At 55.9% G+C, this 115,343-nt stretch carries 105 protein-coding genes and 1 riboswitch (1 of these 106 running past the window's edge); of the genes, 60 read left to right on the top strand and 45 right to left on the bottom strand.

Translation table 11 applies throughout. The features are described from left to right. Window positions 1-999, top strand: partial view of an oxygen-independent coproporphyrinogen III oxidase gene (hemN, locus tag ABLU87_RS20515; RefSeq protein ID WP_064358695.1) — the 3' portion only. Its footprint begins 375 nt before the window's first position; the window shows 999 of its 1,374 coding nt (coding positions 376-1,374); its start codon lies beyond the left edge, outside the window; it ends in the stop codon at window positions 997-999. Between the two features lie 36 nt (window positions 1,000-1,035). Here the strand turns inward: hemN and ABLU87_RS20510 are convergent, their stop codons facing one another. The 4 genes from ABLU87_RS20510 to glnA all read right to left on the bottom strand — a co-directional run bounded on the left by ABLU87_RS20510 (window position 1,036) and on the right by glnA (window position 5,323). After that, window positions 1,036-1,146: a YshB family small membrane protein gene (locus tag ABLU87_RS20510; protein ID WP_004855828.1), complete on the bottom strand. Its 111-nt coding sequence runs from the start codon at window positions 1,144-1,146 to the stop codon at window positions 1,036-1,038. A gap of 111 nt (window positions 1,147-1,257) precedes the next feature. Then, complete coding sequence (gene glnG / locus ABLU87_RS20505; RefSeq protein ID WP_004107350.1) at window positions 1,258-2,667, bottom strand: nitrogen regulation protein NR(I); 1,410 nt, start codon at window positions 2,665-2,667, stop codon at window positions 1,258-1,260. Between the two features lie 8 nt (window positions 2,668-2,675). Continuing rightward, a complete protein-coding gene (gene glnL / locus ABLU87_RS20500; RefSeq protein WP_004127098.1) occupies window positions 2,676-3,725 on the bottom strand; it encodes a nitrogen regulation protein NR(II) in 1,050 nt (349 codons plus the stop codon). A gap of 188 nt (window positions 3,726-3,913) precedes the next feature. Further along, on the bottom strand, window positions 3,914-5,323 hold the full coding sequence (gene glnA / locus ABLU87_RS20495) for a glutamate--ammonia ligase (RefSeq protein WP_004127100.1): 1,410 nt from the start codon (window positions 5,321-5,323) through the stop codon (window positions 3,914-3,916). A 378-nt stretch (window positions 5,324-5,701) separates the two neighbouring features. On the opposite strand from glnA, the gene typA reads away from it, so the two are divergent. The 5 genes from typA (at window position 5,702) to fabY (ending at window position 10,532) form a co-directional block, all read left to right on the top strand. Then, entirely contained in the window at window positions 5,702-7,525 is a 1,824-nt protein-coding gene (gene typA / locus ABLU87_RS20490) for a ribosome-dependent GTPase TypA (RefSeq protein WP_004127103.1), read from the top strand. Between the two features lie 133 nt (window positions 7,526-7,658). Then, window positions 7,659-8,258 (top strand): glucose-1-phosphatase, encoded by a 600-nt coding sequence (gene yihX / locus ABLU87_RS20485; protein ID WP_102803631.1) that lies wholly within the window; start codon window positions 7,659-7,661, stop codon window positions 8,256-8,258. Then, complete coding sequence (locus ABLU87_RS20480) at window positions 8,252-9,112, top strand: virulence factor BrkB family protein (RefSeq protein WP_004127107.1); 861 nt, start codon at window positions 8,252-8,254, stop codon at window positions 9,110-9,112. The genes yihX and ABLU87_RS20480 overlap by 7 nt, the downstream gene beginning before the upstream one ends. Then, window positions 9,109-9,546 (top strand): D-aminoacyl-tRNA deacylase, encoded by a 438-nt coding sequence (gene dtd / locus ABLU87_RS20475; protein WP_014227372.1) that lies wholly within the window; start codon window positions 9,109-9,111, stop codon window positions 9,544-9,546. Before ABLU87_RS20480 ends, dtd begins: the two co-directional genes overlap by 4 nt. A 44-nt stretch (window positions 9,547-9,590) precedes the next feature. Continuing rightward, window positions 9,591-10,532, top strand: coding sequence for a fatty acid biosynthesis protein FabY (gene fabY / locus ABLU87_RS20470; protein ID WP_009652900.1), 942 nt, complete (start codon window positions 9,591-9,593; stop codon window positions 10,530-10,532). A 17-nt stretch (window positions 10,533-10,549) separates the two neighbouring features. On the opposite strand, the gene ABLU87_RS20465 is transcribed toward fabY, so the two are convergent. The 5 genes from ABLU87_RS20465 to fdnG all read right to left on the bottom strand — a co-directional run bounded on the left by ABLU87_RS20465 (window position 10,550) and on the right by fdnG (window position 17,533). After that, window positions 10,550-11,467 carry an alpha/beta hydrolase gene (locus ABLU87_RS20465; protein WP_122117488.1) on the bottom strand — a complete coding sequence of 306 codons (918 nt, stop codon included), beginning with the start codon at window positions 11,465-11,467 and terminating at the stop codon, window positions 10,550-10,552. Between the two features lie 196 nt (window positions 11,468-11,663). Further along, window positions 11,664-12,593: a formate dehydrogenase accessory protein FdhE gene (gene fdhE, locus ABLU87_RS20460; RefSeq protein WP_004132861.1), complete on the bottom strand. Its 930-nt coding sequence runs from the start codon at window positions 12,591-12,593 to the stop codon at window positions 11,664-11,666. A gap of 342 nt (window positions 12,594-12,935) precedes the next feature. After that, a complete protein-coding gene (gene fdoI / locus ABLU87_RS20455; RefSeq protein WP_004107380.1) occupies window positions 12,936-13,571 on the bottom strand; it encodes a formate dehydrogenase cytochrome b556 subunit in 636 nt (211 codons plus the stop codon). Next, on the bottom strand, window positions 13,568-14,470 hold the full coding sequence (gene fdxH / locus ABLU87_RS20450) for a formate dehydrogenase subunit beta (RefSeq protein ID WP_014227375.1): 903 nt from the start codon (window positions 14,468-14,470) through the stop codon (window positions 13,568-13,570). Before fdxH ends, fdoI begins: the two co-directional genes overlap by 4 nt. Before the next feature lie 12 nt (window positions 14,471-14,482). Continuing rightward, complete coding sequence (gene fdnG, locus ABLU87_RS20445) at window positions 14,483-17,533, bottom strand: formate dehydrogenase-N subunit alpha (RefSeq protein WP_014837000.1); 3,051 nt, start codon at window positions 17,531-17,533, stop codon at window positions 14,483-14,485. Between the two features lie 156 nt (window positions 17,534-17,689). Between fdnG and fdhD the strand changes: the two genes are divergently transcribed. From fdhD to ABLU87_RS20400, 9 genes are all read left to right on the top strand, one after another. Next, window positions 17,690-18,526, top strand: coding sequence for a formate dehydrogenase accessory sulfurtransferase FdhD (gene fdhD / locus ABLU87_RS20440; protein ID WP_014227378.1), 837 nt, complete (start codon window positions 17,690-17,692; stop codon window positions 18,524-18,526). Between the two features lie 128 nt (window positions 18,527-18,654). After that, on the top strand, window positions 18,655-18,867 hold the full coding sequence (locus tag ABLU87_RS20435) for a YdgH/BhsA/McbA-like domain containing protein (protein WP_004127125.1): 213 nt from the start codon (window positions 18,655-18,657) through the stop codon (window positions 18,865-18,867). Window positions 18,868-19,367: 500 nt separating this feature from the next. Next, window positions 19,368-20,348: a 6-phosphofructokinase gene (locus tag ABLU87_RS20430; protein WP_004855882.1), complete on the top strand. Its 981-nt coding sequence runs from the start codon at window positions 19,368-19,370 to the stop codon at window positions 20,346-20,348. An 11-nt stretch (window positions 20,349-20,359) separates the two neighbouring features. Next, window positions 20,360-20,674, top strand: coding sequence for a PTS sugar transporter subunit IIB (locus ABLU87_RS20425; protein ID WP_004855885.1), 315 nt, complete (start codon window positions 20,360-20,362; stop codon window positions 20,672-20,674). Then, complete coding sequence (locus ABLU87_RS20420) at window positions 20,667-22,034, top strand: PTS sugar transporter subunit IIC (RefSeq protein ID WP_004855887.1); 1,368 nt, start codon at window positions 20,667-20,669, stop codon at window positions 22,032-22,034. Before ABLU87_RS20425 ends, ABLU87_RS20420 begins: the two co-directional genes overlap by 8 nt. Then, complete coding sequence (locus ABLU87_RS20415; RefSeq protein ID WP_014227379.1) at window positions 22,021-22,863, top strand: class II fructose-bisphosphate aldolase; 843 nt, start codon at window positions 22,021-22,023, stop codon at window positions 22,861-22,863. The genes ABLU87_RS20420 and ABLU87_RS20415 overlap by 14 nt, the downstream gene beginning before the upstream one ends. A gap of 57 nt (window positions 22,864-22,920) precedes the next feature. Beyond that, window positions 22,921-23,190 carry a hypothetical protein gene (locus ABLU87_RS20410; RefSeq protein ID WP_014227380.1) on the top strand — a complete coding sequence of 90 codons (270 nt, stop codon included), beginning with the start codon at window positions 22,921-22,923 and terminating at the stop codon, window positions 23,188-23,190. A gap of 9 nt (window positions 23,191-23,199) precedes the next feature. Next, on the top strand, window positions 23,200-23,637 hold the full coding sequence (locus tag ABLU87_RS20405; protein WP_014227381.1) for a PTS sugar transporter subunit IIA: 438 nt from the start codon (window positions 23,200-23,202) through the stop codon (window positions 23,635-23,637). Then, a complete protein-coding gene (locus ABLU87_RS20400; RefSeq protein ID WP_025106530.1) occupies window positions 23,634-24,188 on the top strand; it encodes an ATPase AAA in 555 nt (184 codons plus the stop codon). Before ABLU87_RS20405 ends, ABLU87_RS20400 begins: the two co-directional genes overlap by 4 nt. A gap of 90 nt (window positions 24,189-24,278) precedes the next feature. On the opposite strand, the gene ABLU87_RS20395 is transcribed toward ABLU87_RS20400, so the two are convergent. Next, complete coding sequence (locus ABLU87_RS20395; RefSeq protein ID WP_009653628.1) at window positions 24,279-24,602, bottom strand: AzlD domain-containing protein; 324 nt, start codon at window positions 24,600-24,602, stop codon at window positions 24,279-24,281. After that, complete coding sequence (locus ABLU87_RS20390; protein ID WP_009653646.1) at window positions 24,602-25,261, bottom strand: AzlC family ABC transporter permease; 660 nt, start codon at window positions 25,259-25,261, stop codon at window positions 24,602-24,604. Before ABLU87_RS20390 ends, ABLU87_RS20395 begins: the two co-directional genes overlap by 1 nt. A gap of 100 nt (window positions 25,262-25,361) precedes the next feature. Between ABLU87_RS20390 and ABLU87_RS20385 the strand changes: the two genes are divergently transcribed. Next, window positions 25,362-25,910: an XRE family transcriptional regulator gene (locus tag ABLU87_RS20385; protein WP_004855902.1), complete on the top strand. Its 549-nt coding sequence runs from the start codon at window positions 25,362-25,364 to the stop codon at window positions 25,908-25,910. A gap of 58 nt (window positions 25,911-25,968) precedes the next feature. Here the strand turns inward: ABLU87_RS20385 and ABLU87_RS20380 are convergent, their stop codons facing one another. The 5 genes from ABLU87_RS20380 to ABLU87_RS20360 are packed head-to-tail and all read right to left on the bottom strand — an operon-like array spanning window position 25,969 to window position 33,093. Beyond that, a complete protein-coding gene (locus tag ABLU87_RS20380; protein ID WP_032693306.1) occupies window positions 25,969-26,886 on the bottom strand; it encodes a GNAT family N-acetyltransferase in 918 nt (305 codons plus the stop codon). Beyond that, window positions 26,883-28,217, bottom strand: coding sequence for an AMP-binding protein (locus ABLU87_RS20375; protein WP_025106532.1), 1,335 nt, complete (start codon window positions 28,215-28,217; stop codon window positions 26,883-26,885). The genes ABLU87_RS20380 and ABLU87_RS20375 overlap by 4 nt, the downstream gene beginning before the upstream one ends. Before the next feature lie 42 nt (window positions 28,218-28,259). Then, on the bottom strand, window positions 28,260-30,668 hold the full coding sequence (locus ABLU87_RS20370) for an acyl-CoA reductase (RefSeq protein WP_196942137.1): 2,409 nt from the start codon (window positions 30,666-30,668) through the stop codon (window positions 28,260-28,262). A 1-nt stretch (window position 30,669) separates the two neighbouring features. Then, complete coding sequence (locus tag ABLU87_RS20365; protein WP_122117483.1) at window positions 30,670-31,797, bottom strand: acyl-protein synthase; 1,128 nt, start codon at window positions 31,795-31,797, stop codon at window positions 30,670-30,672. A 36-nt stretch (window positions 31,798-31,833) separates the two neighbouring features. Continuing rightward, window positions 31,834-33,093, bottom strand: a complete 1,260-nt coding sequence (locus ABLU87_RS20360) for an MFS transporter (RefSeq protein ID WP_122117484.1) — start codon at window positions 33,091-33,093, stop codon at window positions 31,834-31,836. A 534-nt stretch (window positions 33,094-33,627) separates the two neighbouring features. Here ABLU87_RS20360 and ABLU87_RS20355 point away from each other — a divergent pair. The 23 genes from ABLU87_RS20355 to ABLU87_RS20245 all read left to right on the top strand — a co-directional run bounded on the left by ABLU87_RS20355 (window position 33,628) and on the right by ABLU87_RS20245 (window position 59,462). Next, window positions 33,628-34,623 carry a substrate-binding domain-containing protein gene (locus ABLU87_RS20355; protein ID WP_025106535.1) on the top strand — a complete coding sequence of 332 codons (996 nt, stop codon included), beginning with the start codon at window positions 33,628-33,630 and terminating at the stop codon, window positions 34,621-34,623. Between the two features lie 114 nt (window positions 34,624-34,737). After that, window positions 34,738-36,861, top strand: a complete 2,124-nt coding sequence (locus tag ABLU87_RS20350; protein ID WP_122117485.1) for an alpha-galactosidase — start codon at window positions 34,738-34,740, stop codon at window positions 36,859-36,861. Window positions 36,862-36,902: 41 nt separating this feature from the next. After that, window positions 36,903-38,168 carry an MFS transporter gene (locus ABLU87_RS20345; protein ID WP_032751995.1) on the top strand — a complete coding sequence of 422 codons (1,266 nt, stop codon included), beginning with the start codon at window positions 36,903-36,905 and terminating at the stop codon, window positions 38,166-38,168. 54 nt (window positions 38,169-38,222) lie between these two features. Continuing rightward, window positions 38,223-38,813: a maltose acetyltransferase domain-containing protein gene (locus tag ABLU87_RS20340; protein ID WP_032751746.1), complete on the top strand. Its 591-nt coding sequence runs from the start codon at window positions 38,223-38,225 to the stop codon at window positions 38,811-38,813. A 596-nt stretch (window positions 38,814-39,409) separates the two neighbouring features. Further along, complete coding sequence (locus tag ABLU87_RS20335; RefSeq protein WP_029946898.1) at window positions 39,410-40,105, top strand: winged helix-turn-helix transcriptional regulator; 696 nt, start codon at window positions 39,410-39,412, stop codon at window positions 40,103-40,105. Window positions 40,106-40,430: 325 nt separating this feature from the next. Then, window positions 40,431-40,991, top strand: coding sequence for a fimbrial protein (locus ABLU87_RS20330; protein ID WP_085521423.1), 561 nt, complete (start codon window positions 40,431-40,433; stop codon window positions 40,989-40,991). 71 nt (window positions 40,992-41,062) lie between these two features. Beyond that, on the top strand, window positions 41,063-41,620 hold the full coding sequence (locus tag ABLU87_RS20325) for a fimbrial protein (protein ID WP_014227395.1): 558 nt from the start codon (window positions 41,063-41,065) through the stop codon (window positions 41,618-41,620). Between the two features lie 46 nt (window positions 41,621-41,666). Continuing rightward, window positions 41,667-42,404, top strand: a complete 738-nt coding sequence (locus ABLU87_RS20320; RefSeq protein ID WP_025106542.1) for a fimbria/pilus periplasmic chaperone — start codon at window positions 41,667-41,669, stop codon at window positions 42,402-42,404. A gap of 19 nt (window positions 42,405-42,423) precedes the next feature. Next, complete coding sequence (locus ABLU87_RS20315) at window positions 42,424-45,054, top strand: fimbrial biogenesis usher protein (RefSeq protein ID WP_122116881.1); 2,631 nt, start codon at window positions 42,424-42,426, stop codon at window positions 45,052-45,054. Then, entirely contained in the window at window positions 45,054-46,094 is a 1,041-nt protein-coding gene (locus ABLU87_RS20310) for a fimbrial protein (RefSeq protein ID WP_170912108.1), read from the top strand. The genes ABLU87_RS20315 and ABLU87_RS20310 overlap by 1 nt, the downstream gene beginning before the upstream one ends. 9 nt (window positions 46,095-46,103) lie before the next feature. After that, window positions 46,104-46,646 (top strand): fimbrial protein, encoded by a 543-nt coding sequence (locus ABLU87_RS20305; protein WP_033836671.1) that lies wholly within the window; start codon window positions 46,104-46,106, stop codon window positions 46,644-46,646. Continuing rightward, window positions 46,646-47,161, top strand: a complete 516-nt coding sequence (locus tag ABLU87_RS20300) for a fimbrial protein (protein ID WP_048263232.1) — start codon at window positions 46,646-46,648, stop codon at window positions 47,159-47,161. Before ABLU87_RS20305 ends, ABLU87_RS20300 begins: the two co-directional genes overlap by 1 nt. Window positions 47,162-47,168: 7 nt before the next feature. Then, window positions 47,169-47,864 carry a molecular chaperone gene (locus tag ABLU87_RS20295; protein ID WP_122116880.1) on the top strand — a complete coding sequence of 232 codons (696 nt, stop codon included), beginning with the start codon at window positions 47,169-47,171 and terminating at the stop codon, window positions 47,862-47,864. A gap of 1 nt (window position 47,865) precedes the next feature. Then, window positions 47,866-49,590 (top strand): O-antigen ligase family protein, encoded by a 1,725-nt coding sequence (locus ABLU87_RS20290; protein ID WP_227633935.1) that lies wholly within the window; start codon window positions 47,866-47,868, stop codon window positions 49,588-49,590. A gap of 170 nt (window positions 49,591-49,760) precedes the next feature. After that, window positions 49,761-50,051, top strand: a complete 291-nt coding sequence (locus ABLU87_RS20285) for a hypothetical protein (protein WP_025106549.1) — start codon at window positions 49,761-49,763, stop codon at window positions 50,049-50,051. 199 nt (window positions 50,052-50,250) lie between these two features. Further along, window positions 50,251-51,108, top strand: coding sequence for a small-conductance mechanosensitive channel MscS (gene mscS, locus ABLU87_RS20280; RefSeq protein ID WP_032751741.1), 858 nt, complete (start codon window positions 50,251-50,253; stop codon window positions 51,106-51,108). Window positions 51,109-51,121: 13 nt separating this feature from the next. Next, window positions 51,122-51,394, top strand: coding sequence for a YceK/YidQ family lipoprotein (locus ABLU87_RS20275; RefSeq protein ID WP_048263240.1), 273 nt, complete (start codon window positions 51,122-51,124; stop codon window positions 51,392-51,394). Window positions 51,395-51,425: 31 nt separating this feature from the next. After that, complete coding sequence (locus tag ABLU87_RS20270; protein ID WP_032751739.1) at window positions 51,426-52,007, top strand: helix-turn-helix transcriptional regulator; 582 nt, start codon at window positions 51,426-51,428, stop codon at window positions 52,005-52,007. A 323-nt stretch (window positions 52,008-52,330) separates the two neighbouring features. Next, entirely contained in the window at window positions 52,331-53,341 is a 1,011-nt protein-coding gene (locus tag ABLU87_RS20265) for a LacI family DNA-binding transcriptional regulator (RefSeq protein WP_025106553.1), read from the top strand. A gap of 70 nt (window positions 53,342-53,411) precedes the next feature. Next, window positions 53,412-54,833, top strand: a complete 1,422-nt coding sequence (locus tag ABLU87_RS20260; RefSeq protein ID WP_032751738.1) for an MFS transporter — start codon at window positions 53,412-53,414, stop codon at window positions 54,831-54,833. Next, the gene (locus ABLU87_RS20255) at window positions 54,817-56,505 is read left to right on the top strand and encodes a glycoside hydrolase family 32 protein (protein ID WP_122116879.1); all 1,689 of its coding nucleotides are present in this window, start codon (window positions 54,817-54,819) and stop codon (window positions 56,503-56,505) included. Before ABLU87_RS20260 ends, ABLU87_RS20255 begins: the two co-directional genes overlap by 17 nt. Window positions 56,506-56,563: 58 nt before the next feature. Then, window positions 56,564-57,925, top strand: a complete 1,362-nt coding sequence (locus tag ABLU87_RS20250) for a NosD domain-containing protein (RefSeq protein WP_032751737.1) — start codon at window positions 56,564-56,566, stop codon at window positions 57,923-57,925. Window positions 57,926-58,082: 157 nt separating this feature from the next. Then, complete coding sequence (locus ABLU87_RS20245) at window positions 58,083-59,462, top strand: carbohydrate porin (RefSeq protein ID WP_187228657.1); 1,380 nt, start codon at window positions 58,083-58,085, stop codon at window positions 59,460-59,462. Between the two features lie 47 nt (window positions 59,463-59,509). Here ABLU87_RS20245 and rhaM read toward each other — a convergent pair whose 3' ends face one another. The 9 genes from rhaM to rhaB all read right to left on the bottom strand — a co-directional run bounded on the left by rhaM (window position 59,510) and on the right by rhaB (window position 69,502). Then, window positions 59,510-59,824, bottom strand: coding sequence for an L-rhamnose mutarotase (rhaM, locus tag ABLU87_RS20240; protein ID WP_014227413.1), 315 nt, complete (start codon window positions 59,822-59,824; stop codon window positions 59,510-59,512). After that, the gene (gene fucO / locus ABLU87_RS20235) at window positions 59,821-60,969 is read right to left on the bottom strand and encodes a lactaldehyde reductase (RefSeq protein ID WP_025106558.1); all 1,149 of its coding nucleotides are present in this window, start codon (window positions 60,967-60,969) and stop codon (window positions 59,821-59,823) included. The genes rhaM and fucO overlap by 4 nt, the downstream gene beginning before the upstream one ends. Window positions 60,970-61,083: 114 nt before the next feature. After that, window positions 61,084-62,088 (bottom strand): ABC transporter permease, encoded by a 1,005-nt coding sequence (locus ABLU87_RS20230; RefSeq protein WP_004855968.1) that lies wholly within the window; start codon window positions 62,086-62,088, stop codon window positions 61,084-61,086. Continuing rightward, window positions 62,085-63,089, bottom strand: a complete 1,005-nt coding sequence (locus tag ABLU87_RS20225; protein WP_025106559.1) for an ABC transporter permease — start codon at window positions 63,087-63,089, stop codon at window positions 62,085-62,087. Before ABLU87_RS20225 ends, ABLU87_RS20230 begins: the two co-directional genes overlap by 4 nt. Next, entirely contained in the window at window positions 63,089-64,600 is a 1,512-nt protein-coding gene (locus ABLU87_RS20220; RefSeq protein WP_014837038.1) for a sugar ABC transporter ATP-binding protein, read from the bottom strand. The genes ABLU87_RS20225 and ABLU87_RS20220 overlap by 1 nt, the downstream gene beginning before the upstream one ends. Window positions 64,601-64,744: 144 nt before the next feature. Next, on the bottom strand, window positions 64,745-65,731 hold the full coding sequence (gene rhaS, locus ABLU87_RS20215) for a rhamnose ABC transporter substrate-binding protein (protein WP_048263251.1): 987 nt from the start codon (window positions 65,729-65,731) through the stop codon (window positions 64,745-64,747). An 81-nt stretch (window positions 65,732-65,812) separates the two neighbouring features. Then, the gene (gene rhaD, locus ABLU87_RS20210; RefSeq protein WP_122116877.1) at window positions 65,813-66,643 is read right to left on the bottom strand and encodes a rhamnulose-1-phosphate aldolase; all 831 of its coding nucleotides are present in this window, start codon (window positions 66,641-66,643) and stop codon (window positions 65,813-65,815) included. A 136-nt stretch (window positions 66,644-66,779) separates the two neighbouring features. Continuing rightward, window positions 66,780-68,039 carry an L-rhamnose isomerase gene (rhaA, locus tag ABLU87_RS20205; protein ID WP_025106561.1) on the bottom strand — a complete coding sequence of 420 codons (1,260 nt, stop codon included), beginning with the start codon at window positions 68,037-68,039 and terminating at the stop codon, window positions 66,780-66,782. Next, window positions 68,036-69,502, bottom strand: a complete 1,467-nt coding sequence (gene rhaB, locus ABLU87_RS20200) for a rhamnulokinase (protein ID WP_025106562.1) — start codon at window positions 69,500-69,502, stop codon at window positions 68,036-68,038. Before rhaB ends, rhaA begins: the two co-directional genes overlap by 4 nt. A gap of 311 nt (window positions 69,503-69,813) precedes the next feature. Here rhaB and rhaS (ABLU87_RS20195) point away from each other — a divergent pair, with 311 nt between their 5' ends. Next, window positions 69,814-70,650 (top strand): HTH-type transcriptional activator RhaS, encoded by an 837-nt coding sequence (gene rhaS, locus ABLU87_RS20195; RefSeq protein ID WP_014227422.1) that lies wholly within the window; start codon window positions 69,814-69,816, stop codon window positions 70,648-70,650. Between the two features lie 73 nt (window positions 70,651-70,723). Next, entirely contained in the window at window positions 70,724-71,572 is an 849-nt protein-coding gene (gene rhaR / locus ABLU87_RS20190; RefSeq protein WP_004127212.1) for an HTH-type transcriptional activator RhaR, read from the top strand. 5 nt (window positions 71,573-71,577) lie between these two features. Here the strand turns inward: rhaR and rhaT are convergent, their stop codons facing one another. After that, window positions 71,578-72,612, bottom strand: a complete 1,035-nt coding sequence (gene rhaT, locus ABLU87_RS20185; RefSeq protein ID WP_004107493.1) for an L-rhamnose/proton symporter RhaT — start codon at window positions 72,610-72,612, stop codon at window positions 71,578-71,580. Window positions 72,613-72,903: 291 nt separating this feature from the next. On the opposite strand from rhaT, the gene sodA reads away from it, so the two are divergent. Next, the gene (gene sodA, locus ABLU87_RS20180; RefSeq protein WP_004127220.1) at window positions 72,904-73,524 is read left to right on the top strand and encodes a superoxide dismutase [Mn]; all 621 of its coding nucleotides are present in this window, start codon (window positions 72,904-72,906) and stop codon (window positions 73,522-73,524) included. Window positions 73,525-73,595: 71 nt separating this feature from the next. After that, window positions 73,596-74,270, top strand: coding sequence for a 6-hydroxyaminopurine reductase (gene yiiM, locus ABLU87_RS20175; protein ID WP_014227423.1), 675 nt, complete (start codon window positions 73,596-73,598; stop codon window positions 74,268-74,270). A 91-nt stretch (window positions 74,271-74,361) separates the two neighbouring features. Here the strand turns inward: yiiM and cpxA are convergent, their stop codons facing one another. Both cpxA and cpxR read right to left on the bottom strand, forming a co-directional pair. Further along, entirely contained in the window at window positions 74,362-75,735 is a 1,374-nt protein-coding gene (gene cpxA / locus ABLU87_RS20170) for an envelope stress sensor histidine kinase CpxA (protein WP_004107505.1), read from the bottom strand. Further along, the gene (gene cpxR, locus ABLU87_RS20165; RefSeq protein ID WP_004127228.1) at window positions 75,732-76,430 is read right to left on the bottom strand and encodes an envelope stress response regulator transcription factor CpxR; all 699 of its coding nucleotides are present in this window, start codon (window positions 76,428-76,430) and stop codon (window positions 75,732-75,734) included. The genes cpxA and cpxR overlap by 4 nt, the downstream gene beginning before the upstream one ends. Window positions 76,431-76,579: 149 nt before the next feature. Between cpxR and cpxP the strand changes: the two genes are divergently transcribed. The 3 genes from cpxP to pfkA all read left to right on the top strand — a co-directional run bounded on the left by cpxP (window position 76,580) and on the right by pfkA (window position 79,294). Beyond that, window positions 76,580-77,083, top strand: coding sequence for a cell-envelope stress modulator CpxP (gene cpxP, locus ABLU87_RS20160; protein ID WP_004855993.1), 504 nt, complete (start codon window positions 76,580-76,582; stop codon window positions 77,081-77,083). Between the two features lie 149 nt (window positions 77,084-77,232). After that, window positions 77,233-78,129 (top strand): CDF family cation-efflux transporter FieF, encoded by an 897-nt coding sequence (gene fieF, locus ABLU87_RS20155; RefSeq protein ID WP_014227425.1) that lies wholly within the window; start codon window positions 77,233-77,235, stop codon window positions 78,127-78,129. A 202-nt stretch (window positions 78,130-78,331) separates the two neighbouring features. After that, complete coding sequence (pfkA, locus tag ABLU87_RS20150) at window positions 78,332-79,294, top strand: 6-phosphofructokinase (protein ID WP_004127238.1); 963 nt, start codon at window positions 78,332-78,334, stop codon at window positions 79,292-79,294. Between the two features lie 59 nt (window positions 79,295-79,353). Here pfkA and rraA read toward each other — a convergent pair whose 3' ends face one another. The 7 genes from rraA to priA form a co-directional block, all read right to left on the bottom strand. Further along, entirely contained in the window at window positions 79,354-79,839 is a 486-nt protein-coding gene (gene rraA / locus ABLU87_RS20145; protein WP_004127241.1) for a ribonuclease E activity regulator RraA, read from the bottom strand. Between the two features lie 92 nt (window positions 79,840-79,931). After that, on the bottom strand, window positions 79,932-80,858 hold the full coding sequence (gene menA, locus ABLU87_RS20140) for a 1,4-dihydroxy-2-naphthoate polyprenyltransferase (protein ID WP_014227426.1): 927 nt from the start codon (window positions 80,856-80,858) through the stop codon (window positions 79,932-79,934). A 384-nt stretch (window positions 80,859-81,242) separates the two neighbouring features. Further along, entirely contained in the window at window positions 81,243-82,577 is a 1,335-nt protein-coding gene (gene hslU, locus ABLU87_RS20135; protein WP_122116876.1) for an HslU--HslV peptidase ATPase subunit, read from the bottom strand. Window positions 82,578-82,586: 9 nt separating this feature from the next. Next, window positions 82,587-83,117: an ATP-dependent protease subunit HslV gene (gene hslV, locus ABLU87_RS20130; RefSeq protein ID WP_004107530.1), complete on the bottom strand. Its 531-nt coding sequence runs from the start codon at window positions 83,115-83,117 to the stop codon at window positions 82,587-82,589. A gap of 90 nt (window positions 83,118-83,207) precedes the next feature. Further along, window positions 83,208-84,176, bottom strand: a complete 969-nt coding sequence (ftsN, locus tag ABLU87_RS20125; protein ID WP_122116875.1) for a cell division protein FtsN — start codon at window positions 84,174-84,176, stop codon at window positions 83,208-83,210. A gap of 91 nt (window positions 84,177-84,267) precedes the next feature. Then, window positions 84,268-85,296 (bottom strand): DNA-binding transcriptional regulator CytR, encoded by a 1,029-nt coding sequence (gene cytR / locus ABLU87_RS20120; protein WP_004856005.1) that lies wholly within the window; start codon window positions 85,294-85,296, stop codon window positions 84,268-84,270. Between the two features lie 150 nt (window positions 85,297-85,446). Further along, on the bottom strand, window positions 85,447-87,642 hold the full coding sequence (priA, locus tag ABLU87_RS20115) for a primosomal protein N' (protein WP_122116874.1): 2,196 nt from the start codon (window positions 87,640-87,642) through the stop codon (window positions 85,447-85,449). 241 nt (window positions 87,643-87,883) lie between these two features. Here priA and rpmE point away from each other — a divergent pair, with 241 nt between their 5' ends. Beyond that, the gene (rpmE, locus tag ABLU87_RS20110; protein ID WP_004107543.1) at window positions 87,884-88,099 is read left to right on the top strand and encodes a 50S ribosomal protein L31; all 216 of its coding nucleotides are present in this window, start codon (window positions 87,884-87,886) and stop codon (window positions 88,097-88,099) included. Between the two features lie 97 nt (window positions 88,100-88,196). Here the strand turns inward: rpmE and metJ are convergent, their stop codons facing one another. After that, on the bottom strand, window positions 88,197-88,514 hold the full coding sequence (gene metJ / locus ABLU87_RS20105; RefSeq protein ID WP_004107547.1) for a met regulon transcriptional regulator MetJ: 318 nt from the start codon (window positions 88,512-88,514) through the stop codon (window positions 88,197-88,199). Window positions 88,515-88,780: 266 nt separating this feature from the next. Between metJ and metB the strand changes: the two genes are divergently transcribed. Beyond that, window positions 88,781-89,941, top strand: coding sequence for a cystathionine gamma-synthase (gene metB, locus ABLU87_RS20100; protein WP_014227429.1), 1,161 nt, complete (start codon window positions 88,781-88,783; stop codon window positions 89,939-89,941). Between the two features lie 2 nt (window positions 89,942-89,943). Beyond that, window positions 89,944-92,376 carry a bifunctional aspartate kinase/homoserine dehydrogenase II gene (locus tag ABLU87_RS20095; protein ID WP_122116873.1) on the top strand — a complete coding sequence of 811 codons (2,433 nt, stop codon included), beginning with the start codon at window positions 89,944-89,946 and terminating at the stop codon, window positions 92,374-92,376. 39 nt (window positions 92,377-92,415) lie between these two features. On the opposite strand, the gene ABLU87_RS20090 is transcribed toward ABLU87_RS20095, so the two are convergent. Next, window positions 92,416-92,787 (bottom strand): carboxymuconolactone decarboxylase family protein, encoded by a 372-nt coding sequence (locus ABLU87_RS20090; protein ID WP_004856015.1) that lies wholly within the window; start codon window positions 92,785-92,787, stop codon window positions 92,416-92,418. 90 nt (window positions 92,788-92,877) lie between these two features. Here ABLU87_RS20090 and ABLU87_RS20085 point away from each other — a divergent pair, with 90 nt between their 5' ends. Together ABLU87_RS20085 and metF are read left to right on the top strand one after the other, a co-directional pair. Further along, window positions 92,878-93,783, top strand: coding sequence for a LysR family transcriptional regulator (locus tag ABLU87_RS20085; RefSeq protein ID WP_038423924.1), 906 nt, complete (start codon window positions 92,878-92,880; stop codon window positions 93,781-93,783). 166 nt (window positions 93,784-93,949) lie between these two features. Further along, window positions 93,950-94,837: a methylenetetrahydrofolate reductase gene (gene metF / locus ABLU87_RS20080; protein ID WP_004856019.1), complete on the top strand. Its 888-nt coding sequence runs from the start codon at window positions 93,950-93,952 to the stop codon at window positions 94,835-94,837. 122 nt (window positions 94,838-94,959) lie between these two features. On the opposite strand, the gene ABLU87_RS20075 is transcribed toward metF, so the two are convergent. From ABLU87_RS20075 to ABLU87_RS20060, 4 genes are all read right to left on the bottom strand, one after another. Beyond that, entirely contained in the window at window positions 94,960-95,709 is a 750-nt protein-coding gene (locus ABLU87_RS20075) for a DeoR/GlpR family DNA-binding transcription regulator (protein ID WP_049102723.1), read from the bottom strand. A 128-nt stretch (window positions 95,710-95,837) separates the two neighbouring features. Continuing rightward, entirely contained in the window at window positions 95,838-96,941 is a 1,104-nt protein-coding gene (locus ABLU87_RS20070) for a glycerol dehydrogenase (RefSeq protein ID WP_049079005.1), read from the bottom strand. Window positions 96,942-96,997: 56 nt separating this feature from the next. Continuing rightward, on the bottom strand, window positions 96,998-97,660 hold the full coding sequence (gene fsa, locus ABLU87_RS20065) for a fructose-6-phosphate aldolase (protein WP_004107558.1): 663 nt from the start codon (window positions 97,658-97,660) through the stop codon (window positions 96,998-97,000). A gap of 205 nt (window positions 97,661-97,865) precedes the next feature. Then, window positions 97,866-98,729 carry an AraC family transcriptional regulator gene (locus ABLU87_RS20060; protein WP_025106568.1) on the bottom strand — a complete coding sequence of 288 codons (864 nt, stop codon included), beginning with the start codon at window positions 98,727-98,729 and terminating at the stop codon, window positions 97,866-97,868. Window positions 98,730-98,880: 151 nt separating this feature from the next. On the opposite strand from ABLU87_RS20060, the gene zinT reads away from it, so the two are divergent. Next, entirely contained in the window at window positions 98,881-99,528 is a 648-nt protein-coding gene (gene zinT, locus ABLU87_RS20055; protein ID WP_122117561.1) for a metal-binding protein ZinT, read from the top strand. A 93-nt stretch (window positions 99,529-99,621) separates the two neighbouring features. Here zinT and ppc read toward each other — a convergent pair whose 3' ends face one another. Together ppc and argE are read right to left on the bottom strand one after the other, a co-directional pair. Continuing rightward, on the bottom strand, window positions 99,622-102,273 hold the full coding sequence (gene ppc / locus ABLU87_RS20050; RefSeq protein ID WP_004856030.1) for a phosphoenolpyruvate carboxylase: 2,652 nt from the start codon (window positions 102,271-102,273) through the stop codon (window positions 99,622-99,624). 254 nt (window positions 102,274-102,527) lie between these two features. Continuing rightward, the gene (gene argE, locus ABLU87_RS20045) at window positions 102,528-103,679 is read right to left on the bottom strand and encodes an acetylornithine deacetylase (protein WP_004127321.1); all 1,152 of its coding nucleotides are present in this window, start codon (window positions 103,677-103,679) and stop codon (window positions 102,528-102,530) included. 184 nt (window positions 103,680-103,863) lie between these two features. Here argE and argC point away from each other — a divergent pair, with 184 nt between their 5' ends. From argC to oxyR, 4 genes are all read left to right on the top strand, one after another. After that, window positions 103,864-104,868 carry an N-acetyl-gamma-glutamyl-phosphate reductase gene (gene argC, locus ABLU87_RS20040; protein ID WP_122117562.1) on the top strand — a complete coding sequence of 335 codons (1,005 nt, stop codon included), beginning with the start codon at window positions 103,864-103,866 and terminating at the stop codon, window positions 104,866-104,868. Between the two features lie 6 nt (window positions 104,869-104,874). Continuing rightward, window positions 104,875-105,651 carry an acetylglutamate kinase gene (gene argB, locus ABLU87_RS20035; RefSeq protein ID WP_086074234.1) on the top strand — a complete coding sequence of 259 codons (777 nt, stop codon included), beginning with the start codon at window positions 104,875-104,877 and terminating at the stop codon, window positions 105,649-105,651. A gap of 77 nt (window positions 105,652-105,728) precedes the next feature. After that, window positions 105,729-107,102, top strand: a complete 1,374-nt coding sequence (gene argH, locus ABLU87_RS20030) for an argininosuccinate lyase (protein WP_122117563.1) — start codon at window positions 105,729-105,731, stop codon at window positions 107,100-107,102. A gap of 266 nt (window positions 107,103-107,368) precedes the next feature. After that, entirely contained in the window at window positions 107,369-108,286 is a 918-nt protein-coding gene (gene oxyR, locus ABLU87_RS20025) for a DNA-binding transcriptional regulator OxyR (protein WP_014227441.1), read from the top strand. Here oxyR and sthA read toward each other — a convergent pair. Next, the gene (sthA, locus tag ABLU87_RS20020; RefSeq protein WP_004116922.1) at window positions 108,269-109,669 is read right to left on the bottom strand and encodes a Si-specific NAD(P)(+) transhydrogenase; all 1,401 of its coding nucleotides are present in this window, start codon (window positions 109,667-109,669) and stop codon (window positions 108,269-108,271) included. The two genes, oxyR and sthA, sit on opposite strands and share 18 nt — an antisense overlap. A 196-nt stretch (window positions 109,670-109,865) precedes the next feature. Here sthA and fabR point away from each other — a divergent pair, with 196 nt between their 5' ends. Together fabR and ABLU87_RS20010 are read left to right on the top strand one after the other, a co-directional pair. Next, window positions 109,866-110,501, top strand: coding sequence for an HTH-type transcriptional repressor FabR (gene fabR / locus ABLU87_RS20015; protein WP_004107582.1), 636 nt, complete (start codon window positions 109,866-109,868; stop codon window positions 110,499-110,501). 15 nt (window positions 110,502-110,516) lie between these two features. Then, the gene (locus tag ABLU87_RS20010; RefSeq protein ID WP_004856046.1) at window positions 110,517-110,876 is read left to right on the top strand and encodes a YijD family membrane protein; all 360 of its coding nucleotides are present in this window, start codon (window positions 110,517-110,519) and stop codon (window positions 110,874-110,876) included. Window positions 110,877-110,922: 46 nt separating this feature from the next. Here the strand turns inward: ABLU87_RS20010 and trmA are convergent, their stop codons facing one another. Continuing rightward, on the bottom strand, window positions 110,923-112,023 hold the full coding sequence (gene trmA, locus ABLU87_RS20005) for a tRNA (uridine(54)-C5)-methyltransferase TrmA (RefSeq protein ID WP_014227442.1): 1,101 nt from the start codon (window positions 112,021-112,023) through the stop codon (window positions 110,923-110,925). A 117-nt stretch (window positions 112,024-112,140) separates the two neighbouring features. Continuing rightward, window positions 112,141-112,323: riboswitch (cobalamin riboswitch) on the top strand. 65 nt (window positions 112,324-112,388) lie between these two features. Here trmA and btuB point away from each other — a divergent pair. Both btuB and murI read left to right on the top strand, forming a co-directional pair. Further along, the gene (btuB, locus tag ABLU87_RS20000; protein ID WP_004856052.1) at window positions 112,389-114,257 is read left to right on the top strand and encodes a TonB-dependent vitamin B12 receptor BtuB; all 1,869 of its coding nucleotides are present in this window, start codon (window positions 112,389-112,391) and stop codon (window positions 114,255-114,257) included. Then, complete coding sequence (gene murI / locus ABLU87_RS19995) at window positions 114,202-115,056, top strand: glutamate racemase (protein WP_004856053.1); 855 nt, start codon at window positions 114,202-114,204, stop codon at window positions 115,054-115,056. Before btuB ends, murI begins: the two co-directional genes overlap by 56 nt. The last annotated feature ends 287 nt before the right edge of the window (window positions 115,057-115,343 follow it).

Here is a 115,343-nt window from a genome sequence, read left to right as displayed (position 1 = left end):
CTGATGGGGCTGCTGCGTACCCATTTCAATTTTAACGCGGATGCAGAGATCTCCATTGAGGTTGATCCGCGCGAAATCGAACTCGATGTCCTGGATCATTTACGCCTCGAAGGCTTTAATCGCCTGAGTATGGGCGTGCAGGACTTCAACAAAGAAGTGCAGCGCCTGGTGAACCGCGAGCAGGATGAAGCGTTTATCTTCGCGCTACTCAACCACGCGCGCGATATCGGCTTTACCTCTACCAATATCGACCTGATTTACGGTCTGCCGAAGCAAACGCCGCAGAGCTTCGCGTATACGCTACAGAAAGTGGCGGAGCTCAACCCCGATCGTCTGAGCGTATTCAACTATGCGCATCTGCCAACGCTCTTTGCTGCGCAGCGCAAAATCAAAGACGCCGATCTGCCTTCTGCAGAACAGAAGCTGGACATTCTTCAGGAGACGATTGTTTCGCTGACGGCCGCGGGATATCAGTTTATCGGCATGGACCACTTTGCCCGTCCGGATGATGAGCTGGCGATAGCCCAGCGTGAAGGTATCCTGCATCGTAACTTCCAGGGGTATACCACCCAGGGAGACACCGATCTGCTGGGGATGGGCGTCTCGGCGATCAGCATGATTGGCGATTGCTATGCGCAGAACCAGAAAGAGCTGAAGCAGTATTATCAGCAGGTTGATGAAACCGGAACGGCGCTGTGGCGCGGTATTGCGTTGACGCGCGATGACTGCATTCGTCGCGACGTGATTAAGGCGCTAATTTGTCACTTCCGTCTCGACTTCGCTGCGGTAGAAGCGCAGTGGGATCTTACCTTCGATAGCTACTTTGCCGACGATATGAAATTGCTGGCACCGCTGGCCAAAGATGGGCTGGTGGAGGTGGATGAGAAGGGCATTCAGGTGACGCCGAAAGGCCGGCTGCTGATACGCAATATCTGCATGTGTTTTGATACGTATCTGCGCCAGAAAGCGCGGATGCAGCAGTTTTCCCGCGTGATATAAAGCATACCCCCACTCCAGGAAGGAGCGGGGGTATTATCAGCTAAACAGCCCAACCATCGCCGCGCACAGAACGGCAGCTACCGCCGTCTGCGGCGTATGACCCGCTGCAACACCGCTCGATATAATATTAATAAATGATTCAAGCATGATTTCTCCCCCGTCTTTCCGGGCAAGATCATACTCAACGCATGGCAACAGTAAAGTACAAAATAGCAGCAGTTTGCGCTGGATGACTATTTTTTACTCGCCGCCGCGCTGCTACTCCATTCCCAGCTCTTTTAGCTTACGCGTCAGGGTATTACGACCCCAGCCCAGCAGGCGAGCCGCCTCTTGTTTATGCCCCTGCGTGTGGCGTAACGCGGTGGTCAGCAGCGTGCGCTCCATCTCCGGCTGCGCTTCCGAGAGCAGGTTTTGATGACCGGAACGCAAAGCGCGATCGGCCCATTGCCCCAGCAGCGTGGCCCAGCTATCCGGCAGCATTTGCGTCGGGTTATCCGGTATCGCCGTTTCAAACAGCTCGCTGGGAAGATCCTGCGTCAGAACCTCCTGACCTGCGGCCATTACCGTCAGCCAGCGACAGGTGTTTTCCAGCTGACGTACGTTGCCCGGCCATGCCAGTCGGGTTAACGCCATCTCCGTCTCCGGATGCAGCTGTTTGGCCTCGACGCCCAGCTCACGGGCGGCGATTTGCAGGAAATGTCTCGCCAGTCGCGGGATATCTTCCCGACGCTCGCGCAGCGGCGGCAGATGGACGCGAATCACGTTCAGGCGGTGGAATAAATCCTCGCGGAATTTTCCTTCCTGGACGCGCAGCTCAAGGTTCTGGTGGGTGGCGGCAATAATGCGTACATCCACCTTCACCGGCGCATAGCCCCCCACGCGATAAAACTGGCCATCGGCCAGTACGCGCAGCAGACGTGTCTGTACGTCCAGCGGCATATCGCCGATCTCGTCGAGGAACAGCGTGCCGCCGTCTGCCTGCTCGAATCGCCCCTGGCGCACGGTATTGGCGCCGGTAAAGGCCCCTTTCTCGTGGCCAAACAGTTCTGACTCAATCAGATCTTTCGGAATGGCCGCCATATTTAGCGCGATAAACGGCGCCTTGGCGCGCGGGCTGTGGCGGTGGAGAGCGTGGGCAACCAGCTCTTTACCGGTACCGGACTCGCCGTTGATCAGTACGCTGATTGATGAACGCGACAGGCGGCCGATAATGCGGAAGACGTCCTGCATGGCCGGCGCTTCGCCGATGATATCGGCCGTTGGGCTATTAATCGGCGCATTACGCGGCTGCTGCTGTTCCTGGTAATGGCTAATGGCACGATCAACCAGCGCCACCGCTTCATCGATATCAAACGGTTTTGGCAGATAATCAAAGGCGCCCTGCTGATAGGCGCTGACCGCCGCGTCAAGATCCGAATGCGCCGTCATTATGATGACCGGGAGCATTGGATGGCGCTGTTTAATTTGCTTTAGCAGCGCCAGTCCGTCCATTCCCGGCATGCGGATATCAGACAGCAGCACATCCGGGGTTTTGGTCGTGAGGGCATCAAGCACCTCGTTGCCGCTTTCAAACGTCGTACAACTTAAGCCTGCCCCGGTGAGCGCGCGTTCAAGCACCCAACGGATGGAGCTATCGTCGTCAACGATCCATGCTATCCCTCGTTGCATAAACACCTCTACTTCCGAATAGGCAGGTACACCGAGAATTCGGTATGCCCTGGCCAACTGGTAAATTCAATTTTGCCGGAGTGCTGATCGATAAGGCTGCGGGCGATAGACAGCCCGAGCCCGGTGCCGCCTTCGCGCCCGCTCACCATCGGATAAAACAGCGTATCCTGTAAGTGAGACGGTATTCCCGGACCGTTATCTTCAACGTCGATACGCGCAGCGAGGCGGTAGCGCACGCCGTGCAGGGTTAACTGAAAGGCCGTACGGGTGCGCAGAGTGATTTCGCCGCCCTCCGGTCCCAGAGCCTGCAGCGCATTACGGACGATATTCAGCAGCACCTGTTCAATTTGGTCCGGGTCGTGCGGCAGTTCTGGCAGGCTGGGGTCATAGTCGCGAACCAGCTTGACGTTATCCGGCAGCTCCATCGACACAAGCTTTACCACCCGCTCAGCGACCTTGTGGATGCTTTCTGTTACGTGCATTCCGGGATGCTGTGGTCCCAGCAGACGGTCAACCAGATTTCTTAACCGATCGGCCTGTTCAATAATGACTTTGGTATATTCCATTAGCGCAGGATCGGGCAGCGCTTTGCTCAGCAGCTGTGCCGCGCCGCGCAGACCGCCCAGCGGATTTTTAATCTCGTGGGCCAGGCCACGCACTAAGTCGCGAGCGGCAATCTGCTGTGCGTGCTGTAGCTGCTCCTGGCTCAGACGGCGCTGATTATCCATCGGCGCCATTTCCAGCAGGATATAGCCTTCAGGCAGGCGTTGCGCCGTCAGGGAAAGGATGTGCGAGCGGCCATCAATGACCAGCGTCACTTCGTTATCGGTAAACCCTTGACCCGCAGCGAGGCTCTCCTGCATGAGGCCGATATTCAGCGAGAAATAGCTCAACAGCTCCGGCAGCGGCGTGCCGAATAATTTACGCGAACTTTGCGCCAGCAGCTGCTGCGCCGCCGGGTTCGCGTAATGCACCGCCAGGTCGTCATCGACCAGTAAGATACTGTTGATTAAAGAGTTAAGGATCTGCCCAGCATCGGGCAGTGTGCCTGTTGCCATTCGACAGTCTCCTGAAAATGAGTGCACTATTTTAGTGCAGTATAGCTTTTTATGTATAAAAAGCTCATGAGATCAGCGTGTTGGTGGAGAAAAAAGCCCATCCTGAGATGGGCTGAAAGTTTCCACGGCAACAAAACATCCTTGGTATCCCACGCCACAACACGGAATACCGCGGATTTACAGCAAAATTAGACGCTGTAGTACAGCTCGAACTCAACCGGGTGCGGAGTCATACGTACGCGGTCGTTTTCTTCAATACGCAGGGCGATGTAAGCATCGATAGCGTCGTTGGTGAATACGCCACCGGCGGTCAGGAATTCACGGTCTGCGTCCAGCGCGTTCAGTGCTTCTTCCAGAGAACCTGCAACCTGTGGGATCTCTTTCGCTTCTTCCGGCGGCAGATCGTACAGGTTTTTATCCATGGCTTCGCCCGGATGGATTTTGTTCTTGATACCGTCAAGGCCAGCCATCAGCAGCGCAGCGAAGCACAGGTACGGGTTAGCCGCCGGGTCCGGGAAGCGAACTTCGATACGGCGCGCTTTCGGAGAGGTGACAACCGGAATACGGATAGACGCGGAACGGTTACGGGCAGAGTAAGCCAGCATAACCGGCGCTTCGTAACCCGGGACCAGACGCTTGTAGGAGTTGGTGGTCGGGTTAGCCAGGGCATTAATCGCTTTAGCGTGTTTGATAACGCCGCCGATGTAGTACAGCGCTTGTTCAGACAGGCCTGCGTATTTGTCGCCAGAGAACAGGTTTACGCCGTTCTTGGAGAGGGACATGTGGCAGTGCATACCGGAACCGTTATCGCCAAACATCGGTTTTGGCATGAAGGTCGCGGTTTTGCCGAAACGGTGTGCGACGTTGTGCACAACGTATTTGTAAATCTGAATTTCGTCCGCTTTTTTGGTCATGGTGTTAAAGCGGGTAGCGATTTCGTTCTGACCCGCAGTCGCCACTTCGTGGTGGTGAGCTTCAACAACCAGGCCCATCTCTTCCATGATCATACACATGGTGGAGCGGATATCCTGAGAGGAGTCTACCGGCGGAACCGGGAAGTAACCGCCTTTCACGCCCGGACGGTGGCCTTTGTTGCCGCCTTCGTATTTGGTGGAGGAGTTCCATGCGCCTTCGATATCATCGATAGCAACGTGGGAACCGGAGATGGACGCACCAAAACGGATGTCGTCGAACAGGAAGAATTCTGGTTCTGGCCCGAACAGTACGGTGTCAGCCAGGCCGGTAGAGCGCAGATACTCTTCAGCGCGCTTAGCAATGGAGCGCGGGTCACGGTCATAGCCTTGCAGCGTGCCGGGTTCCAGGATGTCGCAGCGGATGATCAGCGTCGGTTCTTCATAGAACGGATCGATCAGCGCGGTAGTTGCATCCGGCATCAGGACCATGTCGGATTCGTTAATACCTTTCCAGCCGCCAATCGAGGAGCCATCAAACATTTTGCCTTCTTCGAAGAATTCGGCATTTACCTGATGAGAAGGAATAGTAACGTGCTGTTCTTTACCTTTGGTATCGGTGAAGCGCAGATCGACAAACTTCACTTCATGCTCGTTCAGCATCGTCAAAACGTGTTCAGCGGACATACTTAAACTCTCCCGGATTGGTCATTGTCGTCGTGGAAACGAAAACTTTTTAACTACGAAAAGTGGCGTTGTTGCCTTAAAAAATATAAAGCGAAATCTGTGCCAACTTTTAAATTGCCCCCAAAAGGCGTTATCATGCACATCATCGTGCAAAAGGGCTGCACCAAAATGAATGCATTGCACCAATATAGTGCATTTGTGTGAACATTGGGCACTTATTTGGTGCAATTGACCTTTAATAACCCTTTTAACGCTCCGTGAAAGCGATCACAAAGAATCTCTGCAATACTTGTTTGCGGAGGATGTTTGTGATCCTGTTTTGTACTGCGATTAATCCGTGTACAATAACGCGCTATTTCTAATGCCTGAGGCAAAGTTGTGATCGAAAATTTGCGTAATATCGCCATCATCGCGCACGTTGACCATGGTAAAACTACCCTGGTTGATAAGCTGCTACAGCAATCCGGTACGTTCGACGCGCGTGCCGAAACTCAAGAGCGAGTGATGGACTCCAACGATTTGGAGAAAGAGCGCGGGATTACCATCCTGGCTAAAAACACCGCTATCAAATGGAATGACTACCGTATCAACATCGTTGATACCCCAGGGCACGCCGACTTCGGTGGTGAAGTTGAACGTGTCATGTCCATGGTTGATTCCGTTCTGTTGGTCGTTGATGCAATGGATGGTCCGATGCCGCAAACGCGCTTCGTGACCAAAAAAGCCTTTGCTCATGGCCTGAAGCCAATTGTTGTTATCAACAAAGTTGACCGTCCGGGCGCGCGTCCTGACTGGGTTGTCGATCAGGTATTCGACCTGTTTGTTAACCTCGACGCTACCGACGAGCAGCTGGACTTCCCTATCGTTTACGCTTCTGCGCTGAACGGTATCGCGGGTCTGGATCACGAAGATATGGCTGAAGACATGACGCCGCTGTATCAAACCATCGTCGATCGCGTACCGGCACCGAACGTTGACCTTGATGGCCCGCTGCAGATGCAAATCTCCCAGCTGGACTACAACAACTACGTTGGCGTCATCGGCATCGGCCGCATCAAGCGCGGTAAAGTGAAGCCGAACCAGCAGGTCACTATCATTGATAGCGAAGGCAAAACCCGTAACGGTAAAGTCGGTAAAGTTCTGACCCATCTGGGCCTTGAGCGTATCGAGAGCGACGTCGCAGAAGCTGGCGATATTATCGCGATCACCGGTCTGGGCGAACTGAACATCTCTGACACCATCTGCGATACGCAGAATGTTGAAGCGCTGCCGGCGCTGTCCGTTGATGAGCCGACCGTCTCTATGTTCTTCTGCGTTAACACCTCGCCGTTCTGTGGTAAAGAAGGTAAGTACGTTACCTCTCGTCAGATCCTTGACCGCCTGAACAAAGAGCTGGTACATAACGTCGCGCTGCGCGTTGAAGAAACGCCGGATGCAGACGCATTCCGCGTTTCTGGCCGTGGTGAACTGCACCTGTCCGTTCTTATCGAGAACATGCGTCGTGAAGGTTTCGAAATGGCGGTTTCCCGTCCGAAAGTTATCTTCCGCGAAATCGATGGCCGTAAGCAAGAGCCGTTCGAAAACGTCACGCTGGACGTTGAAGAGCAGCACCAGGGTTCTGTGATGCAGGCGCTGGGTGAGCGTAAAGGCGATCTGAAAAACATGAATCCAGATGGCAAAGGCCGCGTACGTCTCGACTACGTGATCCCAAGCCGTGGTCTGATCGGCTTCCGTTCAGAATTCATGACCATGACCTCCGGTACCGGTCTGCTGTACTCCACCTTCAGCCACTACGACGACGTTCGTGCGGGTGATGTGGGTCAGCGTCAGAACGGTGTTCTGATCTCCAACGGCCAGGGTAAAGCGGTTGCGTTCGCACTGTTCAGCCTGCAGGATCGCGGTAAGCTGTTCCTGGGCCACGGCGCAGAAGTTTACGAAGGCCAGATTATCGGTATTCACAGTCGTTCTAACGACCTGACGGTAAACTGCCTGACCGGTAAGAAACTGACCAACATGCGTGCGTCCGGTACTGACGAAGCAACGGTTCTGGTTCCGCCGGTTAAGATGACCCTGGAGCAGGCTCTGGAGTTCATCGATGACGACGAACTGGTAGAAGTCACCCCGACTTCTGTCCGTATCCGTAAACGTCACCTGACCGAGAACGACCGTAAACGCGCGATGCGCGGTGCGAAAGAAGATTAATTAACGCTTTTTTCTGCTATCTGAACCCTGCCTCAATGGCAGGGTTTCTTTTTTGTACAAAGCCCTGCCGCCCGTAGTCAAACTCCCCCTTTCCCGCTACAGTTAATTTTCCACGGTGCAAAAGGAGAGGACCATGCTCTATATCTTTGATTTAGGTAATGTGATTGTCGATATTGACTTCAACCGGGTGCTCGGGACGTGGAGTGATTTAACGCGCATTCCACTTGCGACGCTGCAGCAGCATTTCACCATGGGCGAAGCGTTCCACCAGCATGAGCGCGGTGAAATCAGCGACGAAGATTTTGCGGCGGCGATGTGCCATGAAATGAACATGTCGCTAAGCTACGAGCAATTCTCCCACGGCTGGCAGGCGGTTTTCGTTGCCCTGCGCCCGGAGGTTATCGCGATTATGCAAAAATTACGCGAGCAGGGGCATCGCGTTGTGGTTCTGTCCAACACGAACCGTTTGCATACGACTTTCTGGCCGGATGAGTACCCTGAGATACGCGCCGTTGCTGATCATATCTATCTTTCTCAAGAGATGGGGATGCGTAAACCGGAAGCGCGGATCTATCAGAGCGTCCTCGACGCTGAAGGTTTCGCCGCTGACGATACGGTCTTCTTCGATGATAACGCGGACAATATCGCCGGGGCTAACCAGCTTGGCATAACCAGTATTCTGGTGACCGGGAAGGAAACCATCCCCAACTACTTTGCTAAACTGCTATGCTAAAAACCGTTCATCAAAAAACAACGCGCCATCTGCGGCCGCTGGTCGCCTGGCTAAAGCTGTTATGGCGGCGTATTGATGAAGATAATATGACGACCCTGGCAGGCAATCTTGCCTACGTGTCGTTACTCTCCCTTGTGCCGCTGATTGCCGTCGTGTTCGCGCTGTTCGCGGCATTTCCGATGTTTTCTGATGTCAGTATTCAGATTCGCCACTTTATTTTCGCCAATTTCATTCCGGCAACCGGAGATGTCATTCAGGGCTATATTGAGCAGTTTGTCGCCAACTCCAGCCGGATGACCGCCGTGGGCGCTTTCGGCCTGATTGTGACATCGCTGCTGCTGATGTATTCGATTGATAGCGCGTTGAACACCATCTGGCGCAGTACCCGAACCCGGCCCAAAACCTACTCCTTTGCGGTTTATTGGATGATCCTTACCCTGGGGCCGCTGCTGGCGGGGGCCAGCCTGGCGATCAGCTCCTATCTCCTGTCGTTACGCTGGGCCAGCGACCTGAATAGCGTGATTGACGATGTGCTGCGTATTTTTCCGCTCATTTTATCCTGGGTGGCATTCTGGCTGCTTTACAGCATTGTGCCGACGGCCGAGGTGCGTAACCGCGATGCGATAATCGGTTCCCTGGTCGCGGCGCTGCTCTTTGAGGCGGGTAAGAAAGCTTTTGCTTTATATATCACTGCGTTCCCGTCATATCAGCTGATTTATGGCGTGCTTGCCGTGGTGCCTATTTTGTTTGTCTGGGTGTACTGGACGTGGTGTATCGTCTTGCTTGGCGCTGAAATTACTGTCACTCTCGGTGAATACCGCAAACTGAAAAAAGAAGAAACAGAACAATCATGATTGCATTAATTCAACGCGTATCCCGAGCTAGCGTTACCGTGGAGGGTGAAGTGACGGGCGAAATCGGCCCCGGGCTTCTGGTGCTGTTAGGCGTCGAGAGAGACGATGATGAGCAAAAGGCGAACCGCCTGTGCGAGCGCGTGCTGGGATACCGTATTTTTAGCGATGCTGAAGGCAAAATGAATCTGAACGTGCAGCAGGCTGGCGGCAGCGTGCTGGTGGTTTCGCAGTTTACGCTGGCAGCCGATACCGAACGCGGGATGCGTCCTGGTTTTTCGAAAGGGGCTGCACCGGATAAAGCGGAAGCGCTGTACGAGTATTTCGTTGAGCGCTGCCGCCAGCAGCAAATGAATACGCAGACCGGGAGATTTGCTGCCGATATGCAAGTTTCTCTGGTGAATGATGGTCCCGTGACCTTTTGGTTGCAGGTATGAGCCAGCTTCCGGGCAGGCTGCGGGTAACAAAAGAGAGTACAGCTATGTATCACCTTCGTGTACCGCAAACAGAAGAAGAGTTAGAGAGCTACTACCAGTTCCGCTGGGAGATGCTGCGTAAGCCGCTGCATCAGCCGAAAGGGTCCGAGCGCGATGCGTGGGATGCGATGGCGCACCATCAAATGGTGGTCGATGAAGAGGGCAATCTGGTTGCCGTCGGGCGGCTGTATGTGAATGCGGAAAACGAAGCTTCTATCCGTTTTATGGCCGTCCATCCGTCAGTACAGGATAAAGGGCTGGGAACCCTGATGGCGATGACGCTGGAGTCCGTCGCCCGTCAGGAAGGCGTTAAGCGCGTGACCTGTAGCGCCCGCGAAGATGCAGTGGAGTTCTTCGCTAAGCTCGGTTTTGTGAACCAGGGCGAAATCACGACGCCGACGACCACGCCGATCCGTCATTTTCTGATGATTAAGCCGATAGCCTCGCTGGACGATATTTTACATCGCGGCGACTGGTGCGCTCAGCTGCAGCAGGCCTGGTATCAGCATATCCCTCTCAGCGAGAAAATGGGCGTGCGCATTCAGCAGTATACCGGGCAAAAGTTTATCACCACCATGCCGGAAGCCGGTAACCAGAACCCGCACCATACGCTGTTCGCCGGCAGCCTGTTTTCTCAGGCAACGTTAACCGGCTGGGGGCTTATCTGGCTGATGCTGCGTGAGCGGCATCTTGGCGGCACAATTATTCTTGCCGATGCGCATATCCGCTACAGTCAGCCTATTAGCGGACGCCCCAGCGCCGTTGCCGATCTTGGCTCGTTAAGCGGCGATCTTGACCGGCTGGCGCGAGGCCGCAAAGCGCGCGTTCAGCTGCAGGTTGAGCTATTTGGCGACGAGCGGCTGGGCGCGGTTTTTGAGGGTATCTATATTGTTCTTCCCGCGAAACCGTTCGGCCCCTATGAAGAGGGCGGTAACGAAGAGGAGTAGTCTCCCTTTATGCTTAACTATCGGCCTGGTGTTTTAACCCGCCAGGCGATATCTCTCATCGCGCTGCCGGCCGCCGGGCTGATGCCGCCCAGCTGAAAGAAGCCGTGAATCACCCCGAGATAACGCTGACAGGTGCAGTCAACGCCCTGCTCAAGCAGGCGCTGGTAAAGCGCTTCGCCTTCATCACGCAGAGGGTCGTATTCCGCAGTCAGAATATGCACCGGCGGTAAGCCGTGAAAGTCTTTACGCCACAGCGGGCTGGCTTCCGGATGGTGGAGCGCCGTCGCGGAAAGGTACATTTCATAGCCGCTGAGCAGGGTATCTTCGGTGATGATGTAATCTTTACCGTTATCGATATAGCTCTTCATGCTGGCGGTGGCGTCCAGCATCGGGTAAATCAAAACCAGCTGCGCGGGTTGCCAGGCCTGCGTTGTTTTGAGCCGCAGGGCGGTCACTAATGCCAGGTGTCCCCCGGCGCTGTCGCCAGCCAGCGTAATACGGGAAGCGTCGATGCCTAACTGCTCCGCGCGGCGGTGAATAATCAGCGCGCCTCTCTCCGCATCGTCATGGGCGGTAGGGAAAGTATGCTCCGGCGCCAGCCGGTATTGCACGGCGATAACGCGGCAGCCGCTGTGGTATGCCAGCTGGCGGAGCTGATGGTCATGCGTGGCGAAACCGCCGCTGATAAAGCAGCCACCGTGGAAATAGATAATGGCAGGCAGTGCGCCGGAAGCGTTAAGGGGAGATACAACGCGAAATGCCATGCCGTCGAGCTCGATATCTTCTACCTGAACGCGCTTTTCCTGTTCCCCAGCCAGTACCGTACTGGCGAGATAGCCGCGTCTCCGGTCATCAATATTCTGTTCGCGCGATGAGGGGCGGCCCGCATCGATAAATTCCCGCACCAGCTCTGCGATACCCTTTTCAAGCGCCATTTTTCATTCCCTTAAGCTGTTTGGATATACAGTGTTATAGCCTGATTGTGAGCAAAAGAAAACCGGGGATTTTCGTCGGGAAGTGATTCTGGAAAGCGGCTCGCAAAACCAAAGATTTTGCCGGCATACCGGGAGTGTTTACACCATTATCAATGGTGAGCCGGGCAGCAGGCGCCGCCCGACATGATGCCTGCCGTTATTCCCCTTCGCCAGGGAACAGGAACGGGTTGATGGAGCTGCGGGCGAAGCCCTCTTGTTCCATCCGTGCGTCCAGTACCAGCGAGGCGAGGTCGTCGGCTACGGCCTCCACTTTTGGGTCTTTTTCCTGATAGAGAATCTTCAGGTAGGTACCGCAGTCGCCGCAGGTTTCGGCTTTAATCGCCGACTGCTCGTTATCCAGTGACCAGTAGTGCAGATCGCGCGTCTGTTCGCAGTTGCTGCACTTCACGCGCACCACGTGCCATTCGGTTTCGCACAGGTTGCAGTGCAGATAGCGCAGGCCCTGTGTGGTACCAATTTGCACCATGCTGGAGACCGGCATCGAGCCGCAAACCGGGCAGAACTGACGCTGTTCACCATATTCAGCGCGGGCCTTTCCGGGGATCAGGCTGGCCATCTGCGCCCAATAGAGCGAAAGCGCGGCCCAGATAAACGGAGCTTTATCGCTGCTGACAGAGGCAAAATCTGACGCAAACAGCGCGCTTGCCATCAGTTCCAGCTCCTGCTCGGAGGCTTTTTCCAGATTCTCGATGACCGCCAGCGCCGGGCCGCTCATCTCCGGCTTCAGTTCGGCAATCAGAGAATGCAGCAGCTTGTGCCAGTGCTTATCGCGCGGCAAAACGTGGATATCCAGCGGCGGTTTACCCTGGTCGTTCGCTTCTTTGATGCGCGCGGTGAGATCCATCTGCAGCGGATGGTCGTACAGCACCACTTCCTGCGCGTGGGCGATAAGCGCGGCAAAGCGCAGGTAATCACCCAGCGGGTTATTTTCAGCCAGTTCGCGCAGGCGTTCGGCGCGACGGTTATATAAATTTTTGAGCCGGGGAAACAACAACGGCGGGATCATATCCGTCGCGCGTTTCTCGCTCTTTTCCAGCTCATCTTGCGGGATGATACGAATGCTCATTCAGTCACTTCCTGGTTTCAGCAGATTCGGCGATGGTCGCATCCGCTCTGCGATTTGGCGGGCATCATGCGCCCGCTCTGGTGATGTTATTAATGATAACCGCAATCGGCATACGGGATATACCCACGACATCGCAATGTGTGCGCTACGATACCTGATATCGATACCCCCGACTATGCACCGTTAGGATTAGCTGCCCTGCGCCATGGCTTGAGCGAAACGGGAAACGTGCCGCTCCCGCCTGCGGCGCACTCTGGCTAACGTTGTCAAAACAGCGCGTTATCCGCAAAAAAATGGCGTCGATATACGACGCCATTTCAGAGACGAACAACGCGCTCGGGCCTACGACTGGCGCTTATCCTGCTTTTCGCGGACTTCACGATACCAGCGCGGGTGATGTTTCTTCGCCCAGGTCTTCGTAACCCAGCCTTCCACCATCGCGGTAATGGTGCCCTTCACCCACAGCGCAGCGTAAATATGCACCATGATCACCACAATCAGCGCCACCGCAGAGAAGGAGTGCAGCATCAGCGCGAAGCGGATAACCGGGATGGAGAAGGCCGGCGCAAAGTACGGACGCCAGATGATCACGCCGCTCACCAGCAGCAGCACCAGGAAGATAATCGCCGCCCAGAACACGCATTTCTGGCCGAAGTTATAGCGCCCGGTGTCGCCCACTTCCTCGTTGACGACAATCTTGCGAATATTTTTCGCCCAGAAAATATCGTCCCGGTTGATCAGGTTGTGGTGCCAGTAGCGGAAGAACATGATGATGAACGAAGCAAACATAATCACGCCCACGAACGGGTGCAGAATACGCGCCAGCTGCGGGGTGCCCATGATTTGCATCAGCCAGTTGAAGGACGGGAAGAAAAAGCCCAGCCCGCTCACCGCCGCCAGCACGAAGCAGAAGGCGGTGACCCAGTGGTTGATTCGCTCCGGCGCGGTGTAGCGCACGATGGTGTCACGTCTTTTCATTTGCGCACCTCGTCTTTCTCTTCATCCAGATTGTCCTCTTCCTCTTCCGCGCGGTTCGGACCGACGCCGACGTAGTGGAAGATGCTGGCGGCGAAGGTGGCCGCAAAGCCGACCGCCGCGAGAGGCTTCCAGATCCCTTTCCAGAACTTAACCGTGGCGCTGATTTCCGGGTTCTCCGGCAGGCCGTGGTACAGATTCGGCTTGTCGGCGTGGTGCAGCACGTACATCACGTGCGTGCCGCCAACGCCTGCCGGATCGTACAGGCCCGCGTTGTCGTAACCGCGGGTTTTCAGCTCGGCGACGCGCTCGCCCGCCAGCGTTTTCATATCCTCTTTGGAGCCAAAGTGGATAGCACCGGTTGGGCAGGTTTTCACGCATGCCGGCTCCTGGCCAACGTTAACGCGGTCCACGCACAGTGTACATTTGTAGACGCGGTTATCTTCCGGGTTCAGGCGCGGCACGTTGAACGGGCAGCCGGCGATGCAGTAGCCGCAGCCGATGCACTGCTCGGACTGGAAGTCGACGATGCCGTTGGCGTACTGAATGATTGCCCCTTCCGCCGGGCAGGCCTTCAGGCAGCCCGGGTCGGCGCAGTGCATACAGCCGTCCTTACGGATGAGCCACTCCAGTTTGTCGTTCTGCTCCACTTCCGAGAAGCGCATCACGGTCCAGGATTTGGCGGTCAGGTCGGCGGGGTTATCGTACACCCCGACGTTGTGACCGACTTCATCCCGGATGTCGTTCCACTCGGAACAGGCCACCTGGCAGGCTTTACAGCCGATACAGGTGGTGACGTCGATAAGCTTCGCCACCTCTTCCTGATGGTCCCGCGCTCGGGGCGCGGGGGTGAAGCCGTTAGTCGCGGAACGACGGATAATGTCTTGCGATTGATAAGCCATAATTCGTCTCCGTTACGCCTTTTCCACGTTCACGAGGAAAGCCTTGAACTCCGGCGTCTGCGTGTTCGCATCACCAACAAACGGCGTCAGGGTATTGGCGATAAACCCTTTCTTCGCCACGCCTTCGTAGCCCCAGTGAATCGGAATACCGATAGTATCGATATCCTTACCGTCCGCTTTCAGCGTGCGAATACGCTTGGTCACCACCGCCTTGGCTTTGATATAGCCGCGGTTAGAGGAGACCTTCACGGTATCGCCATGGGCGATGCCGAGCTTGTTCGCCAGCTTCTCGCCGATCTCCACGAACTGTTCCGGCTGCGCGATGGCGTTAAGCAGCGCGTGCTTGGTCCAGTAGTGGAAGTGCTCGGTCAGGCGGTAAGTAGTACCGACGTAAGGGAATTTCTCCGCTTTGCCCATCTGCTCAAGGTCGCCTTTAAAGACGCGAGCAGCCGGGTTAGAGACCACGTTCGGGTGCAGCGGGTTGGTGCCCAGCGGCGTTTCAAACGGCTCGTAGTGTTCCGGGAACGGCCCTTCCGCCATCTTATCGATAGCGAACAGACGCCCCATCCCTTCCGGCTGCATGATAAACGGCCCGACATCGCTGTCCGGCGCCGCGGCGCTGTAGTCTGGAATATCCACGCCGCCCCACTTCGCGCCGTCCCATTTCAGGAGCTGGCGCTTCGGATCCCACGGTTTACCCTGCGGGTCCGCGGAGGCGCGGTTATACAGAATGCGGCGGTTAAGCGGCCACGCCCATGCCCAGCCCAGCGTATTGCCGAGGCCCGATGGATCGGCGTTATCGCGACGCGCCATCTGGTTGCCGTCAGGCGTCCAGCTACCGGCGAAGATCCAGCAGCCGCTGGAAGTCGTGCCGTCGTCACGCAGCTGCGCAAACGAGCTGAGCTGCTGGCCTTTCTTGACGATCACCGCCCCGGTTGCCGGGTCGGTAATGTCTGCCAGCGCCTTGCCGTTGCTCTCCATCGCTACTTCTTCCGACGCTGGTTCATGCGGCGTGGCGTAGTTCCACGTCATGTTCAGCACCGGTTCCGGCGCCGGTCCGCCCTGTTCGGCGTACATCTTGCGCAGGCGTAAGAAGATACCGGCGAGGATCTCACCGTCGGTGGTCGCAATCCCCGGGGCGTCCGCGCCTTTCCAGTGCCACTGCAGCCAGCGGCCGGAGTTAACGATAGAACCGTTCTCTTCGGCGAAGCAGGTGGACGGCAGGCGGAACACTTCGGTCTGGATTTTCGCCGGATCGACGTCGTTCGACTCCCCGTGGTTTTGCCAGAAGGTGGAGGTTTCGGTGTTGAGCGGGTCGATGGTCACCAGGAACTTAAGCTTCGACAGCGACGCGACAACCTTGTTTTTGTTCGGGAACGACGCTACCGGGTTGAAGCCCTGGCAGATATAGCCGTTCACTTTGCCCTGGTTCATCATCTCGAAATATTGCAGGACGTCGTAGCCCTTATCCCACTTCGGTAGCCAGTCAAAGCCCCAGCTGTTTTCCGCCGTGGCTTTATCGCCAAAGAAGGCCTTCATCATTGAGACGAAGAATTTCGGGTAATTACCCCAGTAGTTCACCTGGTCCTTCAACAGCGGTTTCGGCGTGTTGGCGGCGAGGTAGGTTTGCAGGTCAGTCTGTTTCTCGCTCGGCAGCGTCATATAGCCAGGCAGGCTCTGCGACAGCAGTCCCAGGTCGGTAAGACCCTGAATATTGGAGTGGCCGCGCAGGGCGTTTACGCCGCCGCCCGCCATGCCCATATTGCCGAGCAGCAGCTGGATCATCGCCATGGTGCGGATGTTCTGCGCGCCGATGGAGTGCTGCGTCCAGCCCAGCGCGTAGAGGAACGAGGCGGTTTTATCGTGCGCGCTGGTTTCCGCGATGTACTCGCAGACTTTGAGGAAGTCAGCTTTTGGCGTTCCGCAGATGTTTTCGACAACTTCTGGTGTATAGCGGGAAACGTGCTGCTTCAGCAGGTTCCAGACGCAGCGCGGATGCTGCAGCGTGGTATCGCGTTTGGCAAAGCCGTTTTCATCCAGCTCATAGTTCCAGGACGTTTTATCGTACTTGCGGGCTTCGGCGTCGTAGCCGCTGAACAGACCGTCTTCAAAGCTGTAATCCTCACGCACGATCAGGCTGGCGTTGGTGTAAGCCTCGGTATATTCACGGTTAATTTTTTCGTTGTTCAACAGGTACAGGATGACGCCTGACAGGAAGGTAATGTCAGTACCGGAACGAATTGGGGTATAGAAATCAGCTACCGCCGCGGTACGCGTAAAGCGCGGATCGATCACAATCAGCTTCGCGCCGTTGCGAATCTTGGCTTCCATCGCCCAGCGGAATCCAACCGGGTGAGCTTCAGCGGCGTTGCCGCCCATCACCACGACGAGATTGGCGTTCTTGATGTCGACCCAGTGGTTGGTCATCGCACCGCGACCAAATGTTGGAGCAAGACTTGCTACCGTTGGTCCGTGTCAGACGCGCGCCTGGTTGTCGACCGCGAGCATACCGAGCGCGCGGGTAAATTTCTGGGTTAAATAACCGGTTTCGTTACTGGAGGCGGAGGCGCACAGCATACCGGTGGTCAGCCAGCGGTTGACGGTGGTGCCTTCGCTATTCTGCGCGACAAAGTTGGCGTCGCGGTCCTCTTTCATCAGCTTAGCGATGCGATCGAACGCTTCATCCCAGCTGATTTTCTGCCATTTATCAGAGCCTGGCGCACGGTATTCCGGAAATTTCAGGCGACTTTCGGAATGGATAAAGTCCACCAGACCGGCCCCTTTAGGGCAGAGCGCGCCACGGTTGACCGGATGGTCCGGGTCACCTTCGATATGGAAGATAGACGCTTTGGCATTTTTTGCGCCGTCGCCGAGGCTGTACATTAACAGCCCGCAGCCAACGGAACAGTAAGTGCAGGTGTTACGGGTTTCGCGGGTGCGCAGCAGCTTGTACTGCCGTGTTTCCGCGAGCGCTAAACCGGGCGCAAAGCCCAGCGCCGCTGCCGTGGTTCCTGCCATACCGCCAGCGCAGATCTTAAAGAACTGCCTTCTGCTGACCTGCATGGTTCGCTCCTTGTTTCGACATTGTCACGTATAGTTATTTGCTTTGCGGTAAGGGCCGCAAAGGTTCAGAATTGGGGGTAATTTCCCTCGTTCCCGAAGGGATATAAACAGAATACCACATTGTGTGTATGCCTGTTCCAATACGGTTAAGACAAAGTGAACAAGAAGCCTCTTGAACAAATCGAAAATGTGACAGATATCACAGGTTATCGCCAGGTATCGCTCTGGAAGCGCCAAAATTTGCAACATCCTCAGCCAGACGAGTTAGCTGAAGAGGTACCCGTTGCGCTGGTTTATAATGGCATCTCGCACGTGGTGATGATGGCGACGCCGAAAGACCTGATGCAGTTCGCCGTCGGCTTTTCCTTATCCGAAGGGATTATCGAAAACCGGGGCGAGATTTATGGTATGGACGTCGTTCAGGCCTGTAACGGCCTGGAAGTGCAAATCGAACTCTCCAGCCGCCGCTTTATGGGACTGAAAGAGCGCCGTCGCGCGCTGGCCGGACGCACCGGCTGCGGCGTATGCGGCGTTGAGCAGCTCAACGATATCGGGAAGCCCGTGCAGCCGCTGCCCTTTACCCAGACGTTCGATCTGGCGAATCTCGATCGCGCGCTGGCTCACCTGCATGATTTTCAGCCGATAGGCCGCCTTACCGGCTGTACTCACGCCGCGGCCTGGGTAAGTCCTTCCGGCGAGCTCGCGGGCGGCCATGAAGACGTGGGTCGCCACGTGGCGCTGGACAAGCTCCTGGGACACCGCGCGGAATCAGAAGGCGCCTGGCAGAACGGCGCGGCGCTGGTCTCCAGCCGCGCCAGCTATGAAATGGTGCAGAAGGCGGCCATGTGCGGGGTGGAAATCCTCTTTGCGGTCTCTGCCGCGACTACGCTGGCGGTTGACGTCGCCGGGCGCTGCAACCTGACGCTGGTGGGATTCTGCAAGCCGGGCAGGGCGACCGTTTACACGCATCCGCAGCGGTTAATCGCGGGTTAAATTTAAGTCAGTTTTTTTGAATGATGACAACAAATCCTTCCGCTTTTTGTTTGGCGATGTGAGGGCTACTATTTATCACATCAAGGCACGGCGCCTTATTCAAACAACTAACGTAAAGGGTTTATATCATGAAAAGCATCAAAACTTTTGTCGCAGTTATCGCTCTGGCCGCTTCTTTTGGTTCTTTCGCTGCGGAAACCGTGACCGCGACCGCCGCAACGATGGACGGTGCGGAAGCGAAAATCGCCGCTCAGGCCCAGGCTGCTGGCGCTTCATCTTACAAAATTACCGAAGCGTTTACCGGTAACCGCGTGCACATGACTGCGGAACTGAATAAATAAGCGTAAAGCTACTGTCGAAAGAGCGCCCAAGGGGCGCTTTTTTTGTGTCTGAGATTTATTCCCAGGGGGGCTTAACGCAGGTGCCTTTGCCGTGAGGGGCGGCGATATCAGAATCAAAACAGGCTGAATGCAGCTTTACGCGTTGGTCCCTGCAAGAAGGCAGACAACAGATGAGAAAGCCGTGGACCTTCCTGACGCAAAAAAATGCGCTATTTATCACATTTCTGTCTTTTCATCATCGCTGGGTTTATGGGAGAAAACAGGCAGCCCACCCGCACAATTATCGCTTCAAGCAACTTAATGATCTTAAAGAAAATAAAAAGATAATTGTTAAGACGATCTCATTTTATAAAAGAGATATGCATCACAAAAAATGAGGAAATAAACCCACTGTCAATATTAGGCTCGGAGGAATTTATCAGCATATTGTGATCTCTATTGCAAATAACGGTCTTGAACTCAGGGAAAAATGTGGGCAAGCAAAGCAACGGAGACAGGCAATGAAAATTGGCATGGTTATTAGCGGTGGCGATGTTTCTGGAATTAATAATTTTATATTCCAGATAGCCAGACTGGCGAGTGCCGATATCACCCTTTTTAATGGCGGAATACCCGGACTGCTGGATAAAAATCATCACGAGGTCGCCTGGCGCGATCTGGTTGATTTCTCCATTGCCTCTATTCCGATCATCACCTCCGGGCGAACCAGCCGCAGGCTGCTGCGCAGTGAATATGAAACCATAGCCAAAAAAATTAAATCACTGCGCATTGATGTGCTGATTATGGCCGGCGGCGACGGCAGCCTGCAGTTTCTCAATACGCTGAGCGAATTTGATATTAACTGCTTTGGCGTCGGGATGACTATCGATAATGATGTGTACGGCAGCGATTATACCATTGGTTTTTCCACCGCCTGCGAGCAGATTATTAAGGAAGTTTCCCGGTTAAGAAATACCGGAAGAGCATTACCGGGCCGCGTCTTTATGGTCGAAATATTAGGAGGCTATTGTGGAGAGTTAACGCTGCAATCCGCGATTAAATCGAATGCTGATATCGCCCTGATTCCGGAATCGCAGATGCCGTTAGAAACGCTGGCCGAGCGGGTGAAGCATAAGCTGACACAGCAGAACAGCGTGGTGATCCTGTGCTCTGAAGGCTACACCAGGGAGTATTCTCCCGGCTTTCAGGGGGCCATTGATACCATGATTAAGCAGCTTGAACCGCAAATTGGCGTGCGTATTCGTAAAACCATCGTAGGCTACGGTTTGCGCAATGGCGATCCGACCTGCGAAGAAATTTACCAGGGCACGATTATGGCCAGTGAAGTAGTTCGCTGTATTCAGTCAGGGATGAAAAATAAAGCCATCATAATTAATTCAAGCAACAAACCTATTCCGATTGATTTAGTTAGTATGAAAAAACGTCTGGTCGACACTGAAGGACATCATTATAAACTTGCCAAACAACTCAATATTATTTGAGGAGACCCTACATGCTGAAAATTCTATGCGTATGTGGCTGCGGCCTCGGTTCAAGCTTTGCCATTGAAATGACGGCGAAGGCAGTTTTAAAGAAGCTGGAGATTCCCGCACAGATTGAACATACCACTATTTCCGAAGCCGGGGCGTTTAAATCAGATATGATTCTGACGCAAAAAACCTTCGCCGATATATTAACGGCGGATGCCAGTGCGGAAGAAATTAAACGCGTGGTGGTACTGCATAAGCTCACCGATAAAGATGAAATTGAAGCTAAGATCGTCGCATTCTTAAAAGAGCGTAACCTGAAGGTAGCGGACTATGAATAGCTTTGTAGAGTTTATCGTTAAAGATTTACTCGGCCAGGCTTCAATATTAATTGCATTTATTGCGATGCTGGGCCTGATTCTGCAAAAAAAATCAGCGGGCAAAACGGCGGAGGGGACGTTTAAAACGCTGCTCGGTTTCTTAATTATGATGGCCGGCATCAACATTATTGTCGCCACGCTAACGTTCCTTAACGATATCTTCACGCAGGGATTCGGCATGAAAGGCTACATTACCGATGTCGCCGCCATCGCCGGATTAGCCAACCGTGAATTAGGTTCCGAAGTCGCGCTGACCCTGATGGTGATTTTTGCCGTCAACATCATTATCGCCCGCCTGACGCCGCTGAAATATATCTTTCTGACCGGCCAGGCGCTGCTGTGGATGGCAACCATCGGCGCGGTGATTGGCTATAAAGCCGGGCTGACCGGACTGCCGTTGATTTTAACCGGCGGTATTTTCGGCGGCGTGATGGCGGTACTGATGCCCGCCTTGGCGCAGCCGGTCGTCAGGCGCATCACCGGTTCCGATGACGTGGCGCTGGGGCATTTCTGCACTATCGGCTATCTGGTGCAGGCGGCGGTGGCTAAAGTGGTGGGTAAAGGTTCCCGCTCAACGGAAGATCTTGAATTACCGGATAACTTTAAGTTCCTCCAGGACACCTATCTCGCGATGGCGGTGGTGATGGTGCCGATGTATCTCATTCCCGCGATTGCGGCGGGCCCGGAATATATCGCTCAGTTCTCCAACGGCATTAACTACCTGATGTACGCCTTTATGCAGTCCATTCAGTTTGTGGCGGGGGTATTCGTTCTCTACAGCGGCGTGCGCCTGTTGCTCAACGAGCTGGTGCCGGCATTTCGCGGAATTGCGATGCGCATTGTCCCGGACGCTAAGCCTGCGCTCGATTGCCCGGTGCTGTTCCCGTATGCGCCCAATGCGGTGATCGTCGGCTTCCTGGCGACGACCGTCGGCTCCATCATCGGCATGCTGGTGTTCCCGATGTTTGGCCTGGCGATGATCCTGCCCGGTCTGTTAACCAACTTTTTTGCCGGCGGTACGGCGGGCGTCTTCGGTAACGCGCTGGGCGGCCGCCGCGGGGCGATGATTGGCGGCGTCATTCACGGCCTGTTTATCACCTTCCTGCCCGCCATTTTGGTACCGATGCTGGAAAGCTACGGTTTTACCGGCGTCACCTTCAGCGATTCGGACGTGATTAGTTCCGGTCTGGTATTAGGCCACGCCTTCCAGAACAACTGGCTCTTTGTCGCCTTGTTCATTGTTTTTGTTGCCGCACTGGCATGGTTCGTAAACGGTAAATCAGCGAAGCCGAAAGGGGAAAATGTTCATGAGTCTGTATAACTTCAACGCTATTCTGAAAATTGCGCAGGAAAGAGATTTTAAAGCCATTGGCTCATTTAATTTGCACTGTATTGAAATGCTGCCCGCCTTTTTTAAAGCGGCGCAACAAAGCGATAGCCCATTAATGATTCAAATCTCTACCGGGACGGCGGAATATCTCGGCTATCGTTTACTGGTGGATGCGGTTCGTTCATTAGCGGAAAGTGAAAACGTGCCGACCTGCCTGCACCTGGATCACTGCTCTGATATCAGCGCCATTGAAACGGCCATGGATGCCGGATTTTCATCGGTGATGTACGACGGCTCCCATCTGGATCTGGAAGAGAATATTGGCAATACCCGCATCGTGGTGGAAATGGCGCGCCCGCGGAATATCACGGTAGAAGGCGAGCTGGGGGCGATCGGCGGATCGGAAGATGGCAAAGCCGTGGCCGCGGAGGATATCTGCTTCACCACGGTGGAGGACGCCAAACGCTTTGTGGAGGAGACGCAGGTGGATATGCTGGCGGTCTCCGTGGGCACGGTGCACGGCCTGTATACCGGTAAGGCGCAAATTCAGCACCAGCGGCTGAAAGAGATTAGCGCCGCGACCGGCGTGCCGTTAGTGCTGCACGGCGGCACCGGCGTCAGCGATGAAGATATGCGCCTGGCAGTCACTGAAGGTATCAACAAGGTGAACGTCGGTACTGAAATGAATGTGCAATGGGTCGATCAATGTAAAAGCACGTTTGAAAAAGGCAAAGTGAACGACAGCGTGCGCAAATTTTTAATTCCGGCGAATAACGCGGTCACCCATGTATTAATGGAAAAAATCGCTCTGTTTAAATAAACGCATATTTTTAAATCGTATTCCGTTGCCCTGCTGTCCGTCGGGGAGGAGCTCGCTATGTTTGAATCTTTGAAAACGCTGTGGAAAAAAGAGAATCAACCCCCGCAGGATTATGACGAACAGTCTCGCCAGCTGGCGGGGGAAATTGCCAGGCTGGAAGGCGAGTTACGGGGCAACCCGGCTAATGGCGAAGTGCAGAAAGCATTAATGCTGATATATAACCGGGCGCTGTCGGTCTATGCCAAAAGTCATACGCATCGCGAGGAAATCGATGCGCTTTTTATGCGCATTGATGAGTTACGTAACATTATTCGCCATAATATATAGGAAGTGATAATGACGATAAAAGAACTGCTGATTGAGGCCGATGCGATTCAGGTCGGCGTCACGGAGTCCGACTGGCAGAAGGTGATCCAGCTGGCGGCCAGCCCGCTGGTTGCAAAAGGCTATATCTCGGCAGATTACGGCCAGGCGGTGATCGATAATACCCTGCATCATGGCGCCTATTACGTGTTTGATGAAGGTGTCGCCATCCCTCACGCCAGGCCGGAATGTGGCGTCAAACGCAACTGCTTCAGCCTTGTGGTGTTGAATAAGCCGATTCAATTTGCCGATAGCGAGAAGGCGGATATCGTCATTATGTTCGGCGCGCAGGACAGCAATGCTCATATTGAAGAGGGGATTCGGGCGATTGTCGCTCTGCTTGATAATAACGAGACCATGGCGAAGCTGCGGGCCGCCAGCAGCAGAGAGGAGGTCGTCGCGTTGTTATGAACAGACATCTCACACCCGGCTGCAAAACGGTGATTTTAATTAACGGTATTCCCGCATCGGGTAAAAGCACCGTCACCCGGCAGCTATCGGCAGCGTTTAATCTGCCGCAGCTGACCATCGACGGTATTAAAGAGCCGTTTATGGCGTGCTTTACCGGGATCGACCGGACCTTCAACCGGCAGCTGGGCTGCGCCGCGTATGAAGTCATCTGGTCGATCGTCGGCCAGTCGCCGGCAGGCTGTATCTGGCTTATTGACGCCTGGTTTGGCTTTCAACCGCGCGACACGCTACAGCAGCTGCTGCAACACGCGGGCGTTGAAAAAGTGCTGGAGGTCTGGAACCACATCTCGCCTGAGCTTGCGGTGTCGCGCTATGCCAGCCGGTTGCAGGATCGTAAGCCGGGGCATCCGGGCGAGGAGTATCTTCCGGAACTGGCGCAGCTGGCGCAGCAGGCGGAACCGATGCGGCTGGGGCCGGTGTTCACCGTGGATCAGCACAAGCCGCTGGATATGGCGTCCGCTACCCGTTGGATCGAAGCACAAATAGCGTAAGCCCTTAAGGGCAACTGCCCGGCGGCGCTTTGCTGGCACGGCCTATAAAAATTGCATAACAACATGATGTTTCGCGTTTCGTAGGTCGGATCAGGCGACGCCCGCCATCCGCAGCAGCGCCGTCGCCACGGCGGCGGCGATAATCACCACGATCAGCGGCATCTTACGCCAGGCGAGGAACACCGCCAGGCCCACGCCCAGCACCCGCGCCATCCCGGCAAAATGTTCGCCTTCGTAAAAGGTGGTCGCCAGCGCCACGGAAAAGAGCAGCACCGTCGCCGCATCGGAGAGCAGCGCCTGGGCGCGCTCGGAAAACGCCAGCCGGCTGCCGAGCTTCGCCCCGCCTAAACGCATTAAGTAGGTGCCCAGCGAAAGAATCGCAATACCGGCGATAAATAGCGTCATATTGCCCATTATTTTTTCCTCGTCAGCAGGCCAAACAGCGACAGCAAAACCGGCAGGCCAACCGGTGCGAAAGGAACGGCGGCCAGCGACAGGGCCGCTCCGCTGCAGGCGCGGATCAGCGTGGTGCGGTTTTTAAAGGCCGGCACCACCAGCGCCAGCAGAATCGCCGGGAATACCGCATCGAGGCCAATGGTTTCCGGGGCCGGGAGCAGTTTGCCGACCCCCGCGCCCAGGAGCGCCCCCAACGGCCAGATCAGCGCCACGCCCAGACCGCACAGCCAGTAGGCGGCCCGCCGCTGCTCGGGGGTTTTCTGCGACAGACCAAACACCACGCTTTCATCGTTCATAATATGGCAGCCGAGGAAGCTGGCGGCGCGCTGGCCGACCAGGTCGCGAACCGTCACGCCGAAGGGAATATGCCGCGCGTTGACCAGCAAACCGGCCGCCGCTGCCGCCAGCGGGTTGCCGCCGCTGGCGACAATGCCGATAAACATAAACTCTGAGGCCCCCGCCAGGACGCAAACCGAAAGCACAAAGGGGACCCAAATCGGGAAGCCGTAGGCGACGGCCAGCGAGCCGTAGGACATCCCGACGATGCCTACCGCGAGGCAGACTAAAACAATTGCTCTGAGGGTGTCGCCTTTAAGCGTGGCGAAGTGTTGTTTCATACTCTTTAGCCATATCGAACGAATTTCCATTATAATGAACGCAACAGAATCGCATTTCAAGACGAACGAAACGTTCGTTATAAAAAACACGGAGGGCTGTATGACTCAGCCAATTAGCCTGATTGCCAAAAGCCTGGTGCGGGAACGCGCGCGCACCGGTCTTTCCCTTGCCGAAGTTGCGCGACGGGCGGGAATCGCCAAATCAACGTTATCGCAGCTGGAGTCCGGCAACGGTAACCCGAGCCTGGAAACCCTCTGGGCGCTGTGCGTGGCCCTCGATATCCCCTTTGCCCGGCTGCTGGAGCCGCAGGTGAATACCACCCAGGTGATCCGCCGCGGCGAGGGAACGAAAGTGATCGCCGAGCAGGCAAACTATCAGGCGATTTTACTGGCCGCCTGCCCGCCGGGCGCGCGGCGCGATATTTATCTCCTGCTGACCCAGCCGGGCGCGGACCGCATTTCCCACCCTCATCCGCCGGGTTCGGTGGAGCATATTATTGTCACCCAGGGGCGCGCGCGGGTCGGCCTGACGGAAGCGCCGGAAGAGCTGGGGGAGGGAGATTACATCTGCTATCCCGCCGATCGGGAGCACGTTTTCCAGGCGCTGGAGCCGGATACCCAGGCGCTGCTGGTCGCCGAGCAGAACTAGTCAGGCCCGACACTGGGCCTTCGGTGTGCCAAAAACAGGCGTCAGATAAAAGGGATTGTCAGGCGCGCGCGTTATGATTGATATCGCCATCGGCCGTTTTCTGCAGGGCAATAGCGATAGGGCAGGAGAGGTCGAGCTGCCGGGGATGATAGCCGCGCTGCAGCAGCCAGAACCACTCTCCTCCGGCCGCTGGCTCCAGCCCCATATCGGTAAAACCTGCTCGCCGCAGCCTGGGTCGTAGCGACATCAGCGCGCCATCCACGCGCGCCCGGATATAAATCAGTTTACGGGCCGGCAGTCGGGAAATCTCGTCGACCATCTGTTGCGTTGATATATTCATCGTGACGTCCACCCGATCATCACAAAGGGCAATTTCAACGGGGGCTGCACAAGTTTCCCTGGCGGGCGGGATCTGCGCCGCGCCAAATTTTTCCTTTAGCAAGTTTATCCAACCATCATCACGGCTATCATCCGCGGTGAGCGGGACGGGGCGTGGCTGCAAGGGTAATACGCCGAGGATAATGCTTTCACGCAGGCCGGATTGAAAGGGGGAGGGGACGTAATCTCTGAGCAACCCCGTTGAGTAAAAGCCCAGCCTCTGCGCCAGGCGCTGCGAGTGTGGATGGCTGGATACCATTTTGATGGTTAGCGTGCCCAGGCCAAGCCTGCTTGCGGCAAGACGCAAATATTCCCCCAGTTGGGTGGCTACGCCCCGGTTTCTGAAGGCGGGGTGCACCGCGAACATGGCCAGTTCGGCCGTCTGCTTATCCGCGTGGTGCCGCCATAAGGCGGCATGCCCGATGATGATGCCATTCTGTTCGGCTATCGCGCTGTGCCATTCGTCCCGGGCGTTGCGCCAGCCAATCAGGCTGGGCATATAGATATCAGGATAGACATAGCGATCGCCATAAACCGTACGAAATAAGGCGCTGATGCCTTCGCCGTCTTGTCGCTGGAACGCTCTGATTTCAATCATTTCACCGCCTCCTGCGCGAGGTAGGCGCGTTTGTCGATCACCCGCTGCAGCTTACCTGTTCGGGTATTGCGGATAAGTTCCGCCTGGCTGCACCAGTGAACCTGAACGCACAGCTGGCCGGCAGCCTGTAGTTCTGCGAGAGCGTGATCCCTGGCGAGTAATTGACCGCAGAGCCTGTCGGCCTGCTGCCGGGTACCGGAATAGGCGATACGTAAGCTCAAACGATCCCGGTTATCGGCGTGCTCCAGCATCAGCTGCCACTGCTGATGCCCCATCTCTTCCGTAATAAGGGACGCTATTTCATCAGGAAACAGCGAGGCGTAACCTACCCGCAAGCGGTGCCCGAGGCTACTGCGTCCCTGCAAAATAAACTTGCGATGTTTGCTTCCCGGAGGTTCACGCCAGGCGGCCAAATCGCCTACCGGATAGCGAATCAGCGGCATCAGCGTGCGCGTAAGGCTGGTGACCACCAGCATTCCGGAACGATTGATTTCGTCGATCGGCTCGCCCGTCGCTTCATCAATAATTTCCACGATAGTTTCGGGTTCAAAGACCCGATGCTCGTCCGCCAGGCAATCCGGCGTGCTGAGTCCGATAAGCCCGGCATCCACGCAGGCGCAGCCGATAGAAGCAATACGGGCGTTGGGAAAGGCGGATTCCAGCAGCTGTAGCTGTTCAGTAAAAAGACTCTCGCTGCCGTAAAGGATGGTCTCGATACCGGGCAGACGGCGGTTTTTTCCAGCGAGCTCTGCCGCATATTGCAGCAGCATCGCCGGGACGCCTACCAGTACGTTGATATCGTGCTGGACGATCTGTTCGGTGAGGGTGTGCGGTTCAAGCGATCCGGTGAAAGGGTACTCGCATACCGGTATCGACATGTGCGAAAGCGCGCCGTGGATAAATAAGAAGCTCGCGTACAAATCACCGGCGAAAAATAAATTTGCCACGCGCGCGCCGGGCTTGAGCTGGCTGGAGAGGCTGCGGCCAAAACTGGTGACGAACGCACGCCACTCCTGGCGGGAAAAAACCGACAGCTTGCCGCCGCCGGTGGTACCGCCGGTCTTAAAGACAATACCGTCCTCCACCGGCCCGGTGAGGACGGGCCAGTTTTTCAGGCCCTGGCTCCCCTCCCAGTAGCGTTCGGGATTGATAAGCGGCAGGTCCTTCAGCTGCCAGCCGCGGGCGGCGAGATGGCGATAGTGTTCGGCATAGAAAGGCGAGCGGCAGCGCACCCTCTCGACAAGCTGTTCGAGACCCGGTGGGCTTACGGCCACTTCTTCCGTTTGGGTGGATTGCGGATCAAAGTGACCCATCATCTTTGCTGTTGTCATATTCAAATATCCTTATTGTGAGCCGATCGGCGGAGAGTGCGCTCAACGGCGTTTATCAATGACCAGCGGCGTCTTGCCGCTTTGCGGATGCCGTTCAAATTCGCTGAACGGGCGGCTGGTCACGGCTAACTCCAGCAAATGGGCGTCCAATGCCATTTTGAGCTCAGGGTCGGTGCAGACCCGCTGTTTGACGGTATTAATATTGCCGTCGGTGAAGATGTTGATGCATTCGAGCCCGCTGCGCGGGTTATGTTGAAGAATCAATTGAACAGGGGCATCGGCGAGCGTTGCCAGCCGCTGGGGTTGAATAAACATCGTGCCGATACGCACCAGGCTGCCGTGGCGGCCTAAAAGCTCAAAGCGGGGGCTGGGGGCGCCGCAGGGGCATTCGCCCGGCAGCCAACGGCCCATATCGCCGATGTCATAACGAATCACCTTCTGACCTTCGCGGGCCGTCGAGGTAAAGAGCAGGCGGCCGGCATCGCCGGGCGCGACGGGCCGATCGTCGAGCGGGTCGACAATCTCCAGCCATTGAATATCCGTCATCAGGTGAAACACGCCATCCGGGCAATGCGTACAGGCATGTCCCAGCGGCCCGGCATCAACCGAACCATACAGCGCCGAGCGAATGGTTTTCACCCCGAAACCATGAATATAGTCACGCTGGGCGACGCCCATATGTTCGCCGCCCAGCAGCAGTTTCTGAATACCGCCGTAGTCGCGCAGAATGGCCTCTTCTCGCGTAAAGAGCTGATACAGCGTGCTTGGCATACCAATGAGCGTGGTAACGCCCTGATTCACAATGGTCCGGGCGATCTCGTGGTAGTCATCATCATGGGGGCCGCCCATGGGAAGATGGGTCACTTCAAGCATTTCCAGTAGGGTGAAGAAGCTGAGTAAACCACCGTAGAGATTGCCCGCGTACATCAGATTGAGCACTTTGTCGTGGGCGGGATCCAGCCCGGCGGCGAACATGCCTGCGGCGGCGGCCTGCATCTGGCGGCGATAGTCGCGATAGGTAAACCCGGCGAGTTTAGGCACGCCGCTGCTGCCGCCGCTGCGAAAGAAAAGCTGGGCGCTGGGCCGCATCGCGTGCTGTAAGAATGCCGTTTTATCCATAATCGGCTGCTGCGCCGTCAGCATCGGCGGCGGTGGGTTCGGATCGAGCGTGGCCTGCTGCGGCAGGACATCGGCATCCAGCGTCACGGTGACGCGGCGAGCCAGCTGACTTAAGGCGTAAACGCCGTCATGCGGTTCGCCGTGATAGCCGTCATGCATTTTACCGACGGGGGTAATTCGATTGACGCCGGCTGCCAGCAGCAGTTGGCTGAGGGGGATTCTGTCCCGATCGGCGACAACCAGCCCGCAGGTTTGCAGGTGGGTTCGCCAGGGGCGCAGCGTTTGCATCACTTTATTTTGCGGTAGCGGCCGCAGCAGGACGGTTCGGAACAGCGGTGAAGGCGTTATGGCCGAGGTGTGTTGCTGAATGATGCGCCAGCCATCTCCTGCCAGCAGAGCGTTGTCAGCCCCGGCAAATACGGCGTCCAGCTGCGCGAAGGCGACGGCGCGGGTGATATCCGCCGCCGCCTTTTCATCGGGCATTAACGGTTGCCACCGTACGTGACGGCGCCGCATGGCCTCCGCCAGTCTTTCGCCAATGTCCTGCAATACCGCCGAATCATCGCTATCAACAAAAACGATTTGCGGGCTGGAACAGGCCTGCTGGTCAAAACAGCAAACGTCATCCGCCAGCGCGAGAAGGCTTTCTTCATTAACGGCATCCGGTTGTAGCCAGGCAAAGCTGATTTTATGTCCCCATGGGATCCAGCGACACCCGCCAGGGAGCTGTTGACGAATCGCCTCGAGAGCGGTATCGCCACCCCAGGCCGATATACCATCGGCGTGGGTAAGCAGCAGGGAAAGGCGCGTGGTTTCGACGGGAACTACGGCGACGAAGTTAGCCAGCTGGTCCGTTAAATCGCAGTGGATAAACGCCCGTAGCAGATCGATTGTCATTCCTTGTTCGCTGGCGCTTGGGCGCAGCCAGTTAATATTCCCGACCAGCAGGCTCTCTATTACTGCGAAGAAGGGAAGCAGTTCCGCATTGGCTGGGGTGACATGCACCACGACGCCCAGCGGACGCCAGCCTTCAAACTGCGGTTCACGGTAGTTAATGCGGCGCACGGAAAAGGGGTTATCGCCCAGCTCATGCTCGAGCTTTTGGCGCAGCGCGTCCGGTTGGCAAAACTTTCTGACCTCTTCCCGATAAGCCGGGCCCAGTTGGGGAAGGAAAGCGTGGTCTTTTAGCTGTTCGATAAAACGCCCGGCGCAGGCAAGCGCGGTTTCCGGACGCGGCGGTTGGCTCAGCGCGCTATCCAGCCCGCTCGTCAACATGGCGATGGCCTCTTCTGGCGTGAGCGAGGGATAGTTTTTTCCCTGAATGAGATACATATTAATTTCCCTTAATCAGTTCTGACGCCGCCAGTGCGCAGCTACGTGCTTTGCTATGGCTGGCCCGGCCCAGCAGCTCAAACCAATCGGTTGTCACACCGCATCCGCACTCTTCAGCGCGGTGCAATTGTGCAAGATCGCTCATGACCACGCTGTGCGCAGGGCAGGAGGTGATATAAGGCGACACAAACTGTATAAAACCGCGCTGCCCATAATCTTTCACCGCCAGAGAGGCGGTATCGCGGATCCAGGCGCGGGAATAAACGGGAATATGGAAATGGTGATGCGCGCATTCAATGTAGGGCACGCAGTGCTCCACGGAACCATAGCCGTCGCGGCATCGGCTATCGGGGATCCCGAGCTGTTGGGTCAGCCGCGCATAGAACGCGGATTTAGGGATTTCACGGTCGGCATGCGTTTTCCAGCCACCGCCGAAAAAGGCCAGCGATTGATGATGAAGCTGGAGCGGCGGTAGCTGCATTTCTCGCATTCGTTCAAGTATGAACCACATAAATGCCGGGAAACCGAGGATTCGTACCGGTAACCCCTCTTCAGCAAACTCCTGTAAAGCGCGAATCACGCCGAAAGGGTCGAACTCATGCCCGCTCCCGGTGTGACGCAGCGCGTAAACGACGCGTTTGACCGGCGCGTATTTACACAAGAACTGGTCGGTAAAAGAGGTGCCAAGCGTGATGATATCGGCGGGTTCGTAGCTGAGGAGCAGGTAGTTGCAGGGCGCATCGGGCGTTTCCCAGCCATAATGGCGGAAAATGCGATCGACCATTCCCTGGGCGGCTCCGATACTGCGCGCATCATAGCGCATTCGACTTTTCTGCCCGCTGGTACCGGAAGAGGTGAGTTCAAGCGCATCCTCACCGGAGCGGCCGATCGGCAGATTATGTTTGAAATAGTCGGCAAAGATCGGCGGCAGCTGCGACCACGAGTCTATATTGGCCGCATCTGCCGGAATATTGTGGCGGGCCAGCCACTGGCGGTAGCCCGGCGTATTCATAACATGAAATGCAACGATTTCACGCATGGCTTCATCAAAGAGCCGTTGTGAATCGCTATCTTCATGATAAGGGCTGTCGAGTGCGCAGAGGGCATCGACGCAGGATAAAGTGTCCATTTTATTCATCCTTAATAAAAAGTCGTCCGTGAGTGATTAATGGCCTGAAGCTGTTATTTTCGTTTTACTCCTCTTCTGCCTGGTGAATATATTAACGATAATGAATAATGCTGCCAGCATCGGAATAGTGGCCGCGATAATATATGCGCTGAGGCTGTCGCCGGCGCCCAATCCGGCCATTAGCGCCCCCCCGAGGCTAAAAATAGCGACGGAAATCATGCCTATCATTGCCGATACTGAACCTTTTCCATGCTCGCTGGAAAATAGCGTGAGGCGATACAGCGTGGCGTTGCAAATGCCCAGGCCAAAAGCATAAATAGCCATGCCGATAATCAGCGCAATAATATTTTGCCATATTAGCGTCATGACCAGCGCCAGCATTATGCCGATAAATACGGGAGAGAGTGAAAAGTATAATAACTGCTCCGGCTTAAATTTTTCAGCGGTAAAGTTAAGGACGATATTCCCCGCAATCAACGCCGCAAAAACAGGTAATTGCCATAGCGCGTACTCCAGAATACTCATTTGCAGATGATGCACCAGCAGCAGCGGGGAGAGCGCGATCCACGCCATCAGCGGCAGCCCGACGAGGCCAAGCGCAACGCTGCCGGATATACAGCGTGGGTTCGTAAGCAAATCGCCATAAGCGCGCGCAAGGTTTTTTACCTCGAGCGGCTGACATTCAATTTTACTGCCATCCTCGCGTACGACGCCGATCGTCTCCGGCATCCAGCGTAGCAAACCGAACCAGGTGAGCGCCGCCATCAACGCGATAGCAATAAAAAGCGTGCGCCATGACAGGTATGCAAGCACAACGCTACCGACCAAAGGGCCAAACAGCGGCGACAGCAGCGCGATATTGGCAAACAGGGCAATTAAGCGGATCGCATCCGATTCGTTGAATGCTTCCTGCAGGGCCGGATAGCTCACTACCACCACAAACCCCAAACCTATTCCCTGAATAAACCGCAGGAGAGTAAAAACCTGGATATTGTCTACCCATGGCGTGGCCAGGCAGGAAACAGAAAAAAGCGCACAGCCGATGAGTAATAAAGGCCTGCGGCCAAATCTATCCGACGCCGGTCCAATAAGCCACTGAAAGCTGACGCCGCCAAGTAAATAGGCATTAAGTGACCACGGTACGTAATGCGGTTGAGCATTTAAATCTTTAATAACCGTTAGCATTCCCGGCATTACTACATCGCTGGCGACATAAGTTAACAGCTCGAATGTTGAAAGAAATAAACAAAAAAATAAAGCGTGCCGTGAAGAAACAGGCAGTAGTGAGTTATACATAAAACCCTGTTATTAACATATTCCATTATTTTGCTTTTATATCACTCCCTCTTTTTAAAAACTTTTATCAAGTGATTCTTAGTTGATAAATATCAATGAACAGACCGTGTTCATGTTTGTTTTAACTGCGAATTATAATTCCGATACATACTTCATATTTTAATTAAAAATAAATCGAATGATTTATGGGGATTAAATGTGCGTTTTCCAGACGCTGCGTTATTTTTCCAGGGGTGAGCGATTAAGTCATTCATCTATCAACCATATGATTTGTATAGGGTAAACCTGTCGGATTCAAATATATTCAGCTTGGTGAATCACAGCGTATCTTCGTCTCTTTCTTATGAGGAAGGGGGCGTTTAATTTACCGCCACATTGAATAAACGGTCTTGCTGCCTCTCATTTCTTTGTGACGTATCATCAGGCGCCGAGGGCCGCGGTGTTCAGGTATTGCCGCGCGGCGTCGCTCTTGCTGGACGCCATGCCCGTATTGCGGGACACTAGCCGCATTCTCCCGCGAAGACAGGGATACTTATGTCGCTGAAAGCCATTGCTAAAGAACTTGGGATCTCGGTAACGACCGTCAGCCGTGCGCTAAACGGCTATGATGACGTGTCGCAGGAGACGCGCGCCCGCGTGGAGGCCGAAGCCCAGCGCCGTGGATATCGGCCAAATACCTTCGCCCGCCGCCTGAAAATGGGCAAAATTGACGCCGTTGGCCTCGTTTTCCCCGTGCGTCCCGCGCCGTTGAATAACAACGTCTTTCTCGAAATGGTGGGAGAAATCAGTCACGAGCTGGCGCGCTATGAGATTGATTTACTGCTGATTGCCGACGATGAGCAGGCCGATAAGCACGGCTATATGCGTATGGTGCAGAGTCGTCGCGTCGATGCGCTGATCGTGGCCCATACCCTGGACGACGACCCGCGCCTGATTCAGCTGCTCTCTTCCGGCTTTCCTTTTCTCGCCCTGGGGCGCAGCCGCCTGCCGCAGCCCTACGCCTGGTTTGATTTCGATAACCAGGCGGGAACGTACCGCGCCACCCGTCATCTGATTCGCCAGGGGCATCAGCGCATCGCGCTGCTGAGCGAAAATAACAATCAGGCGTTTATTACCCAGCGCCGCAACGGTTACCTGCAGGCGCTGCGCGAAGCGGGCCTGGCGGAAACCTGGCTGCGCAGCGTGCCGCCCACCCGCCGCGGCGGGTTTCAGGCAACGATGGAGCTGCTGCGCTTGCCTGAACCGCCAACGGCGATTGTCACCGATTGCAACACCCACGGCGACGGCGCGGCGATGGCCCTGGCTCAGCTCGGACGCCTCACCGGCGCCGATCGCGTCTCGCTGGTGGTTTACGACGGCTTGCCGCAGGACAGCATCATCGAAACCCCGGTGGGCGCGGTGGTTCAGTCCACCCGGCAGGGCGTGGGCCGCCAGATAGCCACCATGGTCCGCCGCTTAATCGCCGGCGAGGATCTCGCCTCTCTCCAGGTGCTCTGGCAGCCTGAATTTATTCCCGGCGAAACCGCCTGATTCTCCTCCCGTCAGATTAATTTCCTGAACTCGATCACGGATCCGAAACGTTTTGGTTGGCACCCGAAACGTTTCGGATCAACAGTAAGGCATTCCTTGTTGTGGAGATGTCTCATGTCTGATTCGATTTTACGCCTGCAAAGCGCAGCGGCCGATGTGGTGATAAAAACTCGTCCGTTCGCCGAAATTATCTACTGGGGGCCGCATTTAAGCCACTTTTCGCCGCAGGATGCGGCCAGCATCGCCCGCCCGGTGGCCAATGGCCGCCTCGACGTCGATTCCCCGGTAACCTTAATGGCCGAACTGGGCCACGGTCTGTTTGGCGCGCCGGGCATTGAAGGCCACCGCCAGGGGCTGGACGCCTCACCGATGTTTACCACGACCGAGGTGGTGCAGGATGGGCAGAATTTAACCCTTCTCAGCGAAGACGCGCAGGCGGGCCTGCGGCTGTGCAGTGAAATTCAGCTTGATAGCAGCGGCGTGCTCAGCGTTCGTCATGGTTTAACCAACCTGCGCCCGCAGCCGTGGCAGGTGGACCGCCTGGCGGTCACGCTGCCGGTCGCCGAGCGCGCCCGCGAAGTCATGGCCTTTCATGGCCGCTGGATCCGCGAATTCCAGCCCCATCGTCTGACCCTTGAACACGACAGCTTTGTGCTGGAAAACCGTCGTGGACGCACTTCTCACGAACATTTTCCGGCGCTGATTACCGGCAGTCGCGCTTTTAGCGAGATGCAGGGCGAAGTGTGGGGCGTGCACCTGGGCTGGAGCGGTAACCACCGCCTGCGGGCGGAAGTGAAAACCGACGGTCGCCGCTACCTGCAGGCGGAAGCGCTCTATCTGGCGGGAGAAATGGCGCTGGCGGAAGGGGAAACGCTGTGGACGCCGAACCTCTACGCCAGCTATTCGGCGCAGGGGCTGAACGGCATGAGCCAGCAGTTCCACCGCTATCTGCGCGAACAGATTATTCGCTTCCCGGACAACAAGCCGCGTCCGGTGCATCTCAATACCTGGGAAGGGATCTATTTCGACCACGACCCGCAGTACATCATGCGCATGGCGGATGAGGCGGCGGAGCTGGGCGTGGAGCGCTTTATCATTGATGACGGCTGGTTTAAAGGGCGCAACGACGACTGGGCGGCGCTCGGCGACTGGTATCTTGATGAGGAAAAATATCCTGACGGTCTGACCCCGGTTATCGACCACGTGAAGTCGCTGGGGATGGAGTTCGGCATCTGGGTTGAGCCAGAGATGATTAACCCGAACTCCGATCTCTACCGCGCCCATCCCGACTGGCTGCTGGCGCTGCAGGGCTATACGCCGATCCCCGGGCGTCATCAGTTTGTCCTGAACCTGAATATCCCCGAAGCCTTTGATTATCTGCTGGAACGGATGAGCTGGCTGCTGGGCGAGCACGCGGTGGACTATGTGAAGTGGGATATGAATCGCGAGCTGGTGCAGCCTGCCCATAACGGCAAAGCCGCCGCCGATGCGCAAACTCGCCAGTTCTACCGCCTGCTGGATACGCTGGTGGCCCGTTTCCCGCATATTGAATTTGAATCCTGCTCCTCCGGCGGCGGGCGTATCGATTATGAAGTGCTGAAGCGCAGCCATCGCTTCTGGGCTTCCGACAATAACGATGCCCTTGAGCGCAACACCATCCAGCGCGGCATGAGCTACTTCTTCCCACCGGAAGTGATGGGCGCGCACATCGGCAACCGCCGCTGCCACGCCACCTTCCGCCAGCACAGCATTGCGTTTCGCGGCCTGACGGCGCTGTTCGGTCATATGGGGCTTGAGCTGGACCCGGTGACCGCCGATGAGCAGGAGCGCGCGGGCTATCGCAAATACGCGGCGCTGCATAAGCAGTGGCGCGATGTCATTCATCACGGCGTGCAGTGGCGTATCGATATGCCGGACGCCACAACCCTCGCGCACGGCGTGGTGAGTGAGGATCGGCATCGGGCGATTTTCCTCGTCAGCCAGCTGGCGATGCCGGACTACACCCTGATGGCGCCGCTGCGCGTGGCGGGGCTGGAAGCGGGCGCCCGTTACGAGGTGACGCTGCTCGACCATCCCGATATTCAGATTACGGGAGAGGGCGGCCATACCATGCGTAAGCTGCCGGAATGGATGACGACGCCGCAGACCGTCAGCGGTGAGTGGTTGCAACAGGCGGGGCTGGCGCTGCCAGTCCTCGATCCGGAAAGCGCCATTTTGATTGGCCTGCAACGCGTGTGATGACGATGGGCCGCGCGTCGGCCCTTTTTGAGGAATACACCATGAACCCGACCGTCTGTACCCATAAAAACAACCCCAATTTCTGGATTTTCGGGCTGTTCTTCTTTCTCTACTTTTTCATCATGGCCACCTGTTTTCCGTTTTTGCCGATCTGGCTATCGGACGTCATCGGCCTGAATAAAACCGAGACCGGCATTGTTTTCTCCAGCCTGTCGCTGTTTGCCATCTGTTTTCAGCCGATACTGGGCGTGATCTCCGATAAGCTGGGGCTGAAAAAGCATCTGATGTGGATCGTGACGGTGCTGCTGGTACTGATCGCGCCCTTTTTCCTTTACGTTTTTGCGCCGCTGCTGAAAACCAATATCTGGCTCGGGGCGCTGAGCGGCGGGGCCTACATCGGCTTTGTGTTCTCCGCCGGCGCCGGGGCGATGGAAGCCTATATCGAACGCGTGAGCCGCAATAGCGGGTTTGAGTACGGCAAAGCGCGGACTTTTGGCTGCCTCGGCTGGGCGCTGTGCGCCACCACGGCGGGGATGCTGTTCAGCGTTAACCCCGAGTGGGTGTTCTGGATGGGGTCGGCCGCCGCGCTGGTACTGGTCGTGCTGGTGGCCATCGCGAAACCGCAGGCCAGCCAGACCGCACAGGTGATGGACTCGCTGGGCGCTAACCGCTCATCGGTGGATTTAAAAACCGCCGTACGCATGTTCCGTCAGCGCAAAATGTGGATGTTTATTCTCTACGTCATCGGCGTCGCCTGCGTCTATGACGTTTTCGATCAGCAGTTCGCCACCTTCTTTAAATCCTTCTTTGCCACCCCGGAATCGGGCACCCGCGCCTTTGGTTTTGCGACCACCGCCGGGGAAATATGCAACGCGATTATTATGTTCAGCTCGCCGTGGATTATTAACCGCATCGGCGCGAAGAATACCCTGCTGATTGCCGGCATGGTGATGGCGGCAAGGATGATCGGATCATCGTTCGCCACGACGGCCGCTGAAGTGGTGGCGCTGAAAATGCTTCATGCGCTGGAAGTCCCGTTCCTGCTGGTAGGCGCGTTTAAATATATTACCGGCGTGTTTGACGTCCGCCTGTCGGCGACGATTTACCTGGTTGGCTTCCAGTTTTCCAAACAGGTGGCGGCGATCTTTCTCTCCGCTTTTGCGGGGAATATGTATGACCGTATCGGTTTCCAGGATACCTATATGATCCTTGGCGGCATCGCCCTGAGCGTCACGTTAATCTCCGCCTTTACCTTATCGGGTAAGGCAACGTCGGAAAAGATGAGCGATAGCGCGATGACGGTGTAGAAAACAGTCCGATAATTCACAAGGATGTGATTGATAAATGAGGAAATATTGACCATGGATATGAAGGAAAGAATGAACAGCGGCGAGCTTTATCTTGATTCAGGATATGGGTTACCGCAGCAGCGGCTGATGGGCAAGGCGCGAGCTTACGAATACAACCACTCGCACCCCTTTAATCAGGAATTAAGAAACGACATTATTCAGCGGATGTTCGCCGCCGTGGGCGAGCAGTGCTGGATAGAGCCTCCGATTCATGTGGCCTACGGCACCCACACCACCATTGGCGATAATTTTTACGCGAACTTCAACCTGACGCTGGTCGATGATGCCGACATTATCATCGGCAATAACGTGATGTTTGCGCCCAACGTGACCATTTCCACCGCCGGCCATCCGATTCATCCGGATCTGCGGCACACCCAGCAGCAGTTCTCTCAGCCGGTGGTGATTGAAGACGGCGTCTGGCTGGGCACCGGGGTGATTATCAACCCAGGCGTCACCATCGGAAAAAACTCGGTCATTGGCGCCGGCAGCGTGGTGAACCGTTCCATACCGGCGAACGTGGTCGCCGCTGGGGTCCCCTGCCGGGTATTAAGAGCGATCGCCGATAGCGATAAAGAGAAATTTCAGCTGTTTACAGCGTAAATTATCGCGGCGCCGGGCGGGCGCTTCATGCCCCCTCCCGGGTAGACGTCGCGCAATCTGCCTGCGGGGACGCATTTCCGCCGGGACATCATGATGCTTTTGCCTGACTATTCATTGCCCGGGTACTGCGCGCGTTACGCAGAATGCTTATTTCCCGTGAAAGTTAGCCCCTTCCACTATAATCAGACAAACGTTTTCCATCGTTATTTTTCGATTTTTTATTCAATTTTTGCGTCTTTTTTGGCGGAGGAGAGCACGCGTTAATATGGTTATTTACTGGCTTGTTAATTATCATTTTAGCCATTATTTTTTATGATAATGTGATTTTTTATAGCATTTTTATGTGGTTTTTATGTGAATAAATTTATAGCTTATGGATGGCGAAAGGAATGGGTTTCTGCCCGGTGAGCGTATTTTTTGCATGCAAAAAAAGAGAAATGCTTTTGTTGATATATCACCAGGGAAGCGGCAACTTAAAAATAGAATAATGAGTTTAACCTATTGAACTTAAAAGGTGTTTTAATTTTTTTTATTTCCTTTAAATTTGGTGCTAGTATTTTAATTGAGTAATGTCGCAGGCCAAAAATGAGATAAAAATGTTTATTATTGATGAAGATTTTGACCGTGGTGCCTTACGCTCCTTTGCGTTTGGCCGTAATACCCGGCCTTTGTTGGCGATCCAGCGTATTATGCAGGCGCTGCTGCCGGTTAGCACGCCGTTTGAGCTGCAGCCTGACGAGCGATTTGAATTTTGCGATACTGAAAATAACGCGAATATATTACTCCTGCTTGAGGGGACCGGCGTGGTTTGCCATAGTGAAAATAATATGGCGATAACCACGCTATTTTCCCCCTCGGTACTGGGGCTGATTGATGGATATAGTACCTTTTACGACGTAGAGGCCAGGCCGAAGCACTTTTTCTCTGCGGAAACATCTTGCTCTGGTCAATTGGTTCCGCTTGCTAAGTTTGTGGAGATTATGGACGAGCAAAATCTCTGGCATGATATCGCCCGGATTCTGGCCCATCGCTTATTGGTCATGGCCATCCGCGAGAAGGAGTTTATTGGCGTGGAATCATTCATCATGATCCGGACGTTGATCCTGGAACTCGGCTCCTATCCTGAGGAATATCGCGAGCAGATTAACGTGCTCAATTTTATCCAGCGGCGCACCAATCTTTCCCGCAGCGGAATACTGTACGTCCTGTCTGAACTGCGCAAGGGGGAGTATATCAGCGTCCATCGAGGCGTGCTGAAGGGAATTAATAAACGAATTCCTATCGATTTTTAAATAAGTTCATAACAGAATGCTAACAACAACGCCTGTTTTTTAGACGCACCAGCTCTTTGAATTATTAACATCATGATTTTTATACGTAATTATCATTATTGACTTGCATCATTTTCGAATGTCCAGTTTTGGACGAAAAAATTGATTTAGATTAATAAAATTCTCTGTAAGAATTATTCCCAGGACAACACGGAGTGTCTTCTTATATTTAAACCGTCTTTTTTATCGCCGCGGGGAACGTTCCCTGGTAATTGCTTCGGCCATAAAAAAGTAAACGGTAATTAATGAGGGAATACAAAATCAATTTAATGTGTATGGATTAAAAATGAAAAAAGCATTTATGGTAAAAAGCGTCGTTCTGGCAATGGTTATGGCTGGCGGTATTTCTTCTGCGATGGCAGCGACCAGCGGGTCTTCTTCCACCGTTCAGGGCGGCACCGTTGAGTTTAAAGGCTCTGTTGTCGATGCAGCCTGTGCAGTAACCGCAGACACCAGCAACCAGATTGTGAACATGGGTCAGGTTCGTCTGGCTGCCCTCACCGGTAAAGACTCCGTTGCTAACCAGAAAACCCCGTTCAGCATCAAGCTGGCTGACTGCGATACCACCGTCGCTTCTCAGGCATCTGTGACCTTCGACGGCAACGCGGCGGCGGGCGAAGCTGGCGTGCTGGACAACACCTCTGGCGCGGGTAGCGCGGCAGGCGTCGGCATCCAGATTTATGACAAAGACGGCTCTGCGCTGGATCTGGGTACCGCGTCTCAGGCAGTTACGCTGATCGACGGCGACAACACCCTGAACTTCTCCGCTGACTACTACCAGACTGCGGATACCGCGACTGCCGGTAGCGTGGACACCACCGCTACGTTCAACGTGACTTACCAGTAAGGTCGCGTCAGTCATTTTCATTTAGGGATCCTGTGCCAGGGACGGCGGCTGTGTCATTGAAAGGAGTAGATATGAATTTCACTACACAACGGCTGAAGGCGTTTTCCCTCGCGGGGGCGTTTTTGTTTCCCGCTCTGGCACAGGCGGGCAACCACCACGTGGTAACGGTAAAGGGCGGCGACGTTGAGTTTCAGGGCGCCGTGGTCAATGCCGCCTGCGCGGTGGATGCCGGTAGCGAGGATTTAACCGTTGAGATGGGGCAGGTGCGCTCCAATGAATTTCATGGGCTGGGAAGCTGGACAGATCCGCAGGCGTTTACCATTACGCTGAAGGATTGCGATACCACAGTAAGCCAGCAAGTCAGCGTGGCCTTTCGCGGCCTGACGGATGGCAAAGATCCGGGGGTACTGGCGGTGACCGACGGTGCGCAGAGCGCGCAGGGCGTCGGGTTAGGCATTTTTGATAATCAGGGAAATCAAATTATCCCGAACACGCAGCCGATGAATTTTACCGCTATTCAGGACAATACGACCGTACTCAATTTTGTCGCCAAATATCGCGCGACCTCGAGAACCGTCGTGGCAGGGGATGCAAACGCACAAACCTGGTTCACGTTAACCTATTTGTAATTTCCTGATGCCGTCCGCGGCAAATCTTTATTGTGAAAGGCACTTTATGTCCGTTATTTCTTTTTCCCGCCTGTCTCTGGTTGCGCTGGCGTTAGCCGGTGCCGGTCTGGCCGCGCCCGCAGCGCAGGCGCAAACCGAAACCCAGGCGCACGCCGCGGCGAACGGCGGGGTATCATTAGGTTCCACCCGCGTCATCTATCCGCAGGGCAATAATCAGGTCTCACTGGCGGTGAATAATACCGATCCGAAGGCCACCTTTTTAATTCAGTCATGGGTGGAAAACGCCAGCGAAAGTAAAAGCAGCGATTTTGTCATCACCCCGCCGCTGTTTGTGATGAAGCCGCAGAAAGAAAATACGCTGCGCATTATGTACGTCGGGCCGAATAATCTGCCGGCGGATCGCGAAAGCCTCTATTGGGTGAACGTTAAAGCGATTCCCTCGGCGGCAAAAGACACCAAAGGGAAAAATACCCTGCAGATCGCGGTGCTGAGCCGGATTAAACTCTTTGTTCGCCCGAAAAACCTGCCGATGGCCTCGATTGATGCGCCGGCGAAGCTGCGCTTCCACGAAAGCGGTAATACCCTGACGGTGAAAAACCCCACGCCCTATTATATGACGCTGGTACAGATTCACGCCGGTACCGCAACGTTACCGACGACAATGGTGGCGCCGATGTCGCAGGCGGATTTAAAACTGCCGGCGAACGCGCAGGGAAATATCACCTTCCAGACCATTAATGATTACGGGGCAAACTCGCCCGAACAGAAAGCCATAATAGAATAATAAACAGGTCGGCAAAATAATGACGTTAAAAATAAAATATATCACCCTCGCGGTGATGCAGGTTCTATTTGCCCGGCGTCGGGTATACCGTATTATTTTGCCGGCAACCTTATCGGCATTACCGTTATCCGCGCTGGCGGATAACTATTTTAACCCCGCATTCTTATCGGACGACCCTAACGCGGTGGCCGATCTTTCGCATTTTGAAAAGGGCGATAGCCAGGCTCCGGGTAAATATCACGTTGATATTTATCTGAATAAGCAGCTGGTCTCCACCGAAGACGTGAACTTTAAAGCGGCAAAAGGCGGCCAGGATGATACCGGGCTGGCGCCGTGCTTTACCACCGCGCGCCTGGAACAGATGGGGGTCAATACCAAAGCCTTCCCGGACCTGGCGAAGCTGGCGCCGGAGCAGTGCGTGCCCTTTGCCGCTATACCGGAATCCTCCACCGAGTTCGACTTTGAGCATCAGCAACTGAACATCAGCGTGCCGCAGGCGGCGCTGAAGCAGAGCGCGCGCGGGTATATCCCCCCGGAAGAGTGGGACCAGGGGATCAACGCGCTGCTGCTGAACTATGACTTCACCGGCGGCAACAGCGGCGGTGATAGCAAAGAGGACAGCTACTATCTCAACCTGCAAAGCGGCCTGAACCTCGGCGCCTGGCGCCTGCGCGACTACTCCACCTGGAACTACACCAGCGGCGAGGGTGAAACGGAGAACAAGTGGGAGCATATCAGCACCTACGTCGAGCGTACGATTGCGCCGCTGAAGGCGGAGCTTACGCTCGGGGAAAGCTATACCCCGTCGGACGTTTTCGACAGCCTCGGCTTTCGCGGCGTCCAGATTGCCTCCGACGACAACATGCTGCCGGACAGCCTGAAGGGCTTTGCGCCGACGGTCCGCGGTATCGCGAAGAGCAACGCCAGGGTCACCATCAAGCAGAACGGCTACGTTATCTACCAGACCTACGTCTCGCCGGGCGCCTTTGCCATCAACGATCTCTACCCGACCTCGTCGAGCGGCGACCTGCAGGTGACGGTAAAAGAGAGCGACGGTAGCGAAAATACCTTTACCGTGCCGTACTCCGCGGTGCCGCTGCTGCAGCGCGAAGGGCGGCTTAAATACGCCCTGACCGCCGGTAAATACCGCAGCACCAACGATGATCAGGATGAGGTCAATTTTGCCCAGGGAACGGCAATCTACGGCTTGCCGCATGGCTTCACGCTGTACGGCGGTTCGCAGGTCAGCAACGACTACCACGCCTTCGCGCTTGGCGCCGGGCTGAACATGGGGGATTTCGGCGCGATCTCCGCCGATATCACCCAGGCCAACAGCACCCTCGCCGACGGTAGCCAGCACGACGGCCAGTCGGTGCGCTTCCTCTACGCCAAGGCGCTGAACAATCTCGGCACCAACTTCCAGCTGCTGGGCTACCGCTACTCGACGGAGGGGTTCTACACCCTCGACGAGACGACGTATAAAAGCATGAGCGGCTATACCGGCGACAATGAGTGGAAAGATGAGGATCACGACGGTAAGCAGGATAAGCCGGTGTGGACCGATTACTACGATCTCTACTACACCAAAAAAGGCAAAGCGCAGCTTAATATTTCGCAGCAGGTCGGCAAAATCGGCTCGATTTTTGTCACCGGCTCCGAACAGACCTACTGGCACACCGATGAGAAAGATCGCATGTTGCAGGTGGGTTATAACGGCAGCTGGAACGGCATCTCCTATAGCCTGACGTGGAACTATGACAAGTCGCCGGGGGAAGATGAGGCGGACCAGATCTACGCCTTTAATATTTCGCTGCCGATTGGCCAGTGGCTCTCCAGCAACCATAGCGCGGATATCTACCGTTCGGCCAACACCACCAATATGAGCTTTGGCACCACCACCGATCAGCACGGTAAGACCACCGGGACCACCGGCATCAACGGTACGCTGCTGGCGGATAACAACCTGAGCTATAACGTGCAGGAGAGCGACGGCAACCACGGCACCAGCAACAGCGGCAACGCCAACATGAGCTATCAGGGCACCTACGGTAACCTGCAGGCCGGCTACAACTACAGCGACGGCTATCACCAGGTGAACTACGGGGTCAGCGGCGGCGTGGTGGTTCACCGCAACGGCGTTACCCTTAGCCAGCCGCTCGGCGACACCAACATTCTGGTGAAAGCGCCGGGGGCGGCCGGGGTCGAGCTGGAAAACGCCACCGGGGTGAAAACCGACTGGCGCGGCTACGCGGTGATCCCGTACGCCACCACCTATCGCCAGAACCGCGTGGCGCTGAATACCAACTCCATGGGACAGAACGTCGATATTGAAGACGCGGTCACCAACGTGGTGCCGACCCAGGGGGCGCTGGTGCGCGCCGAATTTAACGCCCACGTCGGGGTGCGCGCGCTGATGACCCTGATGCATAACGGCAAGCCGGTGCCGTTCGGCGCCACGGTCAGCCAGAAGGCGGGCAACAGCACCATCGTCGGCGACGACGGTCAGGCCTACCTCGCCGGGCTGCCGCTGAACGGCATGCTGGAAGTGCAGTGGGGCGAGAGCGCCGGACAGCACTGCGTGGTGAAATATCAACTTCCGGAGAGCGCGAAGCAGCAGCCGGTGAATAAATTAAGTGAAAGGTGTCAGTAATGAAACGTATTATCACACTCTCAATCGCGCTAATGGCCTTGATAAAAATAATTAGCCTTCCAGCATATGCTACGACTTATCCTTCGGGCTCATGCTACGTTCCTGATGGATATGCAGCAGAAAATTATGATTTTAATATCAGTGAAGTCGTACCCGATCCTACGCAAAATACAGCTGGAGAAGTTTTACCCGCCATAGTTTCTACCAGTAGTGGGACATTCTCGCTTGAGTGTTCTTGCCAGGAAGGTACAACCTTTTATACACATCAGTGGACAACAACGGATCTTGTTTCAACAGGAAACTCCGGGGGTTTAACCTTTTATAAGGTTAATGACTATATTTCTGTTGCGTCTGAAATAAAAGATATGTCTGATGGGACATATTATCCTTTGCCGTGGGATAACCATTATAAACCTGCAGGTGGGGCAATGCCGTGTAACGAGGTTAGATCAGATTTCAACACCGGTGATAATATTAGAGTTACGTTCAGAATAGATCGGAAATTTGTTGGGGTGATGAGTTTTCCCCATGTAAAAATATTTGATTTATGGTACACCGTCGGCAGTGATTTTATAAAAGGTGCACCCGTAGCCTCAGCCTATATTGATGGTCAAATATCGGTGCCCCAAACCTGCTCCGTTAACGCCGGGCAAATCGTGACCGTCGATTTTGGCTCCTTTATGTCGGGCGAATTTAAAAATAAGGGCCAGATGCCCGCCGGCTACACGCCAAAAACGATTTCGGTACCGATTAAATGTAACGGCATAGAGGCTAATGCTAATTTGACGGTCCGCTTCCAGGCGGATGCTTCGGCGGATGAACCGGCGGCGATTAAAACCAGCAACAGCGATGTCGGGGTGCAGATCACCGATAGCAGCGGCAAGGTGATTGAGCCGAACAGCGGTCTGATCCCGTTCCAGCTGGACGACAACCTGCAGGCGACGGTGACTTTCCACGCCGCGCCGATTAGCACCACCGGAAACGCCCCGGCAGAGGGGACCTTTTCGGCGACGGCCTATATTCGCGTTGACTTCGCCTGAGGAAAAAAGATGAAAGCGGCAAAAACACTCTTTCCCCTGTTGCTGGCGCTCGCGGGCGTTCATAGCGCTATCGCCGATGATATTAATACTGGCCAGGTTGAGCTGGATATGACCGGTACAATCGTCGCGGAAAGCTGCGATATCGACACCGCCAGCCAGAACCAGACTATCCATATCGGCGATTTCAGCGCCGGGATATTTAAAAACGTCGGCGATACCTCGGAGTGGAAGCAGTTTGATATCAAATTAAATAACTGCACCTCGGCGATCAGCCAGTCGACGGTGGCCTTTAGCGGCACGTCGGACGGCTCCGACCCATCGCTGTTAGCCCTCTCCGATACCTCCGGCGGCGGCGGAATGGCCAGCGGCGTGGCGATTGAGCTGCTGGACAGCAGTATGAACGCGATTGCGATTAACAGTACCGATAACGGGTACCCGATTACCCAGGGTAATAACGATCTGACGTTTCGCCTGCGCTATAAAGCTACCGCGGTGCCGGTTACGCCCGGCAACGCCTCTTCGGTACTCTATTTTGATGTGAGCTATCAATAATGAAAAAGACGATCCTGCTGTTATCGCTATCCGGCTTGTCCTGCTCAGCGCTGGCCCACGACGGCACCGTAAACATTACCGGCACGATCCAGGGAAACACCTGCACCGTGACCACCGATACCGCGAACCAGCAGGTGACCCTGGGCGACATTGCGGCGAAACAGTTTACCGCGGCCGGCAGCGCCTCCCAGCCGATAGCGTTCACCATCGGGCTGGAAAACTGCGGCAGCGCGGCGTCGGCGGTCTCATTAACCTTTACCGGCGAGGCGGATACGACCAACAGCGCCCTGCTGGCGTTAACCAGCCAGGCGGGCAGCGCCGCGGGCGTCGGGGTGGCGATCTTAGACAGCCAGCGTACGCTGGTGCCGCTGAACAGCGCCAGCAGGCAGTATACGCTCGACCCGCAGCAAACCAGCCAGAACCTCACCTTTTATGGTGAGATGGTGGCGACGAGCAGCCCGGTTACCGCCGGCAGCGTTGACGCCACGACCACCTTTAGCCTGACCTATCAGTAGCCTGTCCATGTTGAGAAAAATCGCTGTACTGCTGGCGCTCAGCGCCTTATCCCTTCAGGCGCAGGCGGGCGTGGTCATCGGGGGAACCCGCTTTATTTATAATGAGGGTAAGCCATCGATATCGTTCCGGGTGATCAATCAATCGCCCTCGCGCTACTTGATTCTGAGCAAAATCGTCGCCGATGGTGACCCGCACGCGGCGGTGCCTTTTGTGGCGACGCCCCCGGTCTTTGCGCTAAACGGCCACAAAGAAAATGAAATTCGCGTGATGTACACCAGCGGCCAGCTGCCGGCGGACCGCGAAAGTCTGTTTTGGGTCACGGTGGCCAATATCCCTCAGGCCGACAGTCAGCAGCAGAATACCCTGCAGATTGCGGTGCGCAGCCGCATGAAGCTGTTCTATCGCCCGAAAGGCGTACAAGGGGATTCACAGCAGGCTTATCGCCAGCTGACCTGGCGGCGCCAGGGTAAAACGGTAACGGTGCAGAATCCGACGCCGTTTTACGTCACGCTGCTGAATATGCAGTCCAACGGCCAGAGTATCGCCGGGGCCGGGATGGTCGCGCCGCTTTCCAGCCGCTCGGTGGCGTGGTGTCCGGCGCAGGGCGGCTGCGCGCTGCAGTGGCAGACCCTTAACGACTATGGTCGGGCCATGCCGGCCATGCGTATTTCGCCCGATGCGCAGGCCAGGAAGGGGCAATAAGATGCACGCAGAACTCAGGGGAGCGCCGGAAACGGCGGCCTCCCGCTGGCTCCTTATGATGCTGGCGCTGATCCTGCTTGGCGTCATGCATATTGTCCTGCCCAGCACCGGCGGCAGCGGCGCCGATTTACCGGAACCGCTGCTGGTCTGGGGCGTGCTGCTGGTCACGATGGTCGGCTGCGCCTGGTTTTTGCGGCATCAGAGGCTGCGCAGCAGCCCGTTCCTGCGCGGCATGGCGCTGGCGGCGTTACTGCTGACGCTGCCCCTGCTCTGGAGCCCCTCCGTCGACTGGCGGCTGGACGCCTTCCCGCGCCTGGCGGGCCTGTGGGCGGGCGTGGCGTTTTATTATCTGCTGCTGAACTGTCGGCTCACGCCGCGTCAGCAGCAGACCGTACTGTGGCTGATCGTCGCCGCCACTCTGATTCAGGCGGTTTATGCGCTGGTGGGGATCGGCCATCCGGCGTGGCTGCCGCTGCCAGCGCAGGCGGCACAGCGCCAGTCCGGTCAGTTCGCGATCGGCGTTTTTCTGCAACGCAACGTCACCGGCTCCTTTATTGCCACCGGCGCCGCGGTGCTGCTGTGGCTGACGGTCGACGGCCGCTTTGTCTGCCGCAGCGTCGCGAGGGAGAGATATCGTCAGTGGGCAAGCGCGCTCGGGCTCGGGCTGCTCTACGCCACGCTGACCCTGCTGAAATCCCGCACCGGATGGCTGGGCGGCGTGGTCTGCTGGCTGATGATGGTGACCATTTTTTGCTTCTCGCCGTTACGCCGCTCCGCCGCGCGCGGGGCCCGCTGGCGTGTCGTACTGGCGCCGGTGGCCGGCGTGCTGCTGGGGCTTGCCCTGCTATCGGTCTCGTTACTCAACGCCCTGCATGAACATGACGGCTCGAATCTTGAGCGGGTTTTTATTCTGCAGCAGACCTGGAACATGATACTGCAGCATCCGATCGTCGGCTGGGGCTACGGGGGATACGCCTGGTCCTTTGCCCATTTCGTGGCCGATAGCGTCCCGCCGTTGTCCCGCCGGGTCCCGGGGTTAACCTATCCGCATAATGACCTGCTGTTCTGGTGGGTCGAGGGCGGAGCGGTCGCCCTGCTCGGGCTGCTGGTGCTGGGCGTTAGCGGATTCTGGCTACTGCTGCGCCGCCCCGGCGTACGGCAGCTGGCGCTGCTGGCTTGCCTGATGCCCATTTTGCTGCACACGCAGCTGGAGTATCCGCTGTATCAATCGCCGGTACACTGGTTGTTCGTTCTTATCCTGGTTAACCTGGCCGATCGCTGTCCGTCCGGCGAACAGGCGCCACTGCCCGCATTCACCGCGCCCTCCACGCGGCCGGTACCCTGCGCGCTGATGATCCTGGCCTGCTACGGCGCGCTGCTCACCGGCTGCGCCTTCTGGCAGGGGCACTACCTGACCGCTTTTCAGCAGTCGCCGCAGCGTTTTGCCAGCCGCGTACTGCGGCTGCATGACATCGGCATCGGCAGCGAAAGGCTGCGTAAAGATCGGGCGCTCAGCTATATCATTCGCTATCAGTCGAGCGCTAACGTCGAGGACCTGGAGGCTTTCAACCAGATCGGCAGGCGCTGGATTGCGGTGTGGAACGACGCCGATATGTACAACAATCTTATTAACGTCGAGCGGTATCTTGGGCAACAGAAAAACGCCCGGGCTTTGCGCGAGGAGGCCCGGCGGCTCTATCCTGAGGACCGGCGTTTTTCATCGTAGTGCCGATGCCGGTTATGACCGCGGGCTCAGCGTCGCAGAGGCAGCTGAGCCTTTTTACGTATATTGCGGGTCGGGGCTCAAAAAGCATTGATCGAATATAATTAGCAGTGTAATTATCTCCTGTGGTTTGAAATTGATTTCAAAAATGCCCAACACAGGAGTGTTACCCCATGGACGCACGTAAATGCACTGCCGCAGCGGCTTTACTTCTCGCCTGCACTTCTTCTTTCTGCTACGCCGGCCATACCGGAAAAGTCCGCTTCATTGGCACCGTTGTGGAGTCGGGATGCTGGAACAAGCCCGGCCAAAATGAATTATTCTGTTATCGCGATAAGACCGTTTCTCATTATTCCGCGGCGCACGTCAGCAGCGTTTCGCTGGATGTCAGTAATGCCGTGGTGCAAAAAACATTTCTTGATAAACAAAAGCAGCTGGAACAGTTAACGATTAATTACTATTAAGTTTAATGACATTTAAATATCTTCAGCTCATCGGGTTGAAGATATTTATCTCATCTCAAAATTAAGATGTTAGCAAGAAATTACATAATTTTATTATTCTTACAATCTACGATCGTTTTATTACCGCGAGTTGATTGAATCCCCACATATTCCTCTATACTATTCCTCATATATTTTACGCAGAAAAGATATAATATATATGGCTAAGGTGGTTTTGTTTCCGGAGATCTCTTCTTCGCTGGAATGGTTAAAAGGGCATGGTGATACAATTCTTCAGTATGGCTGGAACGTGATTGCCGCTTGTATTCTCTTTTTTATCGGCCGGGTTGTCTCAACCTTATTATCTAAAGGTATCGAGAAAATACTTCTGCGGCGCAGGGTAGATATTACGGTTGTCCATTTCTTTGCCGCCCTGGTGCGCTATATCACGCTGGCGTTTGCGGCCATCGCCGCGCTTGGCCGTTTAGGTATAGAAACGTCCTCAATTATTGCGGTCATCGGCGCGGCGGGGCTGGCGGTGGGGCTTGCGCTGCAGGGATCGCTATCAAACTTTGCCGCTGGCGTACTGTTAGTCACGCTACGTCCTTTCCGGGCCGGAAACCTGGTGCAGATCGGCGCCATTACCGGAGTGGTGGAAACCGTACATATATTTTCCACCACCTTACTCACCGCGGATAATAAAGACGTGGTGATCCCGAACGGCAAAATTATCGCCGACAGTATCGTTAACTATTCGCGCCATCCCTTCCGGCGTATCGATTTGATGATTAGCGTCGGCTACGATAGCCGAATTGCGGAAGTGAAGCGCGTTATTCTGGCGGTCATCGATGCTGACAAACGCATCGATCGGCAGCGTGATACCACCGTTCGTCTGGCCGAACTTGGCGCCTCGTCACTTAATTTTACCGTGCGCGTGTGGGTGAAAAACACCCACTACTGGGATACCTATTACGATCTGCTGGAGAATATTAAAGAGGCGCTGGACGAACATCATATTGCGATTCCTTATCCGCAGATGGATATTCGCGTGGCCGGCACGGTACCGACGTTATCCTGATGGCTGAGATGATATGAATGCGAAAGCGATGGGTTGTATGGCTGTCTGTTTCCTGCTGACGGGCTGCGGCAGCGTCATGGGAAGAACCTCTTTGGCGGAGGGCGAAACGTGGTATCCAGGGGTTAAAACGGATATCGCGGTGATCCGCGGTGACAGCGAGTATGATTATAATTATCTTCAGGGAACATTATGGACCCTGGATACGCCGCTGTCGTTTATTGGTGATACGCTGATGCTGCCGATTGATTATTTTCACGGCCCGTGGTCAATTCACTCCGGAAAATAAAAAATATATTATAAAATGGTGTTAATTCATTATGAGTTCTATTTTAGATGTGGCCGTAATGTCCCCGAATCGCTATTTCTGTCTGGGGCTAAGTAGCCTGCAAGAACAAAAGTCACTGACCGCCATTCGGCTGCACTTTTGTCATGATCTGAAAAGCTTAAAAACGCTAATGGAGAGCATTGCGCTCTCCGGCGTGCTAATGGAAACGTTTGGTGAAGGAGAAAACATCTACGATGCGTTTGTTTTTGGCGATTATCTAAAAAGGCAGGCCAGAGACATCGCCGTGTTTGTTTTTCGCTCATTCTGGAGCAGCCTTTCCGATTTGCCGCACTATGCGCGCTATCATGTTTCCTCAACTGAAGATGAAATATGGCAATATTTTACACTGATACTGAAGGGCTACCATTGTAATAATTATATCTCCCGCTGGGAGGCCCTGCTGACCCATAAAGAGTATCAAGTTATCAGGATGCTGTGCTGCGGAAAGCAGTATCATCACATAGGGAAATCACTGGGTATTACGATTAAAACCGTGAGCACGCATAAAATCAAAGCGCTGAAAAAACTCGGCGCGCCCAGCATGTCATCTTTAATTCTACAATTTAAACGCTAATGGTCGCGCGCCACAGGCTGCCGTGGCCAGGCGTTCATAGGCCATCCCCGGATCCCCGCATGCTGCGTATTTATCGCGCCAGCCAACGCCATCCCGCAGCAATAGCATAATCTCTTATTCTCCCTTCCTGTATTCTGCTTTCCTGTTGATGGTGTCCGTAATATATTCTCGCCAGGTTTTAATAAAAACCCCTAATAGGGTGATGAATTTGCGAAGGCTAAACGTGATTCCATGTAACAAAGCAACATGTGAACTGGCTTACATTTTCAACCGCGCTCGCCATTTATAGTGAGCGCCAGTGTTAGGGGGCGTATTCAATCATCATGGCATCCATTAAAGACGTAGCGAAAAGAGCTGGGGTCTCGACGGCGACCGTGTCGCGAGTGCTTAACAATCATCCCAGCGTCGTGCCGGAAACGCGGCAGGCGGTGCGTGATGCGATGGATTATCTCTGCTATGTCCCCAGCAAGAGTTCGTTTCAGCTTAGCGGGAAATGTTCAGGGCTGATTGGTGTGGTTTTGCCTAATCTGGTGAATCCTCACTTCTGCGAACTGTTGGCGACGGTGGAAGAAGAGGCCCGGTATATCGGCAAATCGGTGATCGTTAAAACGCATCAGAACCAGCCGCAGCAGGATAAACATATTATTCAGACCTTAGTGGGGATGGGCATTGACAGCTTGCTATGGGTGCCGACAGAAGCAGAAGCCGAACTTTCAGAATGGTTAAGCATTACCCGGATCCCGGTCGCCGTTGTCACCCAGGTGTCCCGGTTCTTCAATTCCGTATCGATTAACCAGGATCGGGGGGCGGAAAGTATTGCGGAACATTTTATTCATACGGGCCATCTTTCATTTGGCTTTGTTGCCCAAGAAGGGGTGGATAGCCGCAAGGTCTCGTCGTACAGCAAAAAAATAGCGAGTCACGGTTTAAAGCTTGCTAGAGATAATTCGTTCTGGATAGCCAAAGGCGAGGGTGAAAAGATATCAGGCCATATTAGTATTCTTGATGACATTATCGAGAAACTCAGCGAGCCGACGCGAACCTGTACCTGTCTGTTAGTGTATAACGATATTGCGGCAAACTATATTATCGATGGGCTAAAAGAAAAGGGCATCTCCGTTCCTGAAGATATTGCAATTGCCAGCTTTGATAATACCCTGCTGGCGCAAACTAAAAAAATCACCAGCGTTGCACAGCCGGTAAATGAAATTGCTCACCTCGCGTTTCAGATGGTGAAACATCAACAGCAGCCGGACAGTATTGAAATGCACGAAATTGTCTCGCGGTTAATTATTCGTGAGAGCAGCGTAAAAATTAATATTACTTCCCTGTAAGGGATTTATGTTTAGAAATGGCGCGACATTTGGCGCCATGGGCTCCTTTTAACAAAAAATAGGTATATTTATGTCTGCTACCGCAATGGAAAAGCCAAGCGCTTATGAAAAGCTGGGGCTGAGGGAGAAGATCGGCTACGGCATGGGTGACGCTGGTTCAGGAATGATATGGAGCGTACTGGCCCTCTATCTGACGTGGTTTTATACCGATGTATATGGCCTGAACGCCGGGGTGGTGGGCACATTATTCCTGGTTATCCGCATCTTTGACGCTTTTAGCGATCCGCTGATGGGGGCCATCTGCGACCGCACCGTGACGCGCTGGGGAAAATTCCGTCCATGGATATTATGGATGGCGTTTCCGTTTGGTCTGGGCGCGGTACTGATGTTCACGACCCCAGAACTGAGCATGAACGGCAAGATTATCTATGCCTGGGTTACCTATCTGGTCATGTCGCTGATTTATACCGCGATTAATATTCCCTATTGCTCGGTCGGCGGCGTCATTACGCTCAATCAGAAAGAGCGCATGGGCTGCCTGTCGTGGCGCTTTTTCCTTAATGGCCTGGCAACATTAATTATCTCCTCCTCTATTCTGCCGTTAACGGACTGGCTGGGTAACGGCGACCGCGCCTCAGGTTTCCAGCTAACCATGATCATTATGGGCGGTGCGGCAACGCTGATGTTCCTGTTCTGCTTTTCCAGCATTAAAGAGCGGGTGGTGTCGGTTAAGCAAAACGAGTCGTTGAAGAAAGACCTGCGGGATATTATCAAAAACGATCAGTGGCTCTTGATGATCACTATTACCTTCCTGAACGTTTTCCCGGCATTTATCCGCGGCGGCGTCACTATCTATTATGCTACCTACGTCATGAAAGAGTCGGTCGGATTTATTACCTTCTTTATGGCGCTGGGCGTGGCCTGTAATATGCTGGGCAGCGTGCTTGCCAAACCGCTGACCGATCGCTTTGATAAGCTGGCGCTGTTCCGCATTATTAATATTATTCTCGGCATTCTCTCATTTGCGCTGTGGTTTGTTGATCCGCAATCCCTGACCCCGCTGATGACGCTATTCATCATTATTAACGTTCTGCATTTAATTCAGTCTGGCCCCATTCTGTGGGCAATGATGTCCGATGTCGATGACTACGGCGACTGGAAATTTGGTAAACGCCTGACCGGCATCTCCTTCGCGGGAAACCTGTTTATGCTCAAAATGGGGCTGGCGGTCGCCGGCGCTATCGTCGCCTGGATTCTGGCGTTTACCGGCTATGTCGCGAATGAGCCGCAGCAAAATTCGCAGACCATTCAAGGCATTATCATGATGTTTTCACTGCTGCCGATGGTGAGTTATTTCATCAGCGCGTATCTGGTGCGCTACTTCAAGCTGAATAACGCGTTCCTTGAGAAAATCAAAACGGATCTTGCAAAACGTGAGCTGGAAAAAGGTCGCGGTCAACCACAGGAGGTTCAGGATGTCCCTGTCATTTAATATTAAACAAGGTCAGCGCATTGATTTGTGGCTGAAAGCGTCCGAACCGGCGGCGCAACCCCTGTTTTCTATTCGCGTGAACGGTCAGGTTGTATTTAAGATTCAGGAGGCGCCGCGCTACTTCCAGTATTTTACCTGGACCTCGTTTCAGGACGGCGTTGCCACCCTGGAGTGGCTGCCGGAATATAGCGAGATATCGCTTTGTTACACCTGGCATCCGGATTCACTGCGCGCGCGCGGCGTTACCTTTATCGCGACAGCCGGGCAGGATTTGCGCCTGATGAGCGGTCAGGATATTGCTGACGAGTATCTGCGGGAGCCGCTGCGTCCGGCATTGCATTTCTCGCCCCGTACCGGCTGGATGAACGACCCTAACGGGCTGCACTACAAGAACGGCGAGTGGCATTTGTTTTACCAGTATCATCCGCACTCCAGCCAATGGGGCCCCATGCACTGGAATCATGCGGTGAGCCGCGATCTGTATCACTGGCGGCATTATCCGGTTTTCCTCCAGCCAGAGCAGAATCTTTCGGCGCTGGGCGCGACGGGCGGCGCGTTTTCCGGCAGCGCGTATATTGATAAACAAGGAAAAACCCGCTTCTGGTATACCGAACGGCTCCCGGCTTACGATCTGTATCGCGGCTACCGGGAAGTGCAGAAAATGGCCGTTGCGCACGACGACTACGATAAGCCGGAATGGGTGAAAACCGTCTTAACCGACCTGCCTGCGGGCGTGGACTGCGATTTCCGCGATCCAAAAGTGTGGTACGAAGAGGCCGATGCCACTTTTTATATGATCCTCGGCGCGTCGGTAAATGGCGATCCGGCGATGCTGCTCTTTCACTCTGCGGATAGTGAACGCTGGACGTTCCATCATGTGCTGTATGTCGCTCCCGGCTATTTTCGCGAAAACGGCGGTCGCTGCGTCGAATGCCCGGATTTCTTCTGCCTGGATGGCGTATGGGTATTAATTATCGGCGTCGTTGGCTATACGGAGCCGACAACCGGGCGGCATAATTTGCTTTTTGCCCAGACCGGTACTTTCCGGAACGGCTATTTCACGCCGTCCGAGCAGCCGCTACAGACTTTAGATTTCGGTACGGATTTCTACGCCCTGCAAACCTGGGGCGAGGACGACCGAAGAATCGGCTTTGCCTGGTTATATAACTGGGCGACGCAGAAACCGGTGGATTCCGCTTACTCGGGGGAAATGTCGCTCCCGCGTCGCTTTCATCTCAATGCGCAGCAGCGGCTATGCATGATGCCGGAGCTGCCGCCGGAATCATTGGTCGTCAGCCGCCATGCGCTGGATGACGGTGATATCTGGGTTAATGAGAAAGGCTGTAAAGCCGGCATTGTAACCTTTATGCCTGCCGGTGTTTTCCGTTTGACGTTAACGGGCGATAGCGGCCAGCAAATCATCCTCGAACAGGAGGGTAAAAATCTGACGCTATATGAAAAAGGCCGGGACGATGGGCGTTACCGCGCGCCGGTGGCCGGCGTCAGCGACGTCACCCTGTGTTTTGATGCCGGGATTGTTGAGGTCTTCGCAAATCAGGGCAGCGTATGCGGTACGCGACGCTATTACTCATGCAGTCAGCTCACCCGGATCCAGCTCTCCGGCGCGCCGGCACAGCTTACGCAATATCGCTCGACGTATTCGCAGGAATAAGCAAAGCCAAATTTAAGCGTTGATGTTCGATTTCTTATTATCATTAGAGGCGGTTTTCATGGTACGTAAAAATTATTATGATGTTACGCAGTGGCACGTCGGCAACCCGTATGAGGATATTGGCGAAGTCATTAACAGTATTCTCGCCGATATTAAATCGCGACAAACTGAAACCGATATTAACGACGGGGGTAAACCGGGCGCCGCGATTTATATTCCGCCCGGCGATTATCATCTGAAGACGCAGGTCTTAATTGATATCAGTTATTTAAAAATTATGGGTTCCGGGCATGGTTTTGTCTCCTCGAGCATTCGCTTTAATACGCCGGCGGACGAGTGGGCGAATTTGCACGATATATGGCCGGGCGGGAGCCGTATCCTGGTCGATCTCTGCCCGCAGCCCGGCGATGAAGAACACGCTGGTGCTGCATTTTACGTGAAACGCAGCGGGGCGCCGCGTATCAGTTCGGTGGCGTTCGAAAACTTCTGTATCGATGGTCTGCACTTTGTTGATGATGGGCTGGGAAACAACGACCCGGAAAATAGCTATACGAACGGCAAAACCGGCATTTATATCGCCAGCGCGCAGGACGCTTTCCGCATTACCGGGATGGGATTTATCTATCTGGAGCATGGCCTCACCACGTACAATAGCGATGCAATGGCGATCCATAATAACTTTATCGCCGAATGCGGTAACTGTATCGAGCTGCGTGGCGCCGGGCAGGCTTCAAAAATAACCGATAACCTGATTGGCGCGGGCTATAAAGGCTATTCTATTTACGCGCAAAACTTCGGGGGGTTATTGATTTCTACCAACAATATTTTCCCCCGTGGCGCAAGCAGCGTGCACTTATCGGGCGTGGTCCGCTCTAGCATCACCAGCAATCGATTCCATTCATTTTATCCGGGAATGCTCGTTCTCGAGAACAACTGTGCGGAGAATCTGATCTCGGCAAACCATTTCTTGCGCGATCGTGAACCCTGGCCGCCGATGCAGGCCTATGACAACGGCCTGGATGATGCCTATGGCTTGCTGCATATAAACGGCAGTAATAATTCGGTTATTGCTAATCATATTTCCGAAACGATTGATGTCCAGTATCTCAAGCCGCAGGGAATAAAACCGGTCATCATTCGCCTTGTTTCCGGCAAAGGGAATTATATTGCGAATAACCATATCGTGGCGACCACGGAGACGTCAGCGGCGCAGGCGCAGCCCTCCGAAGAGGATGCCTGCTTTGCGGCGCAGGTCAGCGCTTTGCTGACGACGGCCAGGTTAAAAGAACTCGATGCGGTCGCCGTGCAGGTAGAAAAAGAATCCGCGCAAAACACGATACTTGATAGCGGCAGTGACGCACAGGTGGTCATAGACCGAGCGCGTAATGCCTTCAGGGCGACACCGGTTGCTGGAAATTAATATTCACTCTGTTTGTTAATCCGTATAGCGAATGACGTTATTTAAGGAGGCAGATTACACGTTATTTCATTCATTCTTCTGCTAAATAAAAATCAAAATATAAAAGGTGAATATTTTTATTCACCTTATCCCACCTTTTACCTCTGGGAAAATAAAAATGAATAAAACAACATCATCAATAGCGCTAGGCTTGTGTTTAATAACGGGATCGGCGGTCGGGAAAAATAATCAACTGACGCTGGAACAACGAATGGAACAGCTTGAAGCGCGGCTTGCCGCCGCGGAAAGCCGGGCGACGGTAGCGGAAGGCCAGGTGCGGGATTTACAGGCGAAGCAGAATGCCGCGATTCAGGCGGCGCAAACCCGTGTGCCGGTAAACAGCGCGGCGGCAACCGCGGAGAGTAAAAAGAATCTTAGCGTCCCGGAGCTGAAATTATCCGGCTATGGCGATCTGAAAATCTACGGCGACGTGGAGTTCAACATGGACGCGGAAAGCAAACACGGCCTGCTGGCGATGACCAACGCCGATGTCGGCAGCGATCCCACCTACGATAAGTGGGATTTAAACGGCCGTATCCTGCTCGGCTTCGACGGTATCCGCAAAACGGATAACGGCTATTTTGCCGGTTTCTCTGTCCAGCCGCTGGCGGATATGACCGGCTCGATGAACCTCGACGACGCGGTATTCTTCTTTGGTCAGGAGAACGACTGGAAGGTGAAAGTGGGGCGCTTTGAAGCGTACGATATGTTCCCGCTGAATCAGGACACCTTCGTCGAGCACTCCGGTAATACCGCCAACGACCTCTACAGCGACGGCCATGGCTATATCTATATGATGAAAGAGGGTCGCGGCCGCTCTGACGCAGGCGGCAACTTCCTGCTGAGCAAGCAGCTTGATAACTGGTATTTTGAGCTCAACACCCTGCTGGAAGACGGTACGTCGCTGTACGACAACGGTGGCTACCATGGTCGTGATATGGAGCAGAAAAAGAACGTCGCCTATTTGCGCCCGGTGGTGTCATGGGCGAAAGACGAATTTTCCGTTGCCGCGGCCATGGAAGCGAACGTGGTGCAGAACGCCTACGGCTATAAAGATGCCCAGGGCAACTTTATCGATCAGTCGGGGCGCACCGGCTATGGCCTGACTATGACCTGGAACGGCCTGAAGCGCGACCCGGAGGACGGGGTGGTGGTGAATCTGAACACCGCTTATATGGACGCCAGTAACGAACAGGATTTGACCGCCGGGGTGAACGCGCTGTGGCGGCGCTTCGAGCTGGGATATATCTACGCGCATAACAAAATCAGCGATTATGCCGGGGTGATTTGCGATAACGACTGCTGGATTAAGGATGAAGGCACCTACAATATTCATACCTTCCACGCGTCGTATCAAATTCCGAACGTGATGAATATGCAGAACTTTAATATCTATCTCGGCGCCTATTACTCCATTCTCGACAGCGACGAGAAGCTGAGCCAGGGGGATGATGACGATCGCTACGGCGCGCGGGTGCGCTTTAAGTACTTCTTCTAAGCGCTTGAAACGGCTGCCCCGCTCAGCACAACGGGGCAGCCATAGTTTTACTCCAGATAAAACACCTCTTTAAGCTCCGCGCTTACCGGACTGTTGTCCGGATTGGCAGGCATCACATCGCGCATATGCTGCCACCAGCGCTGGCACACCTCGGTCCCGGCGACGGCGTCCCAGCGCGCTTCGGATTCAATCTCCACCGTGGCGAACAGCAGATGGCGCTCTTTATCGAGATAAATCGCGTAGTGGTGCGCGCCGTGGGCTTTCAGCACCGCTTCCAGCTCCGGCCAGATGGGGTTATGACGGCGCTGATACTCTTCATGCGCGTCCGGGTTTACCTGCATCACGAAAGCTTTGCGGATCATAATGCCTCCAGATAGAGTTCGCGGACTTCATCGCGGCTGGCGGTGCGCGGATTGCACGGCGCGCACGGGTCGGCCAGCGCTTTATCCAGCCACCCTTCAATATCGGCTTTGCTGACGCCAAGCTGGCTGAAGCCTTGCGGAATGCCGACGCGTTTGCTCAGCGCGCGGATGGCGTTGATGGCCTCCATGCTGGCCGCTTCATCGCTCATACCGCGGGTATCGACGCCCATCGCCTGCGCCACGCGCGCGAAGCGGGCAACCGCGTTCGGCCGGTTAAAGTTTTCGATGATCGGCAGCAGAATGGCGTTGCACACGCCGTGCGGCAGGTTGTGGGTAGCGCCCGGCTGATGGGCCAGCGCGTGCACCAGGCCGAGACCGGCGCTGTTAAACGCCATGCCCGCCAGATACTGGCCAAACGCCATCTGCTCGCGGGCTTCAAGGTGGTGTCCATCGTCGACGGCTTGCGGCAGCCACAGGTTGATCAGGCGAATCGCTTCCAGGGCGTTGGCATCGGTCAGCGGATGCGCGCCCACGGAAACAAAGGCTTCAATGGCGTGGGTCAGCGCGTCCATGCCGGTGGCGGCGGTAATGGATGGCGGGATATCCAGCATCACGCTGGCGTCATCGACGGCGATATCGGGAATGATATTGGGGTCGATAATCACCTCTTTTACCTGGCGCTCGGCGTCGATAATAACCGCGTTGCTGGTCATCTCCGCCGCGGTACCGGCGGTCGTGTTGATGGCCACCAGCGGCACGCCGGCGTTTTTCACTTTGCCGACGCCGGAGTAGGCGGTCGATGGCCCCGGGTTGGCGGTGAGGATTTTTATCGCTTTGGCGGTATCAATCGGGCTGCCGCCGCCGAAGGCGATAAGGTAATCACACCCGGCCTCGCGATACGCCGCGTAGCCTTTTTGCACCAGCGCTTCCGTTGGGTTAGGGAACACCTCGTCAAACAGATGGTAAGACATCTGCTGTTCATCCAGGGCGGTAAACAGGCTGTCGAGCAGCCCCAGCTTCACCAGCTGACCGTCGGTGACGATCAGCGCTTTGCCCCAGCGTTTACCCGCCACCAGCTTGACCATATCGCCGATTGCGCCCGCGCCGTGGAGGCTGATTTTGGGCAGTGCCAACATAAAACTCATGATAATTCTCCTTAATGTTGATTTTGGGTAATCCGTTTCCCTTCACCCGCCCCGGGTCGCGGCTGGCGCCTTACCCGGGCTACACGTACCGGTCAGATTAGGGTGAAGGGGAAATTAAATTCGTCTTCGCTGCATCATCCGCCGGGTAATAATCGGCAGCGAGATCACCACGATCAGCATCGCGCCGATGATGATCGACATCACGATCCCCGGCACGTTGAGCAGGCTCAGGCCAAACGTCACCAGCCCCATCAGGAAGGCGGCGATAATCACCCCCACCATGCTGCCGGAGCCGCCGAGAATATTGACGCCGCCGAGCACCGCCATCGTGACGACCGCCAGCTCCCAGCCCATCGCCAGCGTCGGGCGGGTGCTGCCGAGCCTCGAGGTCAGCAGGACCGCCGCCAGCCCGGCCATCAGCCCGACCAGCGCGAACAGCACCAGATTGTGGCGCTTGACGTTGATTCCGGAGAACCAGGCTCCGGTCGGGTTATTGCCGATGGCGTAGGTCCGGCGACCAAAGTTGGTTTTATGCAGCAGGAAGGTAAAGGCGGCGGCGAGGAGGATAAACAGCGCGAACTCAAAAGAGAGCGCCCCCCACACGTAGCCCTGGCCGAACCAGGCGAAGCTGTCCGGGTAGTGATTGAGCGCCTTGTCGCCCAGCAGAATGTAGGTTATTCCGCGATACAGGCTCATGGTGCCGATGGTGATCACAATCGACGACAGGTTAAAGCGCGTCACCAGGATACCGTTGAACAGGCCGCACAGCAGCCCCACGCCCAGCCCGACGGCCACCAGCAGCGGCGTATCCATACCCGCCGCCGCGCAGAAGCCCATCGCCGTTGAGCTCAGCGCCATCGTCGAGGCTACCGAAAGGTCGATCTCTCTGGCGATAATCAGCATCGCCATCGGCAGCACGATGATCGCTTTTTCGGTAAAGTTAAACGTGGCGTCCGACAGGTTCCAGATATTAAGGAAGTAGGGTGACGCCAGGGCGTTAACCACGAATACCGCCAGGGTTACCGCCAGCAGAAACCCTTCCCAGCACAGCAAGCGGCGCAGCGGCGACGGCGCGGCCGGGGCGCTTTTCATCTCTTCAGACATCATTATTTTGCTCATGATTTCACCGCCTGTTTCTGCCGCGCCAGCGCCGCGTTGCGCAGGATTAATCGTCCGCTACCTTTATTACCGCGTTCGTTAAGCAGCACCGCAATGACGATCACCGCGCCGGAAATGGCCATTTGCCAGAACGGCGAAATGCCAATCACCGGCAGCGCGTTATTGATAACGCCGAGGAACAGCGCGCCGCACAGGCAGCCGAGCACGCGACCGGTTCCGCCCATGGTGCTGATGCCGCCGATGACGCAGGCGGCGACCACCTGCAATTCAAAACCGTTGGCGACATCGACATAGGCGACGGCGAAGCGCGAGATCCACAGATAGCCGCAGAACCCGGCCAGCGCGCCGGAGAGGCAGAAGCTGACAAACTGCATTTTCCCGGCGTTAATCCCGGTGTAGTACGCCGCCGTCGCGTTGCCGCCCGCGGTGTACAAGGCCCGGCCGGTGCGGCTGTAGCGGAGGAAATAGCCCACCAGCAGCAGCGCGGCGATGGCGCACCAACTCAGCAGCGGCAGCCCCAGCAGCGAGGCGCGCGGCAAACCGAGAAAATCGGCGCTCATCTGGTGCGAGTTAACCCAGCCGCCGTCGGAAAGCAGGAAGATAATCCCGCGATAAATACTCATGGTGCCCAGCGTGACCACGATGGCCGGAATGCCGAGCCGCCAGACCAGCAGGCCGTTAATCATCCCCATCAGCAGGCCAAGCAGGGTCGCCAGCGCCAGCAGCGCCGCCACCGGGATACCCGGATAGTGGGCGTTGAGCAGCGCGACGATCATCCCGGTCAGCGCCAGATTGGCGGCCATCGACAGATCGATGCCTTTGGTGAGCAGTACCATCATCTGGCCGAGGGCGAGGACGATCAGAATGGCGGTGTCGTTAAACATCTCCACCAGATTGCCCGGCGAGACGAACGACGGCGCCCGGCTGCCGATAGCGCCGATCAGCAAAACGATCACCGCCGCCAGCAGCGCTTCGCGGTGTTTAAGCAGTTGTTTACCCATTACGCTGCCTCCCGACCGGCGCCGCTGGCGGCGCTGACGATGGTTTCCGCCGTCGCTTCACCGGCGCGATACTCGGCCACCATCAGCCCTTCGTGCATCACGATAATCCGGTCGGCCATGCCCATCACTTCCGGCAGCTCCGAAGAGACCATAATGACCGCCAGCCCCTGGCTGACCAGCTCGGACATAAACTGGTGCACCGCCGCTTTGGAGCCGATATCGATGCCTTTAGTCGGTTCGTCGAGGATAATCACCTCGGGATGGGTCGCCAGCCATTTGCCGATCACCACTTTTTGCTGATTGCCGCCGGAAAGGGTTTCCACCGCCTGCCGCCAGCTAAAGGCCTTAACCTGCAGGCGCGAGGCGTACTCGTCCGCCAGCCGCCATTCGCGGGCGTCGTTAAGCACGCCGCCGGGGTTCAGTTTGCTGAGCTGCGGCAGGCTGATGTTCTGGGCGATCGGCAGGGCGATAATTGCTCCCTGCTTCTGCCGCTCTTCCGGCACGCAGACGATACCGGCGCCGATCGCGTCGGCCGGCTGGCGAAAGCGCATCGGTTTTCCCTTCAGCACGATATCGCCGGAAGAGGGATGCGAGACTCCGGAGAGCGCCTGCATCAGCTCGGTGCGCCCGGCGCCCACCAGCCCGTAAAAGCCAAGGATCTCCCCTTTGCGCAGGCTGAAGCTGATATGGGCGAACTCGGTGGGGTGGCAGAGGTCTTTCACCTCCAGCACCGTTTCCCCTGGGATACAATCGACTTTCGGGTAGGTTTGGGTAATCGCGCGGCCCACCATCATCGCCACCATCCGCTCTTCGGTGATGTCGTTAATCGCACCGGAGCTGACGTACACGCCGTCGCGCAGAATGGTGTAGTAGTCCGCCAGCTCGAAAATCTCATCGAACTTATGCGAAATAAACAGGATCGCTTTGCCGTCCTGCTTCAGGCGCTCAACGATCTGATAGAACTCCAGAATTTCATGCTGCGAGAGCGCGGCGGTCGGCTCATCGAGGATCACCACCTGAGCTTCAAAGGAGAGCGCCCGGGCGATGGCGACCATATGGCGCTGGGCGATACTGAGGGTTTTCAGCGTCGCGCGCGGGTCAATCTGTACCTCGAGGCGGGTGAGAATTTCGCTGGCTTTGCGGTGCATGGCGGGCCAGTCGAGCTTCTTCAGCAGGCCGCGATGCAGATACTGGCCGACGAAGATATTTTCGGTGACCGAGAGTTCGTCGAACAGCACGGTTTCCTGATGAATCGCGGTGATCCCGACCTTATGCGCCGACTCCGGGTTCGGCAGTTGGATAGGGATCGCTTTATAGAGAATCTCGCCCTCTTCGGGCTGATAAATGCCGGTCATCACTTTGACCAGCGTCGATTTCCCCGCGCCGTTTTCGCCGATTAAAGCGGTCACTTTGCCGGGCCAGAGATCGAGCTGTACGTTTTCAAGGGCGCGCACACCGGGAAAAACCTTGGTGATGCCCTTCAGCGACAGCAGTGGGGTGGATGCTGACATGATAGTTCTCCGTAAAATCACCCCTCACCCTAACCCTCTCCCCAAAGGGGCGAGGGAACCGTTCAGTGCTCGCTGGCAGCAGTGCGCAGAGGGCCTGACTTTCTCCCTCTCTTTTTGGAAGAGGGCCGGAGTGAGGAAACAGGGTTAGAAAATTTTCGAGAACTTATCGATGTTGCTCGCATCGTAGACGAACGGTTCGGCCATCGCGCCGCTACCGTCGGCGTCCAGCTTCACTTTGCCCAGCTTGCCCATATTGGCTTCGGTTTTGGTCGCCGTGCCTTTGACTAAATCGTCGGCCAGATACGTGGCGGCGTAGCCGAGGTCAATCGGGTTCCAGATGGCGAAGCTTTTACTGGCGCCGGACTTAATCGCCCCGGCCATTTCCGACGGCAGCCCCAGCCCGGTGACGTAGACCTTGCCGATTCTGCCCTGATCTTTCACCGCCTGCGCGGCGGCCACGATCCCCACCGACGAAGGCGAAACAATCACTTTCAGGTCAGGGTATGACTTCAGCAGGCCCACCGCTTCGCGATAGCTTTTATCCGACAGATCGTCACCGTAGGCGACGGTCACCAGATTGACGGACGGGTACTGCGGCAGCACCTTTTTCATCTCCTCAATCCAGATGTTCTGGTTGGTGGAGGTTGGGGTGGCGCTTAAAATCGCCACATCGCCTTTTTCCACGTTCAGCGCCTTCAGCGCATCGGCGGCGAGCTTAACGTTGGTTTCGCCAATCAGCGCGTTATTGGACGGGTTAAGATGGATCTGGCGGCCCGCCGGTGCGACGCCGGAGTCCCAGGAGACCACCTTAATGCCGCGCTGCATCGCTTTTTTCAGCACCGGCACCACGGCGTCGGGATCGTTAGCGGAAATGGCGATCGCATCCACCCCCTGGGCGATCAAACCATTCAGCACTTCGATCTGCGCTTCGGCGGTGGTGGTGGTCGGGCCGGTATAGATCACTTTGACATCGCCTAACTCTTTGGCCGCTTCCTGCGCGCCGACGTTCGCTGCTTCGAAGAATCCATTTCCCAATGATTTCGCCACGAGGGCGATTTTGACTTCGGCTAAAGCGGAACCGGACAACGCCAGGATGGCAACGGTGAGGATCAAGCTTGTGTTTGTTTTCATTGCTTTTACTCCACATGAGTTAGTTTGTAGGGTTTGCAGGTGATTTTTTCGCCCCGTCTCGGTGAGCGGGGCGCGATGTTGTTATGGATAAAGGTCTAACGCGGACTGCAGGGGTTGAACGTTGAAGCGTTTGCCAAGGGCGACCAGCTCTTCGCGGGTGATGGTTTGTTTCATCCCGCCCATTGAGTAAACTTTCACCAGCACCTCGGCGGATTTCTCAGCGGTATCGATCAGGCCGAAGGTTTCGTCCAGATTGGGGCCGCTGCCGAAAACGCCGTGGAACGGCCACAGCACCAGCGAATGTTTCTGCATCGCCTCGGAGGTGGCCTCGCCGATTTCGTCGGTGCCCGGCACCATCCACGGCAGGATGCCGACGCCGTCCGGGAAGACCACCAGGCATTCGGTACTCCCTTCCCACAGCTTGCGGGTAAACAGATCGCTGTTGTTCTCCAGCACGAAGGTCAGGGCGATCAGATTGGTGGCGTGGCAGTGCATGATCACCCGGTCTTTACCGTTGGTCAGCCGGATGCGCTCGCTGTGCGACAGGAAGTGCGCCGGCAGCTCGGATGTTGGCACCGCATCGTTGGTCAGGCCCCAAAGAATATGGTATCCCGCGCCGTCGCTGTCGACTTTCACCACCCCGAGGTTCGCCGCCGGGTCGAGCTGGACGTTACGGAAGAATTTACCGGAACCGGTGACGATAAACGGCTGGTTAGCCAGCGTCGGCATCGGCTGGCTCAGGGCGATATAGCGCGGTTTAGCGTGGAAATCCGCCGCGTAGGGTTCGATATCCGCTTCGTCGAGGCGCAGCGTCAGGTTGCCGCCGTTGCGCTCGTCCCAGCCTTTCAGCCAGGCGTCGGAAGTGGCTTTAATCATGCCCTGGACGAACCAGGCGTCGATAATGGTCTGCATAGTCTTGTCTTTCCTGTTGATTCGGCGCGGGGTTGGCCCCTCGCCCTGAATATGTGCGAGCCCCGGATTGCGCCGTAAACGGCTTATCCGGGCTACCAGTTCGTAGCCCGGCCGCGACCCGGGGAACGTCCGGGCATTACCCGCGCTGGCTCAGAACCGCATTTTCATAAGCGCGTACGTTATCCAGCCACTGGCTGCCTGCCGGCGTATCGTGACGCTGACAGTACATCTCCCAGATGGCCTGCCACGGCAGGCACTTCTGCTCTTCCAGCAGCGCCAGACGGGCGGTGTAGTCGCCGTCGACTTCCAGCTGACGCAGCTGGGCGGTCGGTTCCAGCAGGGCGCGCAGCAGCGCTTTCTTCATATTGCGCGTGCCAATCACCCACGCCGCGATGCGGTTAATCGAAGCGTCGAAGAAATCGAGGCCGATATGCACGCGGTCGAACAGATCGTGACGGATGATTTCGCTGGCGATGGCCTGGGTTTCGTCATCCAGCAGCACCACGTGGTCGCTGTCCCAGCGTACCGGACGGCTGACGTGCAGCAGCAGGCGCGGGATATAGAGCATGGCGGCGGAGATTTTGTCGGAGATGACCTCCGTCGGGTGGAAGTGGCCGGCATCCAGGCACAGGGCGGTCTGGCGGCTGGTGGCGTAGCCCATATAGAACTCATTGGAGCCGACGGTGTAGCTTTCCGCGCCGATACCGAACAGTTTGCTCTCGACGGCATCAATGTGGTGCGCCGGGTCCAGCTTCTCGCTGATCACTTCATCGAGCGCGTTCAGCAGGCGCTGGCGCGGCGCGAAGCGGTCAACGGTAATATCCTTCATGCCGTCCGGGATCCAGATATTCATTACCGACGGCGTGCCCAGCTGCTCGCCGAAGTAAGCGGAAATACGGCGGCTGGCCTTGCAGTGATCGATCCAGAACTGGCGGATTTCATCGTTGGCGTGCGACAGCGTAAAGCCGTCGGCGCTTAGCGGATGCGAGAAGCAGGAGGGGTTAAAATCGAGCCCCAGCTTGTTGGCTTTCGCCCACTCAACCCAGTTTTTAAAGTGCTCCGGCTTAATTTCATTGCGCGGCACCGGCGCGTCGGATTCGAGATAGAGCGCGTGCAGGTTCAGACGTTTTGGCCCGGGGATCAGGCTCAGCGCCTGCTCAAGGTCGGCGCGCAGCTCGCTGGCGTTACGCGCTTTACCCGGGTAGTTGCCGGTGGCCTGAATACCGCCGGTCAGGCTTCCTTCCGGGTTTTCGAAACCGACGACGTCATCGCCCTGCCAGCAGTGCATGGAAACGGGCAGGCGATCCAGCTGGCGCAAGGCCTCCTCGACGTCCACGCCGACGCTGGCGTAGCGCTGTTTGGCAATTTCCCAGGCTTGTTCAAGTTGAGTGGTCATGCGCAAAGCTCCTTGGTCTGTTGTGGCTGAAACTGCGCGACGAAGCGGGCAATTTCACTTTCAGGATTGGGGGTAAAGGTGGTGAGGGCGTAGTTTTGCCGCACCACCTGACGGAATTCATCGACGTTGTGCAGCTCGTCCAGGGTCATCAGCTGAATGCCGATATTGCCCAGGGTGGAGGCCTCAACCGGGCCGGCGGTCACGGTGATGCCGCAGGCGTCGGCGCACAGCTGGTTGAGCAGTTCGTTCTGGCAGCCGCCGCCGACAATATGCAGCTGGCTGAACGGCTGACCGCGCAGCGCCGCCAGCTCGTTGAGCACCCGGGCGTAGAGCAGCGCCAGGCTGTCAAAAATACAGCGCGCCAGCTCGGCGTCGGTATCGGGAACCGGCTGCCCGGCTTCGCGGCAGGCGGCCTGGATTTCCGCGCTCATGTTGTCCGGGTTGATAAAGCGGTCATCGTTGCAGTCAATGACGAAGCGGCAGGCCGGAAGCGCAGCGGTACGCGCGATCAGCGCCGGCAGGTCGCCGACGTTTTGCTCCTTGAGCACCCGCTGCAGCAGCCACAGGCCCATAATATTTTTCAGCACCCGATAGCGGCCTTCGGCACCGCCTTCGTTGGTGATATTGGCCCTTAGCGCCGCATCGCTGGTGCAGGGGGTTTTGCTTTCAAAGCCCATCAGCGACCAGGTGCCGGAAGAGAGATACGCGGCGTTTTTGCTGGCCAGCGGCGAGGCGATAACCGCGCTGGCGGTATCGTGGCTGGCGACGGCGACCACCGGGATGTTATTGCCCTGCGGGCAAATCCAGTGGCCAATAACGTTGCCGGGATGGGTCGGCGTTCCGAACCAGTCGCGCGGCGCGCCGCTCCAGTTCAGCAGATCTTCATCCCAGCTATCGCTGTTGATGTTGACCAGCTGCGTGGTAGTGGCGTTGGTGTATTCCCAGTTCATGTTGCCGGTCAGGCGGAAGCTAAAGTAGTCCGGGATCAGCAGCGCGTGCGCGGCCTGGCTGACCAGTTCCGGCTGCTGTTCAACCAGCGCGCGCAGCTGATAAAGGGTATTAAACGGCAGAAACTGAATACCGCTGCGGCGGTAGATCTCCGCCCGGCCCAGCTGCTCTTCGGCATGGCGCATCAGGCCCTGGGTGCGGGAGTCGCGATAGGAAACCGGCAGGCCGACGCGCTGACCCGCTTTATCCAGCAGGACATAATCCACGCCCCAGGTATCGATGCCGATGCTGTCGATCAGGATGCCCTGTTCGCAGACCTTCTCCAGACCGCGGCGAATTTCCCCTTCCAGGCTATCGAGATCCCAGCAGTCGAAGCCATCCACCTTTTGCAGGCTATTGGTAAAACGGTGAATTTCACGCAGCGCCAGCGTTTGCTGACCGGGCTGATAACCGGCGAGCATCACCCGCCCGCTGGAGGCGCCTAAATCGACGGCGACACAATGACGATAACTCATGGGAAGATCCTTGTGAAAATCATTGCATGCAGTCTAAAAAAGTCGCGTCGGGCTCACCTTCTTGTTACTGACAGGGAAAATTGGCCGCTGGCAAGAAAGCAAAGGTGACCGTGAGGGAGGTCACAGTTTCGTTTTCTCCGCGCTGGGGTGAGGGATGTGATGTTGTCCGCAGTTCCCGATCTTTCCCGTCATTTCTTGAAAAAGCGGCAGGCTTTACGAATTTTGCGGTCAAAAATTGAAGGCCGGATCGCCGACCCTTAATTACTATTTGCTCCACTGATTGATAACTTTTCTCATCTCGAGGAGCGGCTATGACTATGTTGCACAGTGTGGATTTCTTTAAGTCCGGCGTTTCAGCTGTCGCCATTGAGCCGCGGCTCCCGCAATCCGCTTTTCCTGAGCATCACCATGATTTTCATGAGATTGTTATTGTGGAGCACGGCACCGGGATTCACGTTTTCAACGGCCAGCCCTACACCATCAGCGGCGGCTCGGTCTGCTTTATCCGCGATCACGATCGCCATCTCTACGAGCACACGGATAATTTATGCCTGACTAACGTGCTCTATCGCGCGCCGGACGCGTTTCGCTTTTTGTCCGGCCTGAACGCGCTGTTGCCGCAGGAGCAGGAGGGGAACTACCTCTCGCACTGGCGGGTGAATCAGAATGCGTTGCAGCAGGTGCGCCAGATTGTGGAGCAGATGGAGAACGTTGGCGCGGATGCGGATATGCACGCCATCGCCAGCCGCGAGATTTTATTTATGCAGCTGCTGGTGCACCTGCGTAAAAGCAGCCTCGCCGAAGGGGCCGCCAACAACGACGCGCGGCTCAACCATTTGATGGCCTGGCTGGAAGACCATTTTGCTGAAGATATCTGCTGGGAAGAGGTGGCGGCGCGCTTTTCGCTCTCCTTGCGAACCCTGCACCGTCAGTTAAAACAGCAAACCGGGCTGACGCCGCAGCGCTATCTGAATCGGGTGCGGTTGATGAAAGCGCGCCATCTGCTGCGCCATAGCGATGATAGCGTGACCGATATCGCCTATCGCTGCGGATTCGGCGACAGTAACCACTTTTCGACGCTTTTCCGCCGCGAGTTTGACTGGTCTCCGCGCGATATTCGCCAGGGGCGCGACGCCATTCTTCAGTAACGGGAGAGCAGTCAACGTTTTGACAGACATAAACGCGAATAATGAAACGTTATTCGCGTCCGGAGTTGATGTCGTGGCAGGTCAGCTGATTCTTCGCAAAGATGAATTTTTTGCCTCTCCCGCTCAGGCGGTGGCGGTGGCGGATCGCTATCCGCAAAACGTCTTCGCCGAGCACACCCATGAGTTCTGCGAACTGGTGCTGGTGTGGCGGGGTAACGGCCTGCACGTCCTGAACGATCGCCCGTGGCGCATTACCCGCGGCGATCTGTTCTATATCCGCGCGGAAGATAAACACTCCTACGCCTCGGTGAACGATCTCGTCCTGCAAAACGTCATTTATTGCCCGGACCGGCTGCGGCTTAACTTTGACTGGGCGGCGCACATTCCCGGCCTGTTCGGCACCCCGTGGGTTCCGCACTGGCGGATTGGCAGCAGCGGCATGGCCCAGGTCAGGCAGGTGATTACCCAGCTGGAGCATGAAAGTAGCCGCAGCGATGCGCAGGCCAATAATATGGCCGAACTGCTGTTTGCGCAGCTGGCGCTTATTCTTCAGCGCTATCGCTACGCCACCGATAATCTGGCGGCAACCCAAAGCGAAGCGCTGCTCGATAAGCTGCTCACCGAGCTGGCGGGCAGCCTCAATCGTCCTTTCTTTCTTGACCGTTTTTGCGAGCGCGAAGGGTGCAGCGAACGCGCGCTGCGCCAGCAGTTTCGTCAGCAGACGGGGATGACCATCAACCACTACCTGCGCCAGCTGCGCATCTGTCACGCGCAGTATCTGCTGCAGCATACCGAACGGCTGATTGGTGAAGTGGCGATGCAGTGCGGGTTTGAAGACAGCAACTACTTTTCGGTGGTGTTTAACCGCGAGATAGGCATGACGCCGGGGCAGTGGCGGCAGCGCAGTCGCACCGCCGCCTGACGACGCTAGTTCGCCATTCCCAGACCAACGATATTGGCGGCGATAATAATCACCACGCAGCCGAGGCTGAGGACGCCCACCGGACGACGGCCGGCGTTGTTCCACTCTTTCAGTATCAGACCCACCAGGCCGCCGCACAGCACGTAGAAGCTCATATGCAGCATCCAGCTCATGTAGTCGTACTGCGCCGGAATGCTGGCGTGACCCCAGGCGTAGAAAAAGAACTGCAGATACCACATCAGGCCGCCTAACGCCGAAAGCAGGATATTGCTGATGATGAGCGGTTTTGCCAGCGAGAAGTCGGCTTTTATCGACAGGTTTTTTACTTTTGCCAGACGGATAAAGCAGAAGCCGAGGTTGACCAGCGCGCCGCCGCCCATGATCACCACATAGCTTGGCAGCGCGGTGTAGAGCGGATCAACGCCGAGCGCGGCGGCGGCTTCATGCATCGGCTTGGCGGCGTTCATGGCGAACGACATACCGGCCGAGAAGATGCCGCACATCACCGCCAGCAGCAGCCCCTTTTTCAGGTTGAAGTCTTCGGCTTTGATGCCCATTTTGCGCTCTTTCAGCTGGCCTGCACGGGTGACGATACCCACGCCAATCACCGCGACCAGCACGCCGAGCAGCGTCATCTGGCCGCCTTTAGTGTTAATGAGAACATCAAACTGACCGTTAAGAATCGGCGTCATTAACGTGCCGACAATCAGCGTGATACCAATGGCGATGCCGATCCCCATCGACATCCCCAGGTAACGCATCGTCAGGCCGTAGTTGATATTACCGATACCCCACATGGCGCCGAACAGGAAAACGGGCAGCAGAGTGGAGGCGTTAAAAGAACCGTAATAGGCCCAGAAATCGGGCAGCAGCATGGCGCTGATGGCCCAGGGGAGGATCAGCCAGGAGACAATACCGCCGATAGACCACATGGTTTCCCAGGACCAATGTTTAACTTTCTTGAACGGGGCATAGAAACAGGCTGCACTGGCCGCACCTATCAAATGCCAAAAAATACCCATCGTAATCGCGTGATTCATTGATTTTATCCTCATCTATTTTTTATCGGATAAATCTTCTTCCGACCCGATGAGTGTAAAAATCGGTCAGTTTTTCCGCCTTTAAGCTGTTGCCACCCGAAGCCTGAACCTGGCAACCAAAAACTTAATTAGTTGTTCTGTATCACAAAACGACATCTATTACCCGTTGTTATAACCTTATTAAAAATACGGCATTGATAAGCGTTTTCAATATCATTTAATTAACTATAATGAACCAACTGCTTACGCGGCATTAACACTTTCCGCCGCTCGACAATAATGGAGATGATTATGAGTTATACACTGCCTGCCCTGCCGTACGCTTATGACGCCCTGGAACCGCATTTTGACAAGCAGACGATGGAAATCCATCACACTAAACACCACCAGACCTACGTAAATAACGCTAACGCAGCGCTGGAAAGCCTGCCTGAATTCGCGAGCCTATCCGCAGAAGAGCTGATTACCAAACTGGATCAGCTGCCGGCAGACAAAAAAACCGTGCTGCGTAACAACGCAGGCGGCCACGCTAACCACAGCCTGTTCTGGAAAGGCCTGAAAACCGGTACCACCCTGCAGGGCGACCTGAAAGCGGCTATCGAGCGTGATTTCGGTTCCGTTGACAACTTCAAAGCGGAATTTGAAAAAGCGGCGGCGACCCGTTTCGGCTCCGGCTGGGCGTGGCTGGTGCTGAAAGGCGACAAGCTGGCGGTGGTTTCTACCGCTAACCAGGACTCCCCGCTGATGGGCGAAGCGATCTCCGGCGCTTCCGGCTTCCCGATTATCGGCCTGGACGTGTGGGAACACGCTTACTACCTGAAATTCCAGAACCGCCGCCCGGACTACATCAAAGCGTTCTGGGACGTGGTGAACTGGGACGAAGCCGCAGCGCGTTTTGCCGCCAAAAAATAAGGTTGCATTGTGCTGAGCGAGAAGCGAGTCTGATGACTCGCTTTTTTTATATCCGCAGCAAAGGAGCAGCGATGCACTATCCGGTGAATGTCTTTGTGGGCAAGGTAAGGGATTATGACGGCAGCCGTCCAAGCGCCATCGGTAAAATTCAGGTCGATGGTGAACTGACCCTCGGCGATTTGGGGCTGGAGGGCGATGAGCAGGCGGAGAAGAAAATTCACGGCGGGCCGGACCGCGCGCTGTGCCACTATCCCCGTGAACACTACGCCCACTGGGCCCGTGAGCTTCCGCAGCAGGCGGATCTTTTCTGCGCCCCGGCGTTTGGCGAAAATCTCTCGACCGAAGGGCTGACCGAAAAAAACGTCTACATTGGCGATATCTTCCGCTGGGGAGAAGCGCTGATTCAGGTCACGCAGCCGCGATCGCCGTGCTTCAAGCTCAACTATCACTTTGCCGTCAGCGATATGGCGCAGCTTATGCAAAACAGCGGCAAAACCGGCTGGCTGTATCGGGTGGTGGCGGGCGGGCAGGTATCCAGCGATGCGCCGCTGGCGCTGGTTTCCCGGCTCAGCGACGTGAGCGTTCACGAAGCGGGCGCCATCGCCTGGCAGATGCCGTTTGATGATGAGCAGTACCACCGTCTGCTCTCCGCGGCGGGGCTGTCGGTAAGCTGGAGCCGTACCATGCAGAAACGGCGCCTGAGCGGGAAGATCGAAAATAATTCGCGGAGATTGTGGGGAAAATAGCGCTTCCGTGCGCGTTCCCGGATTGCGGCGCGTTGCGCCTTATCCGGGCTACCCGTTTCGAACCCGGCCCGGTGAAGCCAGGCCGGGGGGATCAGGTGCGCTTGTACAGCGGCAGCCAGAGGGTTAAGCGCAGGCCGCCCAGCGGGCTGTCGTCGGCCTTTACCCAACCGCGATGCTGTTGAATCGCCGCCTCGACAATCGCCAGCCCCAGGCCGGTACCGCCAGACTCGCGGTCGCGCGCCTCATCGGTACGGTAGAACGGACGGAAAATCTGCTCGCGATCCTCCGGACTCACGCCCGGGCCGTCATCATCGACGTTCACCGTGATGCCGTCTTTATCCACTGAGAAGCTTACCGAAATTTTAGTATGCGAGTAGCGCAGCGCGTTACGCACGATATTCTCCAGCGCGCTTTCCAGCGCATTGGGGTTACCGTACAGCGGCCACGGCCCCGGCGGATACTCGACGGTGAACGATTTCCCCATCTGTTCGGCTTCAAAGGCGGCGTTATCCAGCACCTCGCCCCACAGCTGGTTGGCTTTCACCGTTTCGCTGACCAGCGCGGTTTTCGCCTGATTGCGCGACATCACCAGCAGGTCGTTGATCATGCTATCCAGCCGGTGCGCTTCCATCTCAATCCGCTCCAGCTCTTTGCTTTCCCCGCTGCGGCGGCGCAGCAATGCGGTGCCTAACTGCAGGCGGGTCAGCGGCGTGCGCAGTTCGTGCGAGATATCGGACAGCAGACGATGCTGGCTGGACATCATGCGCTCCAGCGCGGTCACCATCTGGTTAAAACTGGTCCCGGCGGCTAAAAACTCCTGCGGACCGGCTTCCAGCTCCGGATGCTGACGCAGGTTGCCCTGGGCGACTTCATCGGCGGCATTTTTGAGCTTACGCGCGGGTTTCGCCAGGCTCCACGCCAGCCATAGCAGCAGCGGGGCGCTGACTAACATCGTGACGATCAGCAGCAGTAGCGGCCGGTCGAACAGCAGATTGATGAAGTCTGATTGTGACGTATTGGCAGGACGAATCAGATAGAGCTGGTAGTTATCTTCTCCATCCCTGACGGAAAAAGGCCCGACCATTTCCAGACGACCATAGCGCTTTTTCTGCGGATGGTCGGCGTTATCCGCCTGGCCGATAAAGTTGCGGATAATCTGCATTTCGTTGCGTTCGGCACCGATAACGCGACCTTCGCTGGTGACCAGCAGCAAACGCTGGCCCGGCGGAGCCCACTTATCGATGGCGCGAAACAGACGACGCCACCACATCAGGTCGTTTGGCGGATCGTTCGCCAGTTCGGCCTCGACGTGCTGTTCAATCATGATGCCCTGACGTTGCTCGCTCTCCAGCAGCTCGGTCATCTGGCGCGAGTCCAGCTTAGGCAGCATCAGAACCAGCATCAACACCAGCGCCAGCGTGAGCCAGAAAATAGCGAAGATGCGTGCGGTTAAACTTCCAATCATGAAGCCGATACCATCAGATAGCCGCGTCCGCGCAGGGTTTTAAACCACGGATGGCCGTCTTTGCGCTCCGGCAGCTTGCGCCGCAGGTTGGAGATGTGCATATCGATCGCGCGATCGAATGGCGTCAGGCGTTTACCCAGCACTTCCTGGCTAAGATGCTCACGCGATACCACCTGGCCAAGATGCTGCGCCAGAAGATAGAGCAGGGTGAACTCGGTGCCGGTCAGCTCCAGGGTCAGACCATCGAAGCTGGCTTCCTGGCGGCCGGGGTTAAGGCTTAGCGCATCCACTTCCAGCGTCGGTGAACCGGCTTCGGTTGTCTGCTGCTGCTCGCTCCAGTGCGACCGGCGCAGAATCGCGCGTATACGCGCCACCAGCTCACGATCGTTGAACGGCTTAGGCAAATAATCGTCCGCGCCCAGCTCGAGGCCGAGAACGCGATCCAGCTCGCTCCCGCGGGCCGTTAGCATGATAACCGGGGTCTGGTGTGTCTGACGCAACTCTTTGAGCGTGTCGATACCGTTTTTCTTCGGCATCATCACATCAAGCAAAAGTAAATCGATGCTGTCGTCCAGAAGGGCCAGCGCCTGTTCCCCATCATGGGCGACGAGCACATTAAAACCTTCCATATCAAGCAGCTCTTTTAACAGGGAGGTGAGCTCCCGGTCATCATCTACTAACAGGATTTTATTCATTGTTTAAATACCTCCGAGGCAGAAATTACGTCATCAAGGCTCGCTAATCCATGACTTTACGTTGTTTTACACCCCCTGACGCATGTTTGCAGCCTGCATCGTAAACTCTCTCTCGTTGAATCGCGACACAAACGTTTTGGGAGTATGTGATGCGCAATGTTATCGCTGCCGTCATGGCCTCAACGCTGGCGCTAAGTGCATATAGCCAAGCCGCTGAAGTCGTCACCAGCGTTAACTGGCTTCCCGGAGACGAAGGGGTCCAGCGCAGCAGCCAGAGCCATATGTTTGACGGCATAAGTTTAACTGAACACCAACGGCAACAGTTACGAGATCTTATGCAGCGGGCACGCCACGACAGGCCACCCGTTAATGTTAGCGAAATGGAGACAATGCATCGCCTTGTCACCGCAGAAAATTTTGATGAAAACGCTGTACGCGCTCAGGCAGATAAGATGGCGCAGGAACAGGTTGCCCGCCAGGTTGAAATGGCAAAAGTTCGCAACCAGATGTATCACCTGCTAACGCCAGAGCAGCAAGCGGTTTTAAACGCTAAGCACCAGCAACGAATGGATCAGTTGCGTGAGGTTGCACGGATGCAAAAAGGCTCAGCGATGATGCTTTCGAGTAGTAGCAATACCCTGCAACCCCAGTAACAACCCTGTTTTCCTTGCCATAGACACCATCCCTGTCTTCCCCCACATGATGTGGGGGTTTTTTTTGCCCGTTATTCAGCGCCCTCCTGCCTCCCCGTCCCGGTAAAAGATCGGGTTATACTAAGCGCATCGCGAAGTAAGGAGCGTTTATGAATCAATCTTATGGGCAGCTGGTGAGCCGCGCGGCGATTGCGGCAACGGTGATGGCCTCTGCGTTACTTTTGATCAAGATTTTTGCATGGTGGTATACCGGGTCTGTGAGTATTCTGGCGGCGCTGGTTGATTCACTGGTGGATATCGCCGCCTCGTTGACCAACCTGCTGGTGGTGCGTTATTCGCTGCAGCCTGCCGATGAAGAACATACCTTTGGCCATGGTAAAGCGGAATCGCTGGCCGCGCTGGCGCAAAGTATGTTTGTCTCCGGCTCGGCGCTGTTTCTGTTCTTGACCGGTATTGATCATCTCGTTCGTCCTGAGCCGATGAATGCGGCGGGCGTAGGGATGGTGGTGACGCTGATTGCGCTGGTCAGCACGCTGCTGCTGGTCACGTTCCAGCGCTGGGTAGTAAGAAAAACACAAAGTCAGGCGGTACGGGCGGATATGCTTCATTATCAGTCTGATGTTATGATGAACGGCGCAATTCTGGTGGCGCTGGCCCTCTCCTGGTACGGCTGGCACCGTGCTGATGCGCTGTTTGCATTAGGTATAGGCGTCTATATTTTATATAGCGCGCTGCGCATGGCTTATGACGCCGTTCAGTCGTTGTTAGACCGCGCGCTTCCTGATGAGGAACGCCAGGAAATTATCAATATCGTGACCGCGTGGCCAGGCGTCAGCGGGGCGCACGATCTACGAACGCGGCAGTCAGGGCCGACTCGCTTTATTCAGATTCATTTGGAAATGGAAGATAACCTCCCGCTGGTTCAGGCACACGTGATTGCCGACCAGGTGGAGCAGGCGCTGTTGCTCCGTTTTCCCGGGTCCGATGTCATTATCCACCAGGACCCCTGCTCTGTGGTGCCGTTAGGGCGGCAGGGTGTTTTATGATCTTTAGGTTATAGTCTGTAAACTCGATGTAAAAGTGTGGGGCGGATCGGCATTTTTTGTATAAATTACCGCCATTTGGTCTGACCTGAATCAATTCAGCCAGAAGCGTTTGATATACTATTGCAATTATCGTTGTGCACTCCTCGTGAGGGGCGCTTCAGGCAACAGGATTATTTTTTGCTTCCTAAGTTCAGAGGTAGTCATGATTAAGAAAATCGGTGTGTTGACAAGTGGCGGTGATGCCCCGGGCATGAACGCAGCAATTCGTGGCGTTGTGCGTGCGGCATTAACGGAAGGTCTGGAAGTTTTTGGAATCTATGACGGTTACCTCGGCCTGTATGAAGATCGTATGGTTCAGCTCGACCGCTACAGCGTTTCCGACATGATCAACCGCGGCGGCACCTTCCTGGGGTCTGCGCGTTTTCCAGAATTCCGCGAAGAACATATTCGCGCCGTCGCGATTGAAAATATGAGAAAGCGCGGCCTGGATGCGCTGGTGGTTATCGGTGGTGACGGTTCCTACATGGGCGCCGTGCGTCTGACTGAGATGGGCTTTCCCTGCATCGGTCTGCCGGGCACCATCGACAACGATATTAAAGGCACCGACTATACCATCGGCTTCTTTACCGCATTGAGCACCGTGGTAGAGGCTATTGACCGCCTGCGTGATACCTCTTCCTCCCACCAGCGTATTTCCGTTGTTGAAGTGATGGGCCGCTACTGCGGCGATCTGACCCTGGCGGCAGCTATCTCCGGCGGCTGTGAGTTCATCATGGTGCCTGAGGTTGAATACACGCGCGACGACCTGGTTTCAGAAATTAAGGCGGGTATCGCGAAAGGCAAAAAACACGCGATTGTGGCGATCACCGAGCATATGTGCGACGTCGACGAGCTGGCTCACTACATCGAGAAAGAGACCGGCCGTGAAACTCGTGCCACCGTACTGGGCCACATTCAGCGCGGTGGCTCTCCGGTTCCTTATGACCGTATTCTGGCATCCCGCATGGGCGCGTACGCGATTGACCTGCTGCTGCAGGGCTTCGGCGGCCGCTGCGTTGGTATTCAGAACGAGAAGCTGGTTCACCACGACATTATCGACGCTATCGAAAACATGAAGCGTCCGTTCAAAAGCGACTGGCTGGATTGCGCTAAGAAGCTGTACTAAGCCTCCGGCGGAAATAAAAAGGCCTTCTCAGAGAGAAGGCCTTTTTTATGGGCGGGACGCTACTCGATATCCAGGGCATCCTCGGAGAGGATAATCCCGGTATTATCGGCGTAGAGATGGTCGCCGGAAAAGAAGGTGACGCCGCCGAAGTTGACGCGCACGTCGCTTTCGCCGATACCTTCACCTGCGGCCCCGACGGGGATAGCCGCCAGCGCCTGGATGCCGATATCCAGCTCTTCCAGATCGTCAACCTGACGCACCGCGCCATAGACGACCAGCCCTTCCCACTCGTTTTGTACGGCCAGACGCGCCAGGTCAGCGTCAATCAATGCGCGTCGAACGGAACCACCGCCGTCAACCAACAGGACATGACCACGGCCGTTCTGTTCGAGCATATCGTAGAGCAACCCGTTATCCTCGAAACATTTTACCGTGATGATTTGTCCACCAAACGACGAGCGCCCCCCAAAGTTGGAGAACAGAGGTTCCACGACGTTGACATCCTCCTGGTAGATGTCACAAAGCTCGGAAGTATCGTATTTCATAGGCTTAACGTTCAGTTGCTGCGAGAATTTTCAGTATATCGCGTGAATCGTACTGTTGGCAAAATCATCAATTGTTAATTGATATTTGTCAGTTAACCCACAAGCCGGCTGCAAATAATTCCGATAACAAACAGCAGGTTGGTCAGCAGCGCCCCTTTAACCGTTCTTTCGAGCATTGGACGCATGGCGACAGGGTCGCGTTCGCGCATCACATAACGCGCCTGTTTGACCAGCAGCGGCGTTGCCAGCAGGAACAGCCAACCCCACGGATTATGCAGCGAGAGAAGGTTAAACAGCGCCAGGCACAGCGGAGCGCCAAACAGCAGGCAGGCGTGGTAGCGGCGAGCGTTAACCGGCCCCAGGCGCACGGCGAGGGTGTTTTTACCGTTTTCACGATCGCTGTCGATATCACGCAGGTTGTTAATATTCAGCACCGCCGTTGCCAGCAGGCCGCAGGCGGTGGCGGGTAAGAAAATAACCGCTTCAACGCTGTGCGCCTGGAGGTACCAGCTCCCGACCACGCTAAGCCAGCCGAAGAACACCAGCACGGAGATATCGCCAAGGCCGATGTAGCCGTAAGGACGAGTGCCGACGGTGTAGGTAATGGCGGCCACGATCGATAGCCCGCCAAGCACCATAAAACCGATAAAATCGGCCATGGTCTGCCAGGCCAGGAACAGCAGCGCCAGGCCAGAAAGGCAAATCAGCGCTACGGTGAGAATCAACGCGCGTTTCATCTGCGCCTGGGTGATTGCCCCTTTCTGCATGCCGCGCAGGGGGCCGATACGGTCAGGTTTATCGCTGCCTTTTACCGCGTCGCCATAATCGTTGGCCAGATTGGAGAGGATTTGTAATAAACCGGCGGTGATGATGGCCAGCAGGGCAACCCAGGGATCGAAGCTGCCCTGATGCCAGGCAAGCGCGGAGCCGACAATAATGGCGGCAAAGGCCAGAGGTAACGTTTTGGGGCGCAGGCTTTCCAGCCAGGCCTGGGTGCGAGTGATAGCGTGTTCGGTCATAAGTCCCGGCCAATAAAAAATGGGGCTCTACCCTTCATACTTCAAGCTGCAGATGCGTTGGCGACGCGCATTCACCCCAGGCACTGCCGGGATAAATGAGGGCCCTCAGCCAACGGCTGCCTTCCCACAACTCGAATTATTTAGGGTATCTATACCCGTCATACTTCAAGTTGCTTATGTGTTGGCTACGCTCATTCCCCCCAGTCACATAGTTATCTATGCTCCTGGGGACTAATGAGAGGCTCCTGCCTCTCACCGGAGGCCAGCCTTCGGCTGGTCAAATTCGTTCCCGACGAATTTGTCACTCCCTTGCCGCCTTTAAGCAACTCGAATTATTTTGGGTATATAGCCTCATCTATAGTGATGAAAATATATTGAACCGGATTATAAGATAAAACGGCTCAGATCTTCATCTGCCACCAGAACATCCAGATGCTTACCGACATATTCCGCATCGATGGTGACGGTTTGGCCATTCATTTCGCTGGCATCGTAGGAGATGTCTTCGATCAGACGCTCCAGTACGGTATGCAGACGACGCGCCCCGATGTTCTCGGTGGTTTCGTTGACCTGCCACGCGGCCTGAGCGATACGCTTGATGCCATCTTCCGTGAACTCGATATTGACGCCTTCGGTGGCCATCAGCGCTTTATACTGCACGGTGATGGACGCGTTCGGCTCGGTCAGGATGCGCTCGAAGTCGTGGGTGGTCAGCGCTTTCAGCTCAACGCGAATCGGCAGACGACCCTGCAGCTCCGGGATTAAGTCAGACGGGCTGGCCACCTGGAACGCGCCGGAAGCGATAAACAGAATATGATCGGTTTTCACCATGCCGTGCTTGGTGGAGACGGTGCAGCCTTCAACCAGCGGCAGCAGATCGCGCTGTACGCCTTCGCGGGATACGTCCGGGCCGGAGGAGTTGCCGCCGCGCTTACAGATTTTATCGATTTCGTCGATAAACACGATACCGTGCTGCTCAACGGCGTCGATGGCATCCTGCTTCAGCTCTTCCGGGTTGACCAGCTTCGCCGCTTCTTCTTCAATCAGCAGCTTCATCGCGTCTTTAATTTTCAGCTTACGCGGTTTTTGCTTCTGGCCGCCCAGGTTCTGGAACATGGACTGCAGCTGGTTGGTCATCTCTTCCATGCCCGGAGGGGACATGATTTCAACGCCCATCGGCGCAGCAGCGAGATCGATCTCAATCTCTTTATCATCGAGCTGCCCTTCGCGCAGTTTTTTACGGAAAGACTGACGCGCGGCGGACGGTTCCTGAGGCTGTTCAGCCTGGCCCCAGTTGTTTTTCGCCGGCGGGATCAGCACGTCAAGGATGCGCTCTTCCGCCAGTTCTTCCGCACGATAGCGGTTTTTGTCGATGGACTGCATGCGCACCATTTTGATCGCCGCATCGGTCAGATCGCGGATGATGGAGTCCACTTCTTTACCAACATAGCCCACTTCGGTGAATTTCGTCGCTTCAACTTTGATGAACGGCGCGTTGGCAAGCTTTGCCAGACGACGGGCGATTTCCGTTTTACCGACGCCGGTCGGGCCGATCATCAGAATGTTTTTGGGCGTGACTTCGTGACGCAGCTCTTCGTTGAGCTGCATACGACGCCAGCGGTTACGCAGAGCGATGGCGACGGAGCGCTTGGCTGCGTCCTGGCCGATAATGTGTTTGTCCAGTTCGCTGACAATTTCGCGTGGGGTCATTTCAGACATGGGAGATCCTTACGCTTTAGACGGTAATTCTTCGATGGTATGGAAGTGGTTGGTATAAATGCAGATATCACCTGCAATATTCAACGCTTTCTCTGCGATATCGCGTGCGCCCATATCGGTATTTTCCAGCAGGGCGCGAGCCGCGGCCTGGGCGTAAGGACCGCCGGAGCCGATAGCAATCAAATCGTTTTCTGGCTGCACCACGTCACCGTTACCGGTGATGATAAGCGATGCGTTTTCGTCAGCCACGGCCAGCAGCGCTTCCAGCTTGCGCAGCATGCGGTCGGTACGCCAGTCTTTCGCCAGCTCAACGGCGGCCTTCACCAGGTGGCCCTGATGCATTTCCAGCTTACGTTCAAACAGTTCGAACAGCGTGAAGGCGTCAGCGGTGCCGCCCGCAAAGCCGGCGATCACTTTGTCGTTGTACAGGCGGCGCACTTTTTTGACGTTGCCTTTCATTACGGTGTTGCCCAGCGTGGCCTGGCCATCACCGGCAATAACGACATGGCCGTTACGGCGAACACTTACAATTGTAGTCACGAGCAGACCCCTTGGTTGCAAAAGCGGAATAGGGGCCCCGCGGTTACGCGGGGCAGAATGCAATTATAGATGGGGGGGATTTTGAGGGTTTCAACCCCTGGCGGCGAGACGAATGCAGTTTGCGTGTCCGGCCATTTTCAGCCGTTCAATCATATTGCTGGCGTTTTCTTTGCCTTTCAGCGGCCCAATTACCACGCGGTTCCAACCGTTATTGGTGGTGATATGCGAGGCGAAGCCTTCAAACGCCAGCTGCGCGCGCACGGTTTCCGCCTGCTCAGCACCTTTGAAGGAGCCGCACTGGATCATCCAGCTGCGATCGTCTTTTTTCTCCGCGGCGGCGGTTTTTGGCGCCTCTTCAACGCGGGTTACCGGCGCGGCGGCCTGGGTTTTAGGCTGCGCGGTACTGGTATGCGCCGGCGTTTGCAGCAGATCCTGATACGGCTGCTGGTTTGACGCCGTTTGCTTCGGCGGCTGCTGCACCGGTTTCGGCTGCTCGACGGCCCGCGGCTGGGTTCGCGGTTGCTGTACCTGCGTCTGTGTCTGCTGCTGCACCTGCGCGAGCTGCTGCTGCTGAACTAAACGCTGACGCTGCAGGGTCTGCTGGCGCTGCGCCGGGGTTTGTTCATTCCACGGTACTTCGGTCAGCTGCGTAGGCTGCTGACGCATATCGGCCTGCATTTGCGCCAACAGCTGGCGCTGTTCGTCCGTCAGCTGCTCCGGCTTCATGACTTCGCCGCCTGCCGTGGGTTCCGTAGGCGCACGTACGCCGGGCTGACGGCTCTCCAGCTCTTTAATATAGCGCCAGCGCTCTTCCGGCTTCGGCGGGAGGCCGTTGCCAGCGGCCTGGCGGTTTTGCAGCGCTTCAGCTTCTTCTTTCTTGTGGTGCGTGATGAAGTACAGTCCACCGATAAAGGCCACCAGCACTGCCGCAGCGATCGCCACCATAGCCGGTGAAACCGCCGAAAGGCCGCCTTGCTTGTTCCTTGAGCTTCGGGTATTGCTCTTTTTGCGCCGCGAAGAAGCCGGTTGGCTGCGGCGTACATAATCTCGTTGTGCCACTATCGTTTCGCTGTCTTATTCGTTTTTCAGCCCGCCATGTTACTTAAGCGGCGGGCCTTTGACCAGAAGGGCAGGCCCGAAAGCCTGAAGGTTATGTTCGGATTTTTCGCGTACTGCCGCGAACGATAAGCTCGCAGTCGAGTAATCGTGAACCGCTGCTGACGCTGTGACCGTGCAGTTGATCCAATAAAAGCAGCATCGCTTCGCGGCCAATATCAAAACGTGGTTGCGCGACGGTCGTCAATGGCGGATCGCAAAATTCAGACAAAGAGATGTTATCGAAACCAATAATAGACAGATCTTCAGGAACTTTCAGGCCGCGACGTTTCGCCAGCGATAATGCCCCCAGCGCCATAATATCGCTATGGCAGAAAACAGCCGTCGGCGGTACCGGCAGCGCCAGCAGCTGTTCGAGGGCGTTGGCACCGGCTTCATAGGTAAAATTGCCGCGGGCGATATAGTGCGGATCGACGGTTATCCCGCTACGACGCAGCGCCTGGACATAGCCCTGCAGGCGATAATGGCACAGCGGCATCTCTTCCGGGCCGGCGATACAGCCGATGCGGCGATGCCCCAGCTCGTGCAGATAGTTAACGGCGTTAAAGGCGGCGGTGAGGTTATCGATATGCACCGTCGGCAGCTCAAGCTCGGGAGCGAATTCATTGGCCATGACCATCGGCGGCAGATTGCGCTGCTCCTCTACGCCCGCATCGAAGGGCAAACGGGAGCCAAGCAGCAGCATACCGTCGATCTGCTTGGTAATGATCAGGTCGATAAAGGTCTTTTCCTGACGGTTCTGGTGGGCGCAATCGCCAATCAGCACCAGGTACTCCTGTTCCGCCGCGGTGACTTCAATACCGCGAATGATCTCGCTGAAAAAGGGGTCGCAGATATCCGGCACAATCACCAGAATGGTGCGTGACTCGTTGCGCTTCATATTGCGCCCGAGCGATTGCGGTAAATAGCCGACTTCCAGCGCGGCCTGCTCGACCCGGTTACGGGTGCTCTGCGAAACCTTATCGGGATTCATTAACGCTCGGGATACGGTTGCCGTGGAAACGTTTGCCTTTTGGGCAACGTCTTTCATAGTGGCGGCAACGACCTGTTTTTTGGGCTTCACCTGATTTCTCCTCGCTGACTGGCGCAGACACATCCCTGGCGTTCTGACATCAGCAACATTTTTAACAGATAGTACATCCAGAGAGTTACAGAATTTTCATGAAAAACGTGACGATGGTTGAATTTTTCGATCCGCCTCGCAAGAGAAGCCTTAACCTTCAATAGGATCGACATCCAGAACCCATTTCACTTTTCGCGCTTCCGGCAGCGTGTTAATCAACGCCAGCGTTCCGCTGACGATATGCTGTAGCTGAACGCGCGACGGATGCTGGAGGAGAATTTGCCAGCGCCAGCGGCCGCCACGCTTTGGCGCCAGCGCCGGAACCGGCCCGAGCACCCACAGTTTCTTATCGGCCAGCGGGCTGGCCTGCAGCAGGTTGCGCAGCTGTTGTAAAAAAAGCGGCGCCTGCTGGTTGTTATGATCCTCGGCGCGAATCAGCACGTGGCTGGTCCACGGCGGCAGCTGCATGCTTTGCCGTTCCGCCAGCGCCTGCTCGGCAAACGCGTCGTATCCTTTATAAAGCAGCGTTTGCAGCAGCGGGTGTTCCGGGTGGTGGGTCTGCAGGATCACCTCGCCCTGTTTGCCCGCCCGGCCTGCGCGGCCTGAAACCTGCGTATAGAGCTGAGCGAAGCGCTCCGCCGAGCGGAAATCGGCGGAAAACAGCGCGCCGTCAACGTCCAGCAGGGAAACCAGGGTGACATCCGGGAAGTGGTGCCCCTTCGCCAGCATTTGGGTGCCGATAAGAATGCGCGCGCCGCCGCGATTGACGTCGGCAAGATATTGCTCAAGCGCGCCTTTGCGGCTGGTGGTATCCCGGTCGATACGGGAAATCGGGATATCGGGAAACAGCGGTCCCAGCGCTTGCTCAAGCTGTTCGGTCCCCAAACCTACCGGTACCAGATGCGTTGAGCCGCAGGAGGGGCACTGGCGCGGAATCGGGCGCTGGCTGTCGCAGTGGTGGCAGCGCAAATGATGCTGAGCCTGGTGCAGCGTGTAGTAGCTGTCGCAGCGCGGACACTCCGCTATCCAGCCGCAGTCGTGGCACAGCAGCGCCGGCGCGAAGCCGCGGCGGTTCAAAAACAGAATCACCTGGTTATCGGCCTGCAGATGCTGGCGCATGCGGCCAATGAGCGCCGGAGACAGTCCGGCCTGCAGCTGCTGGCCCTTTAAATCCAGAACGTGCTGCTGAGCCGGGCGCGCATTGCCCGCTCGTTTGGTGAGCTTCAGCTGGCGATACTTGCCCTGGCGGACGTTATGAAGCGTCTCCAGCGCCGGGGTCGCCGAGCCGAGGATAATTGGAATTTGTTCGCTGTGGGCGCGCCAGACCGCCAGATCGCGGGCGTGATAGCGCCAGCCTTCCTGCTGTTTATAAGAGCTGTCGTGCTCTTCATCGATGACGATGACCCCGAGGTCTTTAAAAGGGGTAAATAGCGACGAGCGGGTACCGATCACAATCGCCGCTTCGCCGTTTTTGGCTTTTAGCCACGCGGAGAGGCGTTCGCTGTCGTTCAGTCCGGAGTGCAGCACTTCCACCGGGGCGCTAAAGCGGTGGCGGAAACGGGCGATTGTCTGCGGCGTCAGGCCGATCTCCGGCACCATCACCAGCGCCTGGCGCCCCTGCGCCAGTACGTTTTCAAGGACGCTCAGATACACTTCCGTTTTGCCCGAGCCGGTGATCCCGGCCAGCAGCCAGGCGGAAAAGCTGTCCGAGGCGCTGTGAATCGCGCCCACGGCGGTGGCCTGTTCGGTGTTAAGACGCAGGCGCTCGCCGGGTACCGAGAAGCCTGCGCGCCAGTCGGCGATCGCCGGCGCTTCGCTGGCGAGTTCGGCCAGGCCTTTACCCCGCAGCGCCTGCAGGGCGGCGTCGTTAAATTCGAGTTCGGCAACCTGATGGCGCCAGATCTTGCCCTGACGCAGCGCAGCCAGCGCCTGCTGCTGTTTCGGTGAACGCTTAAGGCTGTTGATATCAACCGCTTGCCCCTGTTCGGTGGCAAACCAGTACCACATTGGCGCCGCGCTGGCGGGCTTCCCCTGGCGCAGCACGATCGGTAGCGCGTGAAACAGCACATCGCCGATGGGATGATGGTAGTAATCCGCCGCCCACAGCAGCAGCCGCCAGACCGAAGTGGAGAAGACCGGCTCGGCGTCGAGGGCTTCGGCCACCGGCTTAAGTTCGTCGAGCGGCAGTTCGCTGCGCTCACTGACCGCCGTTACGATACCTATCCGCTCCTGCTTGCCGAACGGAACGCGCACGCGACAGCCCGCTTTGACCGGCATACCTTCAGGCAGCAAATAGTCAAAAGTGCGGGGCAGCGGAACGGGCAGGGCAACGTGAGCGACGGGCATTTAATCTTCCTGACTTGAAATCTGGCGGGTTAGTATACACATTGTGATAAGGGCTCGCGGATCAGTTTGCATATGCTGGTCAAATTCTGTATGATTCGCCGCCTTTGATGCGCTTTGTGCGACATCAAAATCTATTACCCGGGAATTTCGCTTCGCGCAATCGCACCGGGAAATTATTAACATCGCGTGGTGTCTGGCGTTAGGGCTGGAAGAGCGACGCGGCCTTAACTGAGGTTCTCCCATGAAAAAAGATATTCATCCGAAATACGAAGAAGTTACTGCTTCCTGCTCTTGCGGTAACGTCATGAAAATCCGTTCTACCGTAGGTCACGACCTGAACCTCGACGTGTGCGGTAAATGCCACCCGTTCTACACTGGCAAACAGCGTGATGTTGCTACCGGTGGCCGTGTTGACCGCTTCAACAAGCGCTTCAGCGTACCGGGTACCAGCAAGTAATTTGCTGAAGAAGCCGCCTCAGGGCGGCTTTTTTGTTTCTCTTGCGCTAAACGCGAGAAAAAAGGGCAGAAGATTTCTTCTGCCCTTTTTTATGGTTTTAGTATTCCCACGTATCCGGGTCGATGCCCAGTTCGCGCATAATCTCTTTCGCCGCTTCCGGGATTTCATCGCTGCGCTCTTTACGCAGGTCTTCATCGTTAGGCAACGGTTGACCGGTAAAGGCATGCAGGAACGCTTCGCACAGCAGTTCGCTGTTAGTCGCGTGCCGCAGGTTATTCACCTGACGACGCGTGCGTTCATCGGTGAGGATTTTTAACACCTTCAGAGGAATGGAAACCGTAATTTTTTTTACTTGCTCACTCTTCTTACCGTGCTCAGCGTATGGGCTGATATATTCGCCGCTCCATTCAGCCATGAGTTACCTTTAATCCTCTATTCATTAGTTAAGGGCCTGAACGCGAGTCCTGGCCATAATTGCGCGTAGTTTACCGTAGAGGGGCGCGTCTGACACCAAACAAGCCGCTACGGATGTGCGCTAATGCATATAATTTTAACGGCTATTTCCAGTTTGCTCAATCTATACGCAAAGAAGTTTAGATGTCCAGATGTATTGACGTCTATTATAACAATGATTACTCTGGAGCCTGACTTTTCACCGACTCAGCCCAGGAACTCCCCAACATGACGCGTAAACAGGCCACCATCGCAGTGCGTAGCGGTTTAAATGACGACGAGCAGTACGGTTGCGTTGTCCCGCCCATTCATCTCTCCAGCACCTATAATTTCACCGGATTTAACGAACCTCGCGCCCACGACTACTCTCGTCGCGGTAACCCGACCCGTGATGTGGTGCAGCGTGCGCTGGCGGAGCTGGAGGGCGGCGCGGGGGCGGTTCTGACCAATACCGGCATGTCGGCCATTTTGCTGGTCACCACCGTATTTCTGAAACCGGGCGATCTGCTGGTGGCGCCGCACGACTGCTACGGCGGCAGCTACCGCCTGTTTGACAGCCTGGCGAAGCGCGGCTGCTATCGCGTGCTGTTTGTCGATCAAAACGACGAGCAGGCGCTGAGCGCCGCGCTGGCGGAAAAACCGAAGCTGGTTCTGGTCGAAAGCCCAAGTAATCCATTGCTGAGAGTTGTGGATATTGCGAAAATCTGCGGTCTGGCGCGTGAGGCCGGAGCGGTCAGCGTGGTTGATAACACCTTCCTGAGCCCGGCTTTGCAGAATCCGCTGGCGCTGGGCGCCGATCTGGTGTTGCATTCGTGCACTAAATATTTGAACGGCCACTCTGACGTCGTGGCCGGGGTGGTGATCGCTAAAGATCCGGCGACCGTCACCGAACTGGCATGGTGGGCGAATAATATCGGCGTCACCGGCGGAGCGTTTGATAGCTATCTGCTGCTGCGCGGCTTACGTACGCTCTCTCCGCGTATGGAAGTGGCGCAGCGTAACGCGCTGGCGATTGTCGACTATCTGAAATCCCAGCCGCTGGTGAAAAAACTGTACCATCCGTCCCTGCCGGAAAACCAGGGGCATGAGATTGCGGCGCGTCAGCAAAAAGGTTTTGGGGCGATGTTAAGCTTCGAACTGGATGGCGATGAGCAGACGCTGCGTCGTTTCCTGAGCGGGTTATCGCTGTTTACGCTGGCGGAATCGCTGGGCGGCGTGGAAAGTCTGATTTCCCACGCAGCGACGATGACCCATGCGGGCATGGCGCCTGAAGCGCGTGCGGCGGCCGGGATCTCAGAAACGCTTCTGCGTATTTCGACCGGTATTGAAGATGGTGAAGATTTAATTGCCGACCTGGAAAATGGCTTCCGGGCAGCAAACGAGGAATAAACATGAGTGTGATTGCGCAGGCAGGGGCGAAGGGTCGTCAGCTGCACAAATTTGGTGGGAGTAGTTTAGCGGATGCGAAATGTTACCTGCGCGTCGCGGGTATTATGACGGAGTATTCGCAGGCGGGCGACATGATGGTCGTCTCTGCCGCCGGCAGTACCACCAACCAGTTGATCAGCTGGCTGAAGCTCAGCCAGACCGATCGCCTTTCTGCGCATCAGGTGCAACAATCGCTCCGTCGTTATCAGATGGAGCTCATCTCCGGACTGCTGTCACCAGACGCTGCCGACACGCTGATTGCCATCTTTATTCAGGATCTTGAGCGCCTTGCCGGGCTGCTTGACGGCGGCGTCACCGACGCGGTATACGCCGAAGTCGTCGGTCACGGCGAAGTCTGGTCGGCCCGCCTGATGGCGGCGGTGCTGAACCATCTTGGCGTAGAAGCCGCCTGGCTGGATGCGCGTAGCTTCCTGCGCGCCGAGCGCTCCGCGCAGCCGCAGGTGGATGAAGGCTTATCCTATGCGCTTTTGCAGCAGCTGATAGCGCAGCACCCGAACAAGCGTCTGGTGGTGACCGGCTTTATTTCGCGTAACAACGCCGGGGAAACCGTCCTGCTGGGACGTAACGGTTCCGACTATTCCGCCACCCAAATCGGCGCCCTGGCCGGGGCGTCTCGCGTCACTATCTGGAGCGACGTGGCCGGGGTCTACAGCGCGGATCCGCGTAAAGTGAAAGACGCCTGCCTGCTGCCGCTGCTGCGCCTGGATGAGGCCAGCGAACTGGCCCGCCTGGCGGCGCCGGTGCTGCATGCCCGTACGCTGCAGCCGGTCTCCGGCAGCGATATCGATTTACAATTACGCTGTAGCTACACCCCGGATCAGGGCTCAACGCGCATCGAACGCGTGCTGGCTTCCGGTACCGGGGCGCGTATCGTGACCAGCCATGATGATGTCTGCCTGATTGAGTTCCAGGTACCCGGCGGCCAGGATTTCAAACTGGCGCATAAGGAGCTGGACGCTATTTTAAAACGCGCCCAGCTGCGTCCGCTGGCGGTTGGCGTACACGCCGACCGTAAGCTGCTGCAGTTCTGCTACACCTCTGAAGTGGCCGACAGCGCGCTGAAGCTGCTGGACGAAGCGGGGCTGCCGGGCGAGCTGCGCCTGCGTCAGAAACTGGCGCTGGTGGCGATGGTTGGCGCTGGCGTGACCCGCAATCCGCTGCACTGCCACCGTTTCTGGCAGCAGCTGAAGGGCCAGCCGGTAGAGTTTACCTGGCAATCAGAAGAGGGCATCAGCCTGGTCGCGGTGCTGCGCGCCGGGCCGACGGAAAGCCTTATTCAGGGGCTGCATCAGTCGTTGTTCCGCGCGGAAAAACGCATTGGCCTGGTGCTGTTTGGCAAAGGTAATATCGGGTCCCGCTGGCTGGAGCTGTTCGCTCGCGAGCAGACCACGCTTTCCGCCCGCACCGGGTTTGAATTCATCCTTGCCGGGGTCGTGGATAGTCGCCGTAGCCTGCTTAATTACGAAGGCCTTGACGCCAGTCGCGCGCTGGCTTTCTTTAATGATGAGGCGGTTGAGCAGGATGAAGAGTCGCTGTTCCTGTGGATGCGCGCGCATCCGTACGATGATTTAGTGGTGCTGGACGTAACCGCCAGCGCGCAGCTGGCCGACCAGTACCTCGATTTCGCCAGCCATGGTTTCCACGTTATCAGCGCGAATAAGCTGGCTGGCGCCAGCAGCAGCAGTAAGTATCGCCAGATCCACGACGCGTTCGAGAAGACCGGGCGCCACTGGCTGTACAACGCCACCGTCGGCGCCGGTTTACCGGTCAACCATACGGTGCGCGATTTAATTGATAGCGGCGATACCATTCTGGCGCTGAGCGGTATTTTCTCCGGCACCCTCTCATGGCTGTTCCTGCAGTTTGACGGCACCGTGCCGTTTACAGACCTCGTCGATCAGGCCTGGCAGCAGGGGCTGACGGAACCGGACCCGCGCGTCGATCTCTCCGGGAAAGACGTCATGCGCAAGCTGGTGATCCTGGCTCGTGAGGCGGGTTACAACATCGAGCCGGATCAGGTGCGCGTTGAGTCGCTGGTGCCCGCCCACTGCGAAGAGGGGTCGGTCGATCACTTCTTCGAGAACGGCGAAGCGCTGAACGAGCAGATGCTGCAGCGTCTGGAAGCGGCGCGCGAAATGGGTCTGGTGCTGCGCTACGTCGCGCGCTTTGACGCTAACGGTAAAGCCCGCGTCGGCGTTGAAGCGGTGCGCGAAGAGCATCCGCTGGCGGCGCTGCTGCCGTGTGATAACGTCTTTGCTATCGAGAGCCGCTGGTATCGCGATAACCCGCTGGTGATCCGCGGTCCGGGCGCTGGTCGTGATGTGACCGCCGGGGCGATTCAGTCGGATATCAACCGTCTGGCGCAGCTGCTGTAGCCATAAATTAAAGACCAGGCAACGCCTGGTCTTTTCACCTTAGTGCGCCGCGAAAACTTCTTTGGCGGCAAACAGGCCATTCAGGGCCGCCGGGAATCCGGCATAGACCGCCATCTGCATGATCACTTCCGTAATCTCTTCCTGCGTCAGCCCGACATTTAACCCGGCGGCAATATGCACTTTTAGCTGCGGCGCGGCGTTACCGAGCGCCGTGAGCGCGGCGATAGTGGCAATTTCACGGCTGCGTAAATCGAGTCCTGGCCTGGCGTAAATATCGCCGAAGGGGAACTCAATCAGATAGCGGGCAAAATCGGGGGCGATATCCTTCAGGCTGTTGACGACGGCGTCGCCGCCTTTGCCGTCCACGCGCTGTAGCATTTCTCGTCCGATGGTATAACGTTCGCTGGTCATGGCTTTTCCTCAGTGTGATGATGCGTAATGAGGAAGGTTAGGGAAGTTTTCCTGCCTTGAGTAATACCCTTTTCGTGATACCTTTTCAGTATGACAAATTCACGTTTACACACTCTGGATATTCGCCTGCTGCGCTACTTTGCGGTGGTGGCGGAGGAAAATAACATCAGCCGGGCCGCGCAGCGGCTATTTATTTCGCAGCCGCCGCTGAGCCGTCATATTCGCCATCTGGAAACGCAGCTGGGGGTAACGCTATTCTTGCGGCATACCAAAGGTCTGATCCTTACCGACGAGGGAAGACGGGTGCTGGATATCATTCGGCCTCTGCTGGCGCTTCAGGATCGCACCCTGGCGGCGTTGAGCCAGCTCTCTGCGCCCGCGCAGCAGCCTCTGCGTCTGGGGTTGACCACCGCCTTTGAGCAAGGCGTTTTCGCCGCCGCGGAATCCGCTCTGGGTGAGTACACCGGCGCATTGCACATCACTCGTCAGTCATCACCGGCGTTGGCCCAACTGGTGCGAAAGGGCAAGCTCGATGCGGCGCTGGTGGCGCTGCCGCTGAATACCGAGGGGCTTCACCTGCATCCTTTGTCTTACCAGGAGCCGCTTATCGCGGCGCTACCCGCATCCTGGCCGGAGGCCGCCAGGGCGGAGCTGACGTTAAGCGCACTCAATCATCGGCCGCTGTTCTGGTTTAAACGCGAGCGTAATCCCGATTTTTTTGACTATACGCGACGTATTTTTGACCGGGCAGGCTATGTGCCCACCTACGTGGAGGAGCCTGCCGAGCATGATGTTCTGCTGGCGCGGATTGCGCGCGGAGAAGGCCTGATCCTCCTGCCGGCCTCTTTTTCCGCGATTCAGCGGCAGGGGGTCGTCTTTTGTCCTTTGCAGGATGCCAGCCAGCAGCTTCCGCTTAGGCTGGGAATGGTGACGCTGCCCGCAAATGAGAGGGTTCGGGAAAGGGTAACAGCAGTCGTTGAAAAATCATTGCCTTAGCGAAAAAGAGATGAATTGATTTCATCCTGGCTGAATATTCCTCACTGTTTACGCTGATTTTTCTATTGACGCGGATGCCCTTTTCCGTCATTTTTACATCTGGACGTCTAAACGTATAGAAGTTCGCGACACAACAAACAATAAAATGCGATTGATGAGGTAAGGTATGAGCTTTTTTCACGCCAATCAGCGGGAAGCCCTGAATCAGAGCCTGGCGGAAGTGCAGGGCCAGATTAACGTCTCCTTTGAATTCTTTCCGCCGCGCACCAGTGAAATGGAGCAAACCCTCTGGAAATCCATCGATCGCCTGAGCAGCCTGAAGCCGAAGTTTGTCTCCGTGACCTACGGCGCTAACTCCGGTGAACGTGACCGCACCCATAGCATTATCAAAGGTATTAAAGAGCGTACCGGTCTGGAAGCCGCCCCGCATCTGACCTGTATCGATGCCAGCCGCGATGAGCTGCGTACCATTGCTAAAGATTACTGGGATAGCGGGATTCGCCATATCGTTGCGCTGCGTGGCGACCTGCCGCCTGGCAGCGGTAAGCCGGATATGTACGCGGCCGACCTGGTGACTCTGCTGAAAGAGGTCGGGGACTTTGATATTTCCGTTGCGGCTTATCCGGAAGTCCATCCGGAAGCCAAAAGCGCGCAGGCCGATCTGCTTAACCTGAAACGTAAGGTCGAGGCCGGAGCAAATCGCGCGATTACCCAGTTTTTCTTTGATGTTGAAAGCTACCTGCGTTTTCGCGACCGCTGCGTCTCTGCGGGTATCGACGTCGAAATTATTCCGGGCATTCTGCCGGTCTCTAACTTCAGGCAGGCGAAAAAATTTGCCGATATGACCAACGTGCGTATCCCGACGTGGATGGCGAAAATGTTCGAAGGTCTGGACAATGACGCCGAAACCCGCCAGCTGGTGGGGGCGAACATCGCCATGGATATGGTGAAGATTCTCAGCCGCGAAGGGGTGAAGGATTTCCATTTCTATACCCTGAACCGCGCGGAAATGAGCTACGCGATTTGCCACACTTTAGGCGTGCGCCCGGCGTAAGCAGGCTTCAGATTTCCCCGTCCTTCTCTTCTCTCTGCGGCGTCAAAACATCTTCGGCGCCGCTTGTTCTGGTTATTTCCTTAAAACATCTTTACGGGCGGTAAAACGGGGCGCCTGCGCCATCAGAGGTGACTATCCGCCAGCAGCAGCGGTACGTTTTGCGTTTGCATCAGAGAGAGGATATCGGGGGAGAGGCCGGTCTGGCTGATAACGAGGTCAAGGTCTGCCAGGCGGGCATGGCCTGCAAGGAACGTTTGACCAAATTTACTGCTGTCCGCCAGCAGGATTTTTTGCCGCCCGGCGCGCATCAGCGCTTGTTTGACGTGGGCATCGGTCATTTCAGGAACCGTCAGCTCTCCAAGATCGTTGACGCCCTGAGTGCTGAGGAAGACTTTGTCGGCGTGGATATGACGAAAGAAGTCGGCGGTACTGAAAGAGACCATTCCCTGGCTGGCGTCTTCATATTCACCGGGCGCGACGATCAACTTGATATTTTTTCTTCCTTTCAGGAGATTAACCACCGGAATGGAGTTGGTTATCACCATGATTTTCTTATCGAAAATAAAATGAGCGAGCGCCAGCGGCGTGGTGCCGCAGTCGATAATAATCGTGTCTCCATCTTCAACCTGCTCGGCGGCTTTCTGGCCAATCAGGTGCTTATCATCGGCCATTAGTATCGATTGCAGCTGAAAGCCGGGCTCGACGCTGGCGCCGCGGGTTAAGTAGGCTCCACCGTAGGTTGTTTTTACAATGCCTTGTTTTTCAAAGAAAGAGAGATCGCGACGGATGGTCATTTTGGTGACGCCGAACTTTTCGGCGAGGTCATTGACGACGACTTTTTTGTCCTGTTGCAAAATGGCGTAAATGCTCATTCTTCGATTTGATGACTGCATATCTACGATTCACCCAAAGGAAAATCGCACTATAAAATACATCGTTTTGGCGGGCAATGGCGGGCGAAAAGAACATACCCGCCTGCTGGCGGGTATGTCGCGAGGGGTTATTCCCACTCTTGCAGGAAGCGTTGACCGTACTGGTCGGCCACCAGAAGCGCGGCATAGACCTGATCCGGCGTCGCGCCGCCGGGCATATTGTGGATGGTTTCACCTTCCGCGCAGGCGGCTTCCGCCACGGTACGCATTTTGCCCGGGATATCGGCTTTAATATCCAGCTGCGCCAGGGTGATAGGCAGCCCGACGCTATGGCACAGCGCCGCTACGGTTTCGATCTCTTCCACCGGCGCGTTTTCCAGTACCAGCTGCGTAAGCGTACCGAAAGCCACTTTTTCACCATGGTAGTAGTGGTGAGCGTCCGGAATAGCGGTCAGACCGTTATGGATAGCGTGCGCAGCCGCCAGGCCGCCGCTTTCAAAGCCGACGCCGCTCAGGTAGGTGTTGGCTTCAATCACCCGTTCCAGCGCCGGCGTCACCACGTGCTGCTCCGCCGCCAGCATCGCTTTTTCGCCCTCTTCAACCAGCGTGTTGTAGCACAGTTCAGCCAGCGCCAGCGCCGCCTGGGTGCATTTTCCGCCCGCCATGGTGGTCGCGCCGCTGCGGGAGCAGGCACGCGCTTCAAACCAGGTCGCCAGCGCATCACCGATACCGGCTGCCAGCAGGCGCGCCGGGGCGCCTGCAACGATTTGCGTATCGACAATGACCATGTTCGGGTTGCGCGGCAGCATCAGGTAGCTATCAAACTCGCCGTCATCGGTATAGATGACCGAGAGCGCGCTGCACGGCGCGTCGGTGGAGGCAATCGTCGGGGCAATAACCACCGGCAGATTCATAAAATGTGCTAATGCTTTTGCGGTATCCAGCGTCTTGCCGCCGCCGATACCCAGCACGGCGGTGCAGCGGGCGGAACCGGCAATATCACGCAAGCGGTTGATTTCGTTATGTGAGCATTCGCCGCCAAACGGTGCGATTTCGCCAGCCAGCCCCGCATCCGCCAGGCTTTTACGCAGTTTTTCTTCGGCAAAACCGAGTACGAATTTATCGCCCACGATGAGCCAGCGTTCTGCCAACGGCTTGAGGTATCCACCAAGGCGGGTAATGACGTCCGCGCCCTGAATGTACTTACCGGGTGATTGAATAATGCGATCCATTTCTATTCCTCCTGGATGACCGTGATGCCACCCCCCTGGGCAGCTCGCCGATCGGGTTACAGGTTTAGCGTTCCAAAGGCGTTATTCCAGTCCTGCTCAAACTTCTCAATAGCTGACTCTACCGCAGGGGTACCGAGCATTTGTTGCGCTACATCTAACGGAAGGGTGATCGCTTCGCAGCCTGCTAACAGGCAATCCAGCGCCTGGCGCGGCGTCTTAAAGCTGGCGGCCAGCACTTTGCTTTCCGGCGCATGCAGCTCCAGCAGGGACTGCAGCTCCTGGACCATGCGGATGCCGTCACCGCCCTGGGCGTCGACGCGGTTGACGTACGGCGCCACATATTTTGCCCCGGCCAGCGCGGCCAGCAGGCCCTGAGATGCGCTATATACCGCCGTACCCAGCGTGGGGATACCTTCTTTTTTCAACAGTTTGATAGCGGCAAGGCCTTCGGCGGTGACCGGGATTTTTACCACGATACCGGGGACGGCGTTACTCAGGCGTTTGGCTTCTTCCACCATGCCCTGCGCGTCGCGGCTCATGGTCTGGGCGAACAGAATACCTTCCGGACCGACGGCTTTTTGCAGGCGCGGAAGAACATCCCAAACCGGCGTTTTACCGGCTGCGATAATGCTCGGGTTGGTGGTCACGCCGGCCAGCGGGTAGATGCGCGCCAGGCGTTCAACTTCTGCTACGTTTGCGGTGTCCAGATAGAGTTCCATGATGCTTTCCTCAATGCTTAATTCGGTAGTGTCGTTGAGGAAAGAATACGGCTTTCACGCGGAGGGTCGCCAGATGACAAATTTGCCAAAAACTGGATAAATGTACGCATTGCGGTTAATGATGATTTAGATCACATTTATCCCGCCACCCGGATTAAAATGGGAAAATAAGAGCGCACAAAAGTCAGGTTTAACACACAAAAATCTAGTTTTTTAGCGAAGCCGTTTTTTCCGTCAGCTGGCTGTGATACTGACGGCGATACTCCGACGGCGAGCGCTCGGTGTTTTTGCGAAACAGGCGGCAGAAGTAGTTGCTGTCGGCGAAACCACAGGCGTGGGCGATATCTTTCACTTTCATATCGTGGCCTTTTAGCAGCATTCTGGCCTGCTCCAGACGGATGTGATTCAGGTATTCGTTAAAGCCCATTGGCCCGCATTTCTGGAACAGATGGGAAAGATAGTTTGGTGAGAGATAAAACGCCTGCGCCACCGACTCGCGGGTTAACGGGTCGGCAAAATGGGCATCAATATGTTTACGAATCGCTTCAAAAAGCGCCTGGCTGCGCGATGACGTTTGTACCTGGCTGCCCAGCAGATCGGCACAGTGGCTGAGCAGGCTGGTGACAATACAGCGGGCCGTATGCTGTTCCTGCGGCTGCATCTGCATTTCATTCAGCGCCTGCAGCAGAAACGATCCAACCCGGGGGCCGCGGCGAGGAACCTGCTGTTTATCCAGCACGTTAAGCGCGCTGCCGTCCCAGTGGCGTAGAACGAATTCCAGCTGCTGCTTACCAAATAAGACAGTTAACAGCGTGGAGGGCATCAGCCACTGCGGGTCATTCCATCCGCCTGCGGGGACGTACAGCACATCGTGCGGCGTCAGCTGCGCCTGGTCGGCCTTAATCGCCGGATCGCGAAGCTGCCCCGCAAGCATGATTTCGAGGCGCGGAAAATCGACGCTTAGCGCTTTCTCAGAAGCCGGTCTGGATTCTGTGGAAAAGTGGACTTTGCCGATTACCGCCGGGCCTTTAATAAAAGAATCAATGGCCTGATTAATGTCGCTATCCATTCTCTCTCCGCGTCGCGCGATCCCGTTTCATCATACCTAACAAACTGGCAGAGGGAAAAGCCGCGCGATTTTTCTGCGAAGAGAGTTGTAAGATTTGATTGATATGTTATATCGTAACATATTATTGCAAACCTAAACTCAGGAGAGAGTGATGACCCGAAAGATTTACGCGCTTATGCTTGGTGTAAGCCTGGTCCTGGCGAGCAGTCAGGCGGTCGCCCACGGCCACCATAGCCATGGCCCGGCGCTGACCGAAGCGGAGCAGAAGGCGAGTGAAGGCATTTTTGCCGACCAGGACGTAAAGGACAGGGCGCTGAGCGACTGGGAGGGTATCTGGCAGTCGGTTAATCCCTATCTGCTGAACGGCGATTTAGATCCGGTACTGGAGCAGAAGGCCAAAAAAGCCGGTAAAAGCGTGGCGGAATATCGGGAGTATTATAAGAAGGGCTACGCTACCGATGTGGACCAGATTGGTATCGAAGATAACGTCATGGAGTTTCACGTCGGGAAAACCGTCAACGCCTGCCGGTACGCCTATTCCGGCTACAAAATTCTGACCTACGTATCCGGTAAAAAAGGCGTGCGCTACCTGTTCGAATGCCAGCAGGCGGATTCAAAAGCGCCGAAGTTTGTTCAGTTTAGCGATCACACCATCGCGCCGCGCAAGTCCCAACATTTCCATATCTTTATGGGCAATGAGTCCCAGGAAGCGCTGCTGAAAGAGATGGATAACTGGCCAACCTACTATCCTTATGCCCTGCATAAAGAGCAGATTGTCGACGAAATGCTGCACCACTAAAAAAAGCTCCGGTAAACGCGATGCTTACCGGAGCTATGGTTTTTAACCCGGCTCGCGCTACGCTTAGCCGGGCTACAGGTTTCTCAGGGCGAACTAGCCGGTGTTACGCATGCCTGCCGCAACGCCTGCGATGGTGACCATCAGCGCTTGTTCAACGCGCGGGTCCGGTTTTTCACCTTTCTCTTCCGCCAGACGTGAACGATGGAGCAGCTCGGCCTGGAGCACGTTCAGCGGGTCGGTATAGATATTACGTAGCTGGATGGACTCCGCGATCCACGGCAGGTCGGCCATCAGGTGGGAGTCGTTGGCGATTGCCAGTACCACGTTGATATCGGCGGACAGCAGTTCACGCAGCTCTTCGCCCAGCTTCCACAGTTCCGGTTTCACCAGACGCTGATCGTAATATTCCGCCAGCCACAGGTCGGCTTTTGAGTAGACCATCTCCAGCATGCCGAGGCGGGTAGAGAAGAACGGCCAGTCGCGGCACATGCTTTCCAGCTCGCTCTGCTTGCCGCCTTCAACGACTTTTTGCAGCGCGGCGCCGGCGCCCAGCCAGGCTGGCAGCATCAGGCGGTTTTGCGTCCACGCGAAGATCCACGGAATAGCGCGCAGCGACTCGACGCCGCCGGTCGGGCGACGTTTTGCCGGACGCGAGCCCAGCGGCAGTTTGCCCAGCTCCTGCTCCGGCGTCGCGGAACGGAAGTAAGGAACAAAATCTTTATTTTCACGCACGTAGCCGCGATACATCTCGCAGGAGACGTCGGACAGCTCGGCCATGATGTCGCGCCATTGCGCTTTTGGCTCCGGCGGCGGCAGCAGGTTGGCTTCCAGAATCGCGCTGGTGTAGAGCGACAGGCTGCTGATGGTGACTTCCGGCAGGCCGTATTTAAAGCGGATCATCTCGCCCTGTTCGGTAACGCGCAGACCGCCTTTCAGGCTTCCCGGAGGCTGAGAGAGCAGGGCCGCGTGCGCCGGCGCGCCGCCGCGGCCGATAGAACCGCCGCGACCGTGGAACAGCGTCAGTTCAATGCCGGCTTTTTCACAGGTCTTAATTAACGCGTCCTGCGCCTGATACTGCGCCCAGGAGGCGGCCATCACGCCCGCATCTTTCGCCGAGTCGGAATAGCCGATCATGACCATCTGCTTGCCCTGGATAAAGCCGCGATACCAGTCGATATTCAGCAGCTGGGTCATAACGTCGTCGGCGTTATTCAGGTCGTCCAGCGTTTCGAACAGCGGGGCGACCGGCAGCGCGAAGCCGATGCCGGCCTCTTTCAACAGCAGATGCACGGCCAGGACGTCTGACGGCGTTTTGGCCATCGAAATCACGTAGGCCGCAATAGAGCCGCGCGGCGCTTCGGAGATGACTTTGCACGTCTCGAGCACTTCGCGCGTCTCTTCGCTTGGCTCCCACTGGCGCGGCAGCAGAGGACGCTTGGAGTTCAGTTCGCGGATCAGGAAGGCCTGTTTATCGGCTTCTGACCAGCTTTCATAGTCGCCGATGCCGAGATAGCGGGTCATTTCGCCCAGCGCTTCGGTGTGGCGGGTGCTTTCCTGACGGATATCGATACGCACCAGCGGTACGCCAAAGGCTTTTACGCGGCGCAGGGTATCGAGCAGCTCGCCGTTGGCGATAATGCCCATACCGCAGGCTTGTAGCGACTGGTAACAGGCGTAAAGCGGTTCCCACAGCTGCTCGTTTTGCGTGATAAGACCCGCCGGTTTCGGCAGTTTCTGTCCTTTCAGGCGCGCTTCCAGCCAGGCCTGGGTCTCCATCAGCTGCGTGCGCAGTTTTTTCATCAGGTAACGATAGGGTTCCTGAGCGCCTTCCGCGCCTGCCAGCTCACGCAGCTCGTCGGTGCACTCAACCATCGACAGCTCGGAAATCAGCAGCTGGACATCTTTCAGGAACAGATCGGTTGCCTTCCAGCGGCTGAGCAGCAGGACGTGGCGGGTAATGTCGGCGGTCACGTTCGGGTTGCCGTCGCGGTCGCCGCCCATCCAGGACGTAAAGCGAACCGGAACAAAATCGACCGGCAGCCGATAGTTCAGGTTATCTTCCAGCTGTTCATTCAGCTCGCGCAGGTAGTTCGGTACGCCTTCCCACAGGCTATTTTCGACAACCGCGAAGCCCCATTTGGCTTCATCCACCGGGGTAGGGCGATGCTTGCGGATTTCATCGGTGTGCCACGACTGGGCAATCAGCTGGCGCAGACGGCGCATGACCTGATGACGTTCATAGTCCGCAATGTCGTTGTTATCGAGCTGCTTCAGGCAGCTGTTGATCTCGCCCATCTTGTGGATCAGCGTACGACGCGTGATTTCGGTCGGGTGCGCGGTCAGCACCAGCTCCAGCGACAGGGATTCAACGGCTTGTTTAATAATCGTTTCGTTGAGATTGGGTTGCTCTTTGAGCTTTCTCAGGGTGCGGGCAATCACTTCCGGATTACTGGCCGCTTCGCCTTTTGGCGAAATGCTGTGGTATTGCTCAGCGGTATTCGCCAGGTTCAGAAACTGGCTAAAGGCGCGCGCCACCGGCAGCAGCTCGTCGTTGGACAAGTTTTGCAGCGTGGTGAGCAGCTCCTGGCGGTTGGCTTCATTGCCAGCGCGAGAAGATTTGGACAACTTACGGATAGTTTCGACACGATCAAGAATGTTTTCTCCCAGCGCATCCTTGATGGTGTCGCCCAGCACCTTACCGAGCATACTGACATTACTACGCAAAGCGGAATATTGTTCGTTCATGTTACCCCAGACACCCCATCTCATTTTATTTTGTTATATCCGGCGCTCGATAATTTGAGCAGTGGATAAGCAACCGTCTTTTATAAAGCCACGTAAAAACCCCCACGTCAATTGTTGCGAAATCGCTTCAGCAAACGAATAAATGGCGGCAATTTGCGAAATTTAACTCGGAGGTCGCTTGATAAGCGTTGCTTATGAAAATGTGATAATTGTCACCCTCTCGCGCCGATGAAATCGCACGAGAGAATGGGTATTTAATGCCAGCAAAAATGGTGAACCACCTGAGTGATGAGCTCGCGGGTCGGCTTAATAAAGCGCGTTTCCAGGTACTCATCCGGCTGGTGGGCCTGGTTGATAGAGCCCGGGCCTAACACCAGCGTTGGGCAGAGGGTCTGAATAAACGGCGCTTCGGTACAGTAGTTGACCACGTCGGTTTGCGCGCCGAGGAGTTTTTCGACGACCTCAACCAGCTTATGGTCCGGCGGGCATTCGTAACCGGGGATCGGCGGATGCAGTTCAGAAACGGTCAGGCGACCAGGCCAACGCTCGCTCACCGGCGCCAGCGCTTCGTTAAGGAGCCCGTTGAGATCGTTGAGCGTCATTCCGGGCAGCGGACGAATATCCATATGCAGTTCGCAGCAGGCGCAAATGCGGTTGGAGGCATCGCCGCCGTGGATGGCGCCGAGATTCAGCGTCGGCCAGGGAACGGTAAAGGCGGCATAGTGATAACGCTCTTTTAAGTCGTCGCGCAGCTGCATGATGCGGCCAATGGCGTCGTGCATCAGTTCAATCGCGTTGACGCCGCGTGCCGGGTCGCTGGAGTGGCCCGACTGCCCCTGAATGCGAACCGCGTTGGACATGTGGCCTTTGTGCGCGCGTATCGGCTGCAGCGACGTGGGCTCGCCAATAATGGCGCAGTCCGGTCGCAGCTGGGTCGTCTCGGCGAAGTAGCGGGCACCGGCCATGCTGGTCTCTTCATCGGCCGTCGCCAGAATATAGAGCGGCTTTTTCAGCTGAGTGACGTCAACGTCGCGCAGGGCGTCGAGAATAAAAGCGAAGAAGCCTTTCATATCCGCGGTGCCGAGACCGTACAGCTTATTGTCGTGCTCGGTCAGGGTAAAAGGGTCGCGGGTCCAGCGGCCATCATCAAACGGGACGGTATCGGTGTGCCCGGCAAGCAGCAGGCCGCCAGCGCCGTGGCCGCTGCTGGCCAGCAGGTTGAATTTATTACGCGTATCCGGGACTGGCTGAACTTCAACATTAAAGCCGATATCGCGGAACCAGCCTGCCAGTAAATTGATTAAAGACTCATTGCTTTGATCCAGCGCCTCTTCGGTTGCGCTGATGGAAGGTGTGGCGATCAGCGCGCGGTAAATCTCGATAAAGGGCGGTAATTTGTTTTTCATTGTTGACACACCTCGGGTCGTGATAGTATCAATATTCATGCATTATTTGTGAATAAAAATACATTATCGTTGAGCGTAAGAAAACCCATCGAATGTAAGGATGATGCTCTTACGGCTCAACAGGGTGGGGAAGGCAACGGTCTTCCAGGGCAAATATACGTAAGCAAGAAGGTGAAGAGCCCCAATGTTGAACACGCTGATTGTGGGCGCCAGCGGTTATGCCGGCGCAGAGCTAGTGGCCTATGTAAATCGCCATCCTCATATGACCATAACCGCATTGACGGTCTCCGCGCAAAGCAATGATGCGGGAAAATTAGTTTCCGATTTGCATCCGCAGCTGAAAGGCATTGTCGATCTGCCGCTGCAGCCGATGTCCGATATCAGCGAGTTTAGCGCCGGAGTCGATGTCGTTTTTCTGGCTACCGCGCACGAGGTAAGCCATGACCTGGCGCCGCAGTTTCTCGCCGCTGGCTGCGTCGTGTTCGATCTTTCCGGGGCGTTCCGCGTTAATGACGGCGCCTTCTATGAAAAATATTACGGTTTCACTCATCAGCACCCTGAACTGCTGGAGCAGGCGGTTTACGGCCTGGCCGAGTGGAGCGTCGAAAAGCTAAAAGAAGCCAATCTGATCGCCGTACCGGGCTGCTACCCGACGGCGGCTCAGCTATCGTTAAAACCGCTGATCGACGCGGGGCTGCTGGATCTTAACCAGTGGCCGGTGATCAACGCGACCAGCGGAGTCAGCGGCGCCGGGCGTAAAGCCTCTATTGGCAATAGCTTCTGCGAAGTCAGCCTGCAACCCTACGGCGTTTTCAACCACCGTCATCACCCGGAAATTTCAACCCACCTGGGCGCGGACGTTATTTTTACTCCGCATCTGGGCAATTTTAAGCGTGGGATTCTGGAAACCATTACCTGCCGTCTGAAGCCTGGCGTGAGCAAAGAGCAGGTGGCGGAGGTATTCCAGCAGGCCTATGCGGATAAGCCGCTGGTACGTTTATACGATAAAGGTGTCCCTGCATTGAAAAATGTCGTGGGTCTGCCATTCTGTGATATCGGTTTTGCGGTCCAGGATGAACATATCATCGTGGTGGCGGCGGAAGATAACCTGCTGAAAGGCGCGGCCGCGCAGGCCGTGCAGTGCGCAAATATTTGTTTCGGCTTTGCTGAGACGCAGTCTCTTATTTAAGGTGTGATGATGAATCCTTTAATTATCAAACTTGGCGGCGTCCTGCTGGACAGCGAAGAAGCGCTTGAGCGCCTGTTTACGGCACTGGTGAACTACCGCGAATCCCATCAGCGCCCGCTGATTATTGTGCACGGCGGCGGCTGCGTGGTGGATGAACTTATGAAGCAGCTCAACCTGCCGGTGAAAAAGAAAAACGGTCTGCGGGTCACGCCCGCGGATCAGATCGACATTATTACCGGCGCGCTGGCGGGAACCGCCAACAAAACGCTGCTGGCGTGGGCGAAGAAGCACGGCCTGGCTGCCGTTGGGTTATTCCTTGGCGATGGCGATAGCGTCAAAGTGACGCAGCTTGATGAAGAGCTGGGTCATGTCGGATTCGCTCAGCCGGGTTCTCCGGCGCTGATTAACACGCTGCTGGCGGGCGGTTATATGCCGGTCGTTAGCTCCATCGGCGTCACCGATGAAGGCGAGTTGATGAACGTCAACGCCGACCAGGCGGCGACCGCGCTGGCGGCAACGCTCGGCGCAGACCTGATTCTGCTGTCTGACGTAAGCGGCATTCTTGATGGCAAAGGGCAGCGCATCGCGGAAATGACCGCCGAGAAGGCTGAACAGCTGATCGAGCAGGGCATTATCACCGACGGCATGATCGTCAAAGTGAATGCGGCCCTGGACGCGGCGCGGACATTAGGCCGCCCGGTCGATATCGCCTCCTGGCGCCACGCGGAGCAGCTCCCTGCACTGTTTAACGGCACGCCGATCGGCACGCGTATTCTGGCATAATCAATTTATCATTTTGTCGGCCCGGTAAGCGTAGCGCCGCCGGGTAATAAAATTCAAAGATATTAAGGAAGCATGTTATGGCACTTTGGGGTGGGCGTTTTACTCAGGCAGCGGATCAGCGGTTCAAACAGTTCAACGACTCTTTGCGCTTTGACTATCGCCTGGCGGAGCAGGATATCGTTGGCTCTGTTGCCTGGTCCAAAGCGCTGGTAACGGTGGGCGTACTGTCCGCCGATGAGCAGCTACAGCTGGAAGAGGCGCTGAACGTTCTGCTGGAAGACGTGCGGGCTAACCCGCAGCAGATCCTTGAAAGCGATGCGGAAGATATTCATAGCTGGGTGGAAGGTAAGCTGATCGACAAGGTCGGCCAGCTGGGCAAAAAGCTGCACACCGGGCGTAGCCGTAATGACCAGGTGGCGACCGACCTGAAGCTGTGGTGCAAAGATACCGTGGTGGAACTGTTGTCGGCGAATCGTCAGCTACAAAGCGCGCTGGTTGAGACGGCGGAGAATAATCAGGACGCCGTTATGCCGGGCTATACCCACCTGCAGCGCGCACAGCCGGTGACGTTTGCCCACTGGTGTCTGGCCTATGTCGAAATGCTGGCGCGTGATGAAAGCCGCCTGCAGGATGCGCTTAAACGTCTGGACGTCAGCCCGCTGGGCTGCGGAGCGCTAGCGGGTACCGCCTATGAAATCGATCGTGAACAGCTTGCCGGCTGGCTGGGCTTCGCATCGGCGACCCGCAATAGTCTGGACAGCGTGTCCGATCGCGATCACGTACTGGAACTGCTGTCCGATGCCTCAATCGGTATGGTCCACCTGTCGCGTTTTGCTGAAGATCTGATCTTCTTCAATACCGGCGAAGCGGGCTTTGTTGAGCTTTCTGACCGCGTGACTTCTGGCTCATCCCTGATGCCGCAGAAGAAAAACCCGGATGCGCTGGAGCTGATCCGCGGTAAATGCGGCCGCGTGCAGGGTGCGCTGACCGGCATGATGATGACCCTCAAAGGGCTACCGCTGGCCTACAACAAAGATATGCAGGAAGATAAAGAAGGCCTGTTTGACGCGCTTGATACCTGGCTCGACTGCCTGCATATGGCGGCACTGGTGCTCGACGGTATTCAGGTAAAACGCCCGCGTTGTGAAGAAGCCGCGCAGCAGGGTTACGCCAACGCCACCGAACTGGCGGATTACCTGGTTGCCAAAGGCGTACCGTTCCGTGAAGCGCACCATATTGTCGGTGAAGCGGTAGTGGAAGCCATTGCCCAGGGCAAGCCGCTGGAGGATCTGCCTCTGGCCGATTTGCAGAAATTTAGCCCCGTGATTGCGGATGACGTCTATCCGATTCTGGCGCTGCAGTCGTGTCTGGATAAGCGTGCGGCTAAAGGTGGCGTTTCTCCTCAGCAGGTGGCTCAGGCGATTGCCGACGCTAAACAGCGTCTGGTGTGATCCGCCTGCGGGGCTGCTTTTAAGGCGGTAAATATACGAAGCTCGGGTAACTCCGGGCTTTTTTATGCAAAAAAAGCGGACACAAGGTCCGCAAAAGTTCACGTTGGCTTTAGTTATCCGGGTAGAGAGGTGATGAGGAAGCTCAATGATTTTCTGAACTTTTCCTCATTTATGGGTTTATTATTGAACAGAAACCTTGATAGGGATAATCGTTCGTTGCTATTCTATCTATCGCCATGGACTATCGTGGCGATGGAGGATGAATAATGAATATTCGCGATCTTGAATATCTGGTAGCGCTAGCCGAACACCGCCACTTCCGCCGTGCGGCGGATTCTTGCCACGTCAGCCAACCGACGCTCAGCGGGCAAATCCGTAAGCTGGAGGATGAACTCGGCGTGATGTTGCTGGAGCGCACCAGCCGTAAGGTTCTGTTCACCCAGGCAGGGCTGCTGCTGGTGGATCAGGCGCGTACCGTGCTACGAGAAGTCAAAGTGCTTAAGGAAATGGCGAGCCAGCAGGGAGAGACCATGTCCGGGCCGCTGCATATTGGACTGATCCCGACGATTGGCCCTTATCTGTTGCCGTTGATTATCCCGATGTTGCACCAGACCTTTCCCAAGCTGGAAATGTATCTGCATGAAGCACAAACCCATCAGCTTTTAGCGCAGCTTGATAGCGGTAAGCTCGACTGCGCGATTCTGGCGCTGGTCAAAGAGAGCGAAGCGTTTATTGAGGTGCCGCTGTTTGATGAGCCCATGATGCTGGCTATCTACGAAGATCACCCGTGGGCGAACCGCGAGTGCGTGCCGATGTCGGACCTGGCCGGTGAAAAGCTGCTGATGCTGGAAGATGGGCACTGCCTGCGCGATCAGGCGATGGGCTTTTGTTTTGAAGCGGGCGCCGATGAAGATACCCATTTCCGGGCGACGAGCCTCGAAACGCTGCGTAACATGGTGGCTGCCGGTAGCGGCATCACGCTGTTGCCAGCCCTGGCCGTGCCGCAGGAGAGAAAGCGCGATGGCGTGGTCTATGTGCCCTGCATCAAGCCGGAGCCGAGACGTACCGTGGGGCTGGTTTATCGCCCGGGTTCGCCGCTGCGTAGCCGCTATGAACATCTGGCGGAGGCCATCCGCGGTAAGATGGATGGCCATTTCGACGCCGCGTTAAAACAGGCGGTTTAAGCCATTTAACGCCGCTACCCGATAGGCTTCCGCCATCGTCGGATAGTTAAAGGTGGTGTTAACGAAGTACTCAATGGTGTTACCACCGCCTTTCTGCTCCATTATCGCCTGGCCGATGTGAATAATTTCGGCCGCGCGCTCGCCAAAGCAGTGAATCCCGAGGATCTCTTTCGTTTCGCGATGAAAGAGGATCTTCAGCGTACCGACGCTCATGCCGACGATCTGCGCCCGGGCCAGATGTTTGAACTGTGCGCGACCCACCTCGTAAGGCACCTTCATTGCCGTCAGCTGCTGCTCGGTTTTACCGACGGAGCTGATTTCCGGAATAGTGTAAATCCCGGTAGGGATATCCTCAATCAGGTGCGCCGATGCCTCGCCTTTTACCAGCGCCTGGGCAGCGATGCGGCCCTGGTCGTAGGCGGCGGAGGCCAGGCTTGGATAGCCAATCACATCGCCGACGGCATAAATATGCGGCAGGGCGGTTTGATACATGCTGTTGACCTTCAGCTGGCCGCGGCTGTCGGTTTGCAGACCGATATTTTCCAGCGCCAGTGAGTCGGTGTTCCCGGTGCGGCCGTTAGCGTACAGCAGGCAGTCCGCTTTGAGCTTTTTGCCGGATTTCAGATGCATGATGACGCCGTCATCAACGCCCTCAATCTTTTCGTACTCTTCATTGTGGCGAATGACCACGCCGCTGTTCCAGAAGTGATAGGAGAGCGAGTCAGACATCTCCTGATCGAGGAACGCCAGCAGACGATCGCGGGTGTTGATCAGATCCACTTTGACTTCCATTCCCCGGAAGATCGACGCATATTCGCAGCCGATCACCCCGGCACCGTAGATGATCACATGGCGCGGTTCGTGATGCAGGCTGAGAATTGAGTCGCTGTCATAAATGCGCGGATGATGGAAGTCGACGTCTGCCGGATGGTACGGGCGTGAACCACAGGCAATCACGAACTTTTCCGCCGTCACCGTTTCCACGGTACCGTCGTGGCACTCCAGCGCGATAGTGTGTTCATCAACAAAATGGGCATTGCCCTGCAGGATTTCGCAGTGGTTACGCTCATAGAAACCCTGACGCATATGGGTTTGCTGGTTAATGACGCTGTCGGCATGATTCAGGATGTCGGCGAAGGAAGAACGAAGAAGACGGGAATGGTCGCTGTAGAGGGGATTTTGGTTAAACTCGATAATACGGCTGACGGCATGGCGGAGGGCTTTTGACGGGATGGTACCCCAGTGGGTACAACCGCCGCCGACGTTATGGTAGCGCTCAATGACGGCAACGCGTGCTCCCTGTTTCACCAGCCCCATGGCGGCACCTTCTCCGCCAGGACCGGAACCAATCACAATTGCATCATAATCCCAAGAGTGTGACATGGCATTACTCACCTGTTTTATACATAAAATAAACACGATGATAACATTCGCCGCGCTTTAACCCAATTATCGTTGTGCTTTTTTGCGGCATAAAAGCAGAAACAGCTCGTAAACAATCATTCACAATCCAGTGTAAACCGATTAGTTCTAATCTCTGGTATAGTGCCGGAAGGGCTTATGGAAGGATTCAGACAACGTGATGGGCGTAAGAGCGCAACAAAAAGAAAAAACCCGGCGTTCGCTGGTGGAAGCGGCATTCAGTCAGCTGAGTGCTGAGCGCAGTTTTGCCAGCTTGAGCCTGCGCGAAGTGGCGCGGGAAGCGGGGATCGCCCCGACGTCCTTCTATCGTCATTTTCGCGACGTCGATGAGCTGGGTCTGACCATGGTGGATGAAAGCGGGCTCATGCTGCGCCAGCTGATGCGCCAGGCGCGCCAGCGTATCGCTAAAGGCGGCAGCGTCATTCGCACCTCTGTTTCCACCTTTATGGAATTCATTGGCAACAACCCGAACGCCTTCCGCCTGCTGCTGCGGGAACGCTCCGGTACCTCCGCGGCGTTTCGTGCCGCCGTGGCGCGTGAAATTCAGCATTTTATCGCGGAACTTGCCGACTATTTAGAAATCGAAAACCATATGCCGCGCGCCTTTACCGAAGCGCAGGCTGAAGCTATGGTCACCATCGTATTTAGCGCTGGCGCCGAGGCTCTCGATGTGGGCCCGGAGCAGCGTCGACAGCTGGAAGAACGCCTGGTGCTGCAGCTCAGAATGATCTCGAAAGGCGCGTATTACTGGTATCGCCGTGAACAAGAAAAAATATCAAATCATTCCGAATAACGTGAAGGACGAGCAATGAAACACTCAGTACAAGATAGAGGTACGCTGCTGCTGGCGCTGATCGCAGGTTTATCCATTAATGGTACCTTCGCCGCGCTGTTCAGCTCCATTGTCCCTTTTTCCATCTTCCCCATTTTGTCGTTGGTGCTGACGGTTTACTGCCTGCATCAGCGCTATCAGAATCGTAGTATGCCCGTGGGTTTGCCGGGGCTCGCCGCTGCCTGTTTTATTCTCGGGGTGCTGGTTTACAGTACCGTCGTGCGCGCGGAATATCCGGACATCGGATCTAACTTCTTCCCGGCGGTTCTGTCGGTGATTATGGTGTTCTGGATTGGCTACAGGTTACGCAACCGCAAGAACGCGGTCGCTGAATAATCTCTCACCCGGCAGCAGCGCTGTTGCCGGGTTTTCTCGCGCAGCTTTACTTCTTCGTTAGCAGCACGCCGCATTCCATATGATGGGTATAGGGGAACTGGTCGAATAGCGCCAGGCGCGCGATCTCGTGGGTCTCACTGAGCGTTTCCAGGTTCTGGCATAGGGTCTCCGGATTGCAGGAGATATAGAGAATTCGCGGATACGCCTGCACCATTTTCTCCGTTTCGCTATCCAGCCCGCTGCGCGGCGGATCGACGAAAATCGTCTCGCACTGATAGCTCTTCAGATCGATTCCCTGCAGGCGGTTAAACTCCCGCACGCCGTTCATCGCCTGGGTAAACTCTTCCGCCGACATGCGGATAATCTGCACGTTATCAATGTGGTTCGCTGCAATATTGTATTGCGCCGCCGCGACGGACGGTTTGGCGATTTCCGTTGCCAGCACGCGTTCGAAATTACGCGCCAGCGCCAGCGAAAAGTTGCCGTTGCCGCAGTACAGCTCAAGCAGGTCGCCGGTTGCGCCTTTAGTGGCGTCGATAGCCCACTCCAGCATCTGAATGTTCATCGCCGCATTTGGCTGGGTGAAGCTATTCTCAACCTGACGATAGATCATTTCACGCCCGCCAACCGGCAAGCGTTCATCGATATAATCTTGATCCAGCTCGATTTTAGTTTTCGTAGCGCGGCCAATCAGGTGCACATTCAGATTTTGCGCCCGCAGCGCATCGCGCAAGCGCGCCGCCTGCTGACGCCATTCATCGTCGAGCTTTTTATGATACAGCAGCGATATCACGGCCTGGTTGCTCAGGGTGGTGAGATAATCCACCTGAAACAGTTTGTGGCGCAGTACCGGGTTATCGCGTACGCCCTCAATCACCGCGGCCATCAGCTGATTAATCAGCTCGCTGGCGGCCGGGAAAGTCTCGACCCGGATCCGGGATTTGGTCTGCTGGTCGAACATAATGTGGTACAGATCGTCGCCATCGTGCCACAGGCGAAACTCTGCGCGCATGCGGTAGTGGCTGACCGGCGAACGAAACACTTCCGGAACCGGGGCGCTAAAAGGCGCCATCATTTTCTGCAAACGGACGACTTTTTCTGCCAGCTGCGCTTCATATTGTTCGGTAGGAAGGTGTTCGGGGGTCATGATGCATCCTGAATAAAATAAGTACGCGGGGGATTGTAGGGAAAGCGCCGGGGATGTCCAGCCCTGATGATATAAGGAAATATAACGGTAGAAGTCTGGACATCTATATGTTTCTGATTATAGCATCGTGCTACCGGTCCTATGAGTTAATAGGGAATCCAGTGTAAATCTGGAGCTGACGCGCAGCGGTAAGGAAAAGTGGGATGAGCGCATTATGCAGACACTGCGGCTATTTAGCGGGAAGTCCTCGTCCATTAAACACTCCAAGCCCGAAGACCTGCCGGAATACGTCGCATTTGGTTTCTATCATCGCGTGCTACTGATAGAGCCGGCGGCATCCTTTGTTTATTACGGATGCTTTAAAAATGATTAAAAAAGCTTCGCTGATGACGGCGCTCTCCGTCACGGCATTTTCCGGCTGGGCGCAGGACAGCAATTCAGATACGTTAGTGGTCACAGCAAACCGTTTTCAACAGCCGGTCAATACGGTTCTTGCGCCGACCGATGTGGTTACCCGGGAAGATATCGATCGCTGGCAGGCGAAAGATTTAAACGATGTGATGCGCCGATTGCCTGGCGTGGACGTCGCGCAAAATGGTGGCATGGGTCAATCCTCCTCTCTGTTTATCCGTGGTACTGAAGCCAAACAAGTTCTGGTGCTGGTTGACGGCGTTCCCATGGCCCGACCGGGCATTACAAATAACCCCGATCTGAACCAGATCCCTTTGTCGCTGGTGCAGCGCGTCGAATATATCCGCGGCCCGCGTTCAGCGATTTATGGTTCCGGGGCAATGGGCGGCGTGATTAACGTCATTACGCATTCCGATAAAGAACAATCCAAAATTACCGCTGGGGTAGGATCGAAAGGCTACCAACAATATGACGGTACCCTGCGCCATCGCTTTGGCGATACGGTGGCGACGGTTGCGGGTTCTTATGAGGGTAATAAAGGCTTTAACGTTCAGCCCGATTCAACCTGGGATCACGACGGCGATCGCGACGGTTTTCGTAATAAAACGTTTTGGGGCAGCCTCGAGCATAAATTTAACGAGAATGTTGACGGTTTCTTCCGCGGACACAGCTACACCAACAACTCTGATTACGATCTGGGAAGCCCGCCGTATAGCCCGGCCTACAGCGCCGATGAAAGCCAGCTCTATAACCAGAGCTGGGATGCGGGGCTGAACTTTAATTCCGGAATTTATTCCTCCCAGCTCATCGCCAGCTATCAGAAGATAAAGGACTACAACTACAGCAGTATTTATGGCCGTTATAATGATGGGACGACGCTCGACAGGATGACGCAGCGTAACCTGCAGTGGGGCAATAACGTTATTGTCGGTCATGGCTCTGTCAGCGCAGGGGTGGACTGGCAGCAGCAGCGGTTAACTTCATCAGACACGGCGATGTCGGATACCTACAAACGTGACAATACGGGACTGTACCTGACGGGCCAGCAGCAAGTTGGCGACGTGACCCTCGAAGCGTCCGGACGTGAAGACCACGATGAGCAGTTTGGCTGGCACGGTACCTGGCAGACTACCGCAGGCTGGGAGTTTGTCGAAAATTATCGCCTGACTCTCGGCTACGGTACCGGCTTCCTCGCGCCTTCTTTAGGGCAACAGTTTGGCTCCACTCGATTTGGTATCAACGCGAATCCTAATCTGAAACCTGAAGAATCGAAACAGTGGGAAGCTGGGCTGGAAGGGCTCACCGGTCCCGTGGACTGGCGCTTGTCCGCGTACCATTACAAAATTACTAACCTGATTACCTATTATTCCGATCCTGTTACCTATGACGGGGAGTACGACAATATCAATGCCGCGACGATTAAAGGCGTGGAATGGACGGGGAGTATCGATACCGGTATTTTCAGCCATCGCGTAACGTTGCAGTATGTCGATCCGCGTAACGATGATAACGGTGAAGTGCTGGCCCGACGTTCTAAACGACAGGCAAAGTATCAGCTGGACTGGTCCATGTTTGATGTCGATATGGATGTGTCCTGGCAGTATTATGGGAAGCGTTACGATAACAACACCTCCCAGTACAACAATACGCAAAGAATTTTGCCGAGCTACAGCACGGTAGACGTTTCTGCATCGTATCCGATCACCGATCGCCTGACAGTTCGTGGTAAAATAGCTAACCTGTTCGATAAAGATTACGAGACAGCTTATGGCTACCAAACTGCAGGACGAGAATACTACTTGTCTGGCAGCTACACCTTCTGATCCACGTCCCACCGTGCTGGTGTTTGATTCCGGCGTCGGTGGGCTGTCGGTTTACAATGAGATTCGGCAGCTTCTGCCGAATCTGCATTATATCTACGCTTTCGACAACGTTGCTTTCCCCTACGGCGAGAAGAGTGAAGAGTTTATTGTTGAACGCGTCCTGGAGATTGTGACTGCGGTTCAGCAGCGTTACCCTCTGGCGCTGGCCGTTATTGCCTGTAACACCGCAAGTACCGTTTCCCTCCCCGCCTTACGCGATAAATTCGCCTTTCCGGTTGTCGGCGTCGTTCCGGCGATAAAACCGGCGGCCCGCTTAACGGCGAATGGCGTTGTTGGCCTGCTGGCGACGCGCGGAACGGTAAAACGCCCTTATACGCGCGAACTGATCTCCCGTTTTGCGAATGAATGCAAAATCGAAATGCTGGGGTCGGCAGAGCTGGTAGAACTGGCAGAGGCCAAACTGCACGGTGAACCGGTCCCGCTGGATGAACTGCGGCGTATCCTGCGTCCCTGGCTACGAATGCAGGAACCACCTGATACGGTTGTGCTGGGGTGTACGCATTTCCCTCTAATACAAGAAGAGCTGCAGCAGGTTCTGCCGGAAGGGACGAGAATGATCGACTCCGGAGCGGCGATTGCGCGTCGCACCGCCTGGCTATTAGAGCACGAAGCGCCTGACGCAAAATCGAGTGATGCCAATATTGCGTACTGTATGGCGCTGACGCCTGAAACTGAGCAGCTTTTGAGCGTTTTGCGGCGCTATGGCTTCGAGTCGCTGGAAAAACTGGCGCTTTCATAGCGTTTTGCACAAAAAAGAGACGGTTGAAAGATTTTTTGAAAACAGGGCTTGTCAACGTCTCAGAACTCCCTATAATGCGCCTCCACTGACACGGAACAACGGCTTACAGCCCGCCGGGTCAGCGGGATTCAGCGATGAATACCGGCAGAGAAAAGCGAAAATAATCGCTTGACTCTGAATGAGGAAAACGTATTATACGGGACCTCGCGACAGAGCGCTGAAGCGCGTCGCAACTGCTCTTTAACAATTTATCAGACAATCTGTGTGGGCACTCAAAGTGACATGGA

The organism is Klebsiella sp. CB_Kp196, from assembly GCF_040061575.1.
Taxonomy (GTDB): domain Bacteria; phylum Pseudomonadota; class Gammaproteobacteria; order Enterobacterales; family Enterobacteriaceae; genus Klebsiella; species Klebsiella michiganensis.
This window is presented reverse-complemented; position numbering and strand designations above follow the sequence as displayed.

Bases quoted from the DNA above. Each gene is read 5' to 3' on its own strand.
- ABLU87_RS20370 (WP_196942137.1), bottom strand. From the start codon at position 30,668: ATGTATCTCATTCAGGGAAAAAACTATCCCTCGCTCACGCCAGAAGAG.
- ABLU87_RS20430 (WP_004855882.1), top strand. From the start codon at position 19,368: ATGAAAATTGGCATGGTTATTAGCGGTGGCGATGTTTCTGGAATTAAT.
- ABLU87_RS20070 (WP_049079005.1), bottom strand. From the start codon at position 96,941: ATGGATCGCATTATTCAATCACCCGGTAAGTACATTCAGGGCGCGGAC.
- glnL (WP_004127098.1), bottom strand. From the start codon at position 3,725: ATGGCAACAGGCACACTGCCCGATGCTGGGCAGATCCTTAACTCTTTA.
- argB (WP_086074234.1), top strand. From the start codon at position 104,875: ATGATGAATCCTTTAATTATCAAACTTGGCGGCGTCCTGCTGGACAGC.
- ABLU87_RS20095 (WP_122116873.1), top strand. From the start codon at position 89,944: ATGAGTGTGATTGCGCAGGCAGGGGCGAAGGGTCGTCAGCTGCACAAA.
- rpmE (WP_004107543.1), top strand. From the start codon at position 87,884: ATGAAAAAAGATATTCATCCGAAATACGAAGAAGTTACTGCTTCCTGC.
- ABLU87_RS20255 (WP_122116879.1), top strand. From the start codon at position 54,817: ATGTCCCTGTCATTTAATATTAAACAAGGTCAGCGCATTGATTTGTGG.
- ABLU87_RS20275 (WP_048263240.1), top strand. From the start codon at position 51,122: ATGAATGCGAAAGCGATGGGTTGTATGGCTGTCTGTTTCCTGCTGACG.
- ABLU87_RS20060 (WP_025106568.1), bottom strand. From the start codon at position 98,729: ATGGATAGCGACATTAATCAGGCCATTGATTCTTTTATTAAAGGCCCG.
- rhaB (WP_025106562.1), bottom strand. From the start codon at position 69,502: ATGAGTTATCGTCATTGTGTCGCCGTCGATTTAGGCGCCTCCAGCGGG.
- cpxA (WP_004107505.1), bottom strand. From the start codon at position 75,735: ATGATTGGAAGTTTAACCGCACGCATCTTCGCTATTTTCTGGCTCACG.
- rraA (WP_004127241.1), bottom strand. From the start codon at position 79,839: ATGAAATACGATACTTCCGAGCTTTGTGACATCTACCAGGAGGATGTC.
- fdhE (WP_004132861.1), bottom strand. From the start codon at position 12,593: ATGAGCATTCGTATCATCCCGCAAGATGAGCTGGAAAAGAGCGAGAAA.
- hslU (WP_122116876.1), bottom strand. From the start codon at position 82,577: ATGTCTGAAATGACCCCACGCGAAATTGTCAGCGAACTGGACAAACAC.
- rhaT (WP_004107493.1), bottom strand. From the start codon at position 72,612: ATGAATCACGCGATTACGATGGGTATTTTTTGGCATTTGATAGGTGCG.
- rhaD (WP_122116877.1), bottom strand. From the start codon at position 66,643: ATGCAGACCATTATCGACGCCTGGTTCGTCCAGGGCATGATTAAAGCC.
- ABLU87_RS20290 (WP_227633935.1), top strand. From the start codon at position 47,866: ATGCACGCAGAACTCAGGGGAGCGCCGGAAACGGCGGCCTCCCGCTGG.
- ABLU87_RS20010 (WP_004856046.1), top strand. From the start codon at position 110,517: ATGAAACACTCAGTACAAGATAGAGGTACGCTGCTGCTGGCGCTGATC.
- argH (WP_122117563.1), top strand. From the start codon at position 105,729: ATGGCACTTTGGGGTGGGCGTTTTACTCAGGCAGCGGATCAGCGGTTC.
- pfkA (WP_004127238.1), top strand. From the start codon at position 78,332: ATGATTAAGAAAATCGGTGTGTTGACAAGTGGCGGTGATGCCCCGGGC.
- ABLU87_RS20220 (WP_014837038.1), bottom strand. From the start codon at position 64,600: ATGTCAGCATCCACCCCACTGCTGTCGCTGAAGGGCATCACCAAGGTT.
- ABLU87_RS20365 (WP_122117483.1), bottom strand. From the start codon at position 31,797: ATGGACACTTTATCCTGCGTCGATGCCCTCTGCGCACTCGACAGCCCT.
- ABLU87_RS20340 (WP_032751746.1), top strand. From the start codon at position 38,223: ATGGATATGAAGGAAAGAATGAACAGCGGCGAGCTTTATCTTGATTCA.
- ABLU87_RS20330 (WP_085521423.1), top strand. From the start codon at position 40,431: ATGAAAAAAGCATTTATGGTAAAAAGCGTCGTTCTGGCAATGGTTATG.
- yihX (WP_102803631.1), top strand. From the start codon at position 7,659: ATGCTCTATATCTTTGATTTAGGTAATGTGATTGTCGATATTGACTTC.
- trmA (WP_014227442.1), bottom strand. From the start codon at position 112,023: ATGACCCCCGAACACCTTCCTACCGAACAATATGAAGCGCAGCTGGCA.
- ABLU87_RS20245 (WP_187228657.1), top strand. From the start codon at position 58,083: ATGAATAAAACAACATCATCAATAGCGCTAGGCTTGTGTTTAATAACG.
- priA (WP_122116874.1), bottom strand. From the start codon at position 87,642: ATGCCCGTCGCTCACGTTGCCCTGCCCGTTCCGCTGCCCCGCACTTTT.
- ABLU87_RS20435 (WP_004127125.1), top strand. From the start codon at position 18,655: ATGAAAAGCATCAAAACTTTTGTCGCAGTTATCGCTCTGGCCGCTTCT.
- ABLU87_RS20265 (WP_025106553.1), top strand. From the start codon at position 52,331: ATGGCATCCATTAAAGACGTAGCGAAAAGAGCTGGGGTCTCGACGGCG.
- fabY (WP_009652900.1), top strand. From the start codon at position 9,591: ATGTATCACCTTCGTGTACCGCAAACAGAAGAAGAGTTAGAGAGCTAC.
- glnA (WP_004127100.1), bottom strand. From the start codon at position 5,323: ATGTCCGCTGAACACGTTTTGACGATGCTGAACGAGCATGAAGTGAAG.
- ABLU87_RS20380 (WP_032693306.1), bottom strand. From the start codon at position 26,886: ATGATTGAAATCAGAGCGTTCCAGCGACAAGACGGCGAAGGCATCAGC.
- ABLU87_RS20270 (WP_032751739.1), top strand. From the start codon at position 51,426: ATGAGTTCTATTTTAGATGTGGCCGTAATGTCCCCGAATCGCTATTTC.
- ABLU87_RS20335 (WP_029946898.1), top strand. From the start codon at position 39,410: ATGTTTATTATTGATGAAGATTTTGACCGTGGTGCCTTACGCTCCTTT.
- ABLU87_RS20480 (WP_004127107.1), top strand. From the start codon at position 8,252: ATGCTAAAAACCGTTCATCAAAAAACAACGCGCCATCTGCGGCCGCTG.
- rhaS (WP_048263251.1), bottom strand. From the start codon at position 65,731: ATGAAAACAAACACAAGCTTGATCCTCACCGTTGCCATCCTGGCGTTG.
- fieF (WP_014227425.1), top strand. From the start codon at position 77,233: ATGAATCAATCTTATGGGCAGCTGGTGAGCCGCGCGGCGATTGCGGCA.
- oxyR (WP_014227441.1), top strand. From the start codon at position 107,369: ATGAATATTCGCGATCTTGAATATCTGGTAGCGCTAGCCGAACACCGC.
- cpxR (WP_004127228.1), bottom strand. From the start codon at position 76,430: ATGAATAAAATCCTGTTAGTAGATGATGACCGGGAGCTCACCTCCCTG.
- ABLU87_RS20300 (WP_048263232.1), top strand. From the start codon at position 46,646: ATGAAAAAGACGATCCTGCTGTTATCGCTATCCGGCTTGTCCTGCTCA.
- ABLU87_RS20230 (WP_004855968.1), bottom strand. From the start codon at position 62,088: ATGAGCAAAATAATGATGTCTGAAGAGATGAAAAGCGCCCCGGCCGCG.
- ABLU87_RS20415 (WP_014227379.1), top strand. From the start codon at position 22,021: ATGAGTCTGTATAACTTCAACGCTATTCTGAAAATTGCGCAGGAAAGA.
- sodA (WP_004127220.1), top strand. From the start codon at position 72,904: ATGAGTTATACACTGCCTGCCCTGCCGTACGCTTATGACGCCCTGGAA.
- fsa (WP_004107558.1), bottom strand. From the start codon at position 97,660: ATGGAACTCTATCTGGACACCGCAAACGTAGCAGAAGTTGAACGCCTG.
- cpxP (WP_004855993.1), top strand. From the start codon at position 76,580: ATGCGCAATGTTATCGCTGCCGTCATGGCCTCAACGCTGGCGCTAAGT.
- rhaS (WP_014227422.1), top strand. From the start codon at position 69,814: ATGACTATGTTGCACAGTGTGGATTTCTTTAAGTCCGGCGTTTCAGCT.
- metJ (WP_004107547.1), bottom strand. From the start codon at position 88,514: ATGGCTGAATGGAGCGGCGAATATATCAGCCCATACGCTGAGCACGGT.
- ABLU87_RS20260 (WP_032751738.1), top strand. From the start codon at position 53,412: ATGTCTGCTACCGCAATGGAAAAGCCAAGCGCTTATGAAAAGCTGGGG.
- ABLU87_RS20385 (WP_004855902.1), top strand. From the start codon at position 25,362: ATGACTCAGCCAATTAGCCTGATTGCCAAAAGCCTGGTGCGGGAACGC.
- ABLU87_RS20375 (WP_025106532.1), bottom strand. From the start codon at position 28,217: ATGACAACAGCAAAGATGATGGGTCACTTTGATCCGCAATCCACCCAA.
- ppc (WP_004856030.1), bottom strand. From the start codon at position 102,273: ATGAACGAACAATATTCCGCTTTGCGTAGTAATGTCAGTATGCTCGGT.
- ABLU87_RS20250 (WP_032751737.1), top strand. From the start codon at position 56,564: ATGGTACGTAAAAATTATTATGATGTTACGCAGTGGCACGTCGGCAAC.
- ABLU87_RS20395 (WP_009653628.1), bottom strand. From the start codon at position 24,602: ATGGGCAATATGACGCTATTTATCGCCGGTATTGCGATTCTTTCGCTG.
- ABLU87_RS20225 (WP_025106559.1), bottom strand. From the start codon at position 63,089: ATGGGTAAACAACTGCTTAAACACCGCGAAGCGCTGCTGGCGGCGGTG.
- ABLU87_RS20090 (WP_004856015.1), bottom strand. From the start codon at position 92,787: ATGACCAGCGAACGTTATACCATCGGACGAGAAATGCTACAGCGCGTG.
- zinT (WP_122117561.1), top strand. From the start codon at position 98,881: ATGACCCGAAAGATTTACGCGCTTATGCTTGGTGTAAGCCTGGTCCTG.
- ABLU87_RS20390 (WP_009653646.1), bottom strand. From the start codon at position 25,261: ATGAAACAACACTTCGCCACGCTTAAAGGCGACACCCTCAGAGCAATT.
- btuB (WP_004856052.1), top strand. From the start codon at position 112,389: ATGATTAAAAAAGCTTCGCTGATGACGGCGCTCTCCGTCACGGCATTT.
- metB (WP_014227429.1), top strand. From the start codon at position 88,781: ATGACGCGTAAACAGGCCACCATCGCAGTGCGTAGCGGTTTAAATGAC.
- argC (WP_122117562.1), top strand. From the start codon at position 103,864: ATGTTGAACACGCTGATTGTGGGCGCCAGCGGTTATGCCGGCGCAGAG.
- menA (WP_014227426.1), bottom strand. From the start codon at position 80,858: ATGACCGAACACGCTATCACTCGCACCCAGGCCTGGCTGGAAAGCCTG.
- ABLU87_RS20410 (WP_014227380.1), top strand. From the start codon at position 22,921: ATGTTTGAATCTTTGAAAACGCTGTGGAAAAAAGAGAATCAACCCCCG.
- ABLU87_RS20295 (WP_122116880.1), top strand. From the start codon at position 47,169: ATGTTGAGAAAAATCGCTGTACTGCTGGCGCTCAGCGCCTTATCCCTT.
- ABLU87_RS20085 (WP_038423924.1), top strand. From the start codon at position 92,878: ATGACAAATTCACGTTTACACACTCTGGATATTCGCCTGCTGCGCTAC.
- ABLU87_RS20360 (WP_122117484.1), bottom strand. From the start codon at position 33,093: ATGTATAACTCACTACTGCCTGTTTCTTCACGGCACGCTTTATTTTTT.
- fdoI (WP_004107380.1), bottom strand. From the start codon at position 13,571: ATGAAAAGACGTGACACCATCGTGCGCTACACCGCGCCGGAGCGAATC.
- mscS (WP_032751741.1), top strand. From the start codon at position 50,251: ATGGCTAAGGTGGTTTTGTTTCCGGAGATCTCTTCTTCGCTGGAATGG.
- ABLU87_RS20315 (WP_122116881.1), top strand. From the start codon at position 42,424: ATGACGTTAAAAATAAAATATATCACCCTCGCGGTGATGCAGGTTCTA.
- ABLU87_RS20350 (WP_122117485.1), top strand. From the start codon at position 34,738: ATGTCTGATTCGATTTTACGCCTGCAAAGCGCAGCGGCCGATGTGGTG.
- fdxH (WP_014227375.1), bottom strand. From the start codon at position 14,470: ATGGCTTATCAATCGCAAGACATTATCCGTCGTTCCGCGACTAACGGC.
- glnG (WP_004107350.1), bottom strand. From the start codon at position 2,667: ATGCAACGAGGGATAGCATGGATCGTTGACGACGATAGCTCCATCCGT.
- argE (WP_004127321.1), bottom strand. From the start codon at position 103,679: ATGAAAAACAAATTACCGCCCTTTATCGAGATTTACCGCGCGCTGATC.
- ABLU87_RS20325 (WP_014227395.1), top strand. From the start codon at position 41,063: ATGAATTTCACTACACAACGGCTGAAGGCGTTTTCCCTCGCGGGGGCG.
- sthA (WP_004116922.1), bottom strand. From the start codon at position 109,669: ATGTCACACTCTTGGGATTATGATGCAATTGTGATTGGTTCCGGTCCT.
- ABLU87_RS20420 (WP_004855887.1), top strand. From the start codon at position 20,667: ATGAATAGCTTTGTAGAGTTTATCGTTAAAGATTTACTCGGCCAGGCT.
- ABLU87_RS20345 (WP_032751995.1), top strand. From the start codon at position 36,903: ATGAACCCGACCGTCTGTACCCATAAAAACAACCCCAATTTCTGGATT.
- fucO (WP_025106558.1), bottom strand. From the start codon at position 60,969: ATGAGTTTTATGTTGGCACTGCCCAAAATCAGCCTCCACGGCGCGGGC.
- ABLU87_RS20320 (WP_025106542.1), top strand. From the start codon at position 41,667: ATGTCCGTTATTTCTTTTTCCCGCCTGTCTCTGGTTGCGCTGGCGTTA.
- ABLU87_RS20510 (WP_004855828.1), bottom strand. From the start codon at position 1,146: ATGCTTGAATCATTTATTAATATTATATCGAGCGGTGTTGCAGCGGGT.
- ABLU87_RS20400 (WP_025106530.1), top strand. From the start codon at position 23,634: ATGAACAGACATCTCACACCCGGCTGCAAAACGGTGATTTTAATTAAC.
- murI (WP_004856053.1), top strand. From the start codon at position 114,202: ATGGCTACCAAACTGCAGGACGAGAATACTACTTGTCTGGCAGCTACA.
- ABLU87_RS20075 (WP_049102723.1), bottom strand. From the start codon at position 95,709: ATGAGCATTTACGCCATTTTGCAACAGGACAAAAAAGTCGTCGTCAAT.
- yiiM (WP_014227423.1), top strand. From the start codon at position 73,596: ATGCACTATCCGGTGAATGTCTTTGTGGGCAAGGTAAGGGATTATGAC.
- ABLU87_RS20425 (WP_004855885.1), top strand. From the start codon at position 20,360: ATGCTGAAAATTCTATGCGTATGTGGCTGCGGCCTCGGTTCAAGCTTT.
- ABLU87_RS20285 (WP_025106549.1), top strand. From the start codon at position 49,761: ATGGACGCACGTAAATGCACTGCCGCAGCGGCTTTACTTCTCGCCTGC.
- ABLU87_RS20310 (WP_170912108.1), top strand. From the start codon at position 45,054: ATGAAACGTATTATCACACTCTCAATCGCGCTAATGGCCTTGATAAAA.
- ABLU87_RS20465 (WP_122117488.1), bottom strand. From the start codon at position 11,467: ATGGCGCTTGAAAAGGGTATCGCAGAGCTGGTGCGGGAATTTATCGAT.
- dtd (WP_014227372.1), top strand. From the start codon at position 9,109: ATGATTGCATTAATTCAACGCGTATCCCGAGCTAGCGTTACCGTGGAG.
- ABLU87_RS20355 (WP_025106535.1), top strand. From the start codon at position 33,628: ATGTCGCTGAAAGCCATTGCTAAAGAACTTGGGATCTCGGTAACGACC.
- rhaA (WP_025106561.1), bottom strand. From the start codon at position 68,039: ATGACCACTCAACTTGAACAAGCCTGGGAAATTGCCAAACAGCGCTAC.
- metF (WP_004856019.1), top strand. From the start codon at position 93,950: ATGAGCTTTTTTCACGCCAATCAGCGGGAAGCCCTGAATCAGAGCCTG.
- ABLU87_RS20305 (WP_033836671.1), top strand. From the start codon at position 46,104: ATGAAAGCGGCAAAAACACTCTTTCCCCTGTTGCTGGCGCTCGCGGGC.
- rhaM (WP_014227413.1), bottom strand. From the start codon at position 59,824: ATGATCCGCAAAGCTTTCGTGATGCAGGTAAACCCGGACGCGCATGAA.
- ABLU87_RS20405 (WP_014227381.1), top strand. From the start codon at position 23,200: ATGACGATAAAAGAACTGCTGATTGAGGCCGATGCGATTCAGGTCGGC.